Annotated in this window: 105 protein-coding genes and 1 pseudogene (1 of these 106 cut by a window edge); 49 read left to right on the forward strand and 57 right to left on the reverse strand. The window is 68.1% G+C overall.

Annotation, left to right across the window (positions count from 1 at the left end; all coding sequences use genetic code 11):
- Together ACSC1W_RS11355 and ACSC1W_RS11360 are read right to left on the reverse strand one after the other, a co-directional pair.
- Positions 1–683, reverse strand: partial view of a quinone oxidoreductase family protein gene (locus ACSC1W_RS11355; RefSeq protein WP_435347561.1) — the 5' portion only. It extends 289 nt beyond the left edge of the window; only the first 683 of its 972 coding nucleotides appear in the window; the start codon lies at positions 681–683; its stop codon lies beyond the left edge, outside the window.
- A 100-nt stretch (positions 684–783) separates the two neighbouring features.
- Complete coding sequence (locus ACSC1W_RS11360) at positions 784–1,446, reverse strand: HAD family hydrolase (protein ID WP_435347562.1); 663 nt, start codon at positions 1,444–1,446, stop codon at positions 784–786.
- A 91-nt stretch (positions 1,447–1,537) separates the two neighbouring features.
- On the opposite strand from ACSC1W_RS11360, the gene ACSC1W_RS11365 reads away from it, so the two are divergent.
- Both ACSC1W_RS11365 and ACSC1W_RS11370 read left to right on the forward strand, forming a co-directional pair.
- Positions 1,538–2,971, forward strand: a complete 1,434-nt coding sequence (locus ACSC1W_RS11365) for an FAD-binding oxidoreductase (protein WP_435347563.1) — start codon at positions 1,538–1,540, stop codon at positions 2,969–2,971.
- 69 nt (positions 2,972–3,040) lie between these two features.
- Positions 3,041–3,475 (forward strand): universal stress protein, encoded by a 435-nt coding sequence (locus ACSC1W_RS11370; protein WP_435347564.1) that lies wholly within the window; start codon positions 3,041–3,043, stop codon positions 3,473–3,475.
- Positions 3,476–3,481: 6 nt separating this feature from the next.
- Here ACSC1W_RS11370 and ACSC1W_RS11375 read toward each other — a convergent pair whose 3' ends face one another.
- A complete protein-coding gene (locus ACSC1W_RS11375; protein ID WP_435347565.1) occupies positions 3,482–4,690 on the reverse strand; it encodes an inorganic phosphate transporter in 1,209 nt (402 codons plus the stop codon).
- 226 nt (positions 4,691–4,916) lie between these two features.
- A complete protein-coding gene (locus tag ACSC1W_RS11380; RefSeq protein ID WP_435347566.1) occupies positions 4,917–5,345 on the reverse strand; it encodes an SHOCT domain-containing protein in 429 nt (142 codons plus the stop codon).
- 97 nt (positions 5,346–5,442) lie between these two features.
- On the opposite strand from ACSC1W_RS11380, the gene ACSC1W_RS11385 reads away from it, so the two are divergent.
- Positions 5,443–6,738 (forward strand): outer membrane protein assembly factor BamB family protein, encoded by a 1,296-nt coding sequence (locus tag ACSC1W_RS11385; RefSeq protein ID WP_435347567.1) that lies wholly within the window; start codon positions 5,443–5,445, stop codon positions 6,736–6,738.
- Between the two features lie 98 nt (positions 6,739–6,836).
- Here ACSC1W_RS11385 and ACSC1W_RS11390 read toward each other — a convergent pair whose 3' ends face one another.
- The 3 genes from ACSC1W_RS11390 to ACSC1W_RS11400 form a co-directional block, all read right to left on the reverse strand.
- Positions 6,837–8,537, reverse strand: coding sequence for a thiamine pyrophosphate-binding protein (locus ACSC1W_RS11390; RefSeq protein ID WP_435347568.1), 1,701 nt, complete (start codon positions 8,535–8,537; stop codon positions 6,837–6,839).
- Positions 8,538–8,601: 64 nt separating this feature from the next.
- Positions 8,602–9,603, reverse strand: a complete 1,002-nt coding sequence (locus ACSC1W_RS11395; RefSeq protein WP_435347569.1) for a TIGR04024 family LLM class F420-dependent oxidoreductase — start codon at positions 9,601–9,603, stop codon at positions 8,602–8,604.
- Positions 9,604–9,753: 150 nt separating this feature from the next.
- A complete protein-coding gene (locus ACSC1W_RS11400; protein WP_435347570.1) occupies positions 9,754–10,533 on the reverse strand; it encodes an SDR family NAD(P)-dependent oxidoreductase in 780 nt (259 codons plus the stop codon).
- 243 nt (positions 10,534–10,776) lie between these two features.
- Between ACSC1W_RS11400 and ACSC1W_RS11405 the strand changes: the two genes are divergently transcribed.
- Positions 10,777–11,364, forward strand: a complete 588-nt coding sequence (locus ACSC1W_RS11405; RefSeq protein WP_435347571.1) for a GNAT family N-acetyltransferase — start codon at positions 10,777–10,779, stop codon at positions 11,362–11,364.
- Positions 11,365–11,457: 93 nt separating this feature from the next.
- The gene (locus ACSC1W_RS11410) at positions 11,458–13,326 is read left to right on the forward strand and encodes a PAS domain-containing protein (RefSeq protein WP_435347572.1); all 1,869 of its coding nucleotides are present in this window, start codon (positions 11,458–11,460) and stop codon (positions 13,324–13,326) included.
- A 33-nt stretch (positions 13,327–13,359) separates the two neighbouring features.
- On the opposite strand, the gene ACSC1W_RS11415 is transcribed toward ACSC1W_RS11410, so the two are convergent.
- Positions 13,360–14,574, reverse strand: coding sequence for an acyl-CoA dehydrogenase family protein (locus tag ACSC1W_RS11415; RefSeq protein WP_435347573.1), 1,215 nt, complete (start codon positions 14,572–14,574; stop codon positions 13,360–13,362).
- A gap of 129 nt (positions 14,575–14,703) precedes the next feature.
- On the opposite strand from ACSC1W_RS11415, the gene ACSC1W_RS11420 reads away from it, so the two are divergent.
- Positions 14,704–15,777 (forward strand): phosphotransferase family protein, encoded by a 1,074-nt coding sequence (locus ACSC1W_RS11420; RefSeq protein WP_435347574.1) that lies wholly within the window; start codon positions 14,704–14,706, stop codon positions 15,775–15,777.
- Positions 15,778–15,785: 8 nt separating this feature from the next.
- Here the strand turns inward: ACSC1W_RS11420 and ACSC1W_RS11425 are convergent, their stop codons facing one another.
- Entirely contained in the window at positions 15,786–16,211 is a 426-nt protein-coding gene (locus ACSC1W_RS11425; RefSeq protein ID WP_435347575.1) for a universal stress protein, read from the reverse strand.
- 112 nt (positions 16,212–16,323) lie between these two features.
- Between ACSC1W_RS11425 and ACSC1W_RS11430 the strand changes: the two genes are divergently transcribed.
- The 6 genes from ACSC1W_RS11430 (at position 16,324) to ACSC1W_RS11455 (ending at position 22,793) form a co-directional block, all read left to right on the forward strand.
- Positions 16,324–17,754: a cryptochrome/photolyase family protein gene (locus ACSC1W_RS11430; protein WP_435347576.1), complete on the forward strand. Its 1,431-nt coding sequence runs from the start codon at positions 16,324–16,326 to the stop codon at positions 17,752–17,754.
- A gap of 87 nt (positions 17,755–17,841) precedes the next feature.
- Complete coding sequence (locus ACSC1W_RS11435) at positions 17,842–18,756, forward strand: UbiA family prenyltransferase (RefSeq protein ID WP_435347577.1); 915 nt, start codon at positions 17,842–17,844, stop codon at positions 18,754–18,756.
- Between the two features lie 86 nt (positions 18,757–18,842).
- Positions 18,843–20,537 (forward strand): histidine kinase N-terminal 7TM domain-containing protein, encoded by a 1,695-nt coding sequence (locus tag ACSC1W_RS11440; protein WP_435347578.1) that lies wholly within the window; start codon positions 18,843–18,845, stop codon positions 20,535–20,537.
- Between the two features lie 69 nt (positions 20,538–20,606).
- Entirely contained in the window at positions 20,607–21,218 is a 612-nt protein-coding gene (gene sod / locus ACSC1W_RS11445) for a superoxide dismutase [Mn] (RefSeq protein ID WP_435347579.1), read from the forward strand.
- Positions 21,219–21,726: 508 nt separating this feature from the next.
- A complete protein-coding gene (locus tag ACSC1W_RS11450; RefSeq protein WP_435347580.1) occupies positions 21,727–21,993 on the forward strand; it encodes a DUF5827 family protein in 267 nt (88 codons plus the stop codon).
- Positions 21,990–22,793, forward strand: a complete 804-nt coding sequence (locus ACSC1W_RS11455) for an ATPase (RefSeq protein WP_435347581.1) — start codon at positions 21,990–21,992, stop codon at positions 22,791–22,793. Before ACSC1W_RS11450 ends, ACSC1W_RS11455 begins: the two co-directional genes overlap by 4 nt.
- A 6-nt stretch (positions 22,794–22,799) precedes the next feature.
- On the opposite strand, the gene ACSC1W_RS11460 is transcribed toward ACSC1W_RS11455, so the two are convergent.
- Both ACSC1W_RS11460 and ACSC1W_RS11465 read right to left on the reverse strand, forming a co-directional pair.
- Entirely contained in the window at positions 22,800–23,381 is a 582-nt protein-coding gene (locus ACSC1W_RS11460; protein WP_435347582.1) for an MBL fold metallo-hydrolase, read from the reverse strand.
- A gap of 80 nt (positions 23,382–23,461) precedes the next feature.
- Positions 23,462–23,800: a cupin domain-containing protein gene (locus tag ACSC1W_RS11465; RefSeq protein ID WP_435347583.1), complete on the reverse strand. Its 339-nt coding sequence runs from the start codon at positions 23,798–23,800 to the stop codon at positions 23,462–23,464.
- A 126-nt stretch (positions 23,801–23,926) separates the two neighbouring features.
- Here ACSC1W_RS11465 and ACSC1W_RS11470 point away from each other — a divergent pair, with 126 nt between their 5' ends.
- Positions 23,927–24,448, forward strand: coding sequence for an HAD family hydrolase (locus ACSC1W_RS11470; RefSeq protein ID WP_435347584.1), 522 nt, complete (start codon positions 23,927–23,929; stop codon positions 24,446–24,448).
- On the opposite strand, the gene ACSC1W_RS11475 is transcribed toward ACSC1W_RS11470, so the two are convergent.
- A complete protein-coding gene (locus ACSC1W_RS11475) occupies positions 24,445–24,756 on the reverse strand; it encodes a DUF5822 domain-containing protein (RefSeq protein WP_435347585.1) in 312 nt (103 codons plus the stop codon). The genes ACSC1W_RS11470 and ACSC1W_RS11475 overlap by 4 nt on opposite strands.
- Before the next feature lie 88 nt (positions 24,757–24,844).
- Here ACSC1W_RS11475 and panB point away from each other — a divergent pair, with 88 nt between their 5' ends.
- The gene (gene panB, locus ACSC1W_RS11480; RefSeq protein WP_435347586.1) at positions 24,845–25,657 is read left to right on the forward strand and encodes a 3-methyl-2-oxobutanoate hydroxymethyltransferase; all 813 of its coding nucleotides are present in this window, start codon (positions 24,845–24,847) and stop codon (positions 25,655–25,657) included.
- 16 nt (positions 25,658–25,673) lie between these two features.
- Here the strand turns inward: panB and ACSC1W_RS11485 are convergent, their stop codons facing one another.
- On the reverse strand, positions 25,674–26,447 hold the full coding sequence (locus ACSC1W_RS11485) for an alpha/beta fold hydrolase (protein WP_435347587.1): 774 nt from the start codon (positions 26,445–26,447) through the stop codon (positions 25,674–25,676).
- 145 nt (positions 26,448–26,592) lie between these two features.
- On the opposite strand from ACSC1W_RS11485, the gene ACSC1W_RS11490 reads away from it, so the two are divergent.
- Positions 26,593–26,838 (forward strand): DUF7127 family protein, encoded by a 246-nt coding sequence (locus ACSC1W_RS11490; protein ID WP_435347588.1) that lies wholly within the window; start codon positions 26,593–26,595, stop codon positions 26,836–26,838.
- Positions 26,835–29,099, forward strand: coding sequence for a CDC48 family AAA ATPase (locus ACSC1W_RS11495; RefSeq protein WP_435347589.1), 2,265 nt, complete (start codon positions 26,835–26,837; stop codon positions 29,097–29,099). Before ACSC1W_RS11490 ends, ACSC1W_RS11495 begins: the two co-directional genes overlap by 4 nt.
- Before the next feature lie 63 nt (positions 29,100–29,162).
- On the opposite strand, the gene bcp is transcribed toward ACSC1W_RS11495, so the two are convergent.
- From bcp to ACSC1W_RS11520, 5 genes are read right to left on the reverse strand one after another with little or no spacing between them, the layout of a single operon-like run.
- Positions 29,163–29,618 carry a thioredoxin-dependent thiol peroxidase gene (gene bcp, locus ACSC1W_RS11500; RefSeq protein ID WP_435347590.1) on the reverse strand — a complete coding sequence of 152 codons (456 nt, stop codon included), beginning with the start codon at positions 29,616–29,618 and terminating at the stop codon, positions 29,163–29,165.
- Positions 29,619–29,662: 44 nt separating this feature from the next.
- Complete coding sequence (locus ACSC1W_RS11505; RefSeq protein ID WP_435347591.1) at positions 29,663–30,175, reverse strand: MOSC domain-containing protein; 513 nt, start codon at positions 30,173–30,175, stop codon at positions 29,663–29,665.
- Between the two features lie 51 nt (positions 30,176–30,226).
- Complete coding sequence (locus ACSC1W_RS11510) at positions 30,227–31,105, reverse strand: hypothetical protein (RefSeq protein WP_435347592.1); 879 nt, start codon at positions 31,103–31,105, stop codon at positions 30,227–30,229.
- Positions 31,102–32,274 carry a DNA primase small subunit PriS gene (gene priS, locus ACSC1W_RS11515; protein ID WP_435347593.1) on the reverse strand — a complete coding sequence of 391 codons (1,173 nt, stop codon included), beginning with the start codon at positions 32,272–32,274 and terminating at the stop codon, positions 31,102–31,104. The genes ACSC1W_RS11510 and priS overlap by 4 nt, the downstream gene beginning before the upstream one ends.
- Before the next feature lie 59 nt (positions 32,275–32,333).
- Entirely contained in the window at positions 32,334–32,819 is a 486-nt protein-coding gene (locus ACSC1W_RS11520; protein WP_435347594.1) for a GNAT family N-acetyltransferase, read from the reverse strand.
- A 146-nt stretch (positions 32,820–32,965) separates the two neighbouring features.
- On the opposite strand from ACSC1W_RS11520, the gene ACSC1W_RS11525 reads away from it, so the two are divergent.
- Both ACSC1W_RS11525 and ACSC1W_RS11530 read left to right on the forward strand, forming a co-directional pair.
- Positions 32,966–33,382 carry an archease gene (locus ACSC1W_RS11525; RefSeq protein ID WP_435347595.1) on the forward strand — a complete coding sequence of 139 codons (417 nt, stop codon included), beginning with the start codon at positions 32,966–32,968 and terminating at the stop codon, positions 33,380–33,382.
- Positions 33,383–33,442: 60 nt separating this feature from the next.
- A complete protein-coding gene (locus tag ACSC1W_RS11530) occupies positions 33,443–34,951 on the forward strand; it encodes an RtcB family protein (protein ID WP_435347596.1) in 1,509 nt (502 codons plus the stop codon).
- A gap of 163 nt (positions 34,952–35,114) precedes the next feature.
- Here ACSC1W_RS11530 and ACSC1W_RS11535 read toward each other — a convergent pair whose 3' ends face one another.
- Together ACSC1W_RS11535 and ACSC1W_RS11540 are read right to left on the reverse strand one after the other, a co-directional pair.
- Positions 35,115–35,324 carry a hypothetical protein gene (locus ACSC1W_RS11535; protein ID WP_435347597.1) on the reverse strand — a complete coding sequence of 70 codons (210 nt, stop codon included), beginning with the start codon at positions 35,322–35,324 and terminating at the stop codon, positions 35,115–35,117.
- A 51-nt stretch (positions 35,325–35,375) separates the two neighbouring features.
- Positions 35,376–35,678: a DUF7969 family protein gene (locus ACSC1W_RS11540; protein ID WP_435347598.1), complete on the reverse strand. Its 303-nt coding sequence runs from the start codon at positions 35,676–35,678 to the stop codon at positions 35,376–35,378.
- 110 nt (positions 35,679–35,788) lie between these two features.
- Between ACSC1W_RS11540 and ACSC1W_RS11545 the strand changes: the two genes are divergently transcribed.
- Positions 35,789–36,640 carry an eIF2B alpha/beta/delta subunit family protein gene (locus tag ACSC1W_RS11545; RefSeq protein WP_435347599.1) on the forward strand — a complete coding sequence of 284 codons (852 nt, stop codon included), beginning with the start codon at positions 35,789–35,791 and terminating at the stop codon, positions 36,638–36,640.
- Positions 36,641–36,653: 13 nt separating this feature from the next.
- Here the strand turns inward: ACSC1W_RS11545 and trmB are convergent, their stop codons facing one another.
- A complete protein-coding gene (trmB, locus tag ACSC1W_RS11550) occupies positions 36,654–37,712 on the reverse strand; it encodes an HTH-type sugar sensing transcriptional regulator TrmB (protein ID WP_435347600.1) in 1,059 nt (352 codons plus the stop codon).
- Positions 37,713–37,901: 189 nt separating this feature from the next.
- On the opposite strand from trmB, the gene ACSC1W_RS11555 reads away from it, so the two are divergent.
- The gene (locus ACSC1W_RS11555) at positions 37,902–38,960 is read left to right on the forward strand and encodes a mechanosensitive ion channel family protein (RefSeq protein WP_435347601.1); all 1,059 of its coding nucleotides are present in this window, start codon (positions 37,902–37,904) and stop codon (positions 38,958–38,960) included.
- An 18-nt stretch (positions 38,961–38,978) separates the two neighbouring features.
- Here the strand turns inward: ACSC1W_RS11555 and ACSC1W_RS11560 are convergent, their stop codons facing one another.
- From ACSC1W_RS11560 to ACSC1W_RS11570, 3 genes are read right to left on the reverse strand one after another with little or no spacing between them, the layout of a single operon-like run.
- Complete coding sequence (locus ACSC1W_RS11560; protein ID WP_435347602.1) at positions 38,979–39,383, reverse strand: universal stress protein; 405 nt, start codon at positions 39,381–39,383, stop codon at positions 38,979–38,981.
- 36 nt (positions 39,384–39,419) lie between these two features.
- A complete protein-coding gene (locus ACSC1W_RS11565) occupies positions 39,420–40,781 on the reverse strand; it encodes a bifunctional metallophosphatase/5'-nucleotidase (RefSeq protein ID WP_435347603.1) in 1,362 nt (453 codons plus the stop codon).
- Positions 40,782–40,837: 56 nt separating this feature from the next.
- Positions 40,838–42,211: a bifunctional metallophosphatase/5'-nucleotidase gene (locus ACSC1W_RS11570; protein ID WP_435347604.1), complete on the reverse strand. Its 1,374-nt coding sequence runs from the start codon at positions 42,209–42,211 to the stop codon at positions 40,838–40,840.
- Between the two features lie 132 nt (positions 42,212–42,343).
- Between ACSC1W_RS11570 and ACSC1W_RS11575 the strand changes: the two genes are divergently transcribed.
- Positions 42,344–42,598 carry a DUF5816 domain-containing protein gene (locus ACSC1W_RS11575; protein WP_435347605.1) on the forward strand — a complete coding sequence of 85 codons (255 nt, stop codon included), beginning with the start codon at positions 42,344–42,346 and terminating at the stop codon, positions 42,596–42,598.
- A 179-nt stretch (positions 42,599–42,777) separates the two neighbouring features.
- On the forward strand, positions 42,778–43,101 hold the full coding sequence (locus ACSC1W_RS11580) for a DUF7116 family protein (protein ID WP_435347606.1): 324 nt from the start codon (positions 42,778–42,780) through the stop codon (positions 43,099–43,101).
- On the opposite strand, the gene ACSC1W_RS11585 is transcribed toward ACSC1W_RS11580, so the two are convergent.
- Positions 43,102–44,283 (reverse strand): pyridoxal-phosphate-dependent aminotransferase family protein, encoded by a 1,182-nt coding sequence (locus ACSC1W_RS11585; protein WP_435347607.1) that lies wholly within the window; start codon positions 44,281–44,283, stop codon positions 43,102–43,104.
- An 87-nt stretch (positions 44,284–44,370) separates the two neighbouring features.
- On the opposite strand from ACSC1W_RS11585, the gene ACSC1W_RS11590 reads away from it, so the two are divergent.
- From ACSC1W_RS11590 to ACSC1W_RS11610, 5 genes are all read left to right on the forward strand, one after another.
- Positions 44,371–47,373 (forward strand): FAD-binding and (Fe-S)-binding domain-containing protein, encoded by a 3,003-nt coding sequence (locus tag ACSC1W_RS11590; RefSeq protein ID WP_435347608.1) that lies wholly within the window; start codon positions 44,371–44,373, stop codon positions 47,371–47,373.
- 108 nt (positions 47,374–47,481) lie between these two features.
- Positions 47,482–48,450: a metal-dependent hydrolase gene (locus ACSC1W_RS11595; RefSeq protein ID WP_435347609.1), complete on the forward strand. Its 969-nt coding sequence runs from the start codon at positions 47,482–47,484 to the stop codon at positions 48,448–48,450.
- A 42-nt stretch (positions 48,451–48,492) separates the two neighbouring features.
- Positions 48,493–49,197 carry a hypothetical protein gene (locus ACSC1W_RS11600; RefSeq protein WP_435347610.1) on the forward strand — a complete coding sequence of 235 codons (705 nt, stop codon included), beginning with the start codon at positions 48,493–48,495 and terminating at the stop codon, positions 49,195–49,197.
- Complete coding sequence (locus ACSC1W_RS11605) at positions 49,194–49,877, forward strand: DUF2238 domain-containing protein (protein ID WP_435347611.1); 684 nt, start codon at positions 49,194–49,196, stop codon at positions 49,875–49,877. The genes ACSC1W_RS11600 and ACSC1W_RS11605 overlap by 4 nt, the downstream gene beginning before the upstream one ends.
- 35 nt (positions 49,878–49,912) lie before the next feature.
- On the forward strand, positions 49,913–50,113 hold the full coding sequence (locus tag ACSC1W_RS11610) for a dodecin (RefSeq protein ID WP_435347612.1): 201 nt from the start codon (positions 49,913–49,915) through the stop codon (positions 50,111–50,113).
- 34 nt (positions 50,114–50,147) lie between these two features.
- On the opposite strand, the gene ACSC1W_RS11615 is transcribed toward ACSC1W_RS11610, so the two are convergent.
- The 11 genes from ACSC1W_RS11615 to ACSC1W_RS11665 form a co-directional block, all read right to left on the reverse strand.
- Entirely contained in the window at positions 50,148–50,513 is a 366-nt protein-coding gene (locus tag ACSC1W_RS11615; protein WP_435347613.1) for a HesB/IscA family protein, read from the reverse strand.
- Between the two features lie 88 nt (positions 50,514–50,601).
- Positions 50,602–51,873 (reverse strand): histidinol dehydrogenase, encoded by a 1,272-nt coding sequence (hisD, locus tag ACSC1W_RS11620; protein WP_435347614.1) that lies wholly within the window; start codon positions 51,871–51,873, stop codon positions 50,602–50,604.
- Positions 51,874–51,945: 72 nt separating this feature from the next.
- A complete protein-coding gene (locus ACSC1W_RS11625) occupies positions 51,946–52,155 on the reverse strand; it encodes a hypothetical protein (protein WP_435347615.1) in 210 nt (69 codons plus the stop codon).
- Positions 52,156–52,222: 67 nt separating this feature from the next.
- On the reverse strand, positions 52,223–53,344 hold the full coding sequence (locus tag ACSC1W_RS11630) for an XdhC family protein (RefSeq protein ID WP_435347616.1): 1,122 nt from the start codon (positions 53,342–53,344) through the stop codon (positions 52,223–52,225).
- A gap of 43 nt (positions 53,345–53,387) precedes the next feature.
- Positions 53,388–54,722 carry a VWA domain-containing protein gene (locus ACSC1W_RS11635; RefSeq protein WP_435347617.1) on the reverse strand — a complete coding sequence of 445 codons (1,335 nt, stop codon included), beginning with the start codon at positions 54,720–54,722 and terminating at the stop codon, positions 53,388–53,390.
- Positions 54,722–55,642, reverse strand: a complete 921-nt coding sequence (locus ACSC1W_RS11640) for an AAA family ATPase (protein WP_435347618.1) — start codon at positions 55,640–55,642, stop codon at positions 54,722–54,724. The genes ACSC1W_RS11635 and ACSC1W_RS11640 overlap by 1 nt, the downstream gene beginning before the upstream one ends.
- A 105-nt stretch (positions 55,643–55,747) precedes the next feature.
- Positions 55,748–56,638 (reverse strand): FAD binding domain-containing protein, encoded by an 891-nt coding sequence (locus tag ACSC1W_RS11645; RefSeq protein WP_435347619.1) that lies wholly within the window; start codon positions 56,636–56,638, stop codon positions 55,748–55,750.
- Complete coding sequence (locus tag ACSC1W_RS11650; RefSeq protein WP_435347620.1) at positions 56,638–59,088, reverse strand: xanthine dehydrogenase family protein molybdopterin-binding subunit; 2,451 nt, start codon at positions 59,086–59,088, stop codon at positions 56,638–56,640. The genes ACSC1W_RS11645 and ACSC1W_RS11650 overlap by 1 nt, the downstream gene beginning before the upstream one ends.
- Complete coding sequence (locus ACSC1W_RS11655) at positions 59,085–59,642, reverse strand: (2Fe-2S)-binding protein (protein WP_435347621.1); 558 nt, start codon at positions 59,640–59,642, stop codon at positions 59,085–59,087. Before ACSC1W_RS11655 ends, ACSC1W_RS11650 begins: the two co-directional genes overlap by 4 nt.
- A complete protein-coding gene (locus ACSC1W_RS11660) occupies positions 59,639–60,289 on the reverse strand; it encodes an SRPBCC family protein (RefSeq protein WP_435347622.1) in 651 nt (216 codons plus the stop codon). Before ACSC1W_RS11660 ends, ACSC1W_RS11655 begins: the two co-directional genes overlap by 4 nt.
- A gap of 155 nt (positions 60,290–60,444) precedes the next feature.
- Positions 60,445–62,391 carry an ABC transporter ATP-binding protein gene (locus tag ACSC1W_RS11665; RefSeq protein ID WP_435347623.1) on the reverse strand — a complete coding sequence of 649 codons (1,947 nt, stop codon included), beginning with the start codon at positions 62,389–62,391 and terminating at the stop codon, positions 60,445–60,447.
- Positions 62,392–62,633: 242 nt separating this feature from the next.
- Between ACSC1W_RS11665 and ACSC1W_RS11670 the strand changes: the two genes are divergently transcribed.
- Positions 62,634–63,509 carry a mechanosensitive ion channel family protein gene (locus ACSC1W_RS11670; RefSeq protein ID WP_435347624.1) on the forward strand — a complete coding sequence of 292 codons (876 nt, stop codon included), beginning with the start codon at positions 62,634–62,636 and terminating at the stop codon, positions 63,507–63,509.
- A gap of 72 nt (positions 63,510–63,581) precedes the next feature.
- Here the strand turns inward: ACSC1W_RS11670 and ACSC1W_RS11675 are convergent, their stop codons facing one another.
- Together ACSC1W_RS11675 and ACSC1W_RS11680 are read right to left on the reverse strand one after the other, a co-directional pair.
- Complete coding sequence (locus ACSC1W_RS11675) at positions 63,582–64,301, reverse strand: class I SAM-dependent methyltransferase (RefSeq protein ID WP_435347625.1); 720 nt, start codon at positions 64,299–64,301, stop codon at positions 63,582–63,584.
- 17 nt (positions 64,302–64,318) lie between these two features.
- Complete coding sequence (locus ACSC1W_RS11680) at positions 64,319–65,203, reverse strand: aldo/keto reductase (RefSeq protein WP_435347626.1); 885 nt, start codon at positions 65,201–65,203, stop codon at positions 64,319–64,321.
- Between the two features lie 208 nt (positions 65,204–65,411).
- Here ACSC1W_RS11680 and ACSC1W_RS11685 point away from each other — a divergent pair, with 208 nt between their 5' ends.
- On the forward strand, positions 65,412–65,888 hold the full coding sequence (locus tag ACSC1W_RS11685; RefSeq protein WP_435347627.1) for an RDD family protein: 477 nt from the start codon (positions 65,412–65,414) through the stop codon (positions 65,886–65,888).
- A 4-nt stretch (positions 65,889–65,892) separates the two neighbouring features.
- Here ACSC1W_RS11685 and ACSC1W_RS11690 read toward each other — a convergent pair whose 3' ends face one another.
- Positions 65,893–66,657, reverse strand: a complete 765-nt coding sequence (locus ACSC1W_RS11690) for an enoyl-CoA hydratase/isomerase family protein (protein ID WP_435347628.1) — start codon at positions 66,655–66,657, stop codon at positions 65,893–65,895.
- Positions 66,658–66,754: 97 nt separating this feature from the next.
- Here ACSC1W_RS11690 and ACSC1W_RS11695 point away from each other — a divergent pair, with 97 nt between their 5' ends.
- From ACSC1W_RS11695 to ACSC1W_RS11705, 3 genes are all read left to right on the forward strand, one after another.
- Positions 66,755–66,955, forward strand: coding sequence for a YMGG-like glycine zipper-containing protein (locus ACSC1W_RS11695; protein WP_435347629.1), 201 nt, complete (start codon positions 66,755–66,757; stop codon positions 66,953–66,955).
- 53 nt (positions 66,956–67,008) lie between these two features.
- The gene (locus ACSC1W_RS11700; protein WP_435347630.1) at positions 67,009–68,004 is read left to right on the forward strand and encodes a tyrosine--tRNA ligase; all 996 of its coding nucleotides are present in this window, start codon (positions 67,009–67,011) and stop codon (positions 68,002–68,004) included.
- A 97-nt stretch (positions 68,005–68,101) separates the two neighbouring features.
- The gene (locus ACSC1W_RS11705) at positions 68,102–69,037 is read left to right on the forward strand and encodes a biotin--[acetyl-CoA-carboxylase] ligase (protein WP_435347631.1); all 936 of its coding nucleotides are present in this window, start codon (positions 68,102–68,104) and stop codon (positions 69,035–69,037) included.
- Between the two features lie 7 nt (positions 69,038–69,044).
- Here the strand turns inward: ACSC1W_RS11705 and ACSC1W_RS11710 are convergent, their stop codons facing one another.
- The 5 genes from ACSC1W_RS11710 to ACSC1W_RS11730 all read right to left on the reverse strand — a co-directional run bounded on the left by ACSC1W_RS11710 (position 69,045) and on the right by ACSC1W_RS11730 (position 72,336).
- Positions 69,045–69,227: a hypothetical protein gene (locus tag ACSC1W_RS11710; RefSeq protein WP_435347632.1), complete on the reverse strand. Its 183-nt coding sequence runs from the start codon at positions 69,225–69,227 to the stop codon at positions 69,045–69,047.
- On the reverse strand, positions 69,224–69,658 hold the full coding sequence (locus ACSC1W_RS11715) for a universal stress protein (RefSeq protein WP_435347633.1): 435 nt from the start codon (positions 69,656–69,658) through the stop codon (positions 69,224–69,226). Before ACSC1W_RS11715 ends, ACSC1W_RS11710 begins: the two co-directional genes overlap by 4 nt.
- Before the next feature lie 99 nt (positions 69,659–69,757).
- Positions 69,758–70,789, reverse strand: a complete 1,032-nt coding sequence (locus tag ACSC1W_RS11720) for an amidohydrolase family protein (RefSeq protein WP_435347634.1) — start codon at positions 70,787–70,789, stop codon at positions 69,758–69,760.
- 2 nt (positions 70,790–70,791) lie between these two features.
- Positions 70,792–72,015 carry an HD domain-containing protein gene (locus tag ACSC1W_RS11725; RefSeq protein ID WP_435347635.1) on the reverse strand — a complete coding sequence of 408 codons (1,224 nt, stop codon included), beginning with the start codon at positions 72,013–72,015 and terminating at the stop codon, positions 70,792–70,794.
- 147 nt (positions 72,016–72,162) lie between these two features.
- Positions 72,163–72,336: a hypothetical protein gene (locus ACSC1W_RS11730; protein ID WP_435347636.1), complete on the reverse strand. Its 174-nt coding sequence runs from the start codon at positions 72,334–72,336 to the stop codon at positions 72,163–72,165.
- A gap of 272 nt (positions 72,337–72,608) precedes the next feature.
- On the opposite strand from ACSC1W_RS11730, the gene ACSC1W_RS11735 reads away from it, so the two are divergent.
- The 3 genes from ACSC1W_RS11735 (at position 72,609) to ACSC1W_RS11745 (ending at position 73,881) form a co-directional block, all read left to right on the forward strand.
- On the forward strand, positions 72,609–72,968 hold the full coding sequence (locus tag ACSC1W_RS11735) for a DUF555 domain-containing protein (protein ID WP_435347637.1): 360 nt from the start codon (positions 72,609–72,611) through the stop codon (positions 72,966–72,968).
- Positions 72,969–73,013: 45 nt separating this feature from the next.
- Entirely contained in the window at positions 73,014–73,553 is a 540-nt protein-coding gene (locus tag ACSC1W_RS11740) for a CBS domain-containing protein (RefSeq protein WP_435347638.1), read from the forward strand.
- A gap of 73 nt (positions 73,554–73,626) precedes the next feature.
- Positions 73,627–73,881, forward strand: coding sequence for a hypothetical protein (locus ACSC1W_RS11745; RefSeq protein ID WP_435347639.1), 255 nt, complete (start codon positions 73,627–73,629; stop codon positions 73,879–73,881).
- On the opposite strand, the gene purM is transcribed toward ACSC1W_RS11745, so the two are convergent.
- Positions 73,870–74,853 (reverse strand): phosphoribosylformylglycinamidine cyclo-ligase, encoded by a 984-nt coding sequence (purM, locus tag ACSC1W_RS11750; protein ID WP_435347640.1) that lies wholly within the window; start codon positions 74,851–74,853, stop codon positions 73,870–73,872. The two genes, ACSC1W_RS11745 and purM, sit on opposite strands and share 12 nt — an antisense overlap.
- A gap of 117 nt (positions 74,854–74,970) precedes the next feature.
- Here purM and ACSC1W_RS11755 point away from each other — a divergent pair, with 117 nt between their 5' ends.
- The 3 genes from ACSC1W_RS11755 to ACSC1W_RS11765 are packed head-to-tail and all read left to right on the forward strand — an operon-like array spanning position 74,971 to position 77,118.
- Positions 74,971–76,494: a molybdopterin-dependent oxidoreductase gene (locus tag ACSC1W_RS11755; protein ID WP_435347641.1), complete on the forward strand. Its 1,524-nt coding sequence runs from the start codon at positions 74,971–74,973 to the stop codon at positions 76,492–76,494.
- A 45-nt stretch (positions 76,495–76,539) separates the two neighbouring features.
- Positions 76,540–76,815, forward strand: a complete 276-nt coding sequence (locus tag ACSC1W_RS11760; RefSeq protein WP_435347642.1) for a winged helix-turn-helix domain-containing protein — start codon at positions 76,540–76,542, stop codon at positions 76,813–76,815.
- A gap of 12 nt (positions 76,816–76,827) precedes the next feature.
- Positions 76,828–77,118, forward strand: coding sequence for a DUF8036 family membrane protein (locus tag ACSC1W_RS11765; RefSeq protein ID WP_435347643.1), 291 nt, complete (start codon positions 76,828–76,830; stop codon positions 77,116–77,118).
- A 2-nt stretch (positions 77,119–77,120) separates the two neighbouring features.
- Here the strand turns inward: ACSC1W_RS11765 and ACSC1W_RS11770 are convergent, their stop codons facing one another.
- The 3 genes from ACSC1W_RS11770 to ACSC1W_RS11780 form a co-directional block, all read right to left on the reverse strand.
- Positions 77,121–77,735: a zinc metalloprotease gene (locus ACSC1W_RS11770; RefSeq protein ID WP_435347644.1), complete on the reverse strand. Its 615-nt coding sequence runs from the start codon at positions 77,733–77,735 to the stop codon at positions 77,121–77,123.
- On the reverse strand, positions 77,732–79,441 hold the full coding sequence (locus ACSC1W_RS11775; protein WP_435347645.1) for a TraB/GumN family protein: 1,710 nt from the start codon (positions 79,439–79,441) through the stop codon (positions 77,732–77,734). The genes ACSC1W_RS11770 and ACSC1W_RS11775 overlap by 4 nt, the downstream gene beginning before the upstream one ends.
- A gap of 88 nt (positions 79,442–79,529) precedes the next feature.
- Complete coding sequence (locus ACSC1W_RS11780; RefSeq protein WP_435347646.1) at positions 79,530–80,099, reverse strand: NUDIX hydrolase; 570 nt, start codon at positions 80,097–80,099, stop codon at positions 79,530–79,532.
- A gap of 103 nt (positions 80,100–80,202) precedes the next feature.
- Here ACSC1W_RS11780 and ACSC1W_RS11785 point away from each other — a divergent pair, with 103 nt between their 5' ends.
- On the forward strand, positions 80,203–80,646 hold the full coding sequence (locus ACSC1W_RS11785; protein ID WP_435347647.1) for an acyl-CoA thioesterase: 444 nt from the start codon (positions 80,203–80,205) through the stop codon (positions 80,644–80,646).
- A gap of 18 nt (positions 80,647–80,664) precedes the next feature.
- On the opposite strand, the gene ACSC1W_RS11790 is transcribed toward ACSC1W_RS11785, so the two are convergent.
- From ACSC1W_RS11790 to ACSC1W_RS11800, 3 genes are all read right to left on the reverse strand, one after another.
- Positions 80,665–81,723: a S66 family peptidase gene (locus ACSC1W_RS11790; RefSeq protein ID WP_435347648.1), complete on the reverse strand. Its 1,059-nt coding sequence runs from the start codon at positions 81,721–81,723 to the stop codon at positions 80,665–80,667.
- 77 nt (positions 81,724–81,800) lie between these two features.
- Entirely contained in the window at positions 81,801–82,640 is an 840-nt protein-coding gene (locus tag ACSC1W_RS11795) for an ABC transporter permease (protein ID WP_435347649.1), read from the reverse strand.
- A 61-nt stretch (positions 82,641–82,701) separates the two neighbouring features.
- Positions 82,702–83,664: an ABC transporter ATP-binding protein gene (locus ACSC1W_RS11800; RefSeq protein WP_435347650.1), complete on the reverse strand. Its 963-nt coding sequence runs from the start codon at positions 83,662–83,664 to the stop codon at positions 82,702–82,704.
- A 105-nt stretch (positions 83,665–83,769) separates the two neighbouring features.
- Between ACSC1W_RS11800 and ACSC1W_RS11805 the strand changes: the two genes are divergently transcribed.
- The 4 genes from ACSC1W_RS11805 to ACSC1W_RS11820 all read left to right on the forward strand — a co-directional run bounded on the left by ACSC1W_RS11805 (position 83,770) and on the right by ACSC1W_RS11820 (position 86,337).
- Positions 83,770–84,111 (forward strand): ArsR/SmtB family transcription factor, encoded by a 342-nt coding sequence (locus tag ACSC1W_RS11805; RefSeq protein ID WP_435347651.1) that lies wholly within the window; start codon positions 83,770–83,772, stop codon positions 84,109–84,111.
- A 1-nt stretch (position 84,112) separates the two neighbouring features.
- Positions 84,113–84,421: a DUF7521 family protein gene (locus ACSC1W_RS11810; RefSeq protein ID WP_435347652.1), complete on the forward strand. Its 309-nt coding sequence runs from the start codon at positions 84,113–84,115 to the stop codon at positions 84,419–84,421.
- A 48-nt stretch (positions 84,422–84,469) separates the two neighbouring features.
- Positions 84,470–84,745, forward strand: a complete 276-nt coding sequence (locus tag ACSC1W_RS11815; RefSeq protein WP_435347653.1) for a DUF7521 family protein — start codon at positions 84,470–84,472, stop codon at positions 84,743–84,745.
- Positions 84,746–84,825: 80 nt separating this feature from the next.
- Entirely contained in the window at positions 84,826–86,337 is a 1,512-nt protein-coding gene (locus tag ACSC1W_RS11820) for a cryptochrome/photolyase family protein (protein WP_435347654.1), read from the forward strand.
- A 39-nt stretch (positions 86,338–86,376) separates the two neighbouring features.
- On the opposite strand, the gene ACSC1W_RS11825 is transcribed toward ACSC1W_RS11820, so the two are convergent.
- Together ACSC1W_RS11825 and ACSC1W_RS11830 are read right to left on the reverse strand one after the other, a co-directional pair.
- A complete protein-coding gene (locus tag ACSC1W_RS11825; protein WP_435347655.1) occupies positions 86,377–86,577 on the reverse strand; it encodes a hypothetical protein in 201 nt (66 codons plus the stop codon).
- Positions 86,578–86,590: 13 nt separating this feature from the next.
- Positions 86,591–87,421 carry a hypothetical protein gene (locus ACSC1W_RS11830; protein ID WP_435347656.1) on the reverse strand — a complete coding sequence of 277 codons (831 nt, stop codon included), beginning with the start codon at positions 87,419–87,421 and terminating at the stop codon, positions 86,591–86,593.
- 253 nt (positions 87,422–87,674) lie between these two features.
- On the opposite strand from ACSC1W_RS11830, the gene ACSC1W_RS11835 reads away from it, so the two are divergent.
- A complete protein-coding gene (locus tag ACSC1W_RS11835; RefSeq protein WP_435347657.1) occupies positions 87,675–88,130 on the forward strand; it encodes a DUF7992 family protein in 456 nt (151 codons plus the stop codon).
- Between the two features lie 239 nt (positions 88,131–88,369).
- Here the strand turns inward: ACSC1W_RS11835 and ACSC1W_RS11840 are convergent, their stop codons facing one another.
- The gene (locus ACSC1W_RS11840; protein ID WP_435347658.1) at positions 88,370–88,513 is read right to left on the reverse strand and encodes a rubrerythrin-like domain-containing protein; all 144 of its coding nucleotides are present in this window, start codon (positions 88,511–88,513) and stop codon (positions 88,370–88,372) included.
- Positions 88,514–88,627: 114 nt separating this feature from the next.
- Positions 88,628–89,185 carry a class I SAM-dependent methyltransferase gene (locus ACSC1W_RS11845; protein WP_435347659.1) on the reverse strand — a complete coding sequence of 186 codons (558 nt, stop codon included), beginning with the start codon at positions 89,183–89,185 and terminating at the stop codon, positions 88,628–88,630.
- A 97-nt stretch (positions 89,186–89,282) separates the two neighbouring features.
- Here ACSC1W_RS11845 and ACSC1W_RS11850 point away from each other — a divergent pair, with 97 nt between their 5' ends.
- On the forward strand, positions 89,283–89,849 hold the full coding sequence (locus tag ACSC1W_RS11850) for a GrpB family protein (RefSeq protein WP_435347660.1): 567 nt from the start codon (positions 89,283–89,285) through the stop codon (positions 89,847–89,849).
- Between the two features lie 24 nt (positions 89,850–89,873).
- On the opposite strand, the gene ACSC1W_RS11855 is transcribed toward ACSC1W_RS11850, so the two are convergent.
- Entirely contained in the window at positions 89,874–90,881 is a 1,008-nt protein-coding gene (locus ACSC1W_RS11855) for an LLM class flavin-dependent oxidoreductase (RefSeq protein ID WP_435347661.1), read from the reverse strand.
- 139 nt (positions 90,882–91,020) lie between these two features.
- Here ACSC1W_RS11855 and ACSC1W_RS11860 point away from each other — a divergent pair, with 139 nt between their 5' ends.
- The 4 genes from ACSC1W_RS11860 to ACSC1W_RS11875 all read left to right on the forward strand — a co-directional run bounded on the left by ACSC1W_RS11860 (position 91,021) and on the right by ACSC1W_RS11875 (position 93,664).
- Positions 91,021–92,133, forward strand: coding sequence for a M24 family metallopeptidase (locus tag ACSC1W_RS11860; RefSeq protein WP_435347662.1), 1,113 nt, complete (start codon positions 91,021–91,023; stop codon positions 92,131–92,133).
- 71 nt (positions 92,134–92,204) lie between these two features.
- On the forward strand, positions 92,205–92,951 hold the full coding sequence (locus ACSC1W_RS11865) for a helix-turn-helix domain-containing protein (RefSeq protein ID WP_435347663.1): 747 nt from the start codon (positions 92,205–92,207) through the stop codon (positions 92,949–92,951).
- Positions 92,952–92,962: 11 nt separating this feature from the next.
- Complete coding sequence (locus ACSC1W_RS11870; protein ID WP_435347664.1) at positions 92,963–93,100, forward strand: hypothetical protein; 138 nt, start codon at positions 92,963–92,965, stop codon at positions 93,098–93,100.
- Positions 93,101–93,178: 78 nt separating this feature from the next.
- The gene (locus ACSC1W_RS11875; protein WP_435347665.1) at positions 93,179–93,664 is read left to right on the forward strand and encodes a GNAT family N-acetyltransferase; all 486 of its coding nucleotides are present in this window, start codon (positions 93,179–93,181) and stop codon (positions 93,662–93,664) included.
- Positions 93,665–93,701: 37 nt separating this feature from the next.
- On the opposite strand, the pseudogene ACSC1W_RS11880 reads toward ACSC1W_RS11875, so the two are convergent.
- Positions 93,702–93,835, reverse strand: a pseudogene (locus ACSC1W_RS11880) (aminopeptidase P family protein); the annotation flags it as partial.

Below are 93,835 nucleotides of genomic sequence, written 5' to 3' on the forward strand. Positions count from 1 at the left end.
GTCGTCGCCCGGACGCAGTCGGCGAACACGTCGCCGCCGACGCCGTCGAGCGAGAGGTCGACGCCGACGCCGTCGGTGTGCTCGTGGACGACCTCGACGAAGTCCTCCTCGGTGTAGTCGATCGGATGGTCACAGCCGAGTCGCGAGGCGAGGTCGCGTTTCTCCTGCGTGCTCGCCGTTCCGAACACCTCGGCACCGGCACGGTCGGCCAGCTGGACGGCGGCGGTGCCGACCCCGCCGGCCGCGGCCTGGACGAGCACGGACTCGCCCTCCTCGAGTCCGCCCCACTCGAACAGGCAGTTGTGTGCGGTGAGGAACTGGACGGGGAACCCGGCCGCCTCCTCGAAGGACATCCCCTCGGGGATGGGGAACAGCGCGTCGGCGTCGGCGACGGCGTACTCGGCGTAGCCGCCCGCCCCGACCATGCCGACGTACCGGGCGCCCACCTCGAGGTCGACGCCCTCGCCGACGGCGTCGACGGTACCCGCCGCCTCGAATCCGGGCCGGAACGGCGCGTCCGGGCCGCCGGGGTAGTGGCCGCGTCGTTGCATGATGTCCGCGAAGTTGATGCCGGCGGCCTCGACGTCGAGTCTGACCTGGCCGGGGCCGGGGTCCGGCGTCTCGACGTCGACGACCGTCATGACGCTGCTGTCGCCGTATTCGGGTACCTCGATGGCTTTCATCTTCGAGTACGATGTTGCATCGCGGTCCGGATAAGCCCACGAGAACCGGCGAAACCCTCCACGAGTTCAGGGTTCATTCGGTCCGCCCCGGACGGCAGGGTCAGTCGTCGACGAGGTCGAGGAGTTCGTGGAGCGTCTCGACCTCGTAGGTCGGCGGGGTCTCGTGGGTCACGTCGGCGCAGTGCTCGCGCCGGACGAACGCGGAGTCCATCCCGGCCCGGTGGGCCGCGACCACGTCGCTCGCGCTGTCGCCGACGTACAGCGCCGACCCGACGTCGAGTTCCGCGACCGCCCGGTCGAGGTAGTGCGTGTTCGGCTTCTTCAACCGGAGACTCTCGACGGTCTTCGGCCGGCCGTGGTACGTGTCGAACAGCGGGTCGAGTTCGAAGAACTCCAGCACGAACTCGACAGTGCTGTGGTGGTTGTTGCTCACGACGCCGCAGGGAACCTCGAGGTCCTCGATAGCCGTCACGTCGTCGTACCGGCCCCGGGACCCGGCCCTGAACGCCTCGAACTGTGACCGCTCGTCGTGGTCCTCGCGGGCCGCCCAGAACGCCTCCACGTCGAGGTCGTAGGCGCTACAGACCTCGTGGAGGGTGTCGACCGACACGCCCGAAACGACTGCGCGGACGTGTCGCTCGTCGACCGCCTCGACGTCGAACGACCCGAACGCGGACCGGATCGCCTCCAGTTGCGTCTCTCGACCGGGTGGTTCGACCAGCACGCCGTCGTTGTCGAAGAGGACCGCATCGTACGTCGTCACGTTCCGACGGTACCTCGAACCGGTAGTTCGGCGTTTCGGTTCCGTCGCCTCGGCGGCTAGTTTTATCGCACGCGTCGCCCCACGATGACGTATGGCACACGACTGTTCGTTCCTCGCGGACCTCTCGCTCTCGCCGGACCAGGTGACCGAGGCCGAGTCGACGCGGGAGGCACACGCGGGCGACTGGGGCACGAAGGACGAGGACGAAGTCCTCCCCGACGCGGTCGTCTATCCGGAATCGACCGACGACGTCTCCGAGGTACTCGCGGCCGCGACGGAACGCGACGTCCCCGTGACGCCGTACGCTGCCGGGACGAGCCTCGAGGGCAACACCGTCCCGGCCTACGCGGGCATCAGCATGGACATGACGCGGATGGACGCCGTCCTCGACCTCCGTCCGGAGGACCTCCAGATGGACGTCCAGCCGGGGACGATGGGCGACGTGGTCGACGAACGCGCCGCCGAGGCCGGACTGACGTTCCCGCCGCTCCCGTCCTCGGGCAGCATCTCGACCGTCGGTGGGATGCTCGCCAACTCGGCCAGCGGGATGCAGACCGTGAAGTACGGCGAGGTGAAGGACTGGGTGCTGCAGGTCGAGGCCGTGCTGGCCGACGGGTCGGTCGTCACGGCGGGGTCGAAGGCGGTCAAGACCTCCTCGGGCTACAATCTCCGGGACCTGTTCGTCGGGAGCGAGGGGACCCTCGCGGTCATCACCGAGGCGACGCTCGAACTGGCAGGTCGCCCCCAGCAGATCCGGGGAGGGCGCGCACAGTTCGAGTCGCTGGACGACGCGGCCGCCGCCGTCGAGGACGCCGTCCAGTCCGGCGTCGACGTCGCCAAGATAGAACTCATCGACGCCGAGAGCGCGGCGATGGCCAACGCCTACTCCGGCACCGACCTCCCCGACCGCCCGACGGTGTTCGTCGAGTTCCACGCCAACCACGGCATCGAGGAGGAGGTCGCCTTCTGCGAGACTGTGTTCGAGGCCCACGACGTCACCGTGTTCGAGGTCCGCGAGGCCGACGACGGGATGGCGGAACTCTGGCAGGCCCGGAAGGACCTCGCCTACGCGCTGGAGTCCTGGGACCCCGAGTTGTCTGCGCTCCACCCGGGCGACATCACCGTCCCCATCTCGAAGTACGGAGACGCGATACGCTACGCGAAGGACCTCGCGGAGAAGTACGACGTGCTCGTCCCCTGCTTCGGGCACGCCGGTGACGGCAACGTCCACTACTCGGTGCTGGTCGACCCGGACGACCCGGCCGCCGTCGCCGCCGGCGAGGAGGTGTACTCGAAGATAGTCGACTTCGCTATCGACTGCGGCGGCACCTCGACCGGCGAACACGGCATCGGCCTCGGAAAGCGAGCGTACCTCGTCCGGGAACACGGGGAGGCGACCGTCGAGGCGATGCGGAAGGTCAAGCGCGCGCTGGACCCGACGGACACGCTCAATCCAGGCAAGGTGTTCCCGGAGACGATGGAGGGGCGGCGCGTCCGCGACCACCCGGACGGGGGCGAGGACTGACCTGCTCCGGACCCGGCGAGAGACCCCGAAACCACGAGACATTCCCGTGTGTAGCCCCTCGATGTCGATATGACACCCTCGCACGTCCTCGTTCCGCTCGACGGGTCGCCCCTGGCGGACGAGGCGTTGTCCCACGCGCTCGAGACGTACGACTGTCGGACCACGGTCCTGAACGTGGTGACGCCGCTGGACGCCTCGATGAGCGAGGGCGCCGTCGTCGACCCGGGCGAGTCCCGGCGAGCGGCCGCCGAGGAACGTGCGGCGACTCTCGTCGAGGCCGCGAGACGGCGCGCCGAGGAGAGCGGTCGGAACGTCGAGACGGTGGTGGAGACCGGCGACCCCGCCGACACCATACTCTCGTTCGCCGCCGAACACGACGTCGACCACGTGGTCATGGGTGGCCACGGTGGCTCGCGGTCGGGGCTCGCGGCACGGTTGCTCGGGACCGTCGCGACGACGGTCGTCAGCGAGGCACCGATGACCGTGACCGTCGTCCGGGAGTGACTGTGACTACCCACCGAGGACGAACGCGAACGCTCGATAGACCCCGAAGCCGACCGCGATCGACGTGACGAGGGTGAGGACCCAGAACACGAGCGTCGTCGCTATCTTCTTCCGGGAGACCCCCGCGGACCCACCCGCGAGGCCGCCACCGATGACGCCCGAGATGATGATGTTGTTGAACGAGATGGGGATTCCGAGTACGATAGCCGCCTGTGCGATGACGAACCCCGGCACGAGCGCCGCGATGGACCGACGGATGCCCAGCTGTGCGTACTCCCGCGAGGTGGCCTGGAGTAGCCGGGGCGCGCCCATCCACGCGCCGCCCAGGATTCCGACGGACCCGACCGTCAACAGGACGAAGCCGGGCAGGCCGAGTTCCGTCCCGTAGAGGTTCTCGAGCGGGCCGGTCGCGAGTCCGACCTGGCTCCCGCCGCTGGAGAAGGCGACGATGCTCCCGAGCACGAGCAGGAACGTCTTGACGCCCGTGTCCACCGAGGCCTGGGTCCGGCGGCGGATGAACTGGAAACTGGCCACCGCACACGCGAGCGTCACGATGACAGCGACGAGGTCGACCTGGCCCAGGGAGGGCGCCGGCACGATGCCGGCGGCGAAGCCGGCGATCGACGCCTGGTCCTGCCCCGGGGGCGCCGGGATGACGCTCAGTCTGATGTTGGCGACGACGCCCCCGACGACTGCCGCCAGCAGGGGGACGCTCACGGTCTCGGGGATGTCGTCCCGCCGTAGCAGGGTCGCGGTGAGAAACGCCAGTCCCCCGGAGACGGGTGGGACGAGTAGCCAGAACGTGGCGATGCGCCGGTACGTGTCGACGGCGGGCACACCGCCGAGCGAGAGGCCGACGCCGACCATCGCCCCGGTCGTCGCGAACGCTGCCGGGACCGGATACCCGGAGTAGATGCCGAAGGCCATGAACGCCGTGGCGGTCAGGAGGCCGGCCGTCGCCGCAAGCGACGTGATGGCGACGCCGTCGATGAGCCCTGCCCCGACCGTCTCCGAGATGCTCCCACCCTGGGTGAGTGCTCCCAGCGCGGCGAGAATCCCGATGAGGAACGCGGCACGCATGGTCGAGACGGCGTTCGCCCCGATCGCGGGCGCGAACGGCGGCGAGTTGCTGTTCGCTCCGAGTGCCCACGCGGTCCCGAGACTCGTGACGGTCGCGACCGCGACCAGTCCCCAGAAGACGAGGCCGGTGGTCACGACCGGGACCCCCCGCGTCCGGACGTGCGACCGTCGTCCACGTCACCCACCGGTCGCTGGCCCGTGGTCGAGCGGGACGGTATCGGGTCGGTCACGGAACCCATCTGCGTCGAGGTAGCACTTGCTGCGCGGTCATGTCCCCCCTTTGGCGCTATCGCGTGAAGAAGATACCCGGTGCCGGCGCGAGCGAGGAGGACCCCGGACCGTCGTCGACGACGGGCGACGACTACTCGTCCCGTTCCCGTTCCAGGTCCCCCTCCCGGTCGGACCCGCCGTCTACCGACCCCGCGGACGGCCGCTCTCGCCTGACCCTCGTCCGCACGTCGTCCAGCGACTCGTTCTCGACGATTCGCTCGGTCCGGCGCTCGAAATCCTCGTCCGAAAGTTCGCCCCGTGCGTATCGGCGCTTGAGTTCGTCGAGCGCGTCGTTCGACGAGACCGGTTCGTGCGTGTCGCGCGACGTTCGACCGAACGCCTCGCGCAGTTCCTCCCTGAAGAGGAACGACAGCGGGAGGACCACGACGAACCCGAGTCCGGCGAGCGCGCCGGTGATAGAGGCATCGGCAGCACCGCCGACGATGGTCACTGCGAGCGTGAGGAACAAGACGAGCACCGGGAGCTTGTCGAAGATGTCTCCCTCGGACGGATCGTACATGAGAGCGAATTAGTCCAGTTGGAAAAATGTAATTTCGGGTGAAACTGAATTTGTAGCTTGGACAAGACCCATTCCTCCCCCCGTCCACCCCTCGACCATGACGCCCTCCCGACGCCGTGTGCTCGCGGCGACCGCGAGCGCGCTCGCGGCCGGACTGGCCGGCTGTACGAGCGAGACAGGTCCCGCAACCGACCCGACGGACACGACCGAACCGCCGACCGGAACCACCGACCCGGGCGACGACTCGTCGCTCGGCGACCCGGAGGTGCTGTGGACTGCCGACGTGGGCCCGGCCACGACGAACGCACCGCTGGTCGTCGACGGCACCGTCTACGTCGGGAGCGACGCCGGTCCGGGCATCGACTCGGGCGACGAGAGCGGCCACCACCTCCACGCGTTCGCCGCGACCGACGGGGCCGAGCGATGGTCCTACGAGACGGACAAGCCGGTCGGCGGTCGACCGACCGTCACCGCCGACGGCATCTACGTCACCGGCGGGTACGACCGCGGGACGGCGGGCATCGACTACGAACTGTTCGCGTTGACCCGGGACGGCGACGAACGCTGGCGGTTCGTCGACGACCGACTGAGCGCGTGGTACACCGTCTGCGGCGTGGTCGACGGGACCGTCTTCGTCGGGAGCAACGACGACGCCATCGGTCCGGGTGCGTACGCTGCCGGCGTCGCAACCGACGACGGGGCGACGCGCTGGACGGCCGAATTCGGCGACGTCGTGGGCGGTCTCCCGCTGGCTGACCGGTGTCTCCTCCCGAGTCCGACCGGACTGCACGCGGTCGACTCCGACGGGTCGGTTGCCTGGACCTACGAGGGCGCAGAACCCCTGGACTTCTTCGCTGCCGACCCCGAGGTCGTCGCGGGGTCCGTGCTCGTCGAGGCCGACGGCCTCGTCTCGCTCGACCCCGAGTCGGGTGCCGTGAACTGGCGGTACGGGTCGCCCGAGAGCTACGTGACCCGCCGCGTCACCGTCGGGGACCACCTCGTCGCCAGGACCTACGACGGCGGTCTCGTCTCGCTCGACCCCGCGACCGGGGACGAGCGCTGGACCGACGACGGACTGTCCCAGGGCTACGGGCTGGCGGCCGTCGGCGACGGTCGATTCGCCGTCCAGACCCCGGACGCGTTCGAGGTCCGCACGAGCGAGAACGAGGTCGTCGGGTCGTTCGAGCCGTCGGGCACGCATCCCTCGGTCTCCGGTGCGGGCGGCGCGCTGTTCGTCGCGGGCCGGGAGCGCGGCCGCCTCGACGCCTACGACGCCGACGGCGAGGGTCTGTGGACCATCGAACCGACGAACGAGATCGGTGGCTTCGCGGCCGTCGACGGGACGGCCTACGTCACGACGGTCGACGGGAGCTGTCACGCGCTCGCGCTCTGACGACGCGACCCCGGTTGACGCGACCCCGGTTGCCGGGTCAGAGGATGAACCCGTCGACGGCCTCGTCGACGTCGAACGCGCCGACGCGGCGGCAACGGTCAGTCGTGGACGAGAGCGTCCACGACGGTCGGGCCTGCCGTCTCGACCGCCTCCTGGAGCGTCGACTCCAGGTTCGCGGCGTCTTCGACGGTGTAGCCCGTCGCGCCGTTGCTCTCCGCGTTCGCAGCGAGGTCGACCGCCGGGTCGAAGTCCATCCCGACGTAGTCGTAGTCCTCGACGTCGCCGCCGAAGATGGCGGCTGTGTTGTCCTTCAGGATGCGATAGTTGCGGTTGTCCGGGACGACGACGGTCAGGTCGAGGTCGTGGCGGACCGCCGTGTACAGCGACTGCGGGTAGTAGAGGTACGAACCGTCGCCGACGAAGCCGAAGACGGTCCTGGGGTCCTCGCTGTCGGACTCGGCCAGCGCCGCGCCGACGGCAGCGGGCAGTCCGTAGCCGAGGCCGCCGCCCTTGTTGCCGAACAGGTGACCGGGGGCGAAGTCCCACCGGGTGAGCAGCGCGTACCGGGCCGTCACGCCCTCGTCCATCACCAGCGCGTCGGGTGCGACGGCGCGCATCGCGTCGACGACGGCGGCCTTCGAGGCGCGGTCGTCACCGGGGTCTGACTCGTCCTCGCCCATCTCGTCCAGTTGCCTGGCCGCCAGTTGTTTCATCGCGTCGACCTGCACCAGGCGTTCCTCCCTGGTCTCGTCGTCGACGCGCTCCCGAACCGCGTCGGCCAGTTCCGACGTGACGTGCCCCAGGTCGCCCGTGACGACCGTCGCCGGGTGGTTCTTCCCACCCTCCCACGGGTCGTCGGTGAGGTCGACGACCGTCGCGTCGTCCGGGACGAGTGGGTTCTCTGGGCCCCACAGCGTCGTGTTCGTCGTGCACCCGGCGAACACCAGCGTGTCGGCGTGGAACAGCGTCTGTGCGACCGCCTCGTTGGGTGGGACGTGACTCACCCACTGGTCGTGGTCCGTCGGGAAGTTCACCTCGTAGCCCAGTATCTCGCCGTGGACGCGCAGTCCGCCGGCCTCGGCCAGTTCGACCGCCGCCTCGACGGGGTCGACGCCCGACCACGCGCGATGTCTGCCGACGTGGTCGCCGACGACGAGTACCGGCGTGTCGGCCTCGGCCAGCGCGTCCGCCGCCGCCTCGATGGCCCCGGGGTCGCCGCGCCCCGGGTTCTGGATGGTCCCACCGATGGGTTCCGGGTCGTCGGTCGTGGGTTCTCGCAGGACGTCCATCGGGAGTCCGAGGAACACCGGCCCGGTCGGTGGCGTACAGGCGACGCGGAAGGCGCGTCGGAGCATCCGGGGCAGGGCGTCGACGGAGAGGACCTCGTCCGACCACTTCGTGAACTGGTCGGTCATCTCGACCAGGTCCCCGGTGAGGATGGGTTCCTCGGTCCGGAAGTCCCGGTCGTGGTTCCCCGCCGTGACGACCAGTGGCGCACCGGCCATCGCCGCCCCGTAGAGGTTCCCCAGGCCGTGGGCAGTCCCCGGCGCGACGTGGAGGCTGACCACTCCGGCGGGCAACCCGTCTATCTCGTCTGCGTGCTGCCGGCGGACGCTCGCGTACCCCGCCGCCGCCCCGACGGCCACGTCCTCGTGCAACCCGAGGACGTACTCGACGTCCGAACCGGGGAGCGCCTTCATCAACGGGAGTTCGGTCGTCCCGGGGTTGCCGAAGACGTACTCGATTCCGTACTCCGACAGCGCGTCGACGAACAGGTCCGCGCCAGTGTACTCCGTCATACCTGCTCAGACGGTAGGTCGCGTGAAAACGATTTGCCGTGAGCCTGTTGCCCGGGAGTGAGCTCTACACCGGCGCGAGCGCTTCGAGCGTGGCCAGTATCTCCTCGCGGGAGGCGGCCCGCGGGAAGCCGACGCTGACGTTGTCGACGCCGACGATGTCCGCGAACTTCTCCATCTCGTCCCGTGCTCGCTCGGGCGTGCCGGCGGCACAGAAGTCGTCGAGCATCTCGTCGGAGAAGACGTCGAGTGCGGCCTCCCGGTCGCCGGACATCCACTTGGCGGCGATGTCGTGGGCCTCGTCCTCGTAGCCCTGCCGGGCCAGCGAGTCGCGGTAGTAGGTGCCCATCGCGCCGACGTAGAACGCGGCGTGCTGCTTCGTCAGTTCACGTGCGCGGTCGCCGTCGTCGAGCGCACAGCAGGTCAGCGACAGGGTCACGTCCTGCTCGGTCCGGTCGTTGTCGCCCATCTCGGTGCCGCGGTCGAAGTCGGCGAGTCGGTCGCGCATCGACGCCGGCGTGAAGAGGATGGCGTGCCAGCCGTCGGCGAACCGGCCGGCGAGTTCGACGGCCTTCGGGCCCATCCCCGCGACGTCCACCTTCGGTCTGGGGTCGGGGGCATCACAGCGCAGTCGGAACCCGGAGAGGTTGAAGTACTCGCCCTGGTAGTCGAGTTCCTCGCCGGCGAGGACCAGTTTGACGATGTCGACGTACTCCCGGGTGCGCCGGAGCGGGTTTCCGAAGTCGACGCCGTGCCAGCCCTCGACGACGGCCGGACCGGACGGCCCGATGCCGAGACGGAACCGGCCGTCGGAGACCTCCTGGAGCGTCGCCGCGGTCTGGGCGAGCAGCGCCGGCGACCGCGAGTAGACGTTCATGATGGAGGAACCGATGCCGATATCCTCCGTGGCGTGGGCGATGCTGGTCATGACGGTCACGGCGTCGCGCCCCCACGTCTCGGGGAGCCAGACGTACTCGTAGCCGAGTTCTTCGGCGCGGACAGCCATGTCGACGAAGTCCCGCACCGAGTCCTGTGCTGCGACCGGTAGGTGAACGTGGTACTCAGTCACGATATTCGGCCCCTTCACACCCCGGGAACTTTAAACTCGTTTTTCCTGTGTGCGTGCCGAGGTCTGGGACTGACGACCGACGCAGACCGGGTACATGAGGGCCTCACCCGAGGAGCGCCGCCCGAGGGGTCGCCGGGTTGGACGAGCGGGTCAGAGGTCGGGGTACTCCTCCATGTTGTCCGGTTGGCCCATGGCGCCGATGGTCTGCCCGTTGACGTACGAGGACGCCCGGGACGCGAGGAACTGTGCGACGTTGGCTATCTCCTCGCTGGTGCCGATGCGACGGGCGGGGTCGTCGCGGTCCACGTCGTCCGCCGTGACCCCCATCTGGCTGGCGACGCCGGGCGTGGCGACGAACCCGGGCGCGATGCAGTTGACCCGGACGCCGTCGTCGGCCCACTCGAACGCGAGCGTCTTCGTCAGGTTCTCGACGGCCGCCTTGGCGGCGCCGTAGTGGCTCATGTACGGCGCGCCGCGCTGGCCGGCGACGCTCGAGAGGTTCACGACGGCCCCCTCGGCCGCCTTCAGGTGTTCGCCGGCCGCCTGCGTGCAGTGGTACGTGCCGGTGAGGTTGATATCGACGATGGTCTGCCAGCCGTTGGGGGAGATGTCGTCGAACCCCGCCATGAACGACGCCCCCGCGTTGTTGACGAGCACGTCGATGCCGCCGAACTCGTCGACGGTGGCCTCGACGAGTGCGTCCACGGCGTCGCGGTCGGTCACGTCACACTCGACGGCGAGTGCACGGCCCGGTCGGTCGCTCTCCTCGATGGCCTCGGCGACGGGTTCGACGTTGTCCTGCTCTCTGGAACAGACGACGACGTCGACGCCGTCGTCCGCGAACCGTTCGGCGATGGTCCGACCGATACCGCTCGACGACCCGGTGACGATGGCGACGTCGCCGTCGACGCTGAACTGTTCGGTGGTCACGCGGATTCCCCCGTGGAAGTTCGTGTCATACGCTCTCATCCTACGGATGGGAGGAGATAAAACTGGCCGAACGTGAGACGGCGACCCTCCCGGGGGTACCGTCCCCCTTTGCCGCGGTCCGGAGCGACCGACGGGCACGAGAACCTCACACTGCCCGCCGACCGCGATGCTATTTCAACCCCCTACATATGCGGCTCAACTGCCTCGTGGCCGGGCTACCTATCTACACGTGGTGACACGACGATGTCGACTGACGCTTGCGCCGCCTGGAGCGCCGACGGGTGCGAGGGGACGCCGCACTGCCCACCTCGATGTCCGCGGTTCGTCGACAGGGTCGGACGGTCGTACCTGGTCCAGCAGCTGACGGCCGACGCCGTCGAGGACGCACTCGAACTGTACCGGGACTACCCCGAGGAACACCGTTCGATGGGGCTTCCCCCGAGGGAGGAGCGGGCGGTCAGGGACTGGCTGACGAGGATGCACCGCCGCGGCACGAACCTCCTGGCGTGGGACGGCGACCGGGTCGTCGGGCACACGGGATTCGCGCCCGACGACGGGGCCGAACCGGAGTTCCTCGTCTACGTCGACCCCGCCTACCACGGCCGGGGCGTGGGGAGCGAACTGACCCGCCAGGCTATCGCCTACGCCGCCGACGCGGGCCACGACGCACTCGTCCTCCACGTCGACGACCGGAACGAGGCCGCCGTCGCGGTGTATCGGAAACACGGCTTCGTCGTCGAGAAGCGCGAGGCGATGGAACTCCGGATGCGCCTCCCGCTGGACGTGCAGTCGGCACGCGAGACTGGACTCGCACCTGCTGCCCGCACCTGACACGTCTCGCGCGAGCAACGGCGCTCGGGACGGAGGCGTCGATTCTGAAGCGGAAGAATCATGTCGAATCCGATAGAGTGTCCGTCAACGAGCATGACCACCGCGCTCCGCGTCCTCTGTGTCGACGACGACCGGGACGCAGTCCGTCTCACCGCCGAATACCTCGAGAAGGGGAGCGAATCGGTCGAATGTCTCACAGAGACGTCGGCCGAGGTGGCACTGGAGCGGTTCGACACGGTCCCCATCGACTGCGTCGTCAGCGACTACGAGATGGCTGACATCGATGGCGTGGAGTTCCTGGAGTCGATCCGAGAGCGAGACGAACGGGTCCCGTTCATCCTGTTCACCGCCCGTGGGTCGGAAGACGTCGCGAGCGAAGCCATCTCGGCCGGCGTGACGGACTACCTGCGGAAGCAGGGGTCGAACGCACACGGACTCCTCCTCAACCGCATCGAGAACGCGGTCGACCAGTACTGGGCCGAGGCCGAACTACAGCGGACGAAGACGCGTCTCGAAGGCCTCCATCGACACGCCGTCGAGATCTCCGGTGCGCAGGACCACGAGGAGGCGGCCAGACACGCGCTCGTCGCGGCGGACGACATCCTCGACTTCCACGTCTCGGGCATCTACACGCTGGACGGCGAACGGTTCGTCCCCCGGTCGGACCTGAGTTATCGACCCGAGGGCGACCTCCCGACGCCGGACGACGGCGTCCTCGGGCGAACGTACCGTGAGAACGAGTCGTTCCTCGTCCACGACACCAGGGACGACTCGACGGCCGAACCCGACCAGCCGGAGTTCCGGTCGGCGGTCAGCGTCCCCGTCGACGGTTACGGCGTCTTCCAGGCCATCTCGGAGCGTCCGAACGCCTTCACCGAGACGGACCGGGAACTCGCGGAACTGCTCACGACGCACGTCTCGCAGGCGTTCGACCGCATCGAGAGCGACGTCGGCCTCCGTCGTACCAACGAGCAGTTGCAGGCCATCCTCGACAACACGACCGCCAACATCTACATCAAAGACCTCGACGGCCGGTACCAGCTCGTCAACGAGCGCTTCCGGGAACTCCTCGGACTCTCCGAGGAGGAGATCGTCGGTCACACCGACTTCGACGTCCAGAGTCACGAAGACGCAGAGCGCGTCCGGGAGAACGACCGCACCGCCATCCGGCGCGGGGAACCCATCGAGGTGGAGGAACACGGCGAGTTCGAGGGGAACGGCCGGACCTACTACTCGGTGAAGGTCCCGCTGTACGACGAGGGCGGCGACCCCGTCGGCGTCTGTGGCATCTCCTCCGACATCACCGAACTCAAGGAACGGGAGGCGGAACTGGAGCGTCAGAAGGAACGCCTCGACGAGTTCGCCCGCCTGGTGAGTCACGACCTGAAGAGTCCGTTGACGGTCGCCCAGGGCTACCTGGAACTGGTACGCGAGGACGTCGAACACCCGAACCTTGCGGACGTAGCCGAGGCCCACGACCGGATACAGGAGATAATCGAGGGACTGTTGACGCTCGCACGCGAGGGTCGGGAGATCGGCGAGTGCGAGGCGGTGTCCGTCGAGCGACTCGCGACCCGGGCGTGGGGGTCCGTCGACGCGGCGGACGCCGAACTGCACGTCGACTGCGAACTGACCGTCTCCGCGGACCGGAACCGACTCTGCCAGGTGTTCGAGAACCTGTTCACGAACGCCATCGAGCACGCGCTCCCCGACGCCAGCGACGAACCGCTCACCGTCCGGGTCGGCCGACTCGACGACGGCCAGGGGTTCTACGTCGCCGACGACGGGACCGGCGTGCCCGAGTCTCTCCAGAGCGACCCGTTCGAACCGGGCAAGTCCTCCGAGTCAACTGGGACGGGGTTCGGACTGGCCATCGTCGACAAGGTGGTCACCGCACACGGGTGGACCGTCGACCTCGTCGACTCCGAGTCGGGCGGAGCGCGGTTCGAGATACGGACCTGAAGGCGGGTGTCAGCCCGTCCGGTACCCACGGATTCACTCCCCGAACCGAGTCAGCCCCTCCAGTTCGTCCGTCTTCGGGTCCTCGAACGCCGCCCTGGCGATGCTCCGCAGGTGGACCTCGTCGGCGCCGTCGATGATGCGGAACGAACGGACGTTCTCGTAGAAGTCCGCGAGGGGCAGGTCCTTGCCGATGCCGTTGCCGCCACACACCTGGACCGCCTCGTCGACGGCCTCCTGGACGACGTTCGCGGTGAACACCTTCGCCATCGCCACTGGAATGCGGGCCTCGTCGCCCGCGTCGATGGCGTCGGCGGCGTGGCGGACCATCGTCCGGGCGGCGTGGAGTCGCGTCCGTGCCCGCGCGACCCTGAACCGGAGCGACTGCTTCTCTGCCAGCGGTTCGCCGAAAGCTTCGCGCTCGCTGGCGTACGCCGTCGCGACGTCCAGCGCCCGGTCGGCCATGCCCCCGAACCGCATACAGTGGGTGAGTCTCGCCGGCCCGAGGCGGCGCTGTGCGACCGCGAACCCGGCGTTCTCCGGGCCGAGCGTGTTCTCCACGGGGACGCGGGCGCCGTCGAAGCGTATCTCGGCGTGGCTCGACCCGACCGGTTCCCCGCCGAGGTGGGGGACGTCCCGGACGACGTCGACGCCGTCGGTGTCCCGTGGCACGAGCACGATACTCGTCCCCTCGTACGGATGTGCGTCGGGGTCGGACCGGGCCATGACGAGGAAGACGTCGGCGTCGGACCCGCCCGTCGTCCACCACTTGTGGCCGTCGATAACCCACTCGTCCCCCTCCTTGCGGGCGCTCGTCCGGAGCATCTTCGGGTCCGAGCCCCCACCCTGCAGCGGTTCCGTCATGCAGAACCCGGAGTTCATCTCCCCGGCGGCGAGCGGGGCGAGCCACCGCTCCTTCTGCTCCTCGGTTCCGACGAGTTCGAGGGTGTGCATGTTGCCCTCGTCGGGCGCGCCACATCGCAGTGCGAGTGGACCGAGCAGGCTCCGACCGGCCTCCTCGAAGACGGGCAGCATCGACCGGAACCCGAGTCCGAGTCCGCCGTACGCATCGGGTATCTGGGGGCCGTACACGTCGTGGTCGCGGGCGGCGTCGCGCAGGTCGGCGACGACCGAGTCGGGGACCGACTCCTGTCCGAGCCACTCGCGCTCGACGGGGAGTACCTCCTCCTCGACGAACTGGCGGGTTCGCTCGGCGACGCGTCGTCCCTCCTCCGGGTCGTGATACTCCATGCCACCCCGTTCGGCCCCCGTCCCAAAAAACCGTCACTCCGCGGTAGTCCAGGGTCGTCACCTGGCGTGACGGTCGTGGCAGGTGCCGTGACCCGAACGTATTCGTAACCTCCAGCCGTCGTCGCACCCGTGACAGACGCATCCGACGAGTACTTCGACCGACTCGTCGACGAGGACGCACTCGAAGCGTACCTCCGCGAGCACCTCGGCGAGACCGACGCGTTCGACGTGCGCCGGCACCAGGCCGGACACTCGAACGAGACGCTCTTCGTGACCTGGGGGGACCGCGACCTCGTGTTGCGCCGCCCGCCGCCGGGCGAGACGGCCGAGACGGCCCACGACGTGTTGCGCGAGTACCGGGTCGTGGACGCGTTGCAGTCCACGCCGGTGCCGGTCCCCCCGACGGTCCTCGCCTGTGACGACCACTCGGTCGTCGGGAGCGACTTCTACCTGATGGACCGGGTCGACGGCACGGTCCTCCGCGGCGAGGAACCCGAGGCGGTGTCGACCCCGGCCGCCAGGGAGCGCGTCGGGACCGAACTCGTGGACACGCTGGCCGCCGTCCACGGCGTTGACGTCGACGCGGTCGGCCTGTCGGAGTTCGGGTACCCCGAGGGGTTCACCGAGCGACAGGTGACGCGCTGGTCCGAGCAGTTGACCTGGGCGTTCTCGAAGACGGCCGACGAGCGCGAGGTGCCGGTCATCTACGACGTGATGGAGTGGTTGCAGGCCAACGTGCCCGAGGCGCACCCTCACACGCTCGTCCACGGCGACTACAAACTCGACAACGTCATGTACGACCTGACGGCCGACGAACCGACCCTCGTCGGCGTGTTCGACTGGGAGATGAGCACGCTGGGCGACCCGCTGACAGACCTCGGCTGGATGCTGTCGTTCTGGCGCGACGACGGCGACCCGGACCCGGTGTCACGGGACTTCTTCGACACGTTCACCGAACGCGAGGGGTACCCCACCCGCCGAGAACTCGTCGCCCGGTACGAGGCCGAGACGGGCATCGAGTACACGAACGACAGGTTCTACCGGGCACTCGCGGTGTACAAGCTCTGTGGCCTCGGCGAGATGTTCTTCGCCCGCCACCTCGCCGGGGACGCCGACGACCCGCTCTATCCCCGGATGCGGGAGGTGGTCCCGGCGCTGGCCGACCGCGCACAGCGCATCATCGACGGCGACGAACCGCTGTGAGGGCGTCGTCACTCCCTGACGACGAGGACCGAGACGGGGGCGCGCCGAACCACGCGCTCGGAGACGCTCCCGAGCAGGAACCGGTCGAGACCGGTCCGGCCGTGGCTCCCCACGACGACGAGGTCCGCACCGGTCTCGTCGGCCACGTCGAGGATAGTTTCGGCCGGCGAACCGGATTCGATGCGCCTGTCGACGGGTTCGATTCCGACGGCGTGGGCTTCCTCGACCGCCTCTTCGAGGAGTCGCTGGGCCTCGGCTTCGAGGTTGTCGATGATGGCTTCGACGCGCGCGTCGAGGCCGAGGACCGCGGTATCGACCACGTGCAGGAACGTCAACGCGGCGTCGTCCTGCTCGGCGATTCGGACCGCACGCTCGACTGCCGCTTCCGATTCTGGACTCCCGTCTACCGGGACCAGCAGGTGTTCGAAGGCCATGGTCGACTAGACGAGTGCCACGGTGATTAAGTCCATGACGTCTCGCCGGGTCCGTCACGTCGGGAACCTCGTTGGCACCAGCTTAAGGGTGCTGTCACCACTGGTCTGACGTATGCAACTCCACTGGCACCGCGACGACCTGCGCGCGGCGGACAACCACGCGCTGGCGTCCGCGGCGGCCCAGGTCGACGCGTCCGGCCCTGTCGTCCCGGCCTTCGTCTTCGACGACGCCGTCCTCGCGCACGGGTCGTCGAACCGGGTCGCGTTCATGCTGGACGCGCTCGACGCCCTGCAGACGTGGTACCGCGAACGGGGGAGCGACCTCGTCGTGCGCCACGGCGACCCCCGCGAGGTGCTCCCGTCCCTGGCGACCGACCTCGACGCCGAGCGTGTGTGGTGGAACGAGGGGTACTCCGGCCTGGCACGGGAACGCGACGCCGCAGTCCAGCGAGCGCTCGACGCGGTCGACGTCGACCACGAGTCGGTCGGCGACGCGCTCCACCACGAACCCGGGTCCATCACGACGAACGACGGCGACCCGTACTCGGTGTACACGTACTTCTGGCGGAAGTGGCGCGACCGACCGAAGGCGGACCCGTACGACGCCCCAGACGCCGACGCACTCGCCGACGCGGGCGCGTTGGCGACCGACGCGCCCGGCGACCTGCCGACGCTCTCCGACCTCGGGTTCGACGAACCGGAGGCGACCATCCAGCGGGCCGGGACCGACCGAGCCCGGGACCGGCTCACCTCGTTCTGCGAGTCGACCATCTACGACTACGCCGACCGGCGGGACTACCCCGCCGACGAGTGTACGTCGCGGCTCTCGGCCGACCTGCGCTGGGGGACCATCGGCGTGCGCGAGGTGTACGAGGAGACGGCAGCGGCCGCCGACATGGCCGACAGCGAGGCCGACCGCGAGTCGGTGGTCGAGTTCCAGGGGCAACTCGCCTGGCGCGAGTTCTACCACCACGTCCTCTACTTCGACCCCGGCGTCGTCGCTGCGAACTACAGGTCGTACCCGAACCCAATCCGGTGGCGCGACGACCCCGAGGAACTCCGGGCGTGGAAGGCGGGCGAGACGGGGTACCCCATCGTCGACGCGGGGATGCGCCAGCTCCGCGAGGAGGGGTTCGTCCACAACCGGGTGCGCATGCTCGTCGCCTCGTTCCTCACGAAGGACCTGCTCGTCGACTGGCGGGAGGGGTACGCCCACTTCCGGGAGCACCTCGTCGACCACGACACGGCGAACGACAACGGCGGCTGGCAGTGGGCCGCCTCGACCGGTACCGACGCACAGCCGTACTTCCGCATCTTCAACCCGATGACCCAGGGCGAGCGCTACGACCCCGACGCCGAGTACATCGGCCGTCACGTGCCGGAACTGCGCGGCGTCGACCCGTCGCTGATCCACGGCTGGCACGAGGCGTCCGACGCGGAGCGCGAGCAGGCCGCCCCCGACTATCCCGCACCCATCGTGGACCACGCCGAGCGCCGGGAACTCGCGCTCTCGACGTTCGAGGCCGCCCGCGGAGACGGGTGAGACGGGGTCACGGGCGCGCAGTCCTCGCCGGAGCACGCCAACAGAGAAGATATTTCCCCGAACATTACTGATTTCCATTGGTCATAGATGAGCCAGTCGAACGAGCCCTTCCGGCTGGAAGACGACACGTACAGTTTCCCGAGTTTCCCGGACCCTGCAGGACCGCTACGGACGGTGACGTCGGTCGCCGTCCACGGGTCGGTGCTCGACGGCGTCGTGGCGGCGACGAAGGTTGCCGTCGTCTCGCTGTTGCTCTCGATACCCCTCTCGCCGGCGCTCGCGGTGGCCGGTCTCGTCACGTTCGCGGTCTACGGGTCGAACAAGTTCGTCGACGCCGAGGACGAGGTGAACTGCCCCGACCGGGCGGCGTTCGTCGCCCGGTACCGCCGGCCCCTGCTCGCCGCCACACTCGGTGCCTTGGGGGTCGCACTCACCCTCGCCGCCGTCGAAGGGCTGGACTCGATGGCCCTCACCCTCGTGCCCCTGCTTGCGGCCCTGCTGTACAGCCTCGAATGGGTCCCCCTCGACGGCGGAACCCGTCTGAAGGACGTCCTGTTCGTCAACACGGCGCTCGTCGCGTCGGCGTGGGCCGTCTTCGTCACCTTCCTGCCGGTTGCGTGGGTCGACGTCCCCGTCACGCCGGCCGCGGTCGTCGTCTGTCTCTTCTTCTTCGTCCAGACGGTGGTCGCGGGCGAGGTGCTGAACGCGCGCGACGTGGTCGGTGACCGCGCCGAGGGCGTCTCGACGCTCTCGACGGTCCTCGGCGTCCCACGCACCCGGCACCTCCTCGTCGCCCTCGACGGCCTCACGCTCGTCCTGCTCGCCGCCTCGGTGGTCACCGGCGCCCTCTCGGCGACCCACGCCCTCGCGCTCGTGCCCGCGGTCGCGTACTCGCTCGCCATCACGTCACTCCTCGGACTGGACGTCGACCGCTCCCGCCTCGGGACCTGTCGAGACGCGCAGTACGGTCTGTTGCTCGTCTGCGTCTGGCTCGTCGCCTAGAGCCCAGAGTACCAGTCGAGTTAAGAGAGTGGCCATCGAAGCGGCGGTAGAACCGTTTCACGGAGATGCCCGCCCCGCTCTTTCCCATGAGTGCGCTAATCGTCACGGCAGTCGTCGCGACGCTGGTCGCCTGGTTCGCGTACCGACAGCGACCGAAACCCGGTGCGACCTGGCTCACCGTGTTGCTCCTGGCGGTCGCCTGGTGGGCCGCGCTGTACGCCCTCGAGTTACCCCTCGGGACGGTCGCACAGCGTCGACCCTACATGAAGCTCCAGTGGCTCGCCAGCCTGACCATCCCCGTCTTCTGGCTCCTGTTCGCGCTGGAGTACACCGGTCGCGACCGGCACCTCAACCGACGGCGTCTCGTCGGACTGTTCGTCGTCCCGGCGGTCACCTTCGCGTTCGTCGCCACCTTCGAACGGCACACCTTCCTCTACCAGGACGTGTCCGTGGTCGAACGGGGCGGGCGACTGGTCGTCGAGCACGCGTTCGGCCCGATGTTCTACGTCGGCGTCGGGTACGCCTACCTGGCGACGCTCGTCGGCTCTCTGCTGTTCGTCGGGCTGGTGTTCGACAGGAGTCCGACGCACCGGCGCCAGTCGGCGGCGTTGCTCGCCGCAGTCGTCGCACCGCTTGTCGGCAACATGGTCCACGTCTTCGACCTGCCCGTCACGTCGCTCGACCCGACGCCCATCGCGTTCCTCGTCACCGGTGTCGCCAGTTACCTCGCCTTGACCCAGCTAGACCTGTTCGACGCGGTTCCGGTGCCCGACTTCATCGCCCGCGACTTCGTCGTCGAGGGGATGGCCGACCCGGTCATCGTCGTGGACGAGCGCGACCGTGTCGTCGACGCGAACCCGGCCGCCTCGACGGTCCTCGGCTACGACCCGAGCAACGCGCTCGGGCGCGACGCCGCCCGGACCGTCCCCGGGTATCCGGGACGGGGCGACGGCGACCACGGGACGGTCGACGTCGAGACGAACTACGGGCGGCGGTACTACGACGTGACCGTCTCCCCCATCACCGACACCCACGACCGACGCATCGGACGGGTCGTGACGATGCGCGACGTGACCGAACGGACGTACGACGAACAGCGACTGGACGTCCTCAACCGCGTCCTCAGGCACAACCTCCGCAACGAGATGAACGTCGTCGCCGCCTGCGCCGAGGAACTGGAGTCCAGGGTCGACGGGGAGGACGACAGGTCGCTCGCCCGGACGATCCGTGAGACGGCGACCGACGTCGCCTCGCTCGGCGACACGGCGAGACAGATAGAGGCGCTCCTCGACACCGCCGACCGGGCACCGGCCGAGGACCTCGCGGAGATGGTGGACCGGGTCGTCGACCGTGGCGAGGCGGCGTACCCGGACGGCGAGTTCGCCGTCGACTGGGCGACCGAGGCCGACGTGTACTGTTCGACGACGGTCGAACCAATCCTCTGGAGTCTCGTCGAGAACGCGGCGGACCACGTCGAGGTGAATGACCCCGAGGTGACGCTGTTCGTCACGCCGGGCGGCGACGAGTTCGTCTCCATCACCGTCGCCGACGACGGCCCGCCGATTCCCGAGGAGGAGCGTGCAGTCCTGCAGTCCGGTACCGAGACGCCGCTCGACCACACCAGCGGCCTCGGTGTCTGGCTGGCGGTCTGGGGCGTGCGCTCGCTCGGGGGCACCATCGACTTCGAGTCCAGCGAGGAGACCGGCAACGCGGTCACCGTCCACGTGCCGGCGGCCATCGAGGCGGCGGCCCCGACTTCGGGCGTGGACGTGGGCCGGTGACATTCGATGCCATACGGGTTCTAAACTTTTAAACGATGTTCTGACGTATACAAGGAATGGTGATACAGTATGGCTGAGAAATCCAACGCCGAACTCCCGCCGCTTCCGTACGACTACGACGCGCTCGAACCGTCCATCTCGGAACAGGTGCTCACGTGGCATCACGACACACACCACCAGGGCTACGTCAACGGTCTGAACAGCGCCGAGGAGACGCTCGCGGAGAACCGCGAGTCCGGTGACTACTCGACGACTGCCGGTGCGCTCGGGAACGTCACCCACAACGGCTGTGGCCACTACCTCCACACGCTGTTCTGGGAGAACATGTCTGCCGACGGCGGCGGCGAACCCGAGGGCGACCTCGCCGACCGCATCGAAGCCGACTTCGGCTCCTACGAGGGCTGGAAGGGCGAGTTCGAGGCCGCAGCCTCGGCCGCCGGTGGCTGGGCACTGCTCGTGTACGACCCGGTCGCCAAGCAGCTCCGCAACGTCAAGGTCGACAAGCACGACCAGGGCGCGCTCTGGGGCGCACATCCCATCCTCGCGCTCGACGTCTGGGAGCACTCGTACTACTACGACTACGGCCCGGACCGCGGCAGTTTCATCGACGCCTTCTTCGACGTGGTCAACTGGGACAAGGCAGCCGCCGAGTACCAGAAGTGCTTGGACCACTTCGAGTAAGCGACGAGCCGTCACCCACGACGTTTTTTCGAAGCGGCCGACGCGAGTAGCTACCGCGTTCGTCACCGGCGGACAGGACGATTATCTGATAGGACGGTGACCCATTCGGACCAGGTGCCGGTACGGCGTCGCCGGTACGTATTACTCGGGAGGCCTCGGGAGCACTCGATACCAGTTCGTATCCAAATGTATAATCAATCAGGTAGATTTATCGGGGGGTCTGCCGAACCTCCAGATGCTGCGACCCGCCGGGGCGCATCCACGCACCACCACGCGTTCCGAGCACCCGTCGATGCTGCCACCCTCGACGGGACGAGCGCTCGACCACCACCCGTTACCCACCATCTGTCATCCCGTGCCGGCGTGGGGCGACCCGGTCCCGACGGGTCGGCCACTGCGACGCCCTGCAGCGTCGTCGGGGCCCACCCGTCCGTGTCCTCGACCCGTGAGCCACCGCGCCGTCGGCAGGACCGGGCACTTTACCAACCGGACAGTCCTACCCGCCCCCATGCCCGTCGAGAAGTCAGCCTTCGACCAGCTCCACCCGTGTGACTTCTACACGCCGTCGGAGTTGCTCGAACCGGACCAGATGTACACCGTCTACGAGATAGCGCGTCTCCTGCAGGGACTCGACCCGGACGCGGAACTCGACCGCGATACCGAGGACATCCTGCTCGACTGGGCTATCCCGTGGGTGATGCGAAACGCCGACGACCTCGTCGTGGCGACCCCCCGGTCCGAGGACGAACCGGGGTACTACGGCCTCGCCGAATGAGACTCCTCGTCGCCGGCGACGCCCGCGTCGACGCCGGGAAGACCACGTTCTCGACCGGCCTGTGTGCGTCCCTCGACGCCCCGGGGTTCAAACCGAGGGCCGCCAACGACTACTGGTTCGACCACGACGACTACCGCCGTTCCGTCCACGACGGCCGACTCTACGGGAAGGACGCGAGGCGCCTCGCGGCCGCGGGGCCCGGCGACCGCACCCCGGAGGACTGCAACCCGGTCCATCGCCTCTGGCGGCCGTCGCCCGGGCCCGACACCGGCCTCGTCGGTGCCACGCACCGCCAGTTCGTGCTGGACCGCGTCGGCGACGCGTTCGTGGTGAACGGCGACGCCGACGTGCCGGCGGACGCCCGGGAGTTCCTCCCGCTGGACGACGCGACGACGGTCACGTCGCTCGACGCGCTGAACGCCGCGATGGAGCGCCTGCACGTCGACGCCCTCGACGGGGTCAGAGGGACCATACGCGACGCCGACCGTGCCGTCGTCGAATCGTACGGCGACATCGCACTGCCCGTCCGGGACCTCGCCTTCGACGCCGTCGCCATCGTGGACCCCGGACGGGTCCGCGTGTACGACGGCGACCGCTACGCCCGCGCCTGCGAGGCCGTCAGCGGGACGCCCAGGGAGGGGCGACTGGAAGAGCGGGTCGGCGACGTGCTGGCGTACTGCGACCCGCTGGCGACCGTCTCGTTGCCCGCACTCGCCAGCGACGTGTGGACGGACCCCGACGCGGTCGCCGACGCGTACGAGGTGGCCTACGAGGCCGTCGTGACCGCTGCACTCTCCTGAGGCCGGTTACCGCTGCATGGACCCCGCCATCCTGGCGGCGGCCTCGACGTGGCTGTACGGGTCCGTCGTGACCGACGGGCCGTGGCCGACGTGCAGTTCGCGCAGGTCCTCGTCGATGCGGTCCAGCACGCGTTCGATGCTCTCGACGAGCAGGCCGTGGTCGCCCTCGGCCAGGTCGGTGCGGCCGAAACTCCCGTTCTGGAACACGAGGTCGCCAGCGAACAGCACGCCTGCGTCCTCGCCGTAGAAGCAGAGGTGGTCGTCCTTGTGCCCCGGCGTGTGGAGGGCGACGTAGTCGTGGTCGCCCATGCGGACCGTCGCCTCGTCGGCGATGGGTTCGTCGACCCCGTGCTGGTCCGTGTCGAACCCCCAGACCGGGACGTCGAACGCGGCCGTCACGTCGTCGACGTTCCCGACGTGGTCCGGGTGCGTGTGGGTCATGACGACGGCGTCGATGCCGCCGCGTTCCTCGATGCGTTCGACCACGTCGAAGTTCGCACCGGTGTCGACCAGGACGCGTCGGTCGCCGTCGGCGAGGAAGACGTTGCTCGTGAACGCCTGGACGCCCGCGGCGAGGTTCTCTATCATACCCCAGCGTATCCCCCCGAGGCGTTTGACCGTTCCGGACCCGGTAGCCGGTCCGGTCGGGCGTGACGACGACGGGAGGACTACGGCGTCGTCCCGACCAGGACCAGCGTCGCGGGCACCTCGCCGTCGTTGTGTATCTGGCGCGTCTGGTCCGGCGAGAGTCTGAGGGCCTCGTACTCGCTGAGATGGACCTGCTCGCCGTCGAGGTCGACGGTGACCGACCCGTCCATCACGACGTAGACCTCCTCCTGGCCGTCCTCGCTGTGGTCGTGTTCTTTCCCCTTCGCCCCCGGTTCGAGTTCGAGGACCGTCACTCCGAGGGCCTCGGTGTCGAGGACGTCCCTGAGGAACCACATGCCTCCGTACTCCTCGTCCACGACCGATTCGACGTCCTCCGTGCTGGCTTTCGTGTAGGCCATGTCCGTTCGACCGTTGGCGCGACAGCAGTATGAAACCGGCCCCTGACGGGACGCTGCGGGACGGCGTCACCGCACCGTCTCCCCGGGACCGATAGCCTCAACGGGGACAGGTCCCTACTCGGGTCCATGTCGACCGAGTACGACGGCGTCGTCTACGACCTCGACGGGACGCTCGTCTCCCTCGACGTGGACTGGGACGCGGTCGCCCGCGACGTGGAGTCGGTCTATCGCGCGGCGTCCGTGGCCCCGGACGGGCGGGACCTCTGGGGGCTCCTCGGAGCCGCCCGGGCAAACGGAATCCACGACGAGGTCGAGGCGGCCATCGCCAGCCACGAGCTCGACGGCGCACGCTCGTCAGAGCGGTTGCGACTGGCGGACCGACTGGAGTCAGAGAGCCGCCCCGTCGGGGTCTGTTCGCTGAACTGCGAGGCGGCGTGTCGGCTGGCGCTGTCGACCCACGGACTGACCGACCACGTCGGGGTCGTCGTCGGCCGCGACACGTTGTCGACGTGGAAGCCCGACCCCGACCCCCTCCTGCACGCGACGGCGGAACTGGGGCTGGCGCCGTCGCAGGTGCTGTTCGTGGGGGACTCGGAGCGGGACGAACGGACGGCGGAGCGGGCGGGGACGGGGTTCGAGTACGTCTAGCGGTACCGCTTCTCGTAGACGGCGACGGCGATGGCGGTCAGGAACCAGACGACGGCCCCGACTCGGACGGCGAACTCGGCGCGCGCGTTCCACGTCGGGAGGTCGACCGGGACGGAGAGGAGCGTCACCAGGGGCGCACCGACGACGATGGTGACGACGAACGTCGTCTGCATGACCCAGGCGTAGTCGAGGCCGTCGTCCGTCTCGCCGTCGGCCCGCGACTCGCCGTCCGGGTCGGTCGTCGACGCCGTGGCTCGGTGGGCGTCCGTGTCCGTCTCGTCACCCGCCGCGCCAGCGCCGTCAGTCACGTCACGTGGGTCGACAGCCTGGGGCTAAGGTCTGCCGGTTTGGCCGGCAACCGGCAGGGGTTTCAACCCGCACTCGATAGCTCCTGCCATGCCAACGACGGTGCGCGAGGTGCGCGCGAAGGCAGGCGAGGAGCCGATCACGATGCTGACCGCGTACGATGCGGTCACGGCCGAACTCGTCGACGAACAGGGCATCGACGTCATCCTGGTCGGGGACAGCGTGGGGAACACGAAACTCGGCTACGATTCGACGCTGCCCGTGACGGTCGACCAGATGGCGACCGCGACGGAGGCGGTCGTCCGTGCGACCGAGGACGCACTCGTCGTCGCGGACATGCCTTTCCTGAGCTACGGTCACGACGAGACGAAGAGCGTCGAGAACGCCGGGCGGATGCTCAAGGAGGCCGGTGCGCACGCCGTGAAGCTCGAATCCGGCCCGCACACGGTCGAGTTGACCGAGACGATGACGCAACTGGGCATCCCGGTGATGGCACACCTCGGCCTGACCCCCCAGCGAGTGAACCAGCTCGGCTACGCGAGGCAGGGGACGACCCAGGAGGCGGCGGAGGAGATGCTCGAACTCGCCCGCGCCCACGAGGAGGCCGGTGCGTTCTCGCTCGTCCTCGAACACGTGCCCGCGAACGTGGCGGCTGACGTGACCGGGGCGGTCGACATACCGACCATCGGTATCGGGGCGGGGCCCGACTGCGACGGACAGGTGCTCGTCGTCGACGACGCCGTCGGCCTGTCGGACTGGACGCCCTCGTTCGTCGAGGAGTTCGGGAACGTCCGCGAGGCGATGACGGACGCCATCGGGGCCTACCGCGACGCAGTCGAGTCGGGCGAGTTCCCGGCCGAGGAACACAGCCACGTCGAGGGCGACCTCGACACCCTGTACTGAACCAGAACGCGGGGCGTCACTGGACGCGGTCGACGAACTGGTCGACGGCACTGTTGAACGCCGTCGGCTGTTCCAGCATCGCGAGGTGGGCCGCGTCCTGGACGACCGCGACCACGGCGTCGTCGATGCCCTCCGCCAGGTAGTCGTGGTACCGCGGCGGCGTCAACTGGTCGTGTTCGCCGACGAGACACAGGACCGGCACGTCGACCTCCCCGAGTCGGTCCCGGACGTCGAACTCGTGGCACGTCAGGAAGTCGCGTTCCGTGACGGCGCGGCCACACGCTCGCATCCCGGCCTTCGACAACTCGACCAGTCGCGGGTCGGGGTCGTGGAAGAAGCGGTCGGGTGCGTGCAGGAACTCGATGGCGCGTTCGAAGTCGGTCGCCAGCCAGTCGCGCAAGTCGTCGAGGACGGCGAGTTTGGCGCCCGACCCGGCGAGGACGACGCCGTCGAGGTCGTGGTCGCGTTCGAGGAGCAGGTTCAGCGTCACTGCCCCGCCCAGCGAGTTCCCCACGACGACGCTCGCGCCCGTCTCGTCGGCGACGGCCAGTACGTCGTCGGTGTAGGCGGAGAGCGACTCGAACCCGGCCGAGGCGGACACGTCCGCCGAGTCGCCGTGTCCGCTCAGGTCCATCGCGACGACGGGATGCTCGTCGGCCAGTCTCGCCTGCGACTTCCAGACGTTGCGATTCCCCCCGCTTCCGTGGACGAACAACACCGGTTCGCCGTCGGCGTCCCGGTCGAAGACCTCGTAGGTCGTCGTCCGGCCGAGGTGTACGACCTGCTCCATACGTTCCGTTTTCTCGCCGAGGGCATAAAGCCTAAGTCCATCGTGAACCGCTGTTGTACCGGAGGCGGGGAAACCCGCCCCCGTACCCCGGTTACGTAGGTGAAAGGCTTAAATAGTAGAAAGACTAACTTAGGGTAAGTCAACCATGAATGTCCAAGACTTCGCCGATGGCGAACGGTTCGTCCGGGAGTACGCGTACGAGGACGGTCGGTACGTCGTCGCCGCGGACCTCGGTCGCGAGTCGTCCGGTGCGTACGTCGACGTCGTCGGTGACACCGTCATCGTCGGGTTCGAGGGTAGCGAGGAGCAGTACGAACTCGACGTCCCCGGCGTCTCACAAGCGTTTATCAAAAACGGCGTCGTCACTATCGAAGTGGAGGCCGACGCATGAAACTCACCGTAAAACCGCTCAAACAGAAGGACGCGGGGCGCGGGCTCGCCGCCATCGGCCGCACGCTGATGGACGAACTCGACCTCGAGAACGGAGACTACATCCAGATCTCTGGCAAGGACGAGGGCACGGCAGTCGCACGCGTCTGGCCGGGTTACCCCGAGGACCAGGGACAGAACGTCATCCGCATCGACGGTCGCCTCCGGCAACAGGCGAACGTCGGCATCGACGACCGTGTGACCGTCGAGAAGGCCGACGTCAAGCCGGCAAAGAGCGTCACCGTCGCGCTCCCCCAGAACCTCCGCATCCGGGGGAACCTCGGTCCCCTGGTGCGAGACAAACTCAGCGGACAGGCCGTCACCAGCGGCCAGACAGTCCCCTTCTCGCTCTCGTTCGGCCCGATGGCCGGGAGTGGCCAGTCGGTCCCCCTGAAGGTGGCCTCGACCAGCCCCTCCGGCACCGTCATCGTGACCGATTCGACCGACATCAAGGTCTCCGAGAAGCCCGCCGAGCAGATAGCCTCCGGCGGTGACGGCGGACGCGAGGGCGTCCCCAACGTCACCTACGAGGACATCGGTGGCCTCGACCGGGAACTCGACCAGGTCCGGGAGATGATAGAACTCCCGATGCGCCACCCCGAACTGTTCCAGCAGCTCGGCATCGAACCGCCGAAGGGCGTGCTGCTCCACGGCCCGCCCGGCACCGGGAAGACGCTCATCGCCAAGGCCGTCGCCAACGAGATCGACGCCCACTTCCACACCATCTCCGGGCCGGAGATAATGTCGAAGTACTACGGCGAGAGCGAGGAGCAACTCCGTGAGGTCTTCGAGGAGGCCGAGGAGAACGCACCCGCCATCGTCTTCATCGACGAGATAGACTCCATCGCCAGCAGGCGCGGCGAAGCCTCCGGCGACGTGGAACGTCGCGTCGTCGCACAGTTGCTCTCGCTGATGGACGGCCTCGAAGAGCGCGGACAGGTCACGGTCATCGCCGCGACCAATCGCGTCGACGCACTCGACCCCGCGCTCCGGCGTGGCGGTCGGTTCGACCGCGAGATAGAGATCGGCGTGCCCGACAAGGAGGGCCGCCTGGAGATCATGCAGGTCCACACCCGTGGGATGCCCCTCTCGGACAGCGTCGACCTCGACCAGTACGCCGAGAACACGCACGGCTTCGTCGGGGCCGACCTCGAGACGCTCATCAAGGAGTCGGCGATGAACGCGCTCCGGCGCATCCGTCCCGAACTGGACCTCGAACAGGAGGAGATAGACGCCGAGGTCCTCGAGAACCTTCGCGTGACGGAATCCGACTTCAAGGAGGCGATGAAGTCGGTCAAACCGTCGGCGATGCGCGAGGTGTTCGTCGAGGTCCCCGACGTCACGTGGGACGAGGTGGGCGGCCTCGAAGACACCAAAGAACGCCTCCGCGAGACCATACAGTGGCCCCTCGACTACGGCGACGTGTTCGAGGCCATGGACCTCGAAGCGGCCCGCGGCGTGCTGATGTACGGCCCGCCCGGCACCGGGAAGACGCTGCTGGCGAAGGCCGTCGCCAACGAGGCGAACAGCAACTTCATCTCCATCAAGGGGCCGGAGCTGCTGAACAAGTACGTCGGCGAGTCCGAGAAGGGCGTCCGCGAGGTGTTCGACAAGGCGCGCTCGAACGCCCCGACGGTCATCTTCTTCGACGAGATCGACTCCATCGCCACCGAACGGGGCCGCCACTCCGGCGACTCCGGCGTCGGCGAACGGGTCGTCTCGCAGTTGCTGACCGAACTCGACGGGCTGGAGGACCTGGAGGACGTCGTCGTCATCGCGACGACCAACCGCCCGGACCTCATCGACAGCGCGCTCCTGCGCCCCGGTCGACTCGACCGCCACGTCAACGTGCCGGTCCCCGACGAGGTGGGCCGCGAGAAGATATTCGAGGTCCACACCCGGCACAAGCCGCTGGCCGACGACGTCGACCTCGAGAGCCTCGCACGCCGCACCGAGGGCTACGTCGGGGCCGACATCGAGGCGGTCTGCCGCGAGGCGTCGCTGGCGGCGACCCGCGAGTTCGTCAACTCGGTCTCCCCCGAGGAGATGGCGGAGTCCGTCGGCAACGTCCGCATCACCGCCGAGCACTTCGACCACGCGCTCGAGGAGGTCACCGCGAGCGTCACCGAAGAGATGCGCCAGCACTACGACGAGATGGAACAGCGCTTCGGTCGCGAGGAACCCGAACTCGAGGAACGCGAGTTCGGTCGCACCTTCCAGTAAGGGCCGCTCCGGCCCGTCGGGTCTCCCCGCCGTTCGACCTCGGACGGCAGTGACTCGACCGACTCAGTCGAGGTCCGCCAGAATCTCTTCGGCGTGGTTCTCGGGCGAGACGCCCTCGTAGACCAGCGCTATCTTCCCTTCTTCGTCGACGACGTACGTGTTGCGGAACACGCCGTCGAACGTGTTGCCGAACATCCGCTTCTCGCCGTAGGATTCGTACAGCGTCGACACTTCGCCGTGCTCGTCCGACAGCAGGCGGACGGGCAGGTCGTGGTCCGCTTCGAACTCCTTCAGGTCCTCGACCGGGTCGTCGCTGATGCCGAGGACCGCGACGTCTCGCTCCCGGTAGGCGTCCCAGTTGTCGCGGAACGAACACGCCTCCACCGTACAGCCCTCCGTGTTCGCCCGGGGGTAGAAGTACACCACGACGCGCTGGCCGCGGTAGTCCGAGAGGGATACGAGTTCGCCGTCCTGGTCTGGGAGTTCGAACTCCGGTGCCTCCTCGCCAATGCTGAGCATAGACATCGGAAGGGAACCGTCGGTAAAACGGATTTCGTTTCCGGTCAGTCCGTACCCGGGACGACGCGGTCGCCGACGGACACCTCGCCGGAGGCGACGATGGTCGCGCGCAGGCCGCCGCGATGGACCAGCGACTTCGCGACGCCAGTTTCGGTCAGCGATTCGAGGTGCGAACAGGGTTCACAGAGTTCGACGCCCCGACAGACGGCCGTCCCGACGCGGAACTCCGCGCCGACGAGGTGGTTCAGGGCCACGTCGCGTGTGGTCACGTTGCGGCGATGTGCGCCGGGGTCGAGCGAGACGCCGTAGTCCGCTTCGGCGGCCTCCAGCGCCTCCGCCTCGATGAGTGTGATGCCCCGCGGCGTCCCGTCGGAGAAGGTCCCTGCCTCGTCGAAGTAGCGGTCGCCGCGGAGGCCGGTCCCGGCGACGGCCTCGACGGACTCGACGGCCTCGACCGGGTCGCCCGACGCCGGTGCGACGTGGATGGCCTCGACCGTTCCGCCCCGTCCGTGTCCGTCGCCGCCGGCCGTCGCGTCGTCGGGTCTCTCTCCAGTCATCGCTGGTCGGTTGGTCGTTCCTCGACAAAGGTACTCCGCAAGCGGACGCCGTCAATCGAGTCGTTCGGCCGCCTCGTTGTCGACCAGCGGTTCCGCGTTCGCCGTCGGGAGCGTGACCACGTCGTCGGCGTTCAGGCGGTACTCTCGCTCGTCCACCCCGTAGATGTCGCCGACGTCGCGAGTGATGCGGACCGTCGTGCGCTCGACGGTTCCGTCCTCGTCGTCGTCGTCAGTCGGGTCGACGGCGTCGTCCGAGCGTTCGTCGGCGTCTTCGCCCGACCTGTCGGCCGACGGCTGGTCGTTCCCGGACGCTTCGGACGGGTCGTCGCCCATGACGTCGGCGGCGCTGACGCCGTCGCCGGTGTCGGTATCGGTATCGGTATCGGCGACCGCCCTCGCCTCCGCCGCCGTCACCGACGGGTCCGACCGTCCGTCGTCGCTCGCCGCAGACGCCGGGCCGGTCGGGTCCTCCGTCGCCGGGTCCGGGTCGAACCGCGGTTCCGACTCGTCTACGTCGGTAGCCGGCGTCGAGTCCGCCTCGCCCGCGACGACGTCCAGCATGTGCGCCTTGTTCGACTCGATGCGGCCGACGAGGTCGTCGTACAGTTCCCGCTCCTCCTCGGTGAGGCCCTCGACCTGGTCCTCGCTGGCCATGTCGGCGGCCGCGAGACTCGCCTGCTTGACCAGTTTGCCGAGTCTGCGCTCGTACAGCGACTCGGCGGTCGTCCGCGCCGTCTCGATCTCGTTCGAGAGGCGCTGGACGTCGGACGACGCGAAGGGGTCCGCCGCCTGTGCGGCGAGTTCGTCGCGCTCTTCCTTGCGGTTCTCGACGTACTCGGCGACCTCCTGGTAGAACGAGTCGCGCAGTCCCTGCAGGCCGCCCTTCTGGCGTTCGGTGTCGAGCGCAGAGCGTAGTTCGTCGAGGTTCATTCCGTTCCCTTCTCGGCGTCACCGCGGGCCATCAGGTAGACGCCCACGTACTCCGGTACGGAATGTGCGCCGGCCGAGAATGTAAAACTACCGCCACCTAGCTCGACGTCGACCGGTTCGGTGACCTCGACCCTGATGTCGTTGCCGACGAACGTCCCCGGGACGGCGTCGTGGAGCGGTTCGAACTGCTCGACCGCGTCCCGGTCGATGCGGGTGACGGTCAGTCCCGTCCCGCCGTGGAGGCTCCCCGGCAGGCGGATGAGCCGGTTGATGTCGGTCGTCACCGGTTCGTCGATGGGTGCCGTCTCGGCGTCGAACGTCTCCTCGGCGAAGATGGAGGCGAGTCGGACGACCGTCGGGTGGACGTCCACGTTCCCGGCCGCGAGTTCCTCGTACCTGTCGTCGAGCACCTCGACGAGCTTCTTCGACCGGCCCGACCCGATACCGTCGAACGATTCGAGGCGGTCCCGGGCGTCCTCGGCCGGCAACTCGCGTATCTCGTCGACGAAGTTCAGGAGACGGCGATGGACGCGTCGTCCCCAGCCACCGGTCGTGTCGAGGCTCCGCTTGTCGGTCGGGTTCTCCAGCCCCAGTCCAGCGACCGTCTCTCGCTGGAGCAGCGTCTCGAAGTCCAATCCGTTGGCGCGGACGTAGTCGACGACCTCCCGGCGCTCCCGCCGGTCGAGTTCCGCGACCGACTCGTCCCGGACGTGGACGTGGTAGCCCCGGCCGCCGGAGAAGACGACGGTCAGGTCCTCGAAGCCGAAGTCCGTCTCCAGCAGGTCGAGCAGTCGCAGGAGGACGTCCTTGCAGACCGAAAGCATGGCCGCGTAGGAGTCGGTCTCCGGGTCCACGCCCGGCAGGTGGTCGGCGTCCAGGTCGAAGACGAGGTCGGACGAGCGCCACCCCTTCTTCGTCATCGACCCCGCACCGGGGTCGTCGTAGCGGCCGGCAGAGAAGTAGACGTGGCGGGGTCGTTCGTCGGCGAGGAAGCCGCCGAGGTCACCGATCTCGAGCCACGAGTTGTGACGCACCATCGTCGTCCCACCCGAGGACCACGTGATGTACCCCCACTCGCGTTCGTTGGGGGCCGGGGGCGGCGAGAGCGTCGTCTGCCGGTAGTGGTCGCCGAAGCGACCGCGGAGATAGCGTCGGGTGCGCTCGTCCATGGCTCTCGTTGGTTCGGGAAGGCGTGGTACAAACCTTGCGGACTTCCGTTCGGTCGGCCCTACCGACGGACGATGTCGGAGAGGCGTGACGTGATGCTCACGTCGTCACCGAGTTTGAGGTAGTAGGCGTCGCCGCCGTCCTCGTAGTAGTTGTCGATGCGGCGCTTGATCTCGAAGCCGAGGTGCTCGTAGAAGCGGAGCGCGTTCTCGTTCGTCGTCCGTGCGTGACAGGTCACCGTCCGGTGTTCCTCGGCCACCTGTGCGACGAGTCGTTTCCCGATGTCCTCGCCGCGGTACTCCGGTTCGACGGCGAGAAAGAGGATGTAGCCGTCGCGCCGGACCGCCGCGAACCCGATGACCGGCTGGTCGGCGCTGTCGTCGACGAACAGGTGGACCTTCGACCGGCGGTAGGCGTCCGTGAAGAAGCTCTTTCGCTGCTTGAGTACGCCCTCTTCACGACGGATGCGTTCCTTCAGGCGCCACGCATCCTCGACGTACTCGTCGCTTCCCGGACCGACGACGCGCGTATCGACGTTGACGCTCACTGCTATGAGAGTCGTGGACACGTGGATATAATTCCACCGGCAATCGAGCATCTGAACCGACAGTTGGGGAAAGGTTTTCCCGAATTCCAGCCCTCGAATCAGGAACAGATGCCGTCACGAGTCGACGTGGCTAACGAGGACGCACCATGAGCTTCGAACTCCGCGGCCACACTGCAGACGTCGGCGTCGCCGCCACCGGGGACACGCAGGACGAGGTGTTCGCCGCCGTCGCCGACGGTCTCGCCGCCGCCATGTGCGAGGAGTGGCCGGCCGGCGTCGGCGAGCGCTTCTCGTTCGCCGTCGAGGCCGAAGGACGCGAGGCACTCCTGTTCGACTACCTCGACCAGTTGATCTACGAGCGCGACGTCCGCGGTGTCCTGCCCGTGGACAACCGCGCTTCGGTGACTCGGACCGACGACGAGACGTGGCGTGTCGAGGCGAGCGCCCGTGGCGTCCCGTTGGACGTCGTCGAGGCCCGCGAGGTCAAGGCAGTCACCTACTCGGAACTCTCCCTCGAGGAGACGCCGGACGGCTGGCAGGCGTACGTCGTCTTCGACGTCTGACAGTCGGTGACCGGTCCTGGCGACGAAACCTATTCCGGCAGTGCCACCGTCTCTCTGACTATGACCACGTACGAGGCCGACGACGTCACCCTGCACAAGGTTCGCGACTTCGTCTGGGAGATTCCACGGGAGGACGGCATGCGAACCCCGGCGCGCGTCCTCGCGAGCGAGGAACTCCTCGACGAGATTAGCGAGGACATGACGCTCGAACAGTTGAAGAACTCGACGCACCTGCCCGGCATCACGAGGTACGCCATCTGCATGCCCGACGGCCACCAGGGGTACGGCTTCCCCGTCGGCGGCGTCGGCGCGATGGACACGCAAGACGGGTGCATCTCCCCGGGCGCGGTCGGCTACGACATCAACTGTGGCGTCCGGATGATGACGACGAACCTCACGTACGAGGACCTGCAGGGGCGCGAGCAGGAACTCGTCGAGGCGCTGTTCGCCAACATCCCGTCCGGGCTCGGTGGCGGTGGCGTCTACGAGGGCGACGTGGACGACGTCGACGACATCCTCGAGAACGGCGTCGAGTGGGCCCTGGCGAACGACTGGGCAGTCCCGGCCGACCTCACCCACTGTGAAGACGAGGGCTATCGCCCCGACGCGGACCCGTCGGCCATCTCTCAGAAGGCGAAGGACCGGGGGAAGAACCAGGTCGGGTCGCTGGGGTCGGGAAACCACTTCCTCGAGGTCCAGCGCGTCACCGACGTCTACCTCGACGACGTGGCCGCCGAGTTCGGTCTCGAACCGGACCAGATCGTCGTGCTCATCCACTGTGGCTCCCGTGGCCTCGGCCACCAGACCTGCAACGACTACCTCCGAAAGATCGAGAAGACGCACGCTGGCCTCCTCGACACCCTGCCTGACCGGGAGCTCGCCGCCGCGCCGGCGGGGTCCCAGCTGGCCGAGGAGTACTACGGCGCGATGTGCGCCGCCATCAACTTCGCGTGGGTGAACCGACAGCTCATCATGCACCGCACCCGGCAGGTGTTCGAGAAGGTGTTCGACCGCGACTGGGAGTCGATGGAGATGGACCTGCTCTACGACGTGGCCCACAACATCGCCAAGAAGGAGGTCCACGAGGTCCCCGTCGACGCGGACGGGACGGTCCTCACCGACGACGCCGACGCCGCCGGGTACGAGGAGCGAGAACTCTTCGTCCACCGGAAGGGCGCGACCCGTGCCTTCCCGGCGGGCCGCGAGGAGGTCCCGCCCGCCTACCGTGCCGTCGGGCAACCCATCATCATCCCGGGGAGCATGGGCGCCGGGAGCTACGTGTTGCGCGGCGGCGAGGAGTCGATGAGACTGACGTTCGGGTCGACGGCACACGGTGCCGGTCGGCTGATGAGCAGGACGCAGGCCAAGAAGGAGTACTGGGGCGGCGACGTCCAGACGGCCCTCCGCGAACAGCAGCACATCTACGTCAAGGCGCAGTCGGGCGCGACCGTCGCGGAGGAGGCACCCGGCGTCTACAAGGACGTCGACGAGGTCGTTCGCGTGAGCGACGCGCTCGGCATCGGCGACAAGGTCGCCCGGACGTTCCCCGTCTGTAACATCAAGGGGTGAGGACGACGGTGCGGTCGCCGTCCCACCATTCAAGTCAGAAGCCGGGACCAGGGTCGGCGTGGTCTGAGCGACGACGCATCCCGGCCACGGCGGGTGTGCGGCACACCGGATGCGTCCACGGACACGTGCCGCCTGTTCGCTACAGGCCCCGCGAAGCGACGGCTCACTTCAGCCGATACGGGTTGTCTTCGTCACCCTCGTCGTCGCCGTCGGGGAACAGTTTCCGCGCCGTGAGCGTGATGCTCGCCTCGGGCGAGTCGTCGTCCGCCCAGGGGCTCTCGTAAACCGACAGCTCCGACTCCGTGACGTCCCAGCCGTGGTCCTCGAGGAGTCGAACGAGTTCGCGCTGGTGGTCCAGTATCTCGTCGTCCATCACGCCGCCATCGGTGACGTGGGCACAAAAGTTCACGCCTGTCGACCCACGTCAGGGACTGAAGTCGAAGCGCGGTCGGTCGATGTTCGGAAGCCGGTGCTCGACCTCCTCGCCGCCCTCGAACTTCACGAAGTTGAGGTAGAAGGTCCTGCCACACCCGGCGTCGGGGTCGTCGTCCGCATCGCCGATGCAGACGAACTCCACGCCGTCTGCGGACTCGTAGTCGTCAGTCGTGGACGCGTACTCCCAGCCGTCGAGTGGTTCCCGGGTGACGCACTTGTCGGCCATGTAGGCGTTCCGGTCGAGGCTCGTCAGCGCCCCACAGTACGGGCAGTAGTACGTGACCGCTACCATGGGACCGGTAGGGGCTCGACGACCTTAGCTCCGCGGCCAACCGGACGTGTCCGGCCCGGAACCGTGAGACAGTGGAAAGGACTTTGACCGCGAACGGTGTCGTCTGGAACATGATCAACGAGACCGTCGAGGAGATAGAGGAGATGCAGACCCACTCCTCGTCCGTCGTCGCGGTGAAGGCGACGCGGGCACTGCTCGAACTGCTCGACCGCGAGTACGCGACCGTCGAGGAGTACGTGCGCGCCCTCGAACGCAACGCGCAGGCTCTCCAGCGGGCGAATCCGTCCCACGCGTCTCTCCACAACGCGATGCGAGAGGTCGTCGACACGGTCCGCGAAGCGGACGCCGAGACGATAGACGATGCGAAGGCGGTCACGAGCGAGGCGGTCGAGCACGTCGTCGACGCGGTCGAGAACGGGAAGCGACGCGCCGCCGAGGAGGCGGCGGGGTACATCGACGACGGCGCGACCTTGCTCACTCACGACTACTCCTCGACGGTGCTGGAGGCGGTCGAGCTCGCGACGAGGGACGGTGCCCACGTCGAGATGTACGTCACCGAGGCCAGACCGCGGTACCTCGGACGGAAGACGGCTCGCACCCTCGCCGGAAACGACCGGGTCGAGACGCACCTGTTGACCGACAGCGCGGCCGGGTTCTACCTGAAGGAGTGCGACGAGGTGGTCGTCGGGATGGACTGCATCGTCGAGGACACGCTGTACAACCGCGTCGGGACGTTCAGCATCGCGGCCACGGCCGCCCAGGTCGACGTGCCGGTGACCGTCGTCGGTTCCAGTTCGAAGATCATCGAGGACGGCTTCGTCTTCGAGAACGAGTTCCGGTCCCCGAGCGAGGTCATGCGGGAACCGGCGGAGGGGTTCGACGTGAAGAATCCGGCCTACGACGAGACGCCGGTCTCCCTGCTGGACGGGGTCGTCACCGGCGAGGGTCGAGAATCGTTCTGACGGGGACGGGGTGTCAGCGTTCGACGACCGGCGGTTCGTCCCGACCGATAGTAATCTCGTGTGCCTCGACGTCCTCGTACGCGGCGACGAGGCCGCCGACGGTCACCTCGCCGTCCGCCGTCTCCAGGGTGAGACCGGCGACCTCCTCGGTCATCTCGAAGGAGATGTCGGTGACGCGGCCCTTGACGAGGCGCGGGGTCCCCGTCTCGACGTCGCGTCCCTGGATGGTCGCGTAGAACTCGCCCCCTTCGTCCATGAGGTCCTTGACCGCCCGACGGATGGATGAGTACCGGCGGGGGAACGGTCGGTCCTCGCCGTTCCTGAAGACCTCCTCGGCGGTGGTCCAGAGGACGGTCCCGAAGAAGCCGGAGACGAGGAACCCGAGCGCTGAGCGGTTGAAGATGACGCCGTAGCGGTCCTGGTCGTCGCGGAGGGCGTCCTGTGTGGCGTAGATGGAGTACGAACCGTCGGCGACTGCCATGACCGGCGTCGTGATGCCCCGCCGGACGCGGACCGTGGTCGCGATGCGGCCGTAGTCGAACTCCGAGGGCTCCGGCGCACCGGCCGCCGGCGTGACGAGCAGTTCGATGCTGATGCCCTGGTGGTGCCGCGTCGCGAGCAGGTCTTCGAAGCGTTCGAGCAGGTCCGGCGTGAGCGAGAGCGCGAGTTCGTAGTCCGCGGCGTCGATGACCTCCTCCAGGTACCGGAGGATGGTGGACCGGGACTTCACGAGGGAGACCGCCTCCGTGTCACGGGCCGGTGCCGTGTACCGTGCGTTGAGTTCGTCGACCATCTCCGCCAGCGAGGACTGGACGTCGGTGAAGGCGTCGTCGGGGTCGACGGCGATAATCTTCATCGGGCGGGACTCGCGCAACTCGACGAGTCCTCGGTCCGAGAGACTGCGGACCGTGTCGTACACCCTGGGCTGGGGTATCTCGGTCCTGTCGGCGATCTCTGAGGCCGTGAGCTGCCCGTGTTCGAGCACCGTCAGGTAGGCGTCTATCTCGTACTCGCCGAGGTTGAACCGCTCCCCAACGCGCTCCATCGTCCCCCGGAGGTCGTCGGATGCCATACTGTATGGACTCGGTCCAAAACCTAAAACATTTACTGAAAACCGAGTAGCACCAGATTTCGGAATTCCCTCCTCTCCGGTAGCGGGGGACCTGCTCGTACGTGCGGTCCGCCCTCGGGCGACTCGACGTTCAGGCCAGCGACGCGCCGGTACCCAACCCTTATCTCGGGAGCGCGAGAGAGGAGGAACATGGCAGCGGGTGCGGGTTCGATGGAGCAGGAGGGGACGAACACGACCACCAGTAGTGGGTCGGTTCCCGGCTCCAGTCCGACGGACGTCACGGCCACCGGAGAGGGCGTGCAACTGCTGAAGGACGTCCTCCCTCCCTGGGTACCATGGGGACTCGTCGAGGTGGTCAGTGCCGTCCTCGTCCTCGCCCTGGGCTGGTACCTCTCGAAACTGGCCGTCAGCCTGTTCGGACGGACCATCGCCCGGCGCTTCCGGCGGCCGAGCGTCACCCATACCGTCCTCCGGTCGATTCGCCTCGGCGTGATGGTGGTCGCCGTCGCCGTCGCGGCGTACCTCCTCGGCTTCCGGGGGAGCGACATCCTCCTCTCCGTCGGGGTGTTCTCCGCCGTCCTCGGTATCGTCCTCGCACCCATCGTCGGGAGCATCATCAACGGGATGTTCGTCCTGGCGGACCAGCCCTACGAGATCGGAGACATGATAGAGATCACCGACACGGGGACACGCGGCTTCGTCGAGGACATCACCATCCGGTACACGAAGGTGTTCACCCTCGACAACACGTTCATCGTCATCTCGAACTCCTCGATACGGGACCGTGACGTGGTCAACTTCTCTGCGGAGGACGAGCGCATCAGGCTCTCGCTGGACCTCACGGTGACGTACGAGGGGGACCTCTCGGAGGCGATGGAGTTGATGGAGAAGGCCGCACGGGAGGTCGACGAGGTCATCACCGGCGGGCCGGACATCCGCATCGGGTCGGCACGGTACCCGGCCGCGCCGACCTGCTACGTACAGGAGTACGGCGACCACGGCGTCTCGCTGGAGTTGCGCTACTGGGCGAAGGAACCGTACAAACTCCCGAGGGTCCGGTCGGCGGTCAACCGGGCGGTCTGGGCCCGACTCGAGGACGCAGACGTCGAGATTCCGTACCCGCACTCCCACGTGGTCTTCGACGAGACGAGCGGCGAACTTCCCGTGTCGGTACGGTCGGGTGCGGGTCGAGGACCGGCGGACGGCCGGCCCGATGGCTGGACCGACGTCGACGAGACCGAAGAGTAGAGACGCGAACGGCGTCGGCTACTCCGCCTCGACCGTGACGACCTCGCAGTCGAGGTGACGCCGAAGGTAGCCGTCGATGTCCGGTTCGTCGACTATCTTGCGGAGCATGCGTCGCCAGCGCCCGGCCTGCTTGTTGCCGATGACGACGACGTCGGCGTCCTCGGCGGCCACCTCGTCCAGGATCGACTCCTCGACGAGGAACCCGCGCCGCACGACGTACCGGGCGTTCGGGACGTGACCGAAGGTGCGCTCGGTCGCACGCTTGAGGTCGGCCCTGTCGATGCGCTTGCTGTTCTGGTAGAGGTCGACGTGGAGGACAGTCAGGGCGGCCTCGCGCTCTGCGGCGATGTCGATGGCGGCTTCGAGCGTGCGCCGGGAGTGTTTCGTCAGGGGATATCGGACCGGGACCACCACGCGAGTCATCGTCCGTTGCAATTCGGCGTATGTGGGTAAATCTTCTCAATCGTGCCGCCAGGTTATCCGTCCCTCGATGGTCGGATCGACCCCGTACTCGCGGGCGTAGGCGGCCAGCACCTCGTACTGTATCTCGTGTGTGTCCCGCCGGTGACGCTCGTCGAGCGTCGGGAACTCGTGGTCGGTGTGGAACAGGTAGTCGGTCGTCGCCACGGTGTAGGTCGCCCCGGGGTCGATGGGGTCGCCGTCGACCCGTGCGTCGACGAGTTCGTGGCTGTCGCGGTCCCACGTCACGGTGGCACCGCTGAGGTGGGCGTGCCACCAGTCCGGTTCGCCGAAGGCGACGGTCGCGCCGCTGGCCTGCCGGAGCACGTCGAGCAGCTCCTCGCCGGTGACGGCGGCGACGGCGACCGGTTCCTGGAACGGCACGACGCTGACGAGGTCCGCGACGGTCACCTCGCCGGAGAGGGGGGCGCCCTCGCGGATGCCACCCGAGTTCTGGAGTCCGACGTCCGCACCGGTCGCCCAGCGGTAGGCGTCGGCGACGAAGTTGCCGACCCTGCTCTCGCCGCGGAACGCGGCGGCGTTCGTCCGGACGATGGGTTCCTCGACGTGTGCGACGACCTCGTCGAGGTTTGCGGTGGCCATGCGGTCACGGAGCGTCTCGGCGAGGCCCTCGTCCAGCGGGCCGTCGGCGGGGTCGTGCCTGGTGACGGTCGGACCGTCGGGTGCGAGGTCCACCTCGTAGATGGCCGCCCCGTTGACGCCGGGGCGGAGCAGGAGCGTCTCGTCGATCCACTCCTCGACGACGCTGTGGACGTGGCCGCCGAGGATGCAGTCCACGTCGACGGCGACGGCCAGTTCCTCGTCGTCGCTTCCGAGGTGGGAGACTGCGACGACGTACTCGGCGCCGGCGTCGCGGAGGGCGGCGACGGCGTCCTCGGCTGCCGCGACCGGGTCGGTGAAGTGGAGGGCCGTGGCGTTCGGGTTGATGGAGGGCGTTCGTGGGTCGGTGACGCCGAAGAGACCGACGCTGGTGCCGTCGACGTCGCGGACGGTCCACGGTTCGGTCTCGTCGGGGGCGAACCGGCCGTCGCCGTCGCGGACGTTGGCCGAGACCCACGTTTGTGGCGAGTCGGCGACGATGTCGCGCGTCGCATCGGCGCCGTAGTCGAAGTCGTGGTTGCCGAACGTCTCGACGTCGGTGCCGACGGCGTGGAAGAAGTCGAGCGCCTGTCGGCCCTCGGTCACGAGCGAGAGGACGCCGGGGGAGGTGTCGTCCCCCGAACCGACGACCAGCGCGTCGTCGCCGTTCAGGGCACCCAGCGTACCGGAGAGACGACCGATTCGGTCGGGGTCGTCGTAGGCGTTCTCGACGTCGGAGTAGTGGAGTAGACGGGGAGACATACCCCTCCTCTAGCGGGCGTCCGCCAATGAACGTGTCGACTCGCGTGGCTGTCGCCTCAGTCCGACCCGTCCCCCAGCGACGGGCGGCGGATGCGTCCCTCGATGCTCGGGTCGACCCCGAACTCGCGGGCGTACGCCACGATTGCGTCGTACTGGGGGCCGAACCGGTCGACGACGTCTCCGGGTCCGAAGGCGTCGAACAGGTGCGTCGACCTGACGTAGTACTCGCTGGTGGCGAGACTGTACGTTCTGTCGTGGGAGAGCGGGTCACCGTCGACGAGTATCTCTCGTGCCTCGGCGACCTCGTCGTCCCAGACGACCGAGAGTCCGCTGAGGTGACCGAAGTAGTGCGTCGGAACCTCGTCCCCGTACTGGACCAGCGCGGCCTGCCGGACGGTCTCGCGGAGTTCGCGGCCGGTCAGCGACACGCCGACGAGATCGTTCTCGAAGGGGCAGAGCCCGACGAGGTCAGCCGCCGTCACGTCGCCCGAGAGGGAGTCACACGTCCTGATTCCGCCGGTCGAGTGGAGGCCGACGTCGGCGTCGGCGACCCACCGGTACGCGTCGGTGACGAGGTTGCCGACCCTGCTCTCTCCCTGCTTCGTGTCCCGTCGCGTGACGGTCACCGGGTCCTCGACGTGGGCCACGACGTCGGTGAGTCCGGCCTCGTCCTGGCGCGAACGGAGTGCCTCGACCACGTCCTCGGCGACCGGGCCGTCGCCGACGGGGAGGCGGTAGGCCCCTGGACGGTCCTCGAAGACGACCTCGGAGAGTCCCGACGCGACGGCCCCGGGTCGGACGAGGAGGGTCCCCTCGACGTGGTCGACGTACTCCTCGTGGGCGTGCCCGCCGAGTATCACGTCGACGTCGGTCGATTCCGCGAGTTCGCGGTCGTCGCCGATGTGTGAGAGGACGACGACGTGGTCGACGTCGCGCTCGCGGAGTGCCGTCGCTGCGTCGGAGACGGCGGCGACGGGGTCGGTGAAGTCCAGCACGGCTGCCGAGGGGTTCATCGCGGGCGTCTCGGGGCAGGCGACGCCCGTGACGCCGACGCGGTGGTCGTCGGCCTCGACGACGGTCCACGGGACGACGCCCTCGTCGGCGGCGAACAGGTGGTCGTCGTCGTAGACGTTCGCACAGACCCAGGGCATCGGCGAGTCCGCGACCACGTCCCGGGTCGCCGCCGGTCCGTGGTCGAAGTCGTGGTTCCCGAAGGTCTCGGCGTCCGACTCGACGGCACGAAAGAGGTCGAGGGCCTGCCGGCCCTTAGTCACGAGCGAGAGCACGCCCGGCGCGAGGTTGTCGCCCGCGCCGACGACCAGCGTCTCGGCGTCGCGGCGCTCACGGACGAGTCCGACGAGGCGACCGATGCGCTCCGGGTCATCCGTCGCACGCTCTACGTCCGCGTAGTGGAGGATGCGAAGCGGCATGGAAGTGGGGTTCGGGCGGCCGGCGATGAATCTTACCGTTCCCGACGCGTCCGGTGACCGTATCAGCGTTCCGCAGACCCAGGCCGGTGCGGGACGAACAGACCTAAGCGGCGGGGTACCCAAGCGGCGGGCATGAGCGAGCACGCATTGGAGCAGATTCGCACCGCGGAGGGCGAGACGGTGTACGTCGACCGGAGAGAGGGCGCACGCGGGGCGAACGGACCTTTCTTCGTCGTCTACCGGACCCCCGACCGGGGGCGCAGGTACGGCTGGTTCTGTTCGAACTGCGAGACGGTCGACAACGCGATGGACGCCATGGGCCGCATCCAGTGCAACGTCTGCGACAACTACCGGAAGGCGACGGAGTGGGACGCCGCCCACGAGTGAGACCGCCACGAACGGACAGTCGGTCGGTTCGCGGCCGGCGACGGCACTGTCGGTGAACGAACGCCGGACGTCGCCGAACCGTCGAGGCCGAACGTCCAGAATCAGAGCGAAGAACCCTCGACGGTCTAGATTTCGACCGGGTGAAGGCTTATTACGATGGCCGTGTTACATGCTACCGAATGTGCCCTGGTAGCACGAACCGGCACCTGCGGAAGGAGGCAGAATCGATTTTCAGCCGTCTGGGGTACACTGTCACCAGAGACGGGACTGAATTCAAGGCCGAGCGAGACTGGAAGGTCGTTCACGTAACAGCGACAGAGGAGGAGTGTGACCTCCCGGACTCGTCGACCGCCGGTTCGTATCGCTGCTTCGTCACGAGTCTCGACCACGCCGGTTCGATGCGGCGCAAGATACGCGAGACGAACCCCGAGTACGAGTGGGCCGTCATCGGCGTCGGGGAGGAAGAGGAGTACGAGGTCGAACGGGCGCCGCCCGTCGCGTAGTCAGAGACGCTCGGCCGTCGCCGCCGGACCGGCCTGTGCGTCGACCGCCGCGCCTTCGTCGTCGAGCACAGACCCGAGCGCGTTGACCAGGTACGTCACGTTCTTCGGCCGTGCCGAGTAGCCCATGCAGCCGATCCTGAATATCTCCCCGGAGAGGTCGCCGAGTCCGCCGGCGATCTCGAGGTCGTACTCGTCGAGGAGGCGTGAGATGACCTGGCCGTCGGTCACGCCGTCCGGGACGCGGACCGCGTTGAGGCTCGGCAGCCAGTACTCGTCGGGTGCGTTCATCTCCATGCCCATCGCCTCGACGCCGGCCTTCAATGCGCCGGCCAGTCGGCGGTGGCGCTCCCAGCGCTCCTCGATGCCCTCCTCGGCGACGAGTCGGAGCGCCTCGCGCAGGGCGTAGACGTTCGTGATCGGCGCGGTGTGGTGGTAGGCGCGCTCGTCGCCCCAGTAGCCCTCCAGCAGCGAGAGGTCGAGGTACCACGAGCGGGCGGGTTCCTCGCGGGCGAGCACCTTGTCCATCGCTTCGTCCGAGAGCGTCAGTGGCGACGCACCCGGCGGGCAGGAGAGACACTTCTGCGGGCCGGCGTAGGCCACGTCGACGTCCCACTCGTCGACGCGGAGTTCGACGCCGCCGATGCTGGTGACCGTGTCTGCGACCACGAGCGCGTCGTGTTCGTGGGCGATGCCGGTCAGTTCGGGAACGTTCGGCTGTCTGACGCCGGTGCTCGTCTCGGCGTGGACGAACCCGAACACGTCGGGCTGGTGGGTCTCGAACGCGTCGGCCACGTCGGCCGGGTCGAGGGGTTCGCCCCACGGCGCGTCGACGTGTACGACCTCGCCGCCGGCGCGTTCGGCCATCGACCCCATCCGCCCACCGAAGTACCCGTTCGTGGGGACGAGCATGGTGTCGCCCGGTTCGACGACGTTGCCGATGGCGGCCTCCATCGCGGCGCTCCCGGTCCCCGAGACGGGAATCGTCCACTCGTTGTCCGTCCGGAACGTGTACCGGAGGAGTTCCTGCACCTCGTCCATCATCTCGACGAACGAGGGGTCGAGGTGGCCGACGAGCGGCGTGCTCATCGCCCGGAGGACCCGCGGGTGGACGTCGCTCGGTCCCGGTCCCATCAGCGTGCGATTCGGCGGCGTGAGTTCGCCAACCTCTGGTGCGTCGCTCATGTACGGCCCATCAGCACGCCGTGGGAAAAATCTATCTCGGTCGACGCTGGCGAAGGCCTTTACCGTGTTACGCCGTCACCTAGCACGATGGCGACAGACGACCACCCCCGCCCGAGTCACGACTCACTCGGGTACGAACACCCTGAGGACGAGGCCTACGCCTCGCTGGCGGCCGACCTCCGGGACGTCCTCAGCGGCGACGTGCGGTTCGACGAGTACGCGCAGGTGCTCTACGCCACGGACGGGAGCATCTACCAGGCGCGTCCGGCGGGCGTCGTCGAACCGCGTGACGCTGCCGACGTGCATGCGGCGGTCAGGGTCGCGGCCGACCACGAGGTGCCGGTGCTCCCGCGCGGTGCCGGCACCTCCCTCGCCGGTCAGGCCGTCGGCCGGGGCTGTCTCGTCCTCGACTGCTCGGTCCACATGGACTCGGTCCTGGACGTCTCCCCGGACGACCGGACCGCCCGCGTCCAACCGGGCGTCGTCCAGGACCACCTCGACGCCGTTCTCGAACCCCACGGGCTGCAGTTCGCGCCGGACCCGGCGTCCTCGGCACGGGCGACGATCGGCGGTGGCATCGGCAACAACTCGACGGGCGCCCACTCGGTCCGCTACGGCATCACCGACGCCTACGTCCGCGCCGTCGACGTTGTCCTCGCCGACGGGACCCGGGCGACGGTCGGCGACGTGGTCCTGGACTCCCCCGAGTGGAACGAGCTGGTCGAACGGGACGACCGGGTCGCCGACGTTCACCGGACGGTCAGGGAACTCGTCGAGACGAACGCGAACGAGATAGAGGCACGCTACCCCGACCTCAAACGGTGCGTCTCGGGCTACAACCTGCACAAGGTGATACGCGAGGAGGACGGCCAGCGCGTGATGAACCTCGCGAAACTGCTCGTCGGGTCCGAGGGGACCCTCGGCGTCGTGGTCGAGGCCGAACTCGACCTCGTGACGCGACCCGAGTCCCGGGCGCTCGCGGTCTACGGCTACCCGGACCTCGTGGACGCCCTCGCGGCAGTCCCCGACGCCCTCGCCCACGACGCGAGCGCCGTCGAACTGGTCGACGACCGGGTCGTCGAACTGGCCAGCGAGGCACCAGAGTACAGCGAGTACGCCGACCCCTTCCCATCCGACGCGGCCGCGTTCCTGCTCGTCGAGTTCGACTCCGAGTGCCACGACGACTTCGAGCAGGCGATGGCGGGGGTCACGCGGACGCTCCAGCAGGAGGGTGCGGCCACCTCCCGAATCGAGGCGTTCGACCCCGAGGAGCAGGACGACATCTGGAAGCTCAGGAAGGCGGCTATCCCGCTCCTGATGTCGATGGACGGGGACCCGAAGCCGTATCCCTTCATCGAGGACGCGACGGTCCCGCCGGACCGACTGGCGACCTACGTCGAGGAGTTCGAGGCCATCCTCGACCGCCACGACACCTCGGCGGCGTACTTCGCCCACGCCGGCGTCGGGACCCTGCACATCCGGCCCATCCTGAACCTGAAGACGGCGGACGGCGTCGAGACGATGCACGCCATCGCCGACGACGTGACCGACCTCGTCCTGGAGTACGACGGGGCGTTCTCGGGCGAGCACGGCGACGGCCTCGCGCGTACAGAGTTCACGCCGAAGATGTACGGCCCGGTCCTCTGGGACGCGTTCAAGAAGGTCAAGACGGCGTTCGACCCGGCGTGGCAGCTCCACCCCGGTAACGTGGTCTACCGCGACTCGCCGGCGGACCGCGGGCCCCCGACGGACCGGGGCGTCGGGGGCGACATGCGCGAGAACCTGCGGTACGGTCCGGCCTACTCCTCGGTCGAACCCCAGACCACCCTCGACTTCGAGGACGACGGCGGCTTCTCGCACCTCGTCGAACTCTGCAACGGGTGTGGCACCTGTCGACAGACGGACGGCGACACGATGTGTCCGACCTATCGCGCCAGCCAGGAGGAGATACAGAGCACCCGGGGCCGTGCGAACCTCCTCCGGGCGGCCATCAGCGGCGAACTCGACGAGTCGGAACTCCACTCCGAACGGTTCCAGTCCGAGGTGCTCGACCTCTGTGTCGGCTGCAAGGGGTGTTCGAGCGACTGTCCGACCGGCGTCGACGTCGCCAAACTGAAGGCGGAACTCAAACACCAGCACCACGAGCGCGAGGGCAGTTCGCTCCGCGAACGGCTCTTCCGGGACGTCGACCGCTGGGCCGAACTCGGCAGTTCGCTGGCACCGGTCTCGAACTGGCTGCCACGGGTCCCGGGTGCACGGGTCGTCGGCGAGCGACTGTTCGGTGTCGCCGCAGACCGCCAGGTACCGACCTTCGAGCGCGAGAGCCTCGTCGACTGGTTCGACCGCCGGGGGACGACTGTCCCCCCCGAATCGAGTCACCGGGTCGTCCTCGTCCCCGACACGTACACGAACTACATCGACCTGGACGTGGGACGGGCCGCCGTCGAGGTGCTGGAGGCGGCGGGGGTCCACGTCGCGGTTCCCGGCGACGTCGGGCCGACCGGCCGACCGGCGTACTCGCTGGGGTTCCTCGACGAGGCCCGGGCGCGCGCAGAGGCGGTGGTGTCAGACCTCGCACCGCTCGTCGCGGACGGCTGGGACGTCGCGTTCGTCGAACCCAGCGACGCCGTCATGCTTCAGGACGAGTACGGCGACCTGCTCCCGGCGAGTGCCGAACGGGACGCGGTGATGGGGGCGTCGCACGGCATCTGTGAGTACCTCGACCGCAACCGCCTCCTCGAAGACGTGGCCTTCGACGCCCCCGACGAACGCATCGTCTACCACGGCCACTGCAACCAGAAGGCGATCGGACGCGACCATCACGCCGTCGGCGTGCTCAGGCGGGCGGGCTACGAGGTCGAACCGCTGGATTCGGGTTGCTGTGGCATGGCCGGGAGCTTCGGCTACGAGGCCGAACACCTCGACCTGTCGCGGGCCATCGGGCGAATCCTCTACGACCAAGTCGACGCCACCGACGGGACGCCCGTCGCACCCGGCGCCTCCTGTCGGACGCAACTCGCCGACCGGCCTGGTGGGGAGCGACCGCCACACCCCGTCGAGGCTCTCTACGACGCGCTCGACGGGACGTGACACGGCGGACGGGAGCGAAGCGTCGTCAGCCGTCTCGGGCCCGTGTGACCGACTGACGAGCGCCGGCACACGACTTATGCTTCGCCGGAGCGTACGAAGGATAACTTCATGATGGTCGGCCACTCGCTGCTGGCGTTCGCGGTGCTCGCGGTGCTCGCCCGCGCCGCCGGGGCCGAGCCGAGGCGTGCCCTCGTCGCGGGTATCGTGGCCGCCGCGTTCGCTGCCGTCCCCGACGCCGACATGGCCTACGCACTCTCCGGACTCCTCGGTGCCGAGTTCGACGGCGTGTTCTCGGTCACGACGGCGTTCTGGTCCGCCAGCACCGTCGTCCACCGTGCGATGACGCACTCGCTCGTCGTCGCGCCCGTCGCGGCCCTCGGGTTCGCCCTCGTCACCGTCAGGGGGCGCTACGCCCGCGAGGCCGCCGTAGCCGGCGGTGTCGTCCTCGCGGCGATGGTGTGGGTCGCGGTCGACCTGCACGGCTTGCTCGGTCTCGTGGTCGTCCTCGCGTTCGCCTCCTTCGGCGTCACCGTCGCCCTCGCCGTGCGTGCGCTGACCGACTTCGACGCCAGGACGACGTTCCTGCTCGCGCTCTTCGGCCTCGCCTCGCATCCGTGGGGCGACCTGTTCACAGGCGACCCGCCGGCGATGCTCTGGCCCCTCGACGCGACCCTGTTCGCAGAGCGCGTCGCACTCGCTCCCGACCCGACGCTCCACCTCCTCGGGGCGTTCGCGCTCGAACTGGCGACGGTCGCGCTCGCCGTCCTCGTCGTCGTCCACCTGGGCGACTTCAGTCCCCGGGTCTACCGCAGAAGCCTCGCCGGCGTCGCCTACGGTGGTGCCGTCTTCTTCATGCCGCCACCGACGCTCGACGTGTCGTACCACTTCGTCTTCTCCATCCTCGCCCTCGGGACGGTGCTGGCCGCGCCGGACCTCGGCCGGGCACGCCTGCTCGCGTCCGTACGCCGCCTCTCCCGGCAGTGGGACGCGGACCGGGCGCTCTCTGCGGTGACCACCGGCCTCGCCGCCGTCGGGTTCGCACTCCTGGCGTACGGGATTCTGTACGTCGCGGGGTGAGCGCGGAATAGGCTTTTACGGGCCGCTTTCCAATCCGGTCGTATGGCAGGGCAGGACCTGGGTCGGCTGTTCGAGGAACACCGGTTGAACGCGATTCTCTCGTGGATACTCGTCGCCGTGGTCCTCCTGGCTGTGGTCGAGGAGGTTGCTATCGGCGACTGGCTCTGGGCCCTCTTCGCACTGGCCGTCGCCGCGTTGCTCCTCGTCCCGCCCGTCGCGCACCGCCGCGGCCTCGTGATGCTCCCGTGGGAGGTGGTCCTCCTGGCGACGCTTCCCATCCTCGGCCGGACCGCCATCGTCCGGCAACTGACGAACGAGGTCGTCCTGGCGACCGTCCCGGCAGCACAGTCCTTCCTCTCGACGACGGCGGTGTCGAGCACGGCGGCGTACACGGCCGTCGCCGCGCTGGCGCTCATCGTCGTCGTCGAACTCCACGTGTTCACGTCCGTCCGGATGACCCCCGGATTCGCCGTCCTGACCGTCGTCGTGTTGACGCTCGCGACGGCGGGCGTCTGGGCCGTCGTCCGGTGGCTCGCTCACCTCTACCTCGGCACGGCGTTCTACAGCGAACTCGACCCGCTGATGTACGAGTTCCTCTACTCGACGGTGGCTGGACTCCTCGCGGGCGTCACCTTCGAGTTGTACTTCCGTCGGCGCGACCACACGGCACGACGTGCGCTCGAGGTCGTCGACGACATCCCCGAGTCCGTCGAGGAGCGGTTCGACCTCGAGGTGGGTGAGCGGTGAGATTCAGGGACGCTATCGGCCTCGACGAGGACCAGCAGCACGCGCTCACCCGGATGATGCAGATAGCGCTCGTCGGGCTCCTGTTCGTCGGCATCGACCGGCGGAACCCGGGCATCGTCGTGAACACGCTCGTCGGCATCGGCGTCACCCTGCTCCCCTCGTTCCTCGAACGGGACTACGGGATTCCGATGGACGCCGGCCTGACCCTGTGGATCACCTCGGCCGCGTTCCTCCACGCCCTCGGAACCGTCGGGATTCCGGGCGTGGCCGGCACGTTCTACAAGAACTCGTACACGTGGTGGTGGGACCACATGACCCACGCGCTCTCGTCGTCGCTGGTCGCCGCCGCGGGCTACGCCACGGTCCGGGCCATCGACGAGCACCGGGAGGACATCTACGTGCCACCGCGACTCACGTTCGTGTTCGTCCTCGCGTTCGTCATGGCCTTCGGCGTCGTCTGGGAACTGCTCGAGTTCGGCCTCGGCGTGGTCGCCGACATGTCGGGCGGTGGCGAGGCCGTCCTGATACAGTTCGGCGTCGACGACACGATGCGCGACCTCGTGTTCAACGCCGTCGGCGGCATCGTCGTCGCACTCTGGGGGCAGGCCTACCTCACGGACGTCGTCGGCGCACTGCAGGCACGACTCGACGACCGTGAATCCGGCGACCGCACGCCGTAGCTTTATGAGTGAATGGCGTGTGTTATCACACGTAGATGGTCTTCAAGAAGATAACCCTCATCGGCACCAGTACCGAGAGTTTCGACGCCGCCGCCGACGACGCCATCGACCGCGCCCAGGACACCATCGACAACGTGAAATGGGTCGAAGTGGAGGAACTCGGGGTCGAACTGGCGTCGGTCGAGGACCGGCAGTATCAGGCGGAGGTCAAGGTCGCGTTCGAACTGCAGGAGTGACGAACTGGTCGAGAGACGGTGGCGAATCGACTTCTCACGTCCGGAACGATTCGCCACACCCGCACTCGCTTACGACGTTCGGGTTCTCGACGTGGAATCCAGCGCCCTGCAGGCCGCCCTCGTAGTCGAGGACGCTCCCCTCGACGTAGTTCAGGCTCGCGGGGTCGACGAACACGCGGAGACCGTGGTGCTCGTAGACCGTGTCGTCGGATTCCGGTTCGTCGTCGAAGCGCATCCCGTACGAGAGACCCGCACAGCCGCCCTGCTGGACGAACAGACGGAGTCCAGCCTCGCCGGTGTCCAGTCCCTCGCCGTCGATCAGCGAGAGGGCCTCTTCGGCGGCGGCCTCGGTGACCTCGATTCGAGGGGTCGTCTCCCCGTCGGCGGTGCCCGTGCTCATACGTAGCTGTAAGCGGTCCTGGCGAGTTAACTGTGTTGCCGCAGGTGCCGGGCGACCGCGAGTTAGCCGACAGCGACGGTGGGGCGGTCTAGTCCTCGAAGCGCAGGCGAACGCTCTCGGCGTGTGCCTCGAGCCCTTCGGCCTCGGCCAGCGTCGTGATGGTCTCCGAGAGGTCGGCCAGACCGTCGCGCTCGATGCGCTGGACGGTCGTCGACCGGAGGAAGTGGTCGACCGAGAGTCCGCCGTGACGCTTCGCGCCGCCACCCGTCGGCAGGACGTGGTTCGTGCCCGAGGCGTAGTCGCCGGCCGCGACGGGCGTGTACGGGCCGAGGAAGACGCTTCCGGCGCTGTCGACGCGGTCGAGGATGGCCTCGTCGTCCTCGGCCTGGATGGAGAGGTGTTCGGCGGCGTACTCCTCGGCGAACAGGATGGCCTCGCTCATCGACCGTGCGACGAACACGCCCGAGGCGTCGCTCGACAGCGCGGCGCGAGCGACCTCCTCGCGCTCGCGCTCGCTGACCTGTGTCTCGACCGCCTCGACGACCGCTGTCGCCAGCGACTCGTCGTCGGTGACGCAGACGACCGAGGCGTGTTCGTCGTGTTCGGCCTGTGCGACCAGGTCCGAGGCGACGAAGGCGGGGTCGGCCGTCCCGTCGGCCAGCACCAGCACCTCCGACGGCCCGGCGAGGAAGTCGATGCTCACGTCGCCCTGGACGGCGGCCTTCGCGGCGGTCACCCACCGGTTGCCCGGCCCGACGACCTTCTGGACCGCCGGAATCGACTCCGTGCCGTAGGCCATCGCCGCGACGGCCTGCGCCCCGCCGACGGAGTACACCTCGTCCGCGCCGGCGGCGTGGATGGCCGCGAGCGTCACGGGGTTCAGTTCCTCGGCTGGCGGCGTGCAGACGACCACCTCCTCGACGCCCGCCACCGTCGCGGGGACGACCCCCATGATGGCCGACGAGGGGTACGCGGCGGTGCCGCCCGGTGCGTACACGCCGACGCGCTGGAGGGGCCGGAACCGCCGCCCCAGTTCCCGCCCGTCGAAGTCGTCGCGCCAGTCCTCGGGGACCTGTGCCTCGTGGAACTCGCGGACGTTGGCCGCCGCCGTCTCGATGGTCTCCCTGAGCGACTCGTCCACCGCCTCGTACGCCCGTTCGGCCGCGTCGGCCACGTCGAGGTTCGCCACCTGCACGCCGTCGAACTCCGCGCTGAACTCCCGGACCGCCACGTCGCCCTCCTCTCGGACGCGGTCGACGATGTCGGCCACGTCGCCCCGGACAGCGTCGATGCCGGCGCCGCGCTCGAACAGCGCGCGTCGCTCGTCCGGACCGAGGTCGGCCACAGCTCTGACGTTCATGCGACGTGCTTCGACCGGGCCGCGAAAAACCGTTGCGTTACCGCACCCGTCCGGAAGCTCCCCCGTTCGGCGTCACTCGCCGATGCGACGGCGAACCGTCGTCCGCACGCCGTCGGCGAGCAACACGAGGAACAGCCCGAACGCGGTCAGGCCGATGGGTGCCGACAGCAACTGCGCCGTCCGGTAGCCGAACGCGACCCGACCGAGGCCGAGGACGACGAAGCTCGCGACGAGCAACCCGAACGCGAGGAACGACAGCGAGACGTACGTGTCGCGGTCCATGTCGAGAGTGAGGCACGGGGTGGGTAAGTGGTTACGGGTTCGACGCCTCCGGACGGGACCGACCGCCTCAGAGTTCGAGGCGCTCGTGAATCGGCCCCTCACGCTCGCTCAGGTGCTGCGGCGTCCGGTCGTTCGCCACCGCGAGCAGTTCCGCGACGATGCTGTAGGCGATCTGGTAGGGGCTGTCGCCGCCGAGGTTCAGGCCCACGGGCGTGTGGATGCGGTCGAGGTCCGACTGCTCGACAGTCACGCCCTCGTCCGCGAAGTCGTCGAGCATCTGCTCGAAGCGCTCGCGTGGCCCCATCAGTCCGACGTAGGGGACGGGCGTCGAGAGCAGGCCGTCGAGGGTCATCCGGTCGTCGAGGAAGTTGTGGGTCATGACGACGACGTAGGTGTCGTCGTCGAAGTCCACGAGGTCGGCGGCGTCGCGGGCCGACCCCGAGACGACCTCGTCGGCCCGTGGGAAGTCCTCCGGGGCCGAGCGTGCGCCCCGGTAGGAGACGACGGTGACGTGGAAGTCGACGAGTTTCGCGAGTTCGACGACGGGTGCGACGTCGTGGCCGGAGCCGAAAACGACGAGGTTCGGCGGAGCCTGCACGCCGTCGACGAACACCTCGGCGGTCCGGCCCTCGCCCTCGACGCGGACGGTATCGGCCTTCCCCTCGGCGACCAGCGTCTCGGTCACGTCCTCGAGGTCCGCAAGCACCCAGTCCGGCAGGTCGCCGTCTGCGAAGCCCTCGCCGGGGTCGTAGCAGGTTCGAGCCCCGGTCGCCACGTCGCCACCGACGGCGGTCACGACGCCGACGTCGTCGCCGCGTTCGACGGCGTCGACGACCGGTCGGTACGAGTCGTCGAGGGGTTCGAGCAGGACCGTGACGACGCCGTTACAGCCGACGCCCATGCCCCAGACGTCGTCGTCGCCGGTCAGGTCCCACGTCTCGACGCGCGGTTCGCCGTCGTCCAGGACCTCCAGTGCGAGCTGGCGGACCTCGTCTTCCACGCATCCGGCGGTGATGCTCCCGGCCCCGACGCCCGCCGGGTCGACGAGCATCTTCGCGCCGGGGCGGCGGTAGGCGCTCCCGTCGACGTCGACGACGGTCGCCAGTACTGCCTCAGTTCTCTCGTCGAGTGCGGTTCGCACGCGGTCGAACACGTCCGTCTCCGGGACGCTCCAGTCGTTCTCGTTCATGGTAAATCACTAGTGGTCGTTGGAATCGCAGACAGATGAATGCTCACGTCGTTCCGGGCCGTCGTGGGTCGTACTCGTAGCCGATGTGACCGCCGGTGCCGTGGTGGGCGAGCTGGCGAGCGAGTTCGGCCAAGTCGGCCGGGCCGGAGAACGCGAACAGGCCGTCGACGAACGGTCTGGCGGCGGCCATCCCCCGTGCGGTGGGTTCGTACGACGGCGACGCCGCAAGCGGGTTGAGCCAGATGACCCCGGCGGAACGCCGGGCCAGCCACGCTAGCTCGCGTTCCAGCAGGGAGACGTCGCCCATCTCCAGCCCGTCGCTGACGACGAAGGTGACCGTCCGGTGGTCGACGGCGTCCGGCGCGTCCTCGCGCAGTTCCGCCAGCGAGTCGCCGATTCGCGTGCCGCCGCCCCACTCGGCCTCGGCCCGTTCCAGCGCGTCGAGCGCGGCCGACGGCGTCGGTTCGTCGAACGCGGTGCTCACCTCGCGCAGGTGCTCGTCGAAGAAGAACACCCGGGCGTCGCGCCACTCGGTGCGGGCGCGTCGGAGTACGTCGAGCAGGAAGCCCCGGTCCACGGTGTCGAGGACGGACCGGCTCACGTCGACGAGCCAGAGGGCACGCACCGCGGTTCGCTTGCGGTCGCGCTCCGGCACGGAGACGACGGTGCCACCGGTCCCGAAACTCGACCTGAGCGCGCGTCGCGCGTCGGTCTGCCCGACGCCGCGCCGGGTCCAACGCCGCCCCCGGAGAGCGGCGAGTTCGCGCGTCAGGTCCTCGAACGCCGTCGCGAGCGTCTCGTCCGGGGAGACCATCGCGTCCGTGACCGGACCGGGCGACCCGGTCGGACTGTACAGTGCCGTCTCGGTCGTCTCACCGTCCGCACCGTCGCCTCCCTCGCTGACGAGCGCGCCGAGCGATTCCGAGTCGGTCCAGTTCGAACCGCCGTCGCTCGCTCCGGTGTCCCCGCCGGTCGTCGACTGGGCGTCGGCGTCACCGGCATCCGTCACCGGTTCGCCAGCGATGGGTGCCAGGCCGCCCTCCGGACCGCCCTCGCGGCGGGGGGCCGCCCCCTCGCCGCCCAGGCCGGCGGTGACCCGTCGCCAGAACTCGGGGAACTGGCGGTCGAACGTCGCGAGGTCCGCCGGGTTCGACACCAGACAGGCCCTGACCGCGGCACGGGCGCGGTCCTCGTCGTCGAAGCCGACCACGACGAGCGCCCGGGCGGCCGTCGTCGCCGCGTTCCCGGGCACCGCCGCGCCCGCCCGGCGGAGCGCCCGCACGAACCGGACGAGTTCGTCGCGGACGTGTTCGCTGGCGGCCGCGACGCGGTCGGCGTCGACGCCGTCCTCGACACCGCCGCCGCCGTCCCCGACCATCAGTCGGCCTCACCCCGGGCCGCCGCCGCGGCCTCGACGAGTGCGTCGAGCAGGTCGTCGTCGACCCGTTCGACGTCCTCCACCTCCTTCAGCAGGCACCCGAGCGTGTTGCGGACCTCCTCGCGTTCGAGGGGGTCCGACCGGTCGGCCGCCTCCCGGAGGGACACGATCGCCTGCCCCCAGTCGATGGTCTCGGCCGCCCCCGGCGGCTTCCGGAGGGGTTCTTCCCGGAGGCGGGCGACGAGTCCACACAGTTCCGCGGCGACGGCCGCGTCGAGTTCCGGCACCTTCCGTTCGAGGATAGCCCGTTCCTTCTCGAACGACGGCGGGGAGACGTGCAGGTAGAGACACCGGCGCTTGAGCGCGTCGCTCAGGGGTCGCGTCCGGTTCGACGTGATGACGACCACCGGCGGGGTCTCGGCCCGGATGGTGCCGAGTTCCGGCACAGTCACCTGGAAGTCGCTCAGCACCTCCAGCAGGAGCGCCTCGAACTCCTCGTCGGCGCGGTCCACCTCGTCGACGAGGAGGACCCGCGGACGCTCGCCCCGGAGTGCCCGCAGGAGCGGTCGCTCCAGCAGGTACGGTTCGTCGAACACCGACTCTCCGTCGACGCCCTCGCCCGCCTGGACGGCGAGCAGTTGCTTCGTGTAGTTCCACTCGTACAGGGCGTTCTCGGCGGTCAGTCCCTCGTAACACTGCAACCGGACGAGGTCGGCGTCGAACCCCTTCGCGAGCACCTTCGCGAGTTCCGTCTTGCCCGCGCCGGGTTCGCCCTCGACGAGCAGGGGGCGGCCCAGTCGCAGTGCGAGCAGCACCGTCGTCACTATGTCGTCCTCCGCGACGTAGTCCTGGGCGTCGAACGCGGCCCTGAGGTCGTCTTCGGTCACGTCGGCGAACGCGTCGTCTCGTTCCTCGCTCATGGGTTGGTAGTGGGTGTAGGCACGGGAAAGTTGAAGGGTGGTGGCAGGAGGTTCCTCGATGCGACGACCGGCGCCGTGGCGGTGGTCCCGCCACGCGTTCGCCGGTCAGTCGGCCGCGGCCGGTGCCGACGCGCGGTCCATCGCGCGCTCCAGCGACCGCTTCGTGTAGACCTCCAGGAGTTGCTCGCGGAACTCGGCCGACGCCTGCAGGTCGGACATCATCATGTCGGTGTCCAGTCCCTCGGCAGCGCGGGCCGCCGCCGCGTCGATGGCGTCCTCGGAGAGGGACGAACCGGCCAGTTCGTCCTCGACGCCCTCGAGTCGGACGCCGTGGTCCATCGCGCCGTTCGCACCGACGCGGATGGACTCCACCGACCGTCCGTCGGTCGAGACCAGGGTCGCCACGCCGACCATGGCGTACCCGGACGACGGCGACGGCTTCTTGGCGTACGCCCCGACGCCGCCGTCCGCCGACGGCACCTCGACGCGCGTCACGAGTTCGTCCTGCCCCACGTCGGTCGCGTACATGCCGAAGAAGAAGTCCTCGACGGAGATACGTCGTTCGCCGTCGGGTCCCTCCACGACGACGGTCGCGTCGGAGGCCAGCGCGGCCCCTGGCAGGTCAGACGCCGGGTCGGCGTGGGCGAGGTTCCCCCCGACCGTGCCACGGTTGCGGACCTGCGTGTCCCCGACCTGTCGCACGGCGTGGTAGAGCGCCGGCGCGTGCTCCTCGGTCCCGTCGGCCTCGACGAACTCGCTGTAGGTCGTCATCGCCCCGACGTGGACCGTCTCGTCCTCGACGGTGACGCCCCGCAACGCGTCGATGCCGCTGATGTCGACGAGGACGTCCGGACTCGACAGGCCGCTCTTCATGGTCGGCAGGAGGCTGTGTCCGCCCGCCAGCAGTTCCGTCTCCTCCATCGAGTGCGCTTCCAGCAGGTCGATGGCCTCGGTCACGCTCTCGGCCTCGTAGTAGTCGAACTCGTCGGGGAACATCACTCCTCACCTCCGTTCCTCGCGTCGGCGTCACCGTCGGTCCCGCCGCCGTCTGCCGTCGCGTTCGCCTGGACGGTCTTCCAGACCGTCTCGGCGGTCATAGGCATCTCCACGTGGTCGACGCCGAAGGGGTCGAGGGCGTCCGAGACCGCGTTGACGATGGCCTGCGGGGCCGCGATGGTCCCCGCCTCGCCGACGCCTTTCACCCCGAGGGGGTTGTGCGGACTCGGCGTCACCGTCGAATCCGTCTCCATCTCCGGGATGTGCTCGGCCTTCGGGACCGCGTAGTCCTGCATCGACCCGGTGACGAGCGTACCGTTCTCGTCGTACTCGGCCCCCTCGTAGATGGCCTGGCCGACGCCCTGTGCGATGCCGCCGTGTATCTGGCCCTCGACTATCTTCGGGTTTATCTGGTTGCCGACGTCGTCGACGGCGACGTACTTCTCGAACGATATCTCGCCCGAGTCGGGGTCGACCTCGACGACGGCGACGTGGGTCCCGAACGGGAACACGAAGTTCTCCGGGTCGTAGAACGACGTCGCCTCGAGTCCGGGTTCGATGTCCTCGGGCATGTCGTGGGCGAGGTACGCCTGCTGGGCGACGTTCTTGATTCCCATGGAGCGCTCCGGCGCACCGGCGACGCTGAACTTCCCGGCGTCGAACTCCACGTCGTCCGGGTCGGCCTCTAGCTGGTGGGCGGCGATGGTCTTCGCCTTGTCGACGACCTTCCGGGCGCTCTTGACGAGCGAACTGCCGCCGACCGCGGCCGACCGGGACCCGTAGGTCCCCATGCCCTGTGGAATCTCGTCGGTGTCGCCCTCGACGATCTCCACGTCGTCGTAGGGGATGCCGAGTTCGTTGGCGATTATCTGGGCGTAGGTCGTGTCGTGACCCTGTCCGTGGCCGGACGTCCCGCAGTAGGCAGTCACCGTGCCCGACGGGTGGAACCGGACCAGGCTGGACTCCCAGAGGCCGGCCTGGGCACCGAGTTGTCCGGCGAGTTCCGACGGCGCAAGCCCGCAGGCCTCGATGTAGCTGGAGAATCCGATGCCGAGGTAGCGCCCCTCGTCACGGGCGGCCTCCTGGCGCTCGCGGAACTCGTCGTAGTCGACCAGGTCGAGCGCCCTGTCCAGTGGCTTCTCGTAGTCCCCGCTGTCGTAGACGACGGCGACCTGCGTCTCGTAGGGGAAGGCGTCCTCCGGGACGAAGTTCTGCCGCCGGAACTCCGCCGGGTCCATCCCCATCTCCTTCGCGCCGAGGTGGACCAGTCGTTCGACGAGGAACGACGCCTCGGGTCGGCCCGCACCGCGGTAGGCGTCGACGGGCGGGACGTTCGTGTACGCGCCCGTCACGTGGCCGTAGATGGCAGGGATGTCGTACTGGCCGGACAGGAGCGTCCCGTACAGGTACGTCGGGACCGCGGGTGCGAACGTCGAGAGGTACGAACCGAGGTTGGCCTTCGTGTCCACACGGAGGCCCGTGATGTTGCCGTCGTCGTCCATCGCGAGTTCGGCCTCGGTCCGGTGTCCGCGTCCGGGCGCGTCGGTCTGGTACGTCTCCGACCGCGTCGCAGTCCACTTCACCGGGCGTTCGAGCGCCTTCGAGCACCACGCGACGAGCGCCTCGTCGGCGTAGTGGTGTATCTTGCTCCCGAACCCGCCGCCGACGTCGGGTGCCTTGACCCGGAGTTTGTGTTCCGGGTGACCGATGACGCCCGCCATGAGCAGGCGGTGCAGGTGCGGGTTCTGCGAGGTCATGAAGACGTCCAGTTCGTTCGACCCGGGGTCGTAGTCCGCGACTGCGGCCCGCGGTTCCATCGCGTTGGCGATGAGCAACTGGTTCTCCAGGTCGATGCTGACCGTGTTACTCGCGTCCTCGAACGCCTCGGCCGTCTTCTTCTCGTCGCCGATCTCCCAGTCGAACGCCACGTTGTGGTCGGCTTCGGAGTGGAGTTTCGGCGCGTCGCTCTTCAGCGCCTCCTCGGGGTCGGTCACGGCGTCGAGACGTTCGTAGTCCACGTCGACCTCCCCCGCGGCGTCGTGTGCGATGTACCGCTCCTCCGCGACGACGACCGCGATGGCGTCGCCCTGGTACCGCACGCGGCCGTCGGCGAGTATCGGGTGGTCGACGTTGTTCAGGCTCGGCAGGAGCCAGCCGACGGGGAGCAGGTACGGGAGGTCACCCGGCGTGTCCTCGCGGGCGAGGTCGTCGTGGGTGTAGACGGCGACCACGCCGTCCATATCCTCGGCGGCGCTCGTGTCGACGTCCTCTATCTTCGCGTGGCCGTACTGGCTGCGGACGACGGCCATGTGGAGCATTCGCTGCATCTGGATGTCGTCGGTGTACTCGGCGTTCCCCGTGATGAGCGACCGGTCCTCCCGGCGTTCGATGGCGGACCCGAGGATGTCGGCCGCGCTCACCTCGTCGGGGTCGAGCGACTCGACGGTCATTCGCCCTCACCCCCCTGTTCGACGCCGCCGTCGGTCAGCGTCTCGTCGTCGCCGTCGCCGCCGTCGGCGACCGCCCTGTGGTCGGTGTCGAGTTCCTGGGCGGCGTTCTGGACGGCGTTGACGATGTTCTGGTAGCCGGTGCACCGGCAGAGGTTGCCCTCCAGTCCCTCGCGTATCTCCTCGCGCGACGGGTCCGGGTTCTCCTCCAGCACGTCGATGGCGGTCATCATCATGCCCGGCGTGCAGTACCCGCACTGTAGGCCGTGTTCCTCCTGGAAGCCCTGCTGGATGGGGTGGTACTCCCCGTCCTCGGCCAGTCCCTCGACCGTCTCTATCTCCGCGCCGTCGGCCTGCACGGCGAGACTCGTACACGATTTGACCGCCTCGCCGTCGATTCGGACGGTACAGGCACCACAGAGGCTGCTCTCGCAGCCAACGTTCGTCCCGGTGTACCCGAGTTCGTCCCGGAGTGCGTGTACCAGTAGCGTCCGTGCCTCGACCGTCAGGTCGTGCGATTCGCCGTTCACCGTCAGTGTGATGTCGTGTTCAGTCATTCTGCGTCGTTCGATTTCGACCGGCCCAGTACGCGGTCGACCAGGCTCCGGTCGTCACTGCTCGTTTCGTCCGCCTCGGACGGCGATACCTCGTCGACGCTGAGTTCGTCGAGGCGGTCCTGTACCGACGAGAAGAAGCGCTTGACGATGCGGTTGGCCACCGGGTTGATGACGCGCTGTCCCATCCCGGCGACCCGGCCGAACACGTCGGCGTCCGTCTCCCAGTCGACCACGACACCCCCGTCGTCCGTCTCCGAGAGTTCCATCCCCGAGGTCATCTCGAACGAACTGTCCCCGGAACTCCCCTCGCCGGAGGCGTACATCCGTGGTCGCTCCCGTTCGTCGATGGTCACGACGGTCTCGAACGTCGGGTTCACCGGTCCGACGCTCACCTGCAACAGGGCGGCGTAGGACCTCCCCTCCTCGAAGGCCCGGGCGGCGATGACCTCCGGGTCGTCGGTCAGTTTGCGGTCCTCCGCCTCCGCCCGTTCTCGTAACTCGTCGAAGTCCACGTCGTCCGGGTCCTCGACGTCCAGCAGGAACTTGCAACCCGGTAACGACTCCGCGACGAGAACCGGGTCCGAGAGCGCGAGCCATACATCGTCGACGGTCGTCTCTTCGAGTTCGAATGTCCCACTGAATTCCATGTGTCTGTGGTCACCTGCCGACAGAGCGTGTCACGCTCTCCCATGTTATTCGATAGACTATACCAGTAAAAGCATTTACCCTGGACGCACCGCTGCGTGGACCCTGCCCCCGGAGATACCGGCAGTCTGTGGGGGAGAGCGTCGTACCGGTCGTCTCAGTCTGACCGGCCGCCCTCGATGGCGCCCCGGCGTGCGATGGCCTCCTCGAAGAAGGACTCCGGCAGTTCGTCGATGTCGCCAACCTGGACTCGCCAGAGGTTCGCGTACAGGCCGTCGAGCGCCAGCAGTTCGTCGTGGGTCCCCCGTTCGACGATGCGGCCACCTTCGAGGACGAGGACCGCGTCGGCGTCCTTCACGGTCGAGAGTCGGTGGGCGATGGCGACCGTCGTCCGGTCAGCCGCGAGTTTCCGGAGGCTTCGCTGGATGATGGCCTCCGTCTCGGTGTCGACGTGGCTCGTCGCCTCGTCCAGCACCAGTATCTCCGGGTCCTTGAGGAACGTCCGGGCGAGAGCGATGCGCTGACGCTGGCCGCCCGAGAGCCGTACGCCGCGTTCGCCGACTATCGTGTCGTAGCCGTCGGGGAGGTTCTCGACGAACTCGTGGGCGGCCGCCCGGCGGGTCGCCGCCTCTACCTCCTCGTCCGTCGCGTCGAAGGTGCCGTAGGCGACGTTCTCGCGGACGGTCCCGTAGAAGAGGAACGGGTCCTGTGAGACGTACCCGACGGTCCGGCGGAGGCTGGCGAGGGAGACGTCCCGAACGTCCTGTCCGTCGACGCGTATCGTCCCGTCGTCCGGGTCGTAGAGGCGCACGAGCAACTTCACGAGCGTCGACTTCCCGCTCCCCGTCGGACCGACGATGCCGACGGTCTCTCCCGGGTCCACGGAGAAGGAGACGTCCTGCAGGACGGGGGTCGAGTCGTCGCTCTGCCGGTCCGTCTCGTAGTCGTCCGTCTCGTAGTCGAACGTAACCCCGTCGTAGTCGATGCGCCCGGTCACGTCCGACAGCGTGACTGCGTCCGGTCGGTCGCGTATCTCCCCTTCGGTGTTCAACAGGCCGTAGACCCTGTCGCTCGACGCCCTCGCACGCTGGTAACTGTTGACTATCTGGCCGAACTGGGCGAGGGGCCAGACGAACTGCTGGGTGTAGAGCATGAACGTGACGAACTCGCCGGCCGAGACGGTGCCCGAGAACGGCGACGGTGGCCCGTTCAGCACCCAGAACGCGCCCACAGCGAACGTGAGTGCGAAGCTCAGCCCGGAGATGAGCGAGAGCCCCGGGAAGAAGGTGATGCGCGTTCTGATGGCGTCCCAGTTCGCGTCGAGGTACGACCGCGACGCCTCGCGGACCCGGCCGGCCTCGTACGACTCGGCGTGTTCGGTCTTGATGACCTCGATGCCACCGACGTTGTTCTCCAGTCGCGCGTTCAGGTCGCCCACGCGTGCCCGCATCAGGGCGTACTTCGGCTGGACTCGCCGGACGAACGTCACCGTGAACGCGACGAGGACCGGCACCGCGAGGAGGGAGACGAGCGCGAGCCCAGGGTTCAACGCGACCATGACGGACCCCACGCCGAGGACGAGTGCGAGCAGGCGAAGCGTCGACCCGACGCCGTCGGTCAGGAACGACTCCAGCTGGTTGACGTCGTTGTTCAGCACCGCCAGGAGTTCGCCGGTCCGGGCACGGTCGAAGAAGGCGCGGTCGAGGACCTGCAACCGCTCGTACGCGTCGACCCTGAGTTCGTGCTGGATGTTCTGGGCGAACCGGTTCCAGCCGTAGCCCTGTGCCCACGAGGCCACTGCCCCCACGAACGTGGTGGCGACGAGGAGACCGACGACCAGCCAGAGCTGTCCGGTTCCGGTCGCCGGAATCGCCGTCTCGGGCACCAGCGGGAGTCGGAACGGCCGCGTCCCGAGCAACACGGCGTCGATGGCGAGGCCCAGCAGGAGCGGTGGGACGAGGCCCGCCGCCCGTGCGACCAGCGTCATCACGGTACCGAGGACGGCGAAGCCGACGTTCTCGCTGCCGTACTCCCCGTAGAGCCGCCACATCGATGCACCGTCGACCGCGAAGTCCGGCCGCACCTCGACGTCGTCGCTCGACATTCGCCCATACTACGGTTCCTGCGAGGAAATACCGACCGGTCAGTCGGGCTACCGGTCCCGGACGGCCGGAGAGCGGGTGAACGGGCCGCCACGATAACCTGGCCTTTCCGTCGGAACGCACCGCGACCTTGCCACCGAAAGCGTGTCCCCGGGGCCAGATTGCCGTCGTTACCCGGCCCCGGGGAGACCGGGGGGCGAATAACTCGTTTATAACTAATCTACCGAGGCACCTTCGTTCCTGTATGACACTTGAACCGAACGTCGTGCTACAGGCGGGCATCCAGGAAGGCTTCGAGGAGATGGTCGGAGGCCTCATCGCGTTCGCTCCACGGGCCATCGGGGCACTCATCATCCTCCTCGTCGGCTGGTTGATCGGTCGCCTCGTCGGGAGGGGCGTCTCTCGCCTCGCCGATGGGGTCGAACTCGACCAGATGGTGCTTCGAACGCCGCTCGGGCGGATGCTCGGCGGGACGGAGCAGGCGGTGTCGCGCGCGTTCGGGCGCATCACTGCGTGGTTCGTCTACGCGCTGGCCATCCTCGCCGCGGCGGACGTGCTCGCTATCGAACTCCTCTCCGAGTGGATTTCGGCAGCCGTGTCGTACCTGCCGGCGTTGGTCGCTGGCCTGCTGATAATCGTCCTCGGGTTCGTTGTCGCTGACTTCATCGCCGACGCCATCGCACGTACCGAGACCGTCACGAGTGCCAGGTACACCAACGTCTTCGCCGACGGGACCCGCATCCTGCTGTACTTCGTCGTCGTCGTGATGGGCCTCGACACGATGGGCGTCGACGTCGGCATCCTGTTCACGTTCGCCGAGGCCGCCGCGTTCGGCGTCGCGGCCGGCATCGCCCTGGCCATCGGCATCGCGTTCGGCTGGGGAGGCAAGGACTACGTGGCGAACAACATCAACGACTGGGTCGGTCGCGGTCCCGCCCCGGTGAGCGCGGGTGGTGGCGCGACGGACGGCGGCGAGGACTGGGAGACCGCCGACGTCGACGACCCTCCGGCGGACGAGACGGACCCGACGACGACGGACGAGACGGACCCGACCACGACGGACGAGACGCACTCGACCGACCGGCCGGGAGACAGGACGTCGGACGAGGACGACCAGTAAGCGTCGAGTCGCTTCTTTCGCGGTGAGTCTCGGCTGTATAAACACGGGTGCGGGAGCGCGCTCGCTTCGGACTCAGCCGGGGAACCGCAGCGCGACGCTGTACATCCTGCCGGCGGACTCTGCCCCGATTCGGGCCGCGACACGTTCGGCTTCCTCCACCAGGCAGTCGCCGCTGTCGTCCGGCAGTCCGGCGGCGAGCGAACGCACCACGTCGGCGTGTGCGTCGAGGTGGCTCGCGGTCCACGGGACCGGGTCGAGGAGGGTCCGTTCCCGGTCGAACTCCCACCCGTATCCCGCGAACAGTCGTCGGAGGACGGCCGACGGGTAGAACGTCAGGGCCGGTCGCTGTGCGGCCAGTTCGCTCGCTGCGTTCTCGACGGCGAAGAGGTCGCGGACCTCGGCGTCGTCGGGCAAGGGGGCGTAGTCGTCCACGACGAGGTGACAGCCGGGAGCCGCGACTCGCGTCAACTCCGCCGCGATGGCGGGGAGCGACGACGGCGGGACGACGTTGAACAGGCCGTGGGCGGTGACGACCTCGAACGAGTCGGCCGCCATCGGGACTGCTCGCAGGTCGGCCTCCAGGACCGCGGCACGGCCGGCCTCGTTCAGGGCGACGCGCTCTCGCACAGTGGTCGCGTGGTCGCGGTCGTTCGTGACCGCGTAGACGCGACTCGCGCCGGCGGCGAGGAGTCCAGCGGTCGCGTTTCCGACCCCGGCCCCGGCTTCCAGACAGACGGCCCCCGCTACCGGTCGGTCTTCGAGCGCGGCCGTGACGGTCTCTGGGACGTCCATCCTGGGTTCCGGTTCCGTCAGTGGTGCAGTTGCTCGGGGACCGGACTCTCGTCGTGGCGCAATCGCTCGACGAGCGACCGCTGGGCGGCGTCGTCCATCCCGTCGAACCGGTCGGCGGCGTCGAGGACCATCGCGACGAGTTTCGGGTCGCCCGGACTGACGACGCTCGTCAGTCCCTGTGCCGCCGCGAAGTCGAACCGCTCTGCGATCTCGTCGGGCGTGTCGACCGGCCGGTACCAGTTCGCGTAGGGGCGGTCCTCCTCGGGCAGTTCGTCCGTCGAGGGCCACCGCCCCTTCGCGAACGCCTTGATGCCGAGCGTGCCGATGCCTTCCTCGTTCGCACGTTCGAGGACCGCCTCGTAGTCGTACTTCTCGTCGTCCTTCCCGACGACGACCGGGTTCATCGGGACCATCACCGACTCCAGGTCGTCGATGCGGTCGATGGCGTCCAGGATGAGCTGCGGGTTCCCGTGACTCGTCAATCCGATGTGGTCGACCTTGCCCTCCGCTTTCGCGTCCCGGATGGCCTCCAGCGCGCCGCCGTCGCCCGTGATGGTCTCCAGTTCGTGGTCGTACTCCAGCCCGTGTATCTGGTAGAGGTCGATGGTGTCGACGCCGAGACGGGTGAGCGACCGCTCCAGTTTCCGTCTCGCTCCGTCGTACTCGCGTTCCTGGGTCTTGCACCCGAGGAAGATGTCCTCGCGGTGCTGGCGGAGCTTCGGCCCCAGTTTGAGTTCGGCGTCCCCGTACGTCGGGGCGACGTCGAAGTGGTTGACTCCGTGGTCGAGCACGAGTTCGACCAGATGGTCCGCGCCCTCCTGTTCGAGCCAGTTGAGTGCGATGGCGCCGAACGTCGTGACGGTGCTATCGTGACCGGTCGTTCCCAGCGTGCGCGTCTCCATAGCGCCGACTTCACCACACACCCACAAAATAGCTCGTGCCCTGGCTTCGTCGCGCCCCTGTCTCGTACTATCGACCGCCTTGCCCCGGCGGCCGCGTTGCTCAGGTCGTCGAGTACTTGCCGTCGGCGTTACTCGGGCTGGCCGGCCGTTTCTCACCCGACGAGACCGTAGGTCGGCGTTTATCGTGTCATCGAACGCATACACCAGTATGGAAGAAGTGAAGAAACTGTACCTCGCGAAGTGGGAGACCCGGTTCGGCGCGTGGCTGATAGACGTCGTCCTCGTGAGCGTCCTCCTCGGACTTTTCGACGACGTGCTCACCGGCCTCCCGTCGGTGCTGTCCGTCCAGGTCGGCACCGTCGGCGGCCTGAGCACCTTCGTCGGGGCCAACGGTCTCGCACTGTTCGCCTACTGGACGCTCACCGAGGGCATCTGGGGACAGTCGGCCGGGAAGGCGGTCCTGAACCTGCGCGTGACCGACCGACGCGGGGAGCACGCCGAGTTCCTCCCCGTCGCGGTGCAGGCGTTCGGGAAGGCGTTCTTCCTCCCCCTGGACTGTCTCGTCGGGTGGCTGGCGATGCCGGGAACGAAACGTCGCCTTACCAACCGCCTCTCGAACACCATCGTCGTACAGGTGCCCACCGAGGACCCGGACGGGGTCGAGTACGTGATACCCGAGGAGTGAGTCGTCAGTCCCAGTCGGCGTTCCGCCCTTCGAGGAACGCGTTCACGCCCTCCTCGTGCTCGTCGGACATGTACGCCTGCACCTGCATCATGTTCTCGTAGTCCAGCGCCTTCCGCCAGTCGTTGTCGAGGTTCTCGTGGATGGCCTGCTTGGTCATCCCGATGGTCCGCGTCGGCCGGCGCGAGAGTACGTCGAGCAGTTCGTCGACGCGGTCGTCCAGTTCGGTCGCCGGCACGGCGTCGTTGACCAGTCCCATCTCGGCCGCCTCCTCGCCGTCGAAGAACTCGCCGGTGAGGGTGAGTCGTTTCGCCGTCCGCAGACCGACCAGTCGCGGCAGGGTGAACGTCGCCGCCGTGTCGGGGATGAGCCCCACGCGGATGAACGCACACGAGAACGTCGCCTCGGGGACCGTGTACGCGAAGTCCGACGCCGCGACCAGCGCCAGTCCCGCACCCACGCAGTCGCCGTTGATCTTCGCCACGATGGGGACGTCGCAGTTCAGCATCTCGGCGGCGGCCCTGTTGAACGTCTCCGCGACGCGCTCGTACGCCTCCCGGGGTCCCTCCTCGCGTTCCTTCATCGCCTGGATGTCACCGCCAGCCGAGAACGCAGGGTCCTCGCCCGTGATGACCACCGCGTCGTGTTCCACCGGGTCCGCTCCGGCCACGGCGTCGGCCAGTTCCGTGGCGACCTCGAGGTTCATCGCGTTCATGACGTTCGGCCGGTCGAACGTGACGGTCCGATAGCCGTCTTCGTCGGTGATGCGCATACTCCGTGCAACTTTGCATGGGTGCTTAATTGTTCGTCTCACCGCCGGTCGGTGCCGTCGGGATTTTTATGTGACTGGACCGAACGGCGAGACGAGTATGAATCCGCTGAAGCCGCCGTGCCTGCGAAAGAACCGGCACGCCAAGGAGGGAGCGAAGAAGGGGGCAGAGGTCGGTGCAGCCATCGGGAGTCCGCTCGGCCCGCTCGGGTCCGGTATCGGCGCAGGGATGGGTGCGGCGAGCGGTCACATCGCCGGGTCGGTCCGGGACAGCGTCGAGAACGTCTTCAAACCGTTCTGAAGCGTTCGCACGGCTTGACAAGGTTCAAACCCCCCGGACGATTTCGTGTCCGTATGGACACGTACGAGTTGATGACCCGGAACACGGACGAGGTCATCACCGAGTCGGAGGTGCGCGAACTGGCCGAGGACCCCGAGGGGAAACGGGTGTACGTCGGCTACGAGCCGTCCGGTGTCCTCCACATCGGTCACCTCCTCACCGCGAACAAGCTCATCGACCTGCAGGAGGCGGGGATGGACGTCGTCGTCCTCCTCGCGGACGTCCACGCCTACCTCAACGGGAAGGGCACGTTCGAGGAGATCCGCGAGACGGCCGAACGGATGCAGGCGCAGTTCCTCGCCTACGGCCTCGACGAGGACCGGACCGAGTTCGTCTACGGGAGCGACTTCGAACTCGACGAGGACTACGTGCTGGACCTGCACGAACTCGAACTCGAGACCAGCCTCAACCGCGCCCAGCGAGCCATGGCCGAACTCCAGTCCGGCGAGACGGCGAAGGTGAGCCACGTCGTCTACCCGCTGATGCAGGCACTGGACATCGAGTACCTCGACCTGGACCTCGCCATCGGCGGGATGGACCAGCGCAAGGTACACATGCTCCACCGGGAGGAACTCCCCTCGCTCGGGTACGAGGCGCGCCCGTGTCTCCACACGCCCATCCTCGCCGACCTGACGACCGGCGTCGGAAAGATGTCCTCCAGCCAGGGCGTCACCATCTCGATGGAGGACTCGACGGAGGACATCCAGACGAAAGTCAACAAGGCGTACTGCCCACCGACGGCCGACCCGGAACCGGACGAGGACGGGACCGACCGCCACAACCCCGTCCTGGAACTGTTCCACTACCACGTGTTCCCCCGGTTCGAATCCGTCACGGTCGAGCGCCCCGAGAAGTACGGCGGCGACCTCGTCTACGACTCCTACGACGACCTGGCGGCCGACCTCGAATCGGGCGAACTCCACCCCCAGGACGCGAAGAACACGCTCGCGAGCTACCTCGACGAACTCGTCGCACCGGGACGGGAGAAGCTCGAAGAACTCCGGGCCTGACGCGCTACGCGACTCGTCCCACGCTCCGACCGTGCCGGCCCGGCGCGGGACGTCGAATCCGTGCGGTTTCAAGGCGCGGACCCTGCTATACTGAGCCATGAACGAGACGCGACGGGCGGTCCTCGACGCGCTCGCGGCCGGACCCGTCGGCGGGCCGGAACTGGCCGACCGACTCGGGGTATCGCGGGCGGCCGTCTGGAAGCACGTCGAGGGCATCCGCGAGGCTGGCTTCGACGTCGAGAGCGACGACGACGGCTATCGGTTGACGAGCATCCCGGACTACGGCGGCCTGGCGGTGGAGTTCGGCCTCGACGCCCCCTACACCGTCGAGTACCACGATACCATCGCCTCGACGAACGACCGGGCGAGGGAACTCGCCGCCGACGGTGCGACGGACGTGGTGGTGGTCGCCGGCGAACAGACCGGCGGTCGGGGGAGACTCGACCGTCAGTGGGCCGCCCCGGCCGGCGGCATCTACGCTTCCGTCCTGACCAGGCCGACGCTCCCGCCTGCCCAGGTGCCGCTGGCGACGCTGGCGGCCGCAGTCGCCGTCACGCGCGCCGCCCGCGAGGCCGGCGTCGACGCTGGCATCAAGTGGCCGAACGACGTCCTCGTGAACGAGGACGGGTCCCGGAAACTGGCCGGCATCCTCACCGAGATGGAGGGCGAGGCGGACCGCGTCTCCTGGCTCGTCGTCGGAATCGGCGTCAACGCGAACGTCGACGCCGACGCACTCCCGCCGACGGCGACGAGCATCCGCGAACAGGTCGGCGACGTGGACCGGCGTGCGTTCCTCCAGCGCGTCCTCGAGGAGTATCACGACCTCGTGGGCGACCCGGACGCGATTCTGCCCGCCTGGCGCGAGCACGCACTCACGCTCGGCCGCCGCGTCCGCGTGGAGACGCCGTCGGGCGACGTCGTCGGCGAGGCGGTCGACGTCGAGTTCCCCGGCACGCTCGTCGTCGAGACCGACGACGGGCGGGTTCGCGTGAGTGCGGGTGACTGCGAACACCTCCGGCCGACGGAGCCTTGAGCAGCGGTCACCGGAAGAGGATGGCAGCAGCCAGCGGTGTGGACGCGACGAGTCCGAGGAGGGCCAGCCAGGGGGCGTAGAGCGCGAACGCTGCGTTGATGAACACGATGACGACGACGGCGACCACGCGGTCACCGAGGGTCATCGTCGCCCGCCGGTTCGGCTTCCGGAGTCGGACCATCGGACTCACGAGGAGACCTGCACCGTCAGCACGGGAACTTCCGACGAGCGCACGACGCGCTCGGCCACGCTCCCGAGCAGCAGTCGGTCGATGCCGCCACGCCCGTGGGTGCCCATCACGACGAGGTCACAGTCGTTCGACTCGGCGTAGCGGACGATCTCCTTCGCCGGCGTTCCTTCGAGCAACGCCGTCTCGACCTGGATGTCGGACTCGGTCCCGAGGTCACGGACGCGTCGCAGGGCCGCCTCGCCCTCGGTCTCCAGCATCTCGTGGAGGCCCTCCCACGCGGTCTCCATCGGGACGCCGCCGTAACTGGCCGAGTCGACGACGTAGACGGCGTACAGGGTCGCATCGTGTGTGACCGCCAGGTCGATGGCGTGCTCGACGGCACGCTCGACGCCCTCGGAGCCGTCGGTCGGTACCATGATACGGTCGTACATTTGCTATGCTTTCGCATATGTCGGCTCGTACCTTGAGTCTGCCGTCGGTTCATCGCCGTTCCGTCGGTGAGAATCGGGACTCGACGCGACTGGGGACCGTCACCGGACGACGCGGCGCACGTCGCTCGTCCCCGCGCGCCGGACGACGGCGCGGACGGGGTCACGGACGCCGGAGAGGTTGTCGGAGTCCCCGTCGAGGACGAGGAGTTTCGCCGCCCGGCCGGGTTCGATGCGACCGCAGTTCAGTCCGGCCAGGTCCGCCCCGGCGACGGTCGCCATCCGCAACACCTCCGACGCGGTCACGTCGAACAGTTTCGCGGTGAACTCCATCTCGCGGAACATCGACGGCGAGTTGAGGAAGACGTTGTCAGTTCCCAGCGAGACGGCGGTCCGGTCGAGCAGGTCACGCAGCGGCGGCAGCCCGACGTCGGTGACGAGGTTCGACCGCGGACAGACGACGACCGGTATCTCGGAGTCGGCGAGGCGATCGAGGTGCCAGGGTTCCGGCTGGACCATGTGGACGAGGAAGTCCGGGTGGAGGTCCATCGCCGCGTCGATGTCGCTGCTGTCGACCTCGCCGGCGTGGATGCCGAACAGTTTCCCGTCCCGTGCGGTGGCCGCACGCTCTATCTCGAAGTCCCCGTCGTTCGCCCCGGACGCGCCGAACCCGTCGCCGGCGCGCATGGCGTCCACGCTCCCTCGCCCGAGGACGACAGAGTCGACGGGGACGTTCTCTCCGGCGGCGCGTATCTCCCGGACGCCGTCGACGTCTCCCTCGCGGAACTCGACGTGGGCGGCGGTCCCGCTGTCGGCCATGAACTGGAGGGACCGACGCATCGCGGCGATGGTCTCCTCTCGACCGGCCGCACGGAGGAGTCGGTGCTTGAGTCCGTCCGGCGGTGCGACGAGTTCTTCGAGCGAGAGGCCGCCCCCGGCCTCCTTCGCGATGGAGTCCCCGATGTGGGTGTGGGCGTTGACGAATCCAGGCAGGACGATGTCGTCGCTCTCGACGGTCGCCTCCTCGATGGCTACGATCTCGCTGTCTTCGACGACGACGCGCCCCTCGACCGGTTCGAACTCGGAACCGACGAGGACGGTCCCCTCGACCGTCGTTGCTGTGTCGCCGGTCATAGTCAGTTCGCGTACTCGTCGAGGGTGCCCTGCAGTCCCCGGACCTCCGTGACGAGCGCACCGTCGATGGTGAGGTCGAGCGTTCGGACGGCCGCGCTACCGACGGCGTCGGCGCGTCCGTCGGGACAGTACACGCCGAGTCGCCACTGCGACTGCTGGGCGGATTGAAGCGCGTGTACGAGAGGCGACTGCTCGTCGAGTCGGCGCGCCTCGCCGCCGACGAGGACCCGCGTCGAGGACTCCGTCATCGTCGGTTCGCCCGGCACGTCGAGGACGACGTGTTCCGGGTCGACGCCTGCATCGGCGGCTATGTCGCGCTCGTACCCCCGCACGGCCTCGTGGTCTGCGTCGAGCAGGAACTCGGGGACGTCGTCGAGTTCGGCCCAGACCGCCCGCTTGAAGAGGTTGCGGTGGTCGAAGCGCCGGGCCACGTCTGCCGTCTCCCGCGTCGCCCGGAGCGCGACGAGGAAGTCAGGGTCGTCCATCCGTCGCAAGCGACCGGCGGTGAGTCCCGTCGCCGCGAGCAGGCGTTCGCCCGCCCGGCGGAGCATCGCCTTCGAGATGCGCGTGACGTGGTGGTCGTACACGGTCGGGGTCATCAGCGCGCGTGCGACGAGGAGGCTCTCGGCCGTCTGGACGTTGCCCTCCTGGAGGACGAGGTCGTCACCCTCGAAGGTGAGTTCGCGCACGAGTCGGGCGTGGTCGATGGTGCCGTACGGGACCCCCGTGTGGTGGGCGTCACGGACGAGGTAGTCCATCCGGTCCACGTCGAGTTCGCCAGAGACGAGCTGGCCGTACCTGCCGTCGCCGGCGACGAGGGCTGCGACCTCGGCAGGTGAGATGTCGTGGTCCCGGAGGACCGCCCCCACCTCGCTCTGCTCGAACAGTTCGTGGACGTCGTCGTGGTACTTGCCGGTGCGCCGGTGGGTCAGCGGTTCGAGGTTGTGGCTGAAGGGGCCGTGTCCGACGTCGTGCAACAGCGCGGCGGCACGGACCTTCTCGGCCCGTTCGCCCTCGACGTTGAGGTGGTCCAGCGCTTCGCAGGCGTTGTGGTAGACACCGAGCGAGTGCTCGAATCGCGTGTGGTTGGCAGACGGGTAGACGAGAGAGGCCGTCCCGAGCTGTTTGATATTCCGGAGCCGTTGCATCTCCGGCGTATCGAGCAGCGCCCGGGCCACGCCCTCCACCTCGATGTGGTCGTGGACGCTGTCCTTGATGGTCTTCATTGCCGCCCCGTTCGTCGCGTTCGTACAAAAGGGACCGGGTCGGTGACCGGGCTCTGGCGGCTGCTCGCCGTCGTTCGTCGTGCCAGCCGCTCGGTGACGCTGGTCGCCTTGGCAGAAACCGCGGTCTGGTGGGCGCCTGCTCGGTCCTCAGTTCGCCGCCGTGTTCTCGTACGCCTCGCCGAACGTCGACACCAACCGGTGGACGGGGAGCGAGACGCCGAATCGGCGCATCGCGACCGCCAGCGGGAGGAGCACGATGCCGAGGGCGATGCTCATCTGGTACAGTGCGAACAGGCTCGCCGCGTAGGCCCGGTCTATCATCGGACTTCAGCGGGAGGCTTGCCGTCGGTGTATATAAGCCTTCTTGCCCGAAGCGACGGTGCGAAGGCCTATCACCCCGGCGCAGTCGTGCGATTCAAATCAGGTTGTCCGTCACACAACTTCCGGCGACGTCGCGGTCGAACTATCGGTCCGCAATCCGTCTGTGATGCCCGCAATTCTCGTAACTTATGCGGATGATGTGAATCTCGTGCGCACATCCACGGCACCGACGAACCGCAAAACAAGCCTTGCTCCGGACCCTCGGAAGGAGCATGAGCAACTATCTCGTTGTGATGGAGGCTGCGTGGCTGGTCCGCGACGTCGAGAACATCGACGACGCCATCGGGGTCGCCGTCAGCGAAGCCGGGAAGCGACTCAACCAGGAGGGCAAGGACTACGTCGAGGTGAACGTGGGACTCACGAACTGCCCGGCCTGTGGCGAACCGTTCGAATCCTCCTACATCGCCGCGGACACGGCCCTCGTCGGTCTCATGCTGGAGATGGAGGTCTTCAACGCCGACAGCGAGGAACACGCCCAGCGCATCGCGAAGAGCGAGGTCGGCGGTGCGCTGCGGGACGTCCCCCTGAAGGTCGTCGAAACCATCGAACGCGAGGGCGACGCCGACGAGTAGCGTCACCCCGAAAGCTTATTTTATAACCTTTAGTTATTCACTGCTATGGAACTGCCCACTCCCGCCGACCTGCGCGAGCGCCGCAACGAACTGGGGTTGACCCAGAGCGAACTCGCGGCGGCCGCAGACGTCTCGCAACCGCTCATCGCACGCATCGAGGGGAACGACGTGGACCCGCGACTGTCGACCCTCCGGCGCATCGTCAACGCCCTCGACCAGGCCGAGGGGGACATCGTTCGCGCGGGCGACCTCATGCACGAGGAGGTCATCAGCGTCGCACCGGAGGACACCGTCAGCGACGCCGTCCAGGCGATGGAGCGCGAGGCGTACTCGCAACTCGCGGTCATCAAGGACGGCATCCCCGTCGGTAGCATCAGCCAGTCCGACCTCGTCCACGTCGACGAGGAGGCACGGGGCGAACCGGTCCGCGAGTTCATGAGCGAGTCGTTTCCCACCGTCTCGGAGGACGCCACGCTCGAAGAGGTGAGCAACCTCCTCGACCACTACAAGGCCGTGATGGTCACCGAGGGTGGCGAGACCGTCGGCATCATCACCGAGGCCGACATCGCGGCCCGACTGGGGTAGCCGACGGGCTGAGGTGTCGAGCGCGCCGCTCCGACCACCGAAAGCTATTACCCTCCGATGGTAATCGCTGGTCATGGTCTCAGATGACACCACGAAAGACGTCGCCGGGGCCGCAATCATCGTCGGGGTTCTGGTAGTGCTGTACGAACTGGCAGTCATGGGCGACCTCACGCCCGCCATCATCGGTGCGACGCTCCCGGTGCTCGGACTCGGGGCGGCGCTCGTCGTCGGGGGTGGTGCGGCACGCGCCTACGTCCTGCGGAAGGTACGGTCGTCCAGCGGCGACTCGGATTCGCCGCCCTCGAACACCTCGCGCTCAGGAGAGTGAGAGGCCGCGGATCTCGACCGAATCGCCCTCGCCGACGGTCCCGACGACTCTCCCGTCGTCGGTGGCCGCGGCCAGTGCCCCGGCCCGTTCTTCGGGCACGGCGGCGACGAACCCGGTTCCCATGTTGAACGTCCGGTACATCTCCTCGGGCGAGACGTTCCCGAGGTCCTGCACCAGTCCGAAGACGGCCTGTGCGCCGAACGGGTCGGTCACGTCGTACTCGAACTCGCCCATCCGGAGCAGGTTCGTCCACCCGCCACCGGTGACGTGTGCGGCGGCGTTGACGCCGTGTTCGCGCATCGGACCGAGCAGGTCGGTGTAGATGCGCGTCGGTTCGAGGAGCACCTCGCCGACGGTCCGGTCGGGGTCCGGCGGGAACGGGTCGTCGTAGTCGAACTCGCGCTGGACGGCGGTCCGCGCCAGCGTCAGACCGTTCGAGTGGATGCCAGACGACGGCCACGCGACGAGCGCGTCGCCGGCCCGGGCCTCGCCGTCGAACACCGCGTCCTTCGGGGCCAGTCCCGCACAGGTGCCCGCGAGGTCCAGTCCGGAGACGACGTCCGGCATGACGGCCGTCTCGCCGCCCAGCAGCGCCACGTCGGCGCGCTCTGCCGCCTCGGCGAGTCCTTCGCCCACCTGTTCGGCGAACGTCTCACTCGGTTCGTCGACGGCGAGGTAGTCGACGAACGCGACGGGTTCGACCCCGGCGGCCACGAGGTCGTTCGCGTTCATGGCCATGCAGTCGATGCCCACGGTCGAGTAGTCGCCCAGCGCCTCGGCGACGAGCAGTTTCGTCCCGACGCCGTCGGTCGCCAGCGCAAGGTACTGCTCGCCGATGTCGAGCAACCCCGCGTACTCGGTGTCGACGACGTTCCCGACGGCGTTCAACAGCGCCGCCGTCGCGGCCTCGCTCTCCTCGATGTCGACCCCCGCGTCGGCGTAGGTGAGTTCCTCGCCCTCGTCCTCGCTCATACGAGACTGGGCACCGGGAACGCGCAAAAGCCCACCGGTCTGGGGGCAATTCTAGAACGATTCTGGTCCGAGTTCGAAAAACGGTTTTACCCGCACGTCGCCTCCAGTCACCCGTAGATGGCAGACCGAACGACCCGACCCCTCGAACGAGACGTCCTCGCCGCTGTACTGGCAGGCATCGCTGCCGTCGCGGGGGCGTTCGCGGTCGCCGGCTGGTCACGCGACGCGTTCGTCGTCGCACCCGTCGACGCCGTCGTCGTCGAGAACACACCCGCACCCCTGGTCACCTTCGCCATCGAGAACCTCGGCTCGGCCGGCCACGCACTGCACGTCGGCCTCTCCGTCGCCATCGTCGTCGCCGGCCTCGGAGCAGCGACCCTGATCGCGACCCGTGCTGGCCACGCTGTCGGCGGTCTCCCGTTGACGCTCGCACTGACCGCCCTCCTCGTCTTCGGCGGCCTGTTTGTCCCGACCGGAGCGACCGGTCCGGCCCTCGTCGGTGCCGCCTCTGCCGTGGCCGTGGTCGGAATCGCGGCCGTCGCGGTCGATGGCCGCCCGTCCGTCGACGTCGACGTCGACGGGTCGACCGCGGCCGGAGGTACCGACCGGGGTCGACGCAGACTCCTCGAACTCGCCGTGGCGACGCTGGGATACGCTGGCCTGGCGACGCTCGTCGGCACTCGGACCGGGACGGAACCCGAACCGGTCCGGCGTGGACTGCCCGACGACGGCCGAATCGCCGACCTGCTCGCACTGGCGGAGACACGGACGCTCCCGATAGCCGGCCTGACGGGGCTTCTCAGCACCAACGAGGAGTTCTACGAGGTCGACATCAGCACGTTCGACCCCGACCTCGACCCCGGGGACTGGTCGCTCTCCATCACCGGACAGGTCGCCGAGGAGGTGCGCATCGACTACGACGACCTCACCGCGATGGACCCCGAACACCGGTTCGTCACGCTCCGGTGCGTCGGCGAATCGCTGAACGGACACAAGATGGACACCGCACTCTGGACCGGGGTCCCAATCCGGTCCCTCGTCGACCGGGCCGACCCCTCGGGTCGGTGTGGGTGCGTCAAGGTGTACGCCGCCGACGGCTACTACCAGGTGTTCCCGGTCGAGGCGCTCGAACGGGGCTTCCTCGCCTACGGCATGAACGGCGAGACGCTCCCTCGCGGCCACGGCAGGCCCGCCCGCTTGCTCGTCCCCGGTCACTGGGGCGAGATAAACGTCAAGTGGGTCACCGAGTTCGAACTGCTCGACGAGGAGCAACTGGGCTACTGGGAGGAACGCGGCTGGCACGGTACCGGACCGGTCAACACCGTCGCCAAGCTACACGCGGTTAACCACGGCGACGACGGCACCGTCGAGGTCGCCGGCCACGCCTACGCCGGGACACGGGGCATCCAGCGCGTCGAGGTGTCGACCGACGGCGGCGACACCTGGGCCGACGCCGAACTCTCGGAACCGCTCCCCGGCGAGGACGTGTGGCGGCAGTGGCGGTACGAGTTCGCCGGCGACGGGACCCACGAGGTCGTCGTCAGGGCGACGGACGGAACAGGCACGCTACAACCCGAGGCGGATTCGAACCCGTTCCCCAGCGGCGCAACGGGCTGGGTGTCGCGGACCGTCCGTGCGTAACGGTGTCACTAAATAGCCCCACGGAAACAGTCAGGCCACGGAGAGATGGAGAAGGCGTTGTGGTACCTGCTGGTTGGCACGCGCGGTGGCGAGAACCGGGTCCGCATCATCCGGTCGCTCGACGAACGCCCGCGCAACGCCAACCAGCTCGCCGAGGACGTCGGCGTGGACTACAACACCGTCAGGCATCACCTGGACGTACTCCTCGAACACGACGTCCTGGAGAAGGGCGGTGAGGACTACGGCGCGATGTACTTCATCACCGACCGGTTCGAACACAACCGGGCGACCTTCGAGGAGATAACAGACCACATGGAGTGATCGAGGATGGCGATGGACCAGACACTCGCAATCGCGAGCACGTTCGCGGGCATCAACGTCGTACTACTGGCGGTCCTGACGGCCGTCTGGCTCAGGAACTACCGGACGTTCCGGACACCGCTGGTACTCGGCCTCGTCGCCTTCGCGGTGGTCATGCTGCTGGAGAACGCGACGGCGCTGTACTTCTTCTTCAGCATGGAGATGTTCTACGGCAACTCCCAGACCGTCCAGCAGGCCGTCGCCGTCCTCCGGGGGATGCAGTTCGTCGCCCTGCTGTTCCTGACGTGGGTGACGCTGAAGTAGCTTCAGGGCAGGAACCCGAGGAACGCGCCCGCCGCCAGCGACCCACAGACGGCAAAGGAGACGAGGTAGACCGGCCTGTTCCAGTCCCACACCTTCCGGCCGTCGAGCGGGCCGTACGGAATCATGTTGAACCCGGCGAGGAAGGCGTTTATCCACACGCCGAGGAAGCCGACGAGGCCGAGCACGCCGCCGAACAGGTACAGCGGGTAGAAGACCGCGAGCAGCGCGACGTTCGTCGCCGGGCCGGCGAGAGCGATGAGACCGCTCTCCTTCGGGCCGGTCCGTGGGTGGTAGACGGCGCCCGGTGCGGCGAACAGGAAGCCGACCATCGCGCTGAAGATGGCGAGCAGCAGCATGTTGTAGTCGGCCTTGAACGCCGCCGGGTAGCCGAAGTGCATCGCGACGAACTTGTGGGCGAGTTCGTGGAGCAGGAAGGCGACGCCGGCGGTGACCGCACAGACGCCGACGGCGAACGGCAGCGACGCGGTCAGGCTCGACCCGCCGGGCTGGAAGGCCCCCCGGAAGAACAGCAACGCGAACGCGAACGAGAGGGCTATCCACGCCGCGAGGAGGTCGCGCAGTTCGTGCTGGCCGAGGCTGATGGTCGCGCGACTCATAGGAGCCCCACGATGACGTCGACGCTGTTCTGGGCCCCACGGACCAGTATGGCCATCAGTTCGTCGACCGTGTCGATGCGGTCCGGCGCGAGCCAGGGCAGCACCACGACGGGGAAACTGACGCTCGCGAGGATGCTCCCGATGTTCGTCGCGGCGACGACCATGATGAGTTTGAACAGGGGGACGGTGAACATCCGCCCGAGGACGTCCCCGAGCGGGCTCTCCTCGTCGCCGAGTATCTCGTTCAGCGTGGCGATGTCACCGACGTTGACGGGGTCCCTGCGGAGTTCCATGTAGCCCGCGAACCACCCCGGGGCGAGCAGCGGGTTGAGGCTGGTGAGCCACGCGATGGCGCCGCCGACGCCGGCGCTGGTCCAGCGTGCGCCGACCAGTTTCGCCAGCGAGAACGCGAAGATGCCGTTGTAGAGGAACCAGGCCCCGAACAGTTTCAGGAGGAACAGGTCGCCGACGCCGGCCATCACGAGCAGGCCGAAGAACGCGAGGTAGCCCAGCGTCAGCAGGTAGAGCAGCGCCTTGAACACGGAGAAGCGCCGCCCACGGTCGGTCCCCTGCAGGGACGCCATCGACGGGAGCGTCCCCGGGTTCGCGAGGTACCGTTCGATACCCTCGCGGTGGCCGGCACCGACGACGGCGACGACCGAGTAGCCCTGTTCGCGCAGGGCGACGAGGTTGTGCGCGATGTAGGCGTCGCGCTCGTCGATGAGCGCCTGCGCGCCGCCGGGGGAGAACTGGCGGAACTCCTCCATCATCGCGGTCACCACGTCGGCGTCGGTGAGGTCGTCGATGTCGAACTCCTCGTAGTCCTCCGCCTGGTCGGCGTCGTACCCGACGACCGAGAGCAGGAGGCCGAGTATCCCGCCGAGGCCGAGTCCGGCGAGGACGCCACCGAACAGTCCGGCGACGACGGCGAGGCCGAGGCCGGAGAGCAGTCCTCCGACGACCCCGTTCGCGACGCCCGCGACGGCGGCGGCGGCTCCGACGGTCAGGCCGCCGATGGCCCCGAGTGCGATCGCCTGGTCCTCCCGCATGCTCTGGAGACCGAGTTCCCAGAGGAGGTATGCGCCGACGAGGCCGATCGCCCCACCGCCAGCGACCGCCTGCAGGGTGGTCGGCGACACGTCGAACAGCGCCGGGCCGAGGAGGCCGGCCAGCGGTCCGAGGAACAGTCCGAGGAACAGACCGGCGGTGACGCCGACGACCAGTGCGTCGGCGACGCCGAACAGCAGTCCGGACATCATCGCGACCTTCTCGCCGGTGGTCATCCGCTTCCAGAAGCGCTGGATGGTCACCTGGATGTCCCGGTCGACGAGCGCGACGCCGAGTCCGTGTTCCTCGGCGGCCTCGATGGCCGCCAGCATGTCGGCGCCGGGTTCGATGTCGAACTTCTCGCCGAGTTGCGTCTGGACGTACGAGAGCATCCAGTACGCGATGAACTGGAAGACGGTGTTCCCCTCCAGCAGGTCGCGCGGTTCGATGTCCTCGGGCGTCTCGCCGCGCATCTGCTTGTACCGCCCCTCGTCGAGTTCGACGGCGACGACGTCCGGACGTTCCTCGGCGATGGTGTCGCGGACCTCCTCGACGCTGTGCTCGGAGACGTGGGCCGTCCCGACGACGGTGACGGACCCCTCCCCCTCGCCCGGTGGGTCGGGCGGCTCCGGAGCAGGGGGCGCGACTGAATCACTCATTACGCCTCGCTTCTGGCTCACACCCTATACGGTTGTCGGAGACCACTCGCGACGCCGAAACCGCAGGCCTGTGTCCCCGTCCCTCGCGTTACGGGTGGCTCGACGTGCCGTCGAGTGTCGCCGTCGCCTCGTCGAGGAGCCACGCGAGGTCCGCCGTGCCGAAGCGGTCGGCGTGGTTCGGCCGGAGCGTCTCGTCAGCTGCCGCGAGCGCTCCGGGCGTCCAGAACCGGGCGTCGGCCGCGTCCGTGGCGGCGGCCAGTTCGCCGGTCGTCGCGGACCGGTCGACGACGTACTCCACCGAGAGGACCTCCTTGCCGGGCTCCGGCTCGCTGGTCCGGGCGAGGAACAGTGCCAGGTCGGCGGGGTCGACGACCAGTCCGGTCTCCTCTTCGAGTTCGCGGGCGGCGGTTTCGTGTGGGTGTTCGCCCAGTTCGACGTGACCACCGGGAACCATCCAGTCGCCGGCGGTCGCTCCGGTCGCGCGCTCCACCAGCAGGAGTCGGTCGTCGTCGACGACGACGACGCCCGTGCCCGGAACCGGGTTGTGGAAGATCGGCCGGTCGCACGGGTCACAGAACAGCAACGGCTCCCCCTGGTGCGTCACCGTGCCGAGTTCGGCGCCACAGTACGGGCAGAACTCGGGCGGGAAGTTGACCATCGGGCGTCGGTTCGACCGCCCACGGCAAAAGGGGTTCGTCGACGTCGGGCGGGTGCGTCGCCGACCCGGTAGGCTATTGCGGCCGGGGCGGGAACCGGCGACCATGCCGAGCCTGACCGACACGTACATCGAGAACCGCGTCATCGTCAACCCGAACGACGCGAACAACCTCGGCGCGGCCCACGGTGGCAACGTGATGAAGTGGATGGACGAGGTCGCGGCGATGTCGGCGATGCGCTACGCCGGCGAGACCTGCGTCACCGCCCGGATGGACCAGACCAACTTCCGGCGGCCCATCCCCCAGGCCGACGTGGCGCTCGTGAAGGCCTACGTCTTCGACCACGGCCGGACGAGCGTCCAGACCCGCGTCAGGGTGTTCCGCGAGGACCCCCTGTCGGGCGAGACGGAACTAACGACGGAGTCGTACATGGTGTTCGTCGCCATCGACGACGACGGCGACCCGACGCCGGTGCCCGAGGAGTTGACCATCGAGACCGAACGCGGGCAGGAACTCTACGACGCGGCCGTGAACGGGAAGGAAGATTGAACCGCGGCGGCGGGCGGCCTACGACAGGGTCAGCGTCTCGTTCCCCGGGTCGATGCGGGCCTCGCCGCCGATGGGGATGGGACACGTCGGGTACGTGTGGCCGAACTCGCAGTCGAAGACGACGGGCGCGTCGGGGTTGTACTCGGCCACGACCGACTCGATGGCCTCGCGCTGCTGTTCGCGGTACTCGACCCGGCGGTGGCGAGGGTTGTCGCCCGCCTCGGTGTGGTTCCGTGCGGTAGCACGCCCGACGAGGACGCCGTCGAACGCTCGCAGGTAGCCCCGTTCGCCCAGCGCGCGGAACCACCCCGCGACCATCCCAGGGTGGGGAATCTCCTCGCTCGTCTCTACCGCGAGTATGCAGCCGTCGAGGTCGTCGACCGACGGGAGCCACTCGTCCTGGACGAACCACTGGTCGAGTATCTCCCAGCACCCGCCCCAGATGCGCCCCTCGACCGTGTCGTCGCCGCCGGTCCAGGTCCGACCGTCGGCCGGTTCGACCTCGCGTGGGAACTCGAGGGACCGGGGGTCGACCCAGTTCCCGGCCTGGTCGGTGAAGCGGTCGGCCGCCTCCCACTCGCCGACGGCGTCGTCGAACAGGGCGCGACCGAGGTACTCGACGGTGTAGTCGAACATCTCGCCGTCCATCGCGTACTCCAGCAGGGTCGACCCGCCGTAGTACGAGACGATGCCGAGGTTCCAGAGGAACAGGGCGAGGTTGGTGTTGTCCGACCACCCGTAGAACCGCGTCGGGTGCTCCCGGAGCACGTCGGGGTCGAGGTGCTTCAGCATCCGAATCTGGTCGTTCCCCCCGATGTTGGCGACGACGGCCGAGACGTCCGGGTCGCGGAAGGCGTCCATCACGTCCTGTGCCCGGGCCTCGGGGTTGTCGTAGAGCCACTCCGCGTCCTTCGTCGCCGTCGGGTACTCGACCGGTTCGAGGTCGAACTCCTCGCGCATCCGGGAGAGGCCGAGTTCGTACACGTGGGGAAACTCGGCTGCAGAGTTCGATGCCGGCGCGACGACGGCGACGGAGTCGCCGGGTTCGACGGGCGGGGGAGCCACGAAGTCGTCCATGGGTCCGCCGACGTCGGGGTCCGAAAAAGTCGTTTCGCCCATCTGTCATCCCGTCACAGGGGGTGACGCACCGACCGTCAGCCCAGGTCTGCGCGCTCGAACCGCCAGTACCCGAGCGCGAGGGGGACGGTGAACCAGAACGCGAGGATGACCAGCATGAACCAGGGTTCGAGGAACCAGGCGTCCGGTCGGGTCGCTCCCTGGAACCCCTTGCCGGTCGCTGGGTTCTGCTGCAACACGAAGTCGAGCGCTATCAGGTACGCCGCGGTCGGACTCAGCGAACTGACGAACTCGAGGGTCGTGTTCGCCACCTCGACGCCGAGCTGGTCGGCGACGAACTGGACGATGGTCCGCGGCTGGATGGGGAAGGCGTTCCAGAACACGTTCAGCACGAACCACGTCCCGATGGCTGCGCCCATCGCCCGGGACCGGGAACTGGTGGCCGCGGAGATGCCGACGGCGATGCTGACGTATACCAGCGTGAAGACGAGCGTCATCAGGACGAACCCGGCGTAGACGACGAGGTCGACAGTATGGAAGTAGTAGAATCCCAGTCCGAGACCGACGACGAACGCGACGAGTATCGCTGCGCTGACCACCGCCGACCGGGCGATGAGTTTGCCCAGTACGACGTCGAGCCGGCTGTTCGGGTACGAGAGCAGGAACTTGAGACTGCCCGACTCCCGTTCGCCCGCGACCGAGAGGTAGGCCGCCACGAGCGCTATCAGCGGAACGACGAGGATTGCGATGCCGGCCATCCCGAACAACTGGTCCGTCAGCGCGCCCGCGTTCGGCCCCGACCCGGTCCCGTAGAAGAACAGGACGGTGAACAGGGTGTAGAGGAGGCCGACGCCCCAGACGAGTTTCGCGCGTCGCACGTCGAGGAAGTCCTTCCTTACGACGCCCCGCAGGCTCACGCGAACCACCCCACGCTGGTGAGCGTTCGGCCGTCGGGCGGTGGGCACCGTCCGAGAGAACTCATGCCGTCACCTCCTGCTCCTCGGCGAGTTCGCGCTGGTCGTCGTCGAGGCCGTCGCGACCGCCGCCGGTGTACTTGTTGAACAGTTCCTCCAGCGACGTCTCCGTGGCGACGACGTTCGTCACCGTCGCGGCGCGGTCGACGTGACGGATGACGTCCATCTTCGCCTCGCCGGTGTGGCAGTAGGCGCGGATCTCGTGGTCGTCCTCGTCGACGCGCACGTCGGTCACGTCGTCTATGACGGCCAGTCTGAGGTCCTCGGGAATCGACTCGACGGTCAGTGTGACGTCGCCCGCGTCGCCGGAGCGCTTCCTGAGGTTGTCGATGGTGTCGACGGTGACGAGTTCCCCGTCGCTCATGATGCCGACCCGGTCACAGACCGCCTCGACCTCGGAGAGGATGTGGCTGGAGAAGAACACGGTCGTCCCGCCAGCGGCCTCCTCGCGGAGCAGTTCCCGCATGTGCTGGATGCCGTTCGGGTCGAGTCCGGAGGAGGGTTCGTCGAGGACGACGAGGTCGGGGTCGCCGACGAGCGCCATCCCGAGGGCGAGTCGCTGGGACATCCCCGTCGAGAACCCGCCGGCCTTGCGGTCGGCCGCCTCGGCGAGGCCGACGCGGTCGAGGACGGCGGCCGGGTCGTCGGCCGCGTCTTTCATCTCCACGCAGAGTTCGAGGTGTTCGCGGGCGGTGAGCCGGTCGTACAGTTCGAGCCCCTCCGGGAGGACGCCGGTCCGTCGTCGAATCTCGTCGGTCTCCGTCTGGGCGTCGACGCCCAGGACCGTGGCCGAACCGCTCGTCGGACGGTGGAAGTCGAGCAACATGTTGATGGTCGTCGACTTGCCGGCACCGTTCGGCCCGAGGAACCCGAAAATCTCTCCCTCCCGTACCTCGAGGTCCAGGGCGTCGACGGCGAGGACGTCGCCGAACCGCTTCGTCAGGGCGTGCGTCTCGATGGCTGCCATCTGTGTTCAGTCCGACACTCCCGAAGCCGATATAAACCGCGGTCCGCTTTCAGACCGAGAGACTCTGGTGCCTTTTATATGGGTGTGGCGGCGAGAACGTGACTGATGAGCGACGAGTTGCTCGTGGACGTAGCCGCCCTCCTGGAGGACGACTACGCACGTAGCATCCTCGTCCACACGAGTACCCGGCCGATGTCGGCCTCGGAGCTATCGGAACGGTGTGACGCGTCGCCGCCGACCATCTACCGTCGGATCGACCGGCTCCGGGAACACGACCTGGTCGAGGCAGAGCAAGAACTGGACCCCGACGGCCACCACTACGAGGTGTACAGCGCGACGCTCCGGCGCGTCACCATCGAACTCGACGACGGCGAGTTCGTCGTCGACGTCGAACGTGAGACGGACCCGGCCGACCGCTTCACCAGCCTGTTCGAGGAGTTGAGATGAGATGGCAGGGATAACCACGACCGGCGGTCCGGCGGTGCTCGTCCTCGCACTCTTCACCGGCGTGTTCGTCTCGGTGGCCCTCGCGGGCGTCATCGCCTACCGGGCCTACGTCGGCTACAGGCGGACGCGGAGCACCCGACTCCTCGCACTGAGCGTCGGGCTGTTGCTCGTCGTCGTCGTCCCGAAACTGACCAACATCGCGCTCTCGACCGCGGCAGTCGTCGAGACGGACGTCGTCCTGACGGTCACCGCGCTGGTCCGTCTCGTCGGACTGGGCGTCGTCCTCTACTCTATCTATGCAACCGACTGACCCGACCACCACCGACCGGTTCGGACCGACGGCTAGCGAGGTGCCCCGATGAGCGACGTCGTCCTCCTTCGGTCGGTCGTCGCGGCCGTGGGGGTGCTCGTAAGCACCCTCGTGGTGTACCAGGCGTACCGGGGGTACCGGCGGAACGACAGCGACGCGATGCTGTACCTCGCCGCCGGCATCGCGCTCCTCGGGACGGCGAACTTCCTGCTGTTGCTGGCGGCGGGACGGTCGGCCGGCGTCGACGTCGGACTCGAAACCCTCCGACAGGTCGTCGACGTGGTCGGTCTCGTCCTGGTGTTCTACGCGCTGGCGAGGGCGTGACCGCCGGCGTCGCCGTCACCGGCCGCCGGCAGGCACCAGGCCAGAGCCGTGCTTATGTTTCTCACGGTCGAACTACGACCATGACAGTCTGGGTGCTTGGCGACCAGCTCTCGACCGACGCTGGGCCGCTCGGGGACCTCGAACCGGGGGCCGAACCCGTCCTGCTCGTCGAGGCGACGAGGTTCGCACGGCGACTGCCGTACCATCCCCACAAGCTGGTTGGAGTGTTCGCCGCCATGCGACACTTCCGCGACCGGTTGCGATCACTGGGGCACGAGGTGGACTACCGTCACGTCGAGACGTTCGAGGCCGGCGTCCGGGCGCACCTCGACGACTACCCCGACCAGTCGCTTGTGACGATGGCGCCCGCGAGCGACGGTGCTCCGGACCGGATTCGGGCGCTCGTCGCGTCGGCGGGTGGGTCGCTCGACGTTGTCGAGAGCGACCTGTTCTGCTGTTCCGTCGGCGACTTCGACGAGTGGGCCGGCGACGACGACACGTTCGTCCACGAGTCGTTCTACCGCTGGCAGCGCCGTCGGACGGGCTACCTGATGGACGGCGACGACCCCGTCGGCGACGAGTGGAACTTCGACGAGCAGAACCGCGAGTTCCCCGGACCGGAGTACCGGTTCCCCGACCCACCGACGTTCCACCCGGACGAGACGACCCGGGCCGTCGTCGAGTGGGTCCACGACGAGTTCGACCCCTGGGCGGGCGACGACGCCGAACCGTTCGCCTGGCCGGTGACCCGGGAGGAGTCACTCGAAGCGCTCGACTCGTTCGTCGCCGACAGGTTGCCGTCGTTCGGCCCGTACCAGGACGCCATGGTCCAGCGGTCGTGGTTGCTGAACCACGCCCTGCTGTCGCCGGCGCTGAACCTCGGGCTGCTCCACCCCCGCGAGTGCATCGAGGCGGCCATCGACGCCTACGAGGCCGGCGACGCGCCGTTGCCCAGCGTCGAGGGGTTCGTCCGGCAGGTCCTCGGCTGGCGGGAGTTCGTCCGGCACGTCTACCGGCGGTCGATGCCCGACCTCGCGACCGCGAACCAGTTCGGCCACGACCGCGACCTGCCGACGGCCTACTATACCGGGGATGCCGAGATGCGGTGTCTCTCAGAGTGCGTTGGCCACGTCCGGAAACGGGGATACGCCCATCACATCGAGCGCCTGATGGTGCTCTCGAACTTCGCGACTCTGTACGGGGCCGACCCTCGGGAACTGAACCGCTGGTTCCACTTCGGGTTCGTCGACGCCTACCACTGGGTCACGACGCCGAACGTCGTCGGTATGGGGTCGTTCGCCAGCGACGTGCTCTCGACCAAGCCGTACGTCTCCTCGGCGAACTACGTCCAGCGCACGAGCGACTTCTGCGGCGACTGCCGGTACGACCCCGACGAGACGACGGGCGAGGACGCCTGCCCGTTCAACGCGCTCTACTGGGCGTTCCTCGACCGGCACGAGGACCGTCTCAGGTCGAACCCCCGGATGGGGCTGATGTACCACCACCTCGACCGGAAGGACGACGACGAACTGGCGGCCATCCACGACCGGGCCGACGCGGTCCGGGCGATGGGCGCCGACGGCACCCTCTAACCGGCCCCGGAAGTCGGGGCGTCTCGGTTCGGCCGGCGCCTACTGCTCCGGCGACTTCCGAACTTCGCCACGCCAGAGCATGCTGAACAGGATAATCCCCGCGACGAGCAGCAATGTGCCACCGACCGCCGAGACGACCGCCGGCTGCACTGGCAGTGCTCCGGGTTCGACGAAGAACTGGACGGTCGCGAGACTGCCGCCGATAACACCGATCATGGCCGCCAGGTTCTTCTTCTTCATGTAGATACGTCGTTCAACAGACCGGATAAACGTATGCGTCCACCTCACACCAGACGCCGACCAACGGGTCCAGCCAGCAGTTGTACTGAAGGCACATCCCAATCTCGGTGAAGTTGCACTCCGGTGCCAGGAAGTAGTCGATGGCCTCTGCGATCGTGCACGAACCGCTGAGGACACTCAGGATTCCGACCGTGCCGACGGCCGTCGTCCCCGGCTCCGGGATGACGAACAGGATTCCGCTCCCGATCGCACCGAGAGCGCTGATGGCGAGGCAGGCGGGGCCACCAGTATCGAAGGTGCCACTGAGGTCGCAGTCCCTGCTCGGGAAGCTCGCGGTCGTCCGTACCCCTGCCTCCTTCCACTCCATCGAGGTCAGCACGTTGGCATCGGTTTCGACCGCGGTGGACGTCAGGTCGTCCCCGACGATGGACGGGTTCGAAGTGTATCCGGTGTCCTCGAAGTACACGTTGACCGTTGCCGTTTGCTCGAATACGTTGATACCGAACGTCACGCCGTCTTGCGGTGAACTGTGGAGTGAGACGAACTCGTGTGGGATGGCATCCGGATCTACACGCGACCCCGAGAACTCGCTCGGGTCGATCGTCACACCGCTCCGCTCGTTCAGGAACTTGCGCATCTCTCGGACTGGACCGGTTCCCATCGCTCGGCCAGCCTGTCTCCTCGCTTCTCCATCGGACAACTCGGTCGTCTCCACGTCGTCGGACAGCCCGGTCGTCTCCACGGCGTCGTCTGACGCTGCCGTGAGACCGGGAATCGCGCCAAACCCGGCTGCCGACCCGGTCAACAGCTGCATCACCCGTCTCCGGTCTATATCTCGACTCACGGAGAGGTATAACTAACCGGAGTGGTATATATTTTATGTTTACTAAGTATTTATTTAACTCTATCGGTGGCCCAAACTTCTGTTCCAAACGCGAGACCCGGGTGCAGGCGCGGCGGGACGAACCAGTCCCTCGCCGACCTCGGGGTCAGCGCGCGGCGCGGCGAGCGCGCCGGACCGGCCCGACGGCCATCTCTCGCGGAGGTCGTGTGTGACCGTAGCCACGTTTATCTCACCCGTGACTCTACCTCCAGGTATGAGCCTGAACGTCGACCCGCCCGATCCACCGGAACTGGAGGCGATAGACCCGAATCAGTACGACGATGCCGAGATAGTAGGAGAGACAGACTACAGGCGGGACGAATTAGAGGCGCTTCTCGAAGCGGGAGCGTGGAACGAAGCCTTCGAGCAGTGGGCAGCAGACACGACTCTCGACGAACGGGAGTTCGGAATCGTTCGGGACCTGGAGTTGATCCGTGGGTTCGACTTCTTCTGGGATTCGTTCGCTGGTCGCGTGGGGTATCACGCACCGGGGATTCCGGAAGATTGGAAGGAGAGGGACTTTCATCCGGATCTGGATTCGTGGGGCGCTGTCTCGTCCATCAACGCTGGATTGACCGAATTAGGGCAGATCGTGTGTGACGTGTTGAAGGACGAGTATATCGACTGGGAGACGGATTACGAACCGCCAGAGGACCTTCCCGACTTCTGACTCCGCTGTTGCTCACGCCGACACGGCGACTCGACGGACGGCACGTGGAGCGACGAACCCGGTCGACGGGACCACCGAAGTACCACGCCCGCCACACCTCGACGGGTTCGACGGGCCGTATCTGTCCTGCGATTCGACACGATGCGTGGAGACGATGCGGACCGGTCGCGGGTCGTTGCGGATGAAACCGTGAGAAGGGGACGGGATTCAGGAGGGACGGTGTGGGCAGGTCGGTGGTCTCACTCCCGGGCCACCGCGAGGTTCCGAACCTCGCCCCCGCACAGGGGCGCGTCGCAGGTGGCACTCGGGGAATCGAATCGTCTGCCGCATCGCACGCACTCGTACAGGGTGCGCGTCGGCGTGTATGGGTCGTTTCGTACCATCACAGTAGTGTGTTACCCGTTCACAAGATAAAGCGCTTTCCCATAATCTGGATAGATATCATGAGAATATATGCATTCCTTAAACACGCATCGGCAAGATTTCTGGACGAATGGTCACTCCAGGCTCGCGGTGAGCAAGAACGTCTCGGGGCGCGTCGACGCCGTGTCGACGGCGAACCCCGCGTCCTCGTGATGCTCGACGGCGTCGTCGAGGGAGAACCGTTCCGTCACCGGCGGCCCCGACTCGCCGTCGCCCGTCGCCGTCCAGTCGACGGTGACGAGTCTGCCACCCGGGGCGAGGACCCTGCGCAGTTCGGCGAGTGCCCCCTCGCCGGCGTACTCGTGGTACGTCATCGTGGAGTAGGCAGCGTCGAGTGCGTCGTCGTCGAACGGCAGGTCGTCGATGCTGGCGGTCACCGGGTCGACGTTCCCGGGGAGGCCCTTCTCGCGGTAGATGTCGTGCATCTCCGGCTGGACGTCGACGGCGTAGACCGTCGCCGCGAACGGCGCGACGTCGTCGGTGTAGAACCCGGTCCCGGAACCGAGGTCGGCGACCGTCTCGTCGCCGGACAGAGACAGCGCCGCGACGAGTTCCTCGCGCGAACAGAACCGGTACCTCGAATCGTCTTCGAGCGCCTCCGCGCGGTCGGTGGGGAACGTGTGAAAGCCCATGGTCGACCTACGGACCCGAGGGACGGTAGTTGTGTTGGCTGTCGAACGCTAGCAGGTCTCACCGACAGTGAAGTGGCTCCGCCGACTCCGTCCTCCGGTGGTCGACCTCGAAGCGGACGCGGTCGAACTGGTCGAGTCGCGGTACGCCGAGTGGACCGACCGGTTCGAGGCCGAACGAACACGACTCCGGGACGCGCTCGACGCTGCGGACCTCGACGACCGCGTCCACCGAATCGAGCACGTCGGTTCGACCGCCGTCCCCGACCTCGCCGCGAAGGACGTCGTGGACGTGGACCTCGTGGTCGGCGACGGCACCGTCGTCGACGTGGCGTCCGCAGTCGAGACGCGACTCGGCGGGACGCGCTACGACAACGGCGACGGCTGGAACCCCGTCGCCCGGTGCCACGACGGACAGCGCTTCAACGTCCACGTGTTCGGTCGCTCTGACGACGGCTGGAAGACGAGCGTCGCGACCAGGGACGTCCTCCGGGCGCGGTCCGGTCTGTGCGACGAGTACGAGCGCCTGAAGCGCGACCTCGCCGCCGAGCACGACGACCTCGAGGCCTACTCGATCGGCAAGACGGCGTTCGTCGAGACCGTACTCCGGACGGCACGGGAGGCGGACGACCTCTCGTTCGGGTTCGAGGTCCCTCGGGTCGAGTGACGGGGGCGTCCCCGGTAGCGCCGGTCAGCGAATCTCCGGGGCCACTTCGTCGCCGAGGCGCCTGATGCACTCGGCCATCGTGTCCGTCCCGATGCCGGGGTGGTACGTCCGGAGGATGAAGTGGACGTCGTCGCCGAGGGCGTCGCGATACCGGTGCAACTCCTCGGTGACCTGCTCGGGCGTGCCGAAGATGGCCTGCTCCTTCAGTTCCTGCTTCCGTTCGGCCGGCAGTTCGTCGACCGACTCGCCGGAGAATATCTCGGCGTACCGGCGCTGGATGTAGAAGTACCCCGGCTTCATCGCCTCCCACGCCTCCTCCCGGGAGTCACCGACGAAGCCGTGCTTGAGCAGGTATATCTCGAAGTCGCCCTCGATGCCCTCCTCCTCGCGGACGCTCCGGATGTCCTCGACCCGCTTCGTCAGGCCGCCGAGCGATATCTTCGACGGGGCACACCACGCGTCGGCGGTGCGGGCGGCCCGACGGACGGCCGGTTTCGCCCCGCCACCGAGCATGATGGGGACGTCGTCGTCGACCGGTTTCGGGGTGACGGTCACGCTCGCGTCGATGTCGTGGAACTCTGCGTCGTACTCGAGGGGGCCCGCCGACCAGGCCGCCCGGAGCAGGTTCACCTGGTCGGTCAGTCGTTCGACGCGCTCGTCCTGGGGGACGCCGAAGGCCTCGAACTCGCCGGGGTTCGACCCGATGGCCAGTCCCAGCGTGAGTCGGTCGTGCGAGAGGTGGTCGATGGTCGCGGCGTCCTCGGCCAGTCGCACGCCGTCGTACAGCGGGGCCAGCGCGATGCAGGTCCCGATCTCGACGTCCTCCGTCTCGGTCGCCAGGGCGGCCAGGGAGGGCATCGTTCCCGGCAGGTACTCGTCCTCGGTGAAGTGGTGCTCGGACACCCAGACGCTGTCCAGGCCGGCCTCGTCGACGGTCCGACCGAGTTCGAGCATCTCGTCGTATATCTCGGTCGTCGACCGGCCGTCGTCAGGTCGGCGCTGACAGGTGAACAACCCGGTTCCCAGTTTCATGGACGTGGGTACCCTCGGCGCAGTGAAAATGCTTCTCAAATCGGCGGTGCGGGCCTGTTCCAGTAGCGTGGTCCGACCCGGTCACGTCGCCGACCGAACACACGGGAGGTACTTCACCCCCTCGCCCGAACGGCGAACCATGGACGACTTCGAGCGACGAACGCGTGCCTGCCAGGAGCGCCTTCGAGCGACGAACGCCGACCTCGCGGTCCTGTTCCCCAGTACGAACCTCTACTACGCGACCGGCTTCCACGAGGACCCCCAGGAACGGCACCTGTTCTGCTTCGTCCCGGCAGACGGCGACCCCGCGTTCCTCGTCCCGGAACTGTACGAGACCCAGGTCCGGACCGAGTCGTGGGTCGACGACGTGCGGACGTGGGCCGACGGCGACGACCCCGTCGACGCCGTCGAGTCCGTGGTCTCGGACCTCGGCGTCGCCTCCGGCGCGCACGTCCTCGTCGACGACCGGATGTGGGCGCTGTTCACGCAGGACCTCGAAGCCGCGATGCCGTGGGCGACGTTCGGCCTGGTGAGTGCGGTGTTCGACGACCTTCGACTCCGGAAGGACGAGACGGAGGTCGAACGACTGCGTCGCGCCGCCGCCGTCGCCGACGAGGTCAGCGTGGCGGTCCGTGCGCTGGGCGAGACGGTCGTCGGGTGGACCGAGCGCGAACTCGCGGCGGAGATAGAGTCCCGACTGCTCGAGGCCGGTGGCGACCGACTGGCGTTCGACGTCATCGTCGGGTCCGGGCCGAACGGGGCGATGCCCCACCACGCCCACGGCGACCGTGAGATTCGCCGTGGCGACCCGGTCGTCCTCGACTTCGGCGCGTACGTCGACCACTATCCCGGCGACCAGACCCGGACCGTCGTCTTCGCCGGCGACCCCCCCGACGAGTTCGAGCGCGTCCACGATGTCGTCCGTGAGGCCCTGGATGCCGGCGTCGACGCGGTCGAACCGGGCGTCACCGCGGAGTCGGTCGACCGGGCCGCCAGGGCGGTCGTCGAGGAGGCGGGCTACGGCGACCGCTTCGTCCACCGGACGGGCCACGGCGTCGGCCTGGACGTACATGAACCGCCGTACGTCGTCGAGGGCGACGGGACCGAACTCGAACCGGGCATGGTGTTCTCGGTCGAACCCGGCATCTACCTCCCGGAGGAGTTCGGCGTGAGAATCGAAGACCTCGTCGTCGTCACGGCGGACGGCTGTGGCCGGTTGAACGACTCGCCCCGCGGCTGGCAACCGGCATGACCGTTCAAGTATTGCCGGGTTGGCAACGTTTGTCAACATAGTCATGCTGTCTGCGCCCATACGACCAACTCATGAGCACGGAGAACGCGGGAAACGACACTCACTCCGTCCAGGGCACGAGGTTGACCCTCGACCTCTGGCACCCGAACTGCTGGGCGTGTGAGTCGACCGACCAGGTATCCGGTGGCATCATCGCGCACGCTATCTACGACGGGCCGGCCGGACAGAACTCCGAACCCGTCCGTGGCCTGTTCACCGCGTACGGCGACACTACCGACGAGGTCGAGTCCCTGCTGTCGGTCGTCGGCGAGTCGGAACTGACTGGCGAGGTGCTCGAACTACAGGAGCGGTTCGACTACGCCGGCCAGACCAGCACCCCGGGGAACGTCGCCCGCGAGTTCTTCCTCGACTACGACCCGAACGACATGATCTGTCCGACGCTGCTCGAGAACGGGTTCGTCCACAACGCCCCGTGTCACATCGAGGGTGGCCGGGAGTACTGGCAGGTGGTGTTCGCCGGAACGCGGAACGAGGTCGAACAGTCCCTCGACTCGGTCCGCGACGCCAGCGGGGCCGACATCGAGGTGGCGAGCATCACGTCGTACGACTCGCCGCTGGCCGACCAGTGGCGGATGGACACGCTGACCGAGAGCCAGCGCGAGGTGTTCGAACACGCCCGCCAGCGCGGCTACTACGAGTGGCCCCGCGCCATCTCGACGCGCGAACTCGCCGATGAGGTCGGCGTGGCCAAGACCACCCTCCTGGAGCACCTCAGGAAGGCCGAATCGAAACTGCTCGACCCCGAGGCGACCCGGTAGGCACCGCCTCGGTGTTCTTCTTCGTCCAGCCGGTCGTCGGCATCGGTCTCGGCGTGCTGCTGCTCGACGAGCGCGTCGGGCCCGGGTTCCTCCTCGGCGGAGCGGTTATGACCGTCGGAATCTACGTCGTCAGTTCCGACGCTGACTGACCGCGGGTCTCGCCGGGAGCGCTCCTGTCTGGATAGTGCAGGGGAACAGTGATACGTTCGAACGTGGTACCTTCCCACATGGATTACCGGCACGCGACGGTCGACGACGTGGCCGCCATCCAGCGGGTCGCAGAGCGCTCCTGGGACCACGACTACCCGGCGATACTCACCCGGGAGAGCGCCCGCGAGGCGGTCCACGACTGGTACTCGACCGGCCAACTCGAACACGACGCCACTGCCGCCGACGTTCGACTCCTCGTCGCCTGCGAGGACGACGAGGTAGTCGGCTTCGCCCACGGCATCGTCGACGACGAGACGGGGACGCTCCTCCGCGTGTACGTCGACCCGGACCACCGGGGGAAGGGTGCCGGGCGCGCCCTCGTCGAGTACTCCATCGACGAGTTCTCCACCGCAGGCGTCGAGCGCGTCGAGGCGATGGTGCTCGCGGAGAACGAACCGGGCAACGAGTTCTACTCGGCGCTCGGGTTCGAACTCGTCCAGCGCGCCACGACCACCATCGGCGACGAACCCCACGACGAACACATCTACCTGAAACTGGTGTAGCGTACGGACGAGAAGAAGCCCCGGGACGGGGACGGGGTCAGTAGTCGATGGTGGTGATTTCGTCGACGGGCCACTGGCTGAGGAGTTCGACGCCGTTTTCGCGGACGACGACCATCTCTTCGACGCGGACGCCCTGGGTGTCGGCGGGTTCCATCGTCTCGACGGCCATGG

Source organism: Haloarchaeobius marinus (assembly GCF_051207415.1).
Classification (GTDB): domain Archaea; phylum Halobacteriota; class Halobacteria; order Halobacteriales; family Natrialbaceae; genus Haloarchaeobius.

What these genes read in the sequence shown, in the direction of transcription:
- ACSC1W_RS11365 (WP_435347563.1), top strand. Translation starts at nt 1,538, where the DNA reads ATGGCACACGACTGTTCGTTCCTCGCGGACCTCTCGCTCTCGCCGGAC.
- ACSC1W_RS11370 (WP_435347564.1), top strand. Translation starts at nt 3,041, where the DNA reads ATGACACCCTCGCACGTCCTCGTTCCGCTCGACGGGTCGCCCCTGGCG.
- ACSC1W_RS11380 (WP_435347566.1), bottom strand. Translation starts at nt 5,345, where the DNA reads ATGTACGATCCGTCCGAGGGAGACATCTTCGACAAGCTCCCGGTGCTC.
- ACSC1W_RS11385 (WP_435347567.1), top strand. Translation starts at nt 5,443, where the DNA reads ATGACGCCCTCCCGACGCCGTGTGCTCGCGGCGACCGCGAGCGCGCTC.
- ACSC1W_RS11390 (WP_435347568.1), bottom strand. Translation starts at nt 8,537, where the DNA reads ATGACGGAGTACACTGGCGCGGACCTGTTCGTCGACGCGCTGTCGGAG.
- ACSC1W_RS11405 (WP_435347571.1), top strand. Translation starts at nt 10,777, where the DNA reads ATGTCGACTGACGCTTGCGCCGCCTGGAGCGCCGACGGGTGCGAGGGG.
- ACSC1W_RS11410 (WP_435347572.1), top strand. Translation starts at nt 11,458, where the DNA reads ATGACCACCGCGCTCCGCGTCCTCTGTGTCGACGACGACCGGGACGCA.
- ACSC1W_RS11415 (WP_435347573.1), bottom strand. Translation starts at nt 14,574, where the DNA reads ATGGAGTATCACGACCCGGAGGAGGGACGACGCGTCGCCGAGCGAACC.
- ACSC1W_RS11425 (WP_435347575.1), bottom strand. Translation starts at nt 16,211, where the DNA reads ATGGCCTTCGAACACCTGCTGGTCCCGGTAGACGGGAGTCCAGAATCG.
- ACSC1W_RS11430 (WP_435347576.1), top strand. Translation starts at nt 16,324, where the DNA reads ATGCAACTCCACTGGCACCGCGACGACCTGCGCGCGGCGGACAACCAC.
- ACSC1W_RS11435 (WP_435347577.1), top strand. Translation starts at nt 17,842, where the DNA reads ATGAGCCAGTCGAACGAGCCCTTCCGGCTGGAAGACGACACGTACAGT.
- ACSC1W_RS11440 (WP_435347578.1), top strand. Translation starts at nt 18,843, where the DNA reads ATGAGTGCGCTAATCGTCACGGCAGTCGTCGCGACGCTGGTCGCCTGG.
- sod (WP_435347579.1), top strand. Translation starts at nt 20,607, where the DNA reads ATGGCTGAGAAATCCAACGCCGAACTCCCGCCGCTTCCGTACGACTAC.
- ACSC1W_RS11450 (WP_435347580.1), top strand. Translation starts at nt 21,727, where the DNA reads ATGCCCGTCGAGAAGTCAGCCTTCGACCAGCTCCACCCGTGTGACTTC.
- ACSC1W_RS11455 (WP_435347581.1), top strand. Translation starts at nt 21,990, where the DNA reads ATGAGACTCCTCGTCGCCGGCGACGCCCGCGTCGACGCCGGGAAGACC.
- ACSC1W_RS11460 (WP_435347582.1), bottom strand. Translation starts at nt 23,381, where the DNA reads ATGATAGAGAACCTCGCCGCGGGCGTCCAGGCGTTCACGAGCAACGTC.
- ACSC1W_RS11465 (WP_435347583.1), bottom strand. Translation starts at nt 23,800, where the DNA reads ATGGCCTACACGAAAGCCAGCACGGAGGACGTCGAATCGGTCGTGGAC.
- ACSC1W_RS11470 (WP_435347584.1), top strand. Translation starts at nt 23,927, where the DNA reads ATGTCGACCGAGTACGACGGCGTCGTCTACGACCTCGACGGGACGCTC.
- panB (WP_435347586.1), top strand. Translation starts at nt 24,845, where the DNA reads ATGCCAACGACGGTGCGCGAGGTGCGCGCGAAGGCAGGCGAGGAGCCG.
- ACSC1W_RS11485 (WP_435347587.1), bottom strand. Translation starts at nt 26,447, where the DNA reads ATGGAGCAGGTCGTACACCTCGGCCGGACGACGACCTACGAGGTCTTC.
- ACSC1W_RS11490 (WP_435347588.1), top strand. Translation starts at nt 26,593, where the DNA reads ATGAATGTCCAAGACTTCGCCGATGGCGAACGGTTCGTCCGGGAGTAC.
- ACSC1W_RS11495 (WP_435347589.1), top strand. Translation starts at nt 26,835, where the DNA reads ATGAAACTCACCGTAAAACCGCTCAAACAGAAGGACGCGGGGCGCGGG.
- bcp (WP_435347590.1), bottom strand. Translation starts at nt 29,618, where the DNA reads ATGCTCAGCATTGGCGAGGAGGCACCGGAGTTCGAACTCCCAGACCAG.
- ACSC1W_RS11505 (WP_435347591.1), bottom strand. Translation starts at nt 30,175, where the DNA reads ATGACTGGAGAGAGACCCGACGACGCGACGGCCGGCGGCGACGGACAC.
- ACSC1W_RS11510 (WP_435347592.1), bottom strand. Translation starts at nt 31,105, where the DNA reads ATGAACCTCGACGAACTACGCTCTGCGCTCGACACCGAACGCCAGAAG.
- priS (WP_435347593.1), bottom strand. Translation starts at nt 32,274, where the DNA reads ATGGACGAGCGCACCCGACGCTATCTCCGCGGTCGCTTCGGCGACCAC.
- ACSC1W_RS11525 (WP_435347595.1), top strand. Translation starts at nt 32,966, where the DNA reads ATGAGCTTCGAACTCCGCGGCCACACTGCAGACGTCGGCGTCGCCGCC.
- ACSC1W_RS11530 (WP_435347596.1), top strand. Translation starts at nt 33,443, where the DNA reads ATGACCACGTACGAGGCCGACGACGTCACCCTGCACAAGGTTCGCGAC.
- ACSC1W_RS11535 (WP_435347597.1), bottom strand. Translation starts at nt 35,324, where the DNA reads ATGGACGACGAGATACTGGACCACCAGCGCGAACTCGTTCGACTCCTC.
- ACSC1W_RS11540 (WP_435347598.1), bottom strand. Translation starts at nt 35,678, where the DNA reads ATGGTAGCGGTCACGTACTACTGCCCGTACTGTGGGGCGCTGACGAGC.
- ACSC1W_RS11545 (WP_435347599.1), top strand. Translation starts at nt 35,789, where the DNA reads ATGATCAACGAGACCGTCGAGGAGATAGAGGAGATGCAGACCCACTCC.
- trmB (WP_435347600.1), bottom strand. Translation starts at nt 37,712, where the DNA reads ATGGCATCCGACGACCTCCGGGGGACGATGGAGCGCGTTGGGGAGCGG.
- ACSC1W_RS11555 (WP_435347601.1), top strand. Translation starts at nt 37,902, where the DNA reads ATGGCAGCGGGTGCGGGTTCGATGGAGCAGGAGGGGACGAACACGACC.
- ACSC1W_RS11560 (WP_435347602.1), bottom strand. Translation starts at nt 39,383, where the DNA reads ATGACTCGCGTGGTGGTCCCGGTCCGATATCCCCTGACGAAACACTCC.
- ACSC1W_RS11565 (WP_435347603.1), bottom strand. Translation starts at nt 40,781, where the DNA reads ATGTCTCCCCGTCTACTCCACTACTCCGACGTCGAGAACGCCTACGAC.
- ACSC1W_RS11570 (WP_435347604.1), bottom strand. Translation starts at nt 42,211, where the DNA reads ATGCCGCTTCGCATCCTCCACTACGCGGACGTAGAGCGTGCGACGGAT.
- ACSC1W_RS11575 (WP_435347605.1), top strand. Translation starts at nt 42,344, where the DNA reads ATGAGCGAGCACGCATTGGAGCAGATTCGCACCGCGGAGGGCGAGACG.
- ACSC1W_RS11580 (WP_435347606.1), top strand. Translation starts at nt 42,778, where the DNA reads ATGTGCCCTGGTAGCACGAACCGGCACCTGCGGAAGGAGGCAGAATCG.
- ACSC1W_RS11585 (WP_435347607.1), bottom strand. Translation starts at nt 44,283, where the DNA reads ATGAGCGACGCACCAGAGGTTGGCGAACTCACGCCGCCGAATCGCACG.
- ACSC1W_RS11590 (WP_435347608.1), top strand. Translation starts at nt 44,371, where the DNA reads ATGGCGACAGACGACCACCCCCGCCCGAGTCACGACTCACTCGGGTAC.
- ACSC1W_RS11595 (WP_435347609.1), top strand. Translation starts at nt 47,482, where the DNA reads ATGATGGTCGGCCACTCGCTGCTGGCGTTCGCGGTGCTCGCGGTGCTC.
- ACSC1W_RS11600 (WP_435347610.1), top strand. Translation starts at nt 48,493, where the DNA reads ATGGCAGGGCAGGACCTGGGTCGGCTGTTCGAGGAACACCGGTTGAAC.
- ACSC1W_RS11610 (WP_435347612.1), top strand. Translation starts at nt 49,913, where the DNA reads ATGGTCTTCAAGAAGATAACCCTCATCGGCACCAGTACCGAGAGTTTC.
- ACSC1W_RS11615 (WP_435347613.1), bottom strand. Translation starts at nt 50,513, where the DNA reads ATGAGCACGGGCACCGCCGACGGGGAGACGACCCCTCGAATCGAGGTC.
- hisD (WP_435347614.1), bottom strand. Translation starts at nt 51,873, where the DNA reads ATGAACGTCAGAGCTGTGGCCGACCTCGGTCCGGACGAGCGACGCGCG.
- ACSC1W_RS11625 (WP_435347615.1), bottom strand. Translation starts at nt 52,155, where the DNA reads ATGGACCGCGACACGTACGTCTCGCTGTCGTTCCTCGCGTTCGGGTTG.
- ACSC1W_RS11630 (WP_435347616.1), bottom strand. Translation starts at nt 53,344, where the DNA reads ATGAACGAGAACGACTGGAGCGTCCCGGAGACGGACGTGTTCGACCGC.
- ACSC1W_RS11635 (WP_435347617.1), bottom strand. Translation starts at nt 54,722, where the DNA reads ATGGTCGGGGACGGCGGCGGCGGTGTCGAGGACGGCGTCGACGCCGAC.
- ACSC1W_RS11640 (WP_435347618.1), bottom strand. Translation starts at nt 55,642, where the DNA reads ATGAGCGAGGAACGAGACGACGCGTTCGCCGACGTGACCGAAGACGAC.
- ACSC1W_RS11645 (WP_435347619.1), bottom strand. Translation starts at nt 56,638, where the DNA reads ATGTTCCCCGACGAGTTCGACTACTACGAGGCCGAGAGCGTGACCGAG.
- ACSC1W_RS11650 (WP_435347620.1), bottom strand. Translation starts at nt 59,088, where the DNA reads ATGACCGTCGAGTCGCTCGACCCCGACGAGGTGAGCGCGGCCGACATC.
- ACSC1W_RS11655 (WP_435347621.1), bottom strand. Translation starts at nt 59,642, where the DNA reads ATGACTGAACACGACATCACACTGACGGTGAACGGCGAATCGCACGAC.
- ACSC1W_RS11660 (WP_435347622.1), bottom strand. Translation starts at nt 60,289, where the DNA reads ATGGAATTCAGTGGGACATTCGAACTCGAAGAGACGACCGTCGACGAT.
- ACSC1W_RS11665 (WP_435347623.1), bottom strand. Translation starts at nt 62,391, where the DNA reads ATGTCGAGCGACGACGTCGAGGTGCGGCCGGACTTCGCGGTCGACGGT.
- ACSC1W_RS11670 (WP_435347624.1), top strand. Translation starts at nt 62,634, where the DNA reads ATGACACTTGAACCGAACGTCGTGCTACAGGCGGGCATCCAGGAAGGC.
- ACSC1W_RS11675 (WP_435347625.1), bottom strand. Translation starts at nt 64,301, where the DNA reads ATGGACGTCCCAGAGACCGTCACGGCCGCGCTCGAAGACCGACCGGTA.
- ACSC1W_RS11680 (WP_435347626.1), bottom strand. Translation starts at nt 65,203, where the DNA reads ATGGAGACGCGCACGCTGGGAACGACCGGTCACGATAGCACCGTCACG.
- ACSC1W_RS11685 (WP_435347627.1), top strand. Translation starts at nt 65,412, where the DNA reads ATGGAAGAAGTGAAGAAACTGTACCTCGCGAAGTGGGAGACCCGGTTC.
- ACSC1W_RS11690 (WP_435347628.1), bottom strand. Translation starts at nt 66,657, where the DNA reads ATGCGCATCACCGACGAAGACGGCTATCGGACCGTCACGTTCGACCGG.
- ACSC1W_RS11695 (WP_435347629.1), top strand. Translation starts at nt 66,755, where the DNA reads ATGAATCCGCTGAAGCCGCCGTGCCTGCGAAAGAACCGGCACGCCAAG.
- ACSC1W_RS11700 (WP_435347630.1), top strand. Translation starts at nt 67,009, where the DNA reads ATGGACACGTACGAGTTGATGACCCGGAACACGGACGAGGTCATCACC.
- ACSC1W_RS11705 (WP_435347631.1), top strand. Translation starts at nt 68,102, where the DNA reads ATGAACGAGACGCGACGGGCGGTCCTCGACGCGCTCGCGGCCGGACCC.
- ACSC1W_RS11715 (WP_435347633.1), bottom strand. Translation starts at nt 69,658, where the DNA reads ATGTACGACCGTATCATGGTACCGACCGACGGCTCCGAGGGCGTCGAG.
- ACSC1W_RS11720 (WP_435347634.1), bottom strand. Translation starts at nt 70,789, where the DNA reads ATGACCGGCGACACAGCAACGACGGTCGAGGGGACCGTCCTCGTCGGT.
- ACSC1W_RS11725 (WP_435347635.1), bottom strand. Translation starts at nt 72,015, where the DNA reads ATGAAGACCATCAAGGACAGCGTCCACGACCACATCGAGGTGGAGGGC.
- ACSC1W_RS11730 (WP_435347636.1), bottom strand. Translation starts at nt 72,336, where the DNA reads ATGATAGACCGGGCCTACGCGGCGAGCCTGTTCGCACTGTACCAGATG.
- ACSC1W_RS11735 (WP_435347637.1), top strand. Translation starts at nt 72,609, where the DNA reads ATGAGCAACTATCTCGTTGTGATGGAGGCTGCGTGGCTGGTCCGCGAC.
- ACSC1W_RS11740 (WP_435347638.1), top strand. Translation starts at nt 73,014, where the DNA reads ATGGAACTGCCCACTCCCGCCGACCTGCGCGAGCGCCGCAACGAACTG.
- ACSC1W_RS11745 (WP_435347639.1), top strand. Translation starts at nt 73,627, where the DNA reads ATGGTCTCAGATGACACCACGAAAGACGTCGCCGGGGCCGCAATCATC.
- purM (WP_435347640.1), bottom strand. Translation starts at nt 74,853, where the DNA reads ATGAGCGAGGACGAGGGCGAGGAACTCACCTACGCCGACGCGGGGGTC.
- ACSC1W_RS11755 (WP_435347641.1), top strand. Translation starts at nt 74,971, where the DNA reads ATGGCAGACCGAACGACCCGACCCCTCGAACGAGACGTCCTCGCCGCT.
- ACSC1W_RS11760 (WP_435347642.1), top strand. Translation starts at nt 76,540, where the DNA reads ATGGAGAAGGCGTTGTGGTACCTGCTGGTTGGCACGCGCGGTGGCGAG.
- ACSC1W_RS11765 (WP_435347643.1), top strand. Translation starts at nt 76,828, where the DNA reads ATGGACCAGACACTCGCAATCGCGAGCACGTTCGCGGGCATCAACGTC.
- ACSC1W_RS11770 (WP_435347644.1), bottom strand. Translation starts at nt 77,735, where the DNA reads ATGAGTCGCGCGACCATCAGCCTCGGCCAGCACGAACTGCGCGACCTC.
- ACSC1W_RS11775 (WP_435347645.1), bottom strand. Translation starts at nt 79,441, where the DNA reads ATGAGTGATTCAGTCGCGCCCCCTGCTCCGGAGCCGCCCGACCCACCG.
- ACSC1W_RS11780 (WP_435347646.1), bottom strand. Translation starts at nt 80,099, where the DNA reads ATGGTCAACTTCCCGCCCGAGTTCTGCCCGTACTGTGGCGCCGAACTC.
- ACSC1W_RS11785 (WP_435347647.1), top strand. Translation starts at nt 80,203, where the DNA reads ATGCCGAGCCTGACCGACACGTACATCGAGAACCGCGTCATCGTCAAC.
- ACSC1W_RS11790 (WP_435347648.1), bottom strand. Translation starts at nt 81,723, where the DNA reads ATGGACGACTTCGTGGCTCCCCCGCCCGTCGAACCCGGCGACTCCGTC.
- ACSC1W_RS11800 (WP_435347650.1), bottom strand. Translation starts at nt 83,664, where the DNA reads ATGGCAGCCATCGAGACGCACGCCCTGACGAAGCGGTTCGGCGACGTC.
- ACSC1W_RS11805 (WP_435347651.1), top strand. Translation starts at nt 83,770, where the DNA reads ATGAGCGACGAGTTGCTCGTGGACGTAGCCGCCCTCCTGGAGGACGAC.
- ACSC1W_RS11810 (WP_435347652.1), top strand. Translation starts at nt 84,113, where the DNA reads ATGGCAGGGATAACCACGACCGGCGGTCCGGCGGTGCTCGTCCTCGCA.
- ACSC1W_RS11815 (WP_435347653.1), top strand. Translation starts at nt 84,470, where the DNA reads ATGAGCGACGTCGTCCTCCTTCGGTCGGTCGTCGCGGCCGTGGGGGTG.
- ACSC1W_RS11820 (WP_435347654.1), top strand. Translation starts at nt 84,826, where the DNA reads ATGACAGTCTGGGTGCTTGGCGACCAGCTCTCGACCGACGCTGGGCCG.
- ACSC1W_RS11825 (WP_435347655.1), bottom strand. Translation starts at nt 86,577, where the DNA reads ATGAAGAAGAAGAACCTGGCGGCCATGATCGGTGTTATCGGCGGCAGT.
- ACSC1W_RS11835 (WP_435347657.1), top strand. Translation starts at nt 87,675, where the DNA reads ATGAGCCTGAACGTCGACCCGCCCGATCCACCGGAACTGGAGGCGATA.
- ACSC1W_RS11840 (WP_435347658.1), bottom strand. Translation starts at nt 88,513, where the DNA reads ATGGTACGAAACGACCCATACACGCCGACGCGCACCCTGTACGAGTGC.
- ACSC1W_RS11845 (WP_435347659.1), bottom strand. Translation starts at nt 89,185, where the DNA reads ATGGGCTTTCACACGTTCCCCACCGACCGCGCGGAGGCGCTCGAAGAC.
- ACSC1W_RS11855 (WP_435347661.1), bottom strand. Translation starts at nt 90,881, where the DNA reads ATGAAACTGGGAACCGGGTTGTTCACCTGTCAGCGCCGACCTGACGAC.
- ACSC1W_RS11860 (WP_435347662.1), top strand. Translation starts at nt 91,021, where the DNA reads ATGGACGACTTCGAGCGACGAACGCGTGCCTGCCAGGAGCGCCTTCGA.
- ACSC1W_RS11865 (WP_435347663.1), top strand. Translation starts at nt 92,205, where the DNA reads ATGAGCACGGAGAACGCGGGAAACGACACTCACTCCGTCCAGGGCACG.
- ACSC1W_RS11875 (WP_435347665.1), top strand. Translation starts at nt 93,179, where the DNA reads ATGGATTACCGGCACGCGACGGTCGACGACGTGGCCGCCATCCAGCGG.